This window comes from Burkholderia sp. Ac-20344 (assembly GCF_017104975.1).
Classification (GTDB): Bacteria; Pseudomonadota; Gammaproteobacteria; order Burkholderiales; family Burkholderiaceae; genus Burkholderia.
Genome location: NZ_JAAGPP010000012.1, coordinates 1 through 98,660 on the forward strand (window position 1 = coordinate 1; position 98,660 = coordinate 98,660).

Here is a 98,660-nt window from a genome sequence, read left to right on the forward strand (position 1 = left end):
TGACGGTTGCGATCGTCGACGACAACCCGCGCGCGGGCGGGCAGATCTGGCGTCAAGGCGCAGCGGCGACGCCGACGCCGGCCGCTGCCGAGCGGCTCGCCGTATTGCGGCAGCCGAACGTCACGCACCTCGCGGCGACGCGCATCGTCGCCGAAACGCAGCCGGGCACGCTGCTGCTCGAAGACGACGAACGCGGGCTGCTGCTCGAGTTCAGGACGCTGATTCTCTGCTGCGGTGCACGCGAGCTGCTGCTGCCGTTTCCGGGCTGGACGCTGCCGGGTGTCACCGGCGCGGGCGGCTTGCAGGCGCTGATCAAGTACGGCCTCGACGTGCGCGGGCAGCGCACGGTGATCGCGGGCAGCGGGCCGCTGCTGCTGGCGAGCGCCGCGACGGCCCGTCAGGCCGGCGCGCGCGTGTCGCACGTGCTCGAACAGGCCGCATGGGGCAGCGTGGCCGGTTTCGGGGCGGGGCTGTGGCGCTGGCCGTCGAAGCTCGCGCAGGCCGCGAAGCTCGTCACGGCCGCCTATCGGCCCGATGCGCATGTCGTGGAAGCGCTCGGTGACAAGCGGCTCGAACGCGTGCGGATCCGTCACGGCGATCGCGAGTTCGAGGTCGACTGCGACCGGCTCGCGTGCGGATTCGGCCTCGTGCCGAACACCGTGCTGACGAGCCATCTCGGCTGCCGGATCGACAACGGTGCGGTGGCGGTCGATGCGCACCAGCGTACGAGCCGCGACGGGGTTTTCGCGGCGGGCGAGTGCACGGGCGTCGGCGGCAGCGAGCTGGCGATGGTCGAAGGCGAGATCGCCGGTTTTGCGGCGACCGGGCAGACGGCGCAGTTGGCCGTACTCGTCGCGCAACGAGCGCACTGGCAGGCTTTTGCGGATGCCGTGCGCGAGCGTTTCGCCATCCGCGAGCCGATCCGCCGGCTCGCGCGGCCCGACACGCTGCTGTGTCGTTGCGAAGACGTGCGTTTCGATGCAGTCGCTCGGGAGCCGGGCTGGACGGCTGCAAAGCTGCAATCGCGTTGCGGGATGGGCGCGTGCCAGGGCCGCGTGTGCGGTGCGGCCGCGCAGGCGCTGTTCGGCTGGGCGCCGCCCGCACCGCGCACGCCGCTCGTGCCCGCGCGGGTCGGCACGCTGATGCTGGACGGTACGGCATCCTGCGACGGCGCGTGATGCTTCGCGTCGTCGCGGCAACCCGGCCCGGGTGACGCCGGGCCGCTTCACATTCAATCCGCCTTCACTTTCTCCCACCCGCCGACCTGCGGCGCCGCGCAGGCGCGCAGGCACTCGATCGTCGCGGCCACGGCCGCGCGATTCGCGCTGTCGGGGTGCCAGTACATCGACACCGTGCCCTGGCCTTCGAGCTGCATCGGCAGGATCCGGATCGCGTTCAATTGCGCGAAGCGCTGTGCAGCGCGATATGACGCGACACCGAGCAAGTCGGTGTTGTTCAGCAGCGTGAGGTTGAGGATCGACGAATTCGATTCGACGCAGTGCGGCGGGCGCACGCGGCCGGCGGCCGTCAGCGCGGTCTCCAGCGCGTTGTGCACGGGCGTGCCCGACGGCCACACGATCCACGAATAGGCGAGCACGTCGTCCCAGCCGACCGACGCCGTACCGGCGAGCGCATGGCCGGGCCGAGCGACGAACACGACCGGATCGACATACAGCGCCTCGGCATGCAGCAGCGGATCGACGGATGTCGACCCCGAGCGGCCCACGACGATATCCAGTTCGCTGCGTGCGAGCTGCGGCATCAGCTGGTTCATCGTGCCTTCGGTCATCCGCACCTGCGCGCGCGGCATCCGTTTCAGCAGTTGCGACACCGCAAGCGGCACCGTGTCGGCTGCCGCGACGCCCGACGTGCCGATCGTCACGAGGCCGCTGCCGCCTTCCCGCAGCGCGGCCATGTCGTCGCGAGCGACGTCGAGCTGCGCTTCGACGCGGCGCGCATGCTCGATCAGCGCTTCGCCGTAGGGTGTCGGCCGCAGGCCGCGCGCATGCCGTTCGAACAGCGGCAGCCCGACATCCTCTTCCAGTTCCTTCAGCCATTTCGACAGCGCGGGCTGCGTGGTCGCGAGCGCGATCGCCGACTGGCTCAGATTGCCGGTGCCGGCAAGGCTCAACAGTACCTGCAGATGCCGCAGTCGCAGCCGGTGGGTCCAGTCCATCGCATGCCTCGTCGCGAGAAGAAGGTATATCCAGAATGATATGAATTAGATGATTTGACCATTTTACCGGGTATGTCTGGGTCGAATATAAATCAGCTAACGGACTGCAGCACGGTCCCCGCCCCGACATAGCGCCGACGCCGATCGGCCGACACCAAGGAGACATCATGACGACCCACCCGGACGCGTCGCGCGCCGCCTACTACGCACGGATCGCCGAGCAGCGCCTGGCGCCGCTGTGGGAATCGCTGCACGACCTCGTGCCGACATCCCCGCAGCCGGCCGCGCAGGCCGCGATCTGGAAGTACGCGCAGGTGCGCGACCTCGTGATGCAGGCCGGCAGCGTGATCAGCGCGGAAGAAGCCGTGCGCCGCGTGCTGGTGCTGGAGAACCCGGGGCTGCCCGGCAAGTCGAGCATGACGCCGACCCTGTACGCAGGCCTGCAACTGATCCTGCCGGGCGAGATCGCGCCGAGCCATCGGCATACGCAGTCGGCGCTGCGCTTCATCGTCGAAGGGGGCGGCGCGTGGACGGCCGTGAACGGCGAGCGCACGACGATGCATCCGGGCGACTTCATCATCACGCCGTCGTGGGCGTGGCACGACCATGGCAACCCGTCGGAGGAACAGGGCGGCGAGCCGGTCGTATGGCTCGACGGGCTCGACATTCCGCTGCTCGCGAACCTCGACGCGGGCTTCGCGGAGAACTACCCGGAAGCCGTGCAACCCGTGAATCGCCCGGAAGGCGACAGCTTCGCGCGCTTCGGTCACAACATGGTGCCGGTGCGGCATCGCGCGAGCGATCCGACGTCGCCGGTGTTCAGCTATCCGTATGCACGCACCCGCGAGGCGCTCGACATGTTGTACCGGAACGGCGAGCTCGACGCGTGGGACGGCGTGAAGCTGCGCTACGTGAACCCCGCGACGGGCGGCTGGCCGATGCCGACGATCGCCACCTTCATGCAGTTCCTGCCCGCTGGCTTCGACGGCCGCACGTACCGCAGCACCGACGCGACGATCTACTGCGTCGTCGAGGGCAGCGGCACCGCGCACATCGGCGGCAGCGCATTCGAATTCGAGCCGCACGACATCTTCGTCACGCCGTCGTGGGTGCCCGTGCGGCTGTCGGCATCGTCCGACAGCGTGCTGTTCAGCTATTCCGACCGGCCCGTGCTGTCCGCGCTGAACCTGCTGCGCGAAGCGCGCGACTGACGCCGGCCGGTTTCAACGGTTCGTTTCCCCGCACGCCGCCGCCGCGGCGCGTACCCCTTCATTCGTATCGACGCTGGAGCCATTCATGACTTTCGTTTTCCCGCCCGAAGCGCCCGTGGCGCTCCCCGTCGCCGGTAGCGACGCGCAGTTCGCGGTACGCCGCGTGTATTGCGTCGGCCGCAACTACGCGGCCCATGCACGCGAAATGGGCTTCGATCCCGATCGCGAGCCGCCGTTCTTCTTCTGCAAGCCGGCCGATTCGATCGTGCCGGTCGCATACGGCGAAACGCTCGATCTCGCATATCCGGCGCAGACGCAGAACTATCACTACGAAGCCGAACTCGTCGCGGTGATCGGCAAGGGCGGTTCGGATATCCCGCTCGAGCACGCGCTCGAACACGTGTGGGGCTACGCGGTCGGCCTCGACATGACGCGCCGCGACCTGCAGATGAAGATGCGCGAGATGGGCCGGCCGTGGGAAATCGGCAAGGCGTTCGACCGCTCCGCGCCGATCGGGCCCGTGCACCGGACAAGCGACGTCGGTCATTTCGAGCAGGGCGGCCTGTGGCTGACCGTCAACGGTGCGACGAAGCAGAAGAGCGACGTATCCCACCTGATCTGGTCGGTTGCGGAAACGGTGGCCGACCTGTCGAAGTTCTTCCGCCTCGAACCGGGCGACGTGATCTTCACGGGCACGCCCGAAGGCGTCGGCGCGGTGGTCGCGGGCGACGTGATGAAGGTCGGCGTCGAACGGCTCGGCGAACTGACCGTGCGCGTGGTCTGACGCATCTTCCTCGAAAGGCGACATCGTGCAACTGCATAGCTTCTTCAACAGTTCGACGTCCTACCGGGTGCGCATCGCGCTCGCGCTGAAAGGGCTGCCGTACGACACGCTGCCGGTGAACATCCGCACCGGCGAGCATCGCGACGCCGCTTACGTCGCTCAGGTGAACCCGTCGGCAGCGGTGCCGGCGCTGGTCGATGGGGATTTCCGGCTCGGGCAGTCGCTCGCGATCCTCGATTACCTCGACCAGGTACATCCGGAACCCCGGCTGATTCCGCTCGAGCCGCAGCACCGTGCCCGCGTGCTGGAACTCGCGGCGCTGATCGCATGCGACATCCATCCGGTCAACAACCTGCGCGTGCTGCGCTATCTCGACAGCGAGCTGAAGGTCACGCCGCAGCAGAAGACCGCGTGGTACCGGCACTGGATCGCGGAAGGGATGGCCGGCGTCGAGCGGCTGCTCGCGCGCGTGGACGAGCGCCCGTGGTGCTTTGGCGACACGCCGACGCTCGCCGACGTATGCCTCGTGCCGCAGGTCGCGAACGCATTGCGGATGGATTGCGACCTGAGCGCGTATCCGCGCAGCCTCGCGGTTTTCGAGCATGCGCGGAGCGAGCCGGCATTCGAGGCCGCACAGCCGCAACGGCAACCGGATTACGTCGCGTAACACGAAGCAGGAGACAACCATGAGCGAGACAAAAGACAACGGCCGGCGCGTGCTGGTGATCGGCGGCGGCATCGGCGGGCTCGCGACGGCGCTCGCGCTCGCGCGCCAGGGCGTTCGCGTGAAGCTGCTCGAACAGGCGGAGCGGATCGGCGAGATCGGCGCGGGAATCCAGCTCGCGGCGAATGCGTTCAACGCGCTCGATGCGCTGGGTGTCGGCGAAGCCGCGCGCGGCCGGGCCGTGTTCACCGACTGGCTGCAACTGATGGATGCGGTCGATGCGCGCGAGGTTGCGCGCATCGAGACGGGCGCCGCGTACCGCGAGCGCTTCGGCAACCCGTATGCGGTGATTCATCGCGCGGACATTCACTTGTCGATCTACGAAGCGGTCAAGGATCATCCGCTGATCGAATTCCGGACGAGTACGCAGGTGTGCGGCTTCGAGCAGGACGGCAACGGCGTGACCGTGACCGACCAGCACGGCGAACGTTATCGCGCCGATGCCGTGATCGGCTGCGACGGCGTGAAATCCGCGATCCGTCAGGCGCTGATCGGCGATGTGCATCGCGTGACGGGCCACGTCGTGTATCGCGCGGTGGTCGGCGTCGACGACATGCCGCAGGATCTGCAGATCAATGCGCCGGTCGTGTGGGCCGGCCCGCATTGCCATCTCGTCCACTATCCGCTGCGCGGCGGGCGGCAGTACAACCTCGTCGTCACGTTCCACAGCCGCGAGCAGGAGACGTGGGGCGTGCGTGAGGGCAGCAAGGAAGAAGTGCTGTCGTACTTCGACGGCATCCATCCGCTGCCGAAGCAGATGCTCGACCGGCCGACGTCGTGGAAGCGCTGGGCGACCGCCGATCGCGATCCGGTCGAACGCTGGAGCGCGGGCCGCGCGACAGTGCTCGGCGACGCCGCGCATCCGATGACGCAATACATCGCGCAGGGCGCATGCCAGGCGCTCGAGGACGCAGTGACGCTCGGCGCGGCCGTGGCTCGGACCGACGGCGATTTCGAAGCCGCGTTCGCGCTGTACGAGCGCGTGCGGATTCCGCGCACCGCGCGTGTGCTGTATTCGGCGCGCGAGATGGGGCGGATCTATCACGCGAAGGGCGTCGAGCGGCAGGTGCGCAACGGGCTCTGGGTCGGCCGCACGCAGGCGCAGTTCTACGACGCGCTCGACTGGCTGCACGGCTGGCGTGCGGAGGATTGCCTGACGTCCGTCGCGTAGCGCGGCGCGGTCAGCCCGATTCCGGCGGCGCGCATTTCAACGACACGACGCGCGACTGCCTTCCTGGAGGAGACACCATCATGGCCGATACGCTGTCCATCGACGTCAGCGAATGGATCGACCGGCATCGCGTTGCGCCGTTTCAGGCCGCGATCGTCGTCCTGTGCTTTCTGATCGTCGCGATCGACGGTTTCGATACCGCATCGATCGGTTTCATCGCCCCCGTCATCCGCGCGGAATGGGGCCTGTCGCCCGCGCAGCTCGCGCCGGTGTTCGGCGCGGGGCTCGCGGGGCTGATGGCCGGCGCGCTCGTGTTCGGGCCATTCGGCGACCGGTTCGGCCGCAAGCGGCTGCTGCTCGCCTGCGTGGCGTGCTTCGGCATCGCGAGCGCCGCGTCGGCGAGCGCGGGCGGCCTGACCGGGCTGATCGCGTGGCGCTTCGTGACCGGGCTCGGGCTCGGCGGCGCGATGCCCAATGCGATCACGCTGACGTCCGAGTACTGTCCGGCGCGGCGCCGTTCGCTGCTGGTGACGACGATGTTCTGCGGCTTCACGATCGGCTCCGCGCTCGGCGGGCTCGTGGCCGCGTCGCTGATCGAGCATCACGGCTGGCGCGCGGTGCTCGTCGTCGGCGCCGCCGCGCCGCTGCTGCTCCTGCCGGTGCTCGCGTGGCGGCTGCCGGAATCGGTGCGCTATCTCGTCAATCAGGGCGCACCTTCCGCGCGGATCGCTGCGATGCTCGGCCGCATTGCACCGGATCCGCATCTTGGGAACGCGTCGTTCATCGCGCCTGCCGGCAAGCCGGCAGGGTCGCCGCTCGGCCGCCTGTTCGGCCCCGACCTGCTGCGCGGCACGCTGCTGCTGTGGCTCACGTTCTTCATGAGCCTGCTCGTGATCTACCTGCTGTCGAGCTGGCTGCCGACGCTGCTGCGCACGACCGGCGCGACGCTGCAGACGGCCGCGCGCGTGACCGCGATGTTCCAGGTCGGCGGCACGCTCGGCGCGATCGTCCTCGGCGGGCTGATGGACCGTTTCGATCCACATCGCGTACTGGCCTGCAGCTATGCGGCGGCCGGCGTATTCGTCGCGGCGATCGGCGTGTTTGCCGCGTCGCCGTGGGGCGCCGCGCTCGCCGTGTTCGCGGCCGGCTTCTGCGTGTCGGGCTCGCAGGTCGGCGCGAACGCGCTGTCGGCGGCGTTCTATCCCACCGAGTGCCGCACCGCCGGCGTGAGCTGGGCGAACGGGATCGGCCGTGGCGGCTCGGTCGTCGGGTCGATGGCGGGCGGCGCGATGCTGGCGATGGGCGGGCCGCTGTCGACCGCGTTTGCCGTCGTCGCGGCGCCGTGCGTGATCGCGGCTGTTGCGGTGCTGGCGCTCGGCGTGGTTCGTGCCGATGCGGCACGCATGCCTGCCGCGAAGGCGATTGCGGGCGAGCAGGCGTGAGCGAAGGAGGGCGCAAGGCCGCCTGTCGGCAAACAGCGAGGTGCGATATTATATGAATTAATATAATATTGATTCTTTAATTGTCTCCCTGCGCCGATGAACGACGAACTGTCCGCCGGGTTGCCGGAACCCGATCAGATGCGCACGGCCGCCGAGTCGGCCTGCGCGCTGCTCAAGGTGCTGTCGAATCCCGACCGGTTGCTGCTGCTCTGCGAACTGTCCCAGGGCGAGCGCTGCGTGAGCGATCTCGAGACAGCGCTGGATATCCGCCAGCCGACGCTGTCGCAGCAACTCGGCGTGTTGCGGGACAACGCGCTGGTTCGCACGCGCCGCGACGGCAAGAACATCCACTATTCGCTCGACAGCCCGGCCGCAGTCGCTGTGATGGGCGTGCTGGTCGAACAGTTCTGCGGCCCGGCCGCGAAGGGGCGTCGCGATGCAGCTTGATGCGCTTCATTTCACGCCGTGGCCGTCGCTGGCCGGCGGCGTACTGATCGGGCTCGCGGCCGCGTGGCTCGTTGCGTTCAACGGCCGGATCGCCGGCATCAGCGGCATCGTCGGCGGTCTGCTCACCGCACGTGCCGGCGAGCGCGACTGGCGCATCGCGTTCGTCGCCGGGCTGATCGCCGCACCACTGGTGATGCGCATCGCCGGGACCCGCCTGACACCGCAGGTCGATGCAGGCTGGTTCGAATTGGCGGCAGCAGGGTTGCTGGTCGGAGTCGGCACGCGATACGCGGGCGGCTGCACGAGCGGCCACGGCGTGTGCGGAATGTCGCGCGGTGCGCTGCGCTCGGTGGTCGCGACGGTGGTCTTCATGGTCGCGGGCTTCGTGACCGTATTCGTGCGACGGCACGTGCTGGGAGGCTGACATGCAGGCGGGATTCGCGTTTCTGGCGGGGCTGCTGTTCGGCGTCGGCCTCATCGTGTCGGGCATGGCCAATCCGCAGAAGGTGCTCGGCTTTCTCGACCTGGCGGGCCGCTGGGATCCGTCGCTCGCGTTCGTGATGGCCGGCGCGACGGGCGTGGCCGTGTTCGCATTTGCATGGGCGAAACGCCGGACGCGGTCGTGGCTCGGCTTGACGATGCAGTTGCCGGCCCTGCGGGCGATCACGGTGCGGCTGGTTGCCGGAAGCGCCGTGTTCGGCATCGGCTGGGGGATCGCCGGGTTCTGCCCGGGGCCCGCGATCGTGTCGATCGGCTTCGGATCGGCGAAGGGGATCGGGTTCGTCGTCGCGATGCTGGCCGGGATGGCGGCATTCGAGTGGATCGAGCGTCGCAGGAGCGTGCGGTGATGTCGTGATCGCCGCGTGCCAGGCAGGCGGCGGTTGAACCGGCCAAGGATCGGTTGATCCGCATGAGCACGGCCGAACCGGGGCGCGCGGGATCTCCGCCGGATGAGGCGGTGGCAGCCGGACGCTTCTCCGTGACGTGTCAAATCGCGATTTCAGGAATGCTCGCCCACACGATGGCCGCCGCGTATCCATCCGGACAGCCGGCGCAGGATCGTGCGCCACGCCACGAGTAAGCCTCTCCGGCTTACTGGTGCCACGACCGCAGTGCTGACCGCGCCAGCGCCGCCGGCTGACAGCGCCACGTGGCAGGCTGTCTCGAGCGTCAGGCATTCGCCTGCGTCGAGCAAGTGGCGAATGTACTGCGGCGCGTCGGGCAACCAGTCGAGCCCGCCGTGCCGCAGCGTGACCGCGAGCGCGCCGTCCAGCACGATCACCTGGCTGCCCTTGTCGAACCACGCAAAGTGGCTTTGCCCGGCGTCGAGCCGGATGTGATGCGTTTGCATGGCGATTCCCTTTCCCGGTTGCGCGGCCTCGCGATGGCGAGGCGACAGCGTGCAATCAGGTTAGGGAAACGGGCCCCGGCACGACAGATTCAGGGGGCGGGAATCTGTTGCGGTGCAGACGACGATTTTGCGCCGCTGTATCGGTGGGTTTCTCCGGAATCTGTATCTGGCGTGCCATCGGCCGCGCGGGCACGATCGCCTGCATGACATCTTTCACCGATTCATCCCGCCCGCCTTTGCCGATGGACGGCGAGCCGCTTTACGAACGGCTCGCCGAGCATTACCGCCGCATCATCGCGGCCGGCACGCTGTTGCCCGGCGACCGGATGCCGTCGGTGCGCGCATTCATGGCGCAGCACGGCGTGAGCCTGTCGACCGCGATCCAGGCGTTCCGGCGGCTCGAGGATACGGGCTGGTGCGCGGCGAAGCCGCGCTCCGGCTATTTCGTGAGGCGCCGCGCGGCGGTCGCGCTCGAAACGCTGCCGGAAAGCGACGGCCCGCCGCTGAGCGTCGAGCCGCCGTTCGCGGGCCTGCACGAACGCGTGTCGCGCGTGATCGATCGTGCAAACGCGGCGCCCGATGCGCTGAATCTCGGCGGTGCTTCCGCGCTGGCCACGCTGTATCCGGCCGAGCGGCTGCAGGCACTCGCGATCCGGCTGTTGCGGCGCAAGCCCACGTTGCTGACCGACGCGGGGCCCGTCGGCGGTTCGCCCGAGTTCCGGCAGACGATGGCCAAGCGCGCACTGTCGTACGGCGTGACGGTGACGCCGGACGACGTGATGTCGACGAGCGGCGGCGTCGACGCCGTGAATCTCGCGTTGCGCGCGGTGGCGCGCCCCGGCGACACGATCGCGATCGAATCGCCGGCGTTCTTCGGCTTGATCCAGTTGCTCGAAAGCCTCGGCCTGCGTGCGCTCGAAATCCCGGCCAGCCCGACGACAGGCCTGTCGATCGAGGCGCTCGAAGTGGCGCTGACCGCGTATCCGGACATTCGGGCCGTGGTGGTCGTGCCGAACCTGCAAAACCCGCTCGGCTGCGTGATGCCCGATGCGCGCAAGGCCGCGCTCGTCTCGCTGTGTTCGCGCCACGGCGTGGCCGTGATCGAGGACGAGCCATATCGCGAACTCGTTGAGGCGCCGCAGGCGGTCAAGCCGTTGAAGGCATGGGACCGCGACGGCACGGTGATCTACTGTCCGTCGTTCAACAAGGTGCTGGCCCCCGGGATGCGGATTGGCTGGATAAGCGCAGGGCGCTGGCATGCGCGCGTGAAGATGCTGAAGTTCGCGCACAGCCGGCACAACGCCGCGTTGCTGCAGGCCGTTGCGGCCGAATTCGTCGGTTCGGGCGCGTTTGACCGCCATCTGCACCGGTTCCGCGAACAGTTGCGCGTGCAGCGCGACGTGACGATCGACGCGATTGCGCGGCATTTCCCGGCCGGAACCCGGATGAACCAGCCGCCGGGCGGGATGCTGCTGTGGATCGCGCTGCCGGACGGCGTGCGGTCGGAGGCGCTGTTCGACGCCGGGCTGGCGCACGGCGTCAGGATCGCACCCGGTTCGATCTTCTCGAATTCCGACCGCTTCGACGGCTACATCCGGCTCGCTTGCACGCGCGTGTTCGATGCGGCGCACGAAGCGGCATTCGAAACGCTCGGCCGCCTCGTACGGGAAGCCACCGCGGCCACGTAAGCACGGTGGCGACCGGTCGGGCCTGCGGATACGCAAGCCCCGCGGCTTTCCGAACCATCGACGCGGCCAGCCGCCGCCATTTCATCGGCTGGCCGAGTGCGTGGCGAGGTGCTGGCGGATCAGCGACAGGTAACGATCGCCGACCGAGAAATCGCGCGCGGCGCGGGGGCGTTCGGCCTGGCGCAGCGTGGCCGGTGCGCTCATGCCCAGATACCGGCACACGGCGGACGGGAAGGGCTTGCGCGTATGCCCGAGCTGGCGAGCCGCGCGCTCGACGCGGGCATCGCCGACCTGGGCGCGAAGCCACGCCAGTACTTGGCGATCGGCGTCGTTGACGATACGGACCAGATGTTCCATCGCGCACCTCACTGTTCATAAATACAGTACTGTAAATATAACCAGTGTTTGCGGCGGCCGCAAGCGGGGGTGCGTGCGGCTGGCCGTTCGGCCAGGGTCAGCGAGCCGACGCGGCGGTTCGCGTGATCCGGGTAGCCGGGGCAGCAGGCGCTGCGGGGGCGGCAACCCCCGTATAGCGCGCATCGGTCAGCGTGCCGAGGAATGCGACGATGTCGTCGATTTCCGCGTCGGTCAGTGCGGGCGGCGTGCCGGGCCGGCGGTTCATCGGCGTCGAGTTGACGTTGATGTTGCCGCGGTAGGCGGCCGGCACGTCGTCGAACGTTCTGGCCCCGTGATACCAGAAGCCCGGGTCGGTCGAGCGCGTGTTGTAGAACGCGACCGCATCCCGCAGCGTCGTGAACACGCCGTTGTGCATGAAGGTTTGCTTGACCGCGACGTTGCGCAGCCCCGGCGTGCGCAGGTAGCCGCACCATTGCGTCGGTTCGGGCCAGCGCAGCCGCCGTGCGGTGTCGCACAGCCCGTTGTCGAAATGGCGCGGATCGCGGTTCGCCGGCAGCGCGCGGTTGCGCGGCACCGCGATCGCGTCGTAGCCGAAATCGGTGAAGAGCGAGCGCTCCGGGCGGCTCGACGTCTCCGACAGCGTGTGACAGCTCATGCAGTTGCCCTTGTCGGGATTCCGGAACAGCGCAAGGCCGCGCATCTCGGCCGGCGCGAGCGGCTTGCGCGTGCGCAGGAACGTGTCGAAACGCGATGTGAACGGCGCCATTTCGTCGCTCTGCAGGTAGGCCTCGACGGCCAGGCCCAGCGCGCGCACCAGTTGCTCGGGATCGCGCCGCACCGGCGCGCCGAAGCGCGCGGCGAGATCGGGCGCGAGTTCGGTCGCATCGACCTTGCGCAGCAGCGCGGCCGGCGACCGGTTGTTCATCTCGTTCGGATCGAACAGCGGCCCGCGGATCTGCTCGGCGAGCGTATCCGCGCGGCCGTCGCTGAACAGGCCGCCGAACGGCGATGGCGCGGGGGCGTCGTCGTCCTGGTAGAAGTGGCGGCGCGGCACGTAGCGCACATAGAGCAGCGACGGTGCGTTGCGCTGGCTGAAACGTCCGGGCCGGCTGCCTTCCGGCACGCCGGGCCCCGCGAGCGAGGCGGCCGACAGCGTCGGCGCGAACGCGCGGCCCGGGTCGTGACAGCCGGCGCACGACATGCCGCGCGGCTCGGACAGCCGCGGATCGAAGAAGATCCGGCGGCCGAGCGCGACGAGCGTCGGGTCGGGCGCGAAGCGCGCGGTCGCCGCATCGATCTTGCCCGTCACCTGCGGCGTGCCGTTGCCGATCGTGTCGACGACCCGTGATGGCGGCGCGCCGGGAAGCAGGACCGTTTCGACCGGTGCGGCGTGGGCCGCGAGCGCCAGGCCGGCGAGCACGGCCGCGGTCAGTGCGCGCAGCGTTTGCCGGCCGCGTGCATGGCGGCCGTCACATCGAACGCCTTCACTCACGGTGCAATGAACCCCGTCTTGTCGCAAGCGAGCGTCGTACCCGACTGGTTGCACGACGCGAGCAGCTTGCCGGCTGCCGAATACGCGCGGAACACCCAGCCGGTCGCCGGGGCGGCGTTGCGTTCCATGATCAGGAAGCCGAAGCTGTTGTTGTGCGACAGCCGCTCGATCACCGCGCCTGGCGCGGGCGTCAGGCCGGCCGGGAACGGGTCGGGCAGCGCGACGTCGAGGTTGTCGCCGCCGTTGCCGGACACGATCGTCGCCGGGTGCCCGGACGAGAAGTTGATCGCCTGGAAGTCGTGCACGTGGCCGTGCAGCGCGACGTGCACGCCGGGCGGGTAGTACGCTTGCGCGTTGAGGCTCGACATCACCGACTGCAGCGCGAGGTTGCCCGGCGCGGGCGTGCTGCCGGCGATCGGCGCGAACGCGAGGATCGGATGATGGTTCGTGAAGATCGTCGTCGTCATGCCGGCCTTCGACGCGAGCGCGGCGACCGTCTGGAACTGCTTCTGGTAGATGCCGAATTGCGCGTCGGTCGTCTTGAGCGGCGTGCGGCCGACCTTCGCGGTGTCGAACACGATCACTTGCGAGCCGCTGCCGAGCGACACCGCATAGGGTTCCGAATAGTTCGCGTCGTTGTCGTTGGCCGGATCGTTGCACGAGCGCGCGGCCGAGTACGGGCGCGGGTCGAGGAAGCGGAACCAGCCCTGGCCTGCGCGCGCACATTCCTCGTGGTTGCCGCGCACGACGACCCACGGCGCCTTCGCGAGCAGCGGCGCGGCCGGGCGGAACAGGTCGGCCTGCCACGTATCCCAGCCGTAGCCCCACGGGCTGTCCTTGCAGCCAGCGATGTCCGGCGGGCAGGCGTTCTCGCGATAGTGGTAGTCGCCGATATGCATCACCAGGTCGGGCGACAGCTTCGCGACGCTCGCCGCGATCGTGTCGAGCGGCCAGACCGTCGCGTCGTTGCACGCCTGCCACGCGTTGTCGGCCTTCTTCATGCGGCAGCCCGTGTCGGCGATGATCGCGATGCGTTGCGGCTGCGCCTTCGGCAGCGGCAGCGTGCGGCCCGCGACGCTCGCCGCCTGAGCGCCGGCCGGCAGCGTCATCTCGCAGACCGACACCGGGAAGCTCGACGGCTTCGAATCGGACGGGTCGCTGGCGGTCGGCCGCTGGGCGACGGTCGCGGCGCCCGCGCGCACGGACATGCGCGACAGCTTGCCGTCGACGCTCAGTTGCGGGCACAGCGGATCGCTGGCCGACGCGGGCGTGTAGTTCGTGATGACGCGCGCGATCGCCTGGTTCGCATCGCCGATCTCGACCCATGCGGCCTGGACGTTGGCCGACGCACTCGCCGGATCGGCCGGCGAATCGATGTGGTTCGAGCACGCGGACAGCGCGGCGAGGGCAACAAGGGGAGCGCAGCGCACGAGCAGCGCGCGCGTGAGGAGTCGTCGCATGGGAGGCACCGTAGGAAAGTCGTCAACGATACGCAGCGCGAATGTAAGAAATGTGAAAAACACGGGGTGCGGCGGGGGCTCGTACGCGGGCCGGGTGTCGACATCGCAGCGGCCGGTCGCGGCCGGGGGCCTTGACCTCAAGCCGGCTTGAAGCAGCAAAGTGCAATGCACGATCAATGAACCAGAAGGGGAATCGACGATGGAAACCAGCCGGCCCAATGACGAACAATCCGCGCTATGGAACGGCCCGTCGGGGCGCGCCTGGGTCGATACGCAGGCGCCGATCGACCGGATGTTCGAACCGCTGGAGCGGTTGCTTGCGGATGCGGCGGCCGTGTCGTCCGCGCGCAGCGTGCTCGACGTCGGCTGCGGCACGGGCGCGGTCACGCTCGCGATCGCGCGGCGGCTCGGCGCGGATGCGCCATGCACGGGCATCGATATCTCGGCCCGGATGATCGACGCCGCGCGGGCGCGCGCCGAACGCAGCGGCGTTCACGCCCGCTTCGTGTGCGCGGATGTGCAGACGCACGCGTTCGAGCCCGCGAGTGTCGACCTGATCGTGTCGCGCCTCGGCGTGATGTTCTTCGACGATCCGGTCCGGGCCTTCGCGAATCTGCGGCATGCGGCGCGGCCGAATGCGCAGATGCGGTTCGTCGCATGGCGCAGCGCGGCCGACAATCCGTTCATGACGATCGCCGAACGGGCCGCCGCGCCGTTGCTGCCGAACCTGCCCGCACGGCGGCCCGGCGCGCCGGGGCAGTTCGCGTTCGGCGACCGGCAGCGGATCGCGTCAGTGTTGACGGACAGCGGCTGGGCGGATATCGCGATCGAGCCGGTCGATCTGGCATGCGCGCTGCCCGAGCCTGCGCTGGACGACTACATCGCGCGGCTGGGCCCGGTCGGGCTTGCGTTGCTGGAGGTGGACGAGGCAACGCGGCGGCGCGTGGTCGACACGATGCGTGCCGCGTTCGAGCCTTACGTGGATGGTGCCGATGTGCGCTTCGACGCGGCATGCTGGCTCGTGACGGCGCGCGCACCGTCCGCGTAACGCGTTGCGGTAAAGAAGCGGATCAGGGAAGGCGGCCGGTTCGCCCTGCGCGTTACCGCTCGCGCGGGGCGAAGCCGGGCCGCGCGACGTACGCGCGTCAGCGTCGCCGCGCGCGCAGCATCAGCCACGCGCAACCGCCGGCGACCAGTGCGAGACCGAGCAGGACGGCCTCGACGCCGAGCGCAAACCCGGGCGGCATATCCCCGGTGTCCGGCATCGGCGACAGGTTGATGCCCATCGCGATGGCGCCGCCGGCGAGCAGCGCCGCGCAGCCGATCCAGTAGACCTTGCCGCGCGGCGCCGCGGCCCGGATCCGCCACAGCGCGATGCCGGCTCCACCGAGGTAGAGCACGGCGAGCGTGCCGAGCGCGATGACGTCGGACGCGCGGCTTTGCAGGAGCCCGGTCATCGTGCGGCTCCGTCGCGCGTGGCGGAGCGCCACGGCGCAGCAAAGGCGGTGGTATGCAGGTTCATTCGGCCTCCGTCGCATGCCCGGGCGCGCGGCTGAGCAGATGCGTGCGCTTGTCGGCCGCGAGCGACACGTAGCGCTCGTACTGGCGCAGCACGTCGGCAATCACTTCGTCGCCGCGCAGGTATTCGACGTCGTAGCCGAGCCGCCCGTCCTCGAAGAACGTGACGATCCCGTAAACGTGTGCCCGTGCCGCTTCCGGCCCGGCCGCCTCGCGCACGAGGAACGCGGCCGCGGATTTCGCCGTCACGCGCACACCGTACACGAAATCGCGGTGGTCGGCGGTCGGCACGGTGAGCCGCACGGCGTCGTCGCTGTCGTGCTGCACGTTTGCATCGACGCCGCTCGCGCGCAACTCGTCGGCGACTTTGCGCAGCGCGGGCTCGACCGTCTCGGCGACGAACTGACGCGCTTCGGCTTCGGTCGTCTGCCGCAGGATGTGCGTCAGGCGGTGGCGCCAGTGCTGGCCGGTCCAGAAGCTCGTCGCCGGTGCGACGTCCTGCGAATAGTGCACGCGGTCGGCCGCGAGCCCGCGCCACAGTCCGTAGCAGAGCGCGAGCATGATGATCGCGACCGGCAGCGCGGCGATCAGCGTCATCGCCTGCAAGGCGCCGAGCCCGCCTGCGACGAGCAGCACCGCGGCCGTCACGCCGAGCAGCGCGGCCCAGAACAGTCGTTGCCACACGGGCGAGTGCGCGTTGCCGCGTGTTGCGATCTGGTCGAGCACGAACGCGCCCGAATCGGCGGACGTGACGAAGAACACCGCGATCAGCACGATCGCGACGATCGACAGCAGTTGCGGCAGCGGCAGGAAATCGAAGAACCGGAACAGCAGCGCATCGACGTTGGTAGCCGTCTGCGCGAGTGCGCCGGCCGCGCCGTGTGTATCGAGCCAGATCGCGCTGTTGCCGAACACGGTCATCCACACGAGGTTGAACGCGGTCGGCACGAGCAGCACGCCGATCACGAACTGGCGGATCGTGCGGCCGCGCGAGATGCGGGCGATGAACATCCCGACGAACGGCGACCACGACACCCACCAAGCCCAGTAGAGGATCGTCCAGCCGCCGAACCAGCCTTCGTCGCGCGGCGGCGCATACGCATAGGTGCGGAACGACAGGTCGACGAGGTGCGACAGGTACTGGCCGAGGTTGTCGCCGAGCGCGCGGAACAGGAACAGCGTGGGGCCCGCGACGATCACGAATGCGAGCAGCAGGAACGCGAGGAGCAGGTTCAGCTCGGACAGCCGCCGCACGCCCTTGTCGAGGCCGGTCGCGGCCGACACGCCCGCAAGGATCACGACGAGCGCGACGAGCCCGATGCGGAACACGTTGCTACTCGTGTCCCAGCCGGCAACCGTATGCAGGCCCGCGCTTATCTGCATCACGCCGTAGCCGAGCGTCGTCGCGATGCCGGCGACCGTGCCGACCAGCGCGAACGCGTCGACCGTGTGGCCGATCCAGCCGTTGATGCGCTCGCGCAGCACCGGATACAGCCCCGAGCGCAGCGTCAGCGGCAGGTTGTAGCGAAACCCGAAATACGCGAGCACGAGCCCCATCAGCCCGTAGATCGCCCACGCATGGAAGCCCCAGTGGAAGAAGGTCATCAGCATCGCCTCGCGCGCGGCGGCGGGCGTGCCGGGGTCGACGGTCGGCGGTTTCAGGAAATGCTGCATCGGCTCGCCGACGCCGAAGTACATGAGGCCGATACCCATGCCGGCCGCGAACAGCATGGCGGTCCAGGACACGAAGCTGAATTCGGGTTCGGCGTCGTCGGGGCCGAGGCGGATGTTGCCGAAATCGCTCGCGGCGATCAGCACGAGAAACACGAGGAAGGTCGTGACGGCGAGGATGTAGAACCAGTCGAAGCGCGCGACGATCCATTGCTGGCCGGCGGAAAACAGCGCGCCGGCTTCGCGCGGGAGCAGCGCGCAGACGACGAGCAGCGCACCGATGACCGCGAGCGACGGCAGGACGACCTGCGGCTTGAATGTCGTGCGGGGCGAGGGGCGGGAATCTGGCATGGCTGGCATCCAGTTGTGGGCGCAACGAGGCGCGACGCCGCCCGGCGCGCGTGTCGCGCGTCGGACCCTGATACGGCGTGCGTCGAGTGTACCGCGGTGTCAGGACTGCAAGAAGGGGGCATGCAGAAGGGAGAAACCTGACGAATTGTAAGGTATTGGGGAGATCGAGAAAACCCGCGCAGCTCGTGCGGCGGGCGGACAGGGCGCTGAAAACGCCGCGGCGGGCGTGTCTCGGCGCCCGGACGGCACGCGCGAAATGCGCGTCGCCCGGGGCAGGGGCAGCGCGCCGAAGGCGCTGCCGCGAGGGTTCAGAACGTGACGGCGATCCCGGCCATGCCGACGAACTGGCCGTGCGTCGTCGATGGCGTGAGCTGCTGCGAATCGCCGACGATCGGTGCCGCGTCGATCACGTGGCCGGCGCCTTGCGCACCGAGCGTCTGCCCGCTCGAATGCGTGTACGCCTGCAGCGCATAGAGCGTCGTGCGCTTCGACAGGCTGTACGACTCCTTCAGCGAATACTGCTGGTAGCGGGCCGCACTGTTGATGCCGTTCGCCTTCGACGCGAGCGTGTATGCGAACGCGCCGGCTACCGAGAACGTCGGTGTAAAGCGGTACGCGGCGAGCGCGCCGTAGGTGTTGAACGCGGCTGCGTCGGTGAACGCGGAGCCGTTGCCGGGCAGGTACTTCACGTTCGAATAGTTGAGACCCATCGTCAGGTTGCCGAGCGTATAGTTGCCGGCCGCCGCGACCTGCTCGACGGCCTTCGCGGTCAGGTAGCCCTGGTTCAGCACGGACACCGCGAAGCTGCCCGACGCGGCGGTCGCCGGATTCAGGAAGCCGGCCGACGAGCCCGAGCTGTTGATGCGCAGGTAGCCGGCCGCGACGCCGATCGGCCCGTTCGCATAACGCAGCGCGGCGCTGAACGTGTTGCCCTTGCCGGTCGCGCCGGCAATGCCGCCGAATGCGTACATCGCGCTTGCGGTCAGCCCGGCGAAGGTCGGCGACGTATAGGTGACCGAGTTGTTCACGCGGATCGTCGTGTCGAGGCCGTCGATATCGCCCGGATTCGCGCCCGTCGCGCCGGTCAGCCAGCTGCTCGACGCGTACGGGCCGACGAACAGGAAGTAGGGCGTGTACTGGCGGCCGGCCGTCATCGTGCCGTAGCGATCGTTGCGCAGGCCGACGAACGCCTGGCGGTTGAAGATCGTGCCGGCAGCGGCCTGCGCGCCGGTGTTCAGGTTGAAGCCGGACTGCAGGTCGAAGATCGCATGCGTGCCGCCGCCGAGATCCTCGTCGCCGCGCAGCCCGAACTTCGACGCATACAGGTTGCCGTCGCGCATGTAGAGGTTCGAGTGCCCCTGCTGGTTGTTCACGTATGCGAGCGAATCGTCGACGACGCCGTACAGCGTCACGCTGCTCTGCGCGTGGGCGGCGGTCGTGCCGAGCGACGCGGCCGATAAAATCAGGATGACATAGCGGTTGACGGGTGCTTCCATTGTCGATCTCCAGATCTCTTCATCTTTTCAAGGTGGACGGGAGGCTCGGTCGCCTCCTCTGTGGCGGGCGGCGGGCCGCGCGAACGGCCTGCCTGGCGTGGCTTGCGCGGTTCAGCGATCGAATGCGATGCCGATGCGGCGCCATGCGCCGTCCGGCGCATCCTGCTCGACGCGCGCGCCGCGCACGGCGACCGGGCCTTGCAGCGACGCGGGCAGCAGGATCTCGACGCGATCGGCCGGGCGCGCCTGGCGGCCGTCCCAGCGCACCGATACACCGAGCGCGCCCGACGCCTCGCGGCCGGTTTCGACGCGCCACAGCCCGTATTCGCCGTCGCGCCATGCTTCCGTCTCGCCGTCGTCCTCGACGCATTCGCCGTACGCGACGCCGTCCTCGACGCGCGGCGCGACGAGGAAGCCGCGCGTGTCGGCACGCGCGCCGAAATGCTGTTCCGCGACGTTCAGCGGCAGCATGCGACCCTCGCGCAGCAGCATCACCGGCGTGTCGAACGGCGCGGGCAGCGTCACGTTCGCGCCGCCGTCGAACGACCGCGCGCTCGTGCAGCAGATCCAGCGTGCGCCCGACGGCAGGTAGACCGCGCGCTCCGTCAGGCCGGGATCGACGACCGGCGCGACGAGCAGCGCGTCGCCGAGCATCATGTCGTCACATTCGTCGTAGCAGCGCGCATCGCCAGGGAAATCGGCGAAGGTCGGCCGCAGCACGGGCTCGTAGCGCGTCGTCGACAGCCACAGCAGGTGATAGAGGTAGGGCAGCAGCCGGTAGCGCTGCTTGATCAGCGACGCGATCTGCGCAGTGATTTCCGGATACATCCACGGTTCGTTGACGGTGCCGTCGTCGTTCCACGAGTGGATGCTGAAGCGCGGCATGAAGATGCCGAACTGCACCCAGCGCAGCAGCAGTTCGGGCGACGGCGCGGGCCCGGAGAAGCCGCCGATGTCGTGACCGATGTTCGACACGCCCGACAGCGCGAGCCCGAGGCCCATCTTCAGGTTGTAGCGCAAGGTTTCCCACGACGTGTAGTTGTCGCCGGACCAGGTCTGCACATAGCGCTGCATGCCGGCGCCGCCGGAGCGCGACACGAGGAACGGCCGCTGCGCCGGCGCATGCGCGCGCTGCGCTTCGCGCGACGCGCGCATCATCAGCATCGTCTGCAGCACCTTCGCCTCGCGCGCGGGAAACGGCTGGCCGAAGCCGTGCGCGATCGCGTCGGGCGACCAGATCTCGTACTCGTTGTTGTCGTTCCAGGTCGACTCGATCCCGTATTCGAGCAGCGCCGACGTGACCTGCTCGCGCCACCAGCGGTACGCATCCGGCTGCGTGAAGTCGAGATACGCGCCGACCTCGTCCCAGAACTGCACCCATGCCGGCTCGCCGGACGCCGAGCGGATCAGCAGCCCGCGCCTTGCTGCGTCTTCGAATGCGGGATGGTCGCGCAGCAGGCACGGCTTGATGTTCGCGCACAGGCGGATGCCGTGGTCGCGGTAGTGCTTCACGAAGCCCTTCGCGTCGGGAAACTTGTCGCGGTTCCAGTTGAACACGTAGCGCTTCGCGCCGATCGACGTATAGCCCGACGACAGGTGGAACGAATCGCACAGGATGTCGTGCGTATCGCACTGCTCGACGAACTGGTTCATCTGCTGCTGCGCGTCCGGCGCATCGGTGTAGCTCATCGTCGAGCCCGAATAGCCGAGCCCCCATTTCGGTGTGCGTGCGGGGCGCCCCGTGAGCCACGTGAAGCGTCGCGCCGCCGCGAGCGGCGTGTCGGGCGATGCGATGAAGTAGTAGTCGAGATCGCCATGTTCGGCGACGAAATAGCGGTACGGGCCGTGATAGTTGTCGAGCTCTCGGCCCAGGTCGAACGAGCAGTCCGACAGCGTGTCGTAGAACAGCCCGAACCCCTGGCAGGCATCGGGCGACCACGTGATGGCGAACGGGATGTGCTTGTACAGCGGGTCGGTGTGCTTCGCGCTGTAGCCCATTGCATCGATGTTGCGCATCTCGAAGCGCGCGCCGGTGCGGTCGAGGTTGCCCGCGCGTTCGCCGAGGCCGAACACCTTGTCGCCGCGCTCGCGGGCGACGTAGTGATACGCACGATCGTCCCACCAGCCGAAGTTGTACGCCTGCGTCGCGCGGTCGGCGAGCGCGACGCGCCACGCGCCGTCCGCGCCGCGCATCGACCATGTGCACCGGCCGCCTTGCCGGCGCACCGCGAGCCGGATCTGCGCGGTTTCGATGCACACGCCGTCGTCGTCTTCGACGAGCGTATAGGCGGGCAGTGCGAAGCCGTCGAGGTCGAGGCGGTCGCGCCCGTCGAGCGGCACGTCGTCGAGGCCCGGCGCGATCGACCACGTGCGCGGGTTGCGCGGCGTTGCGTCGGGCAGCACGCGTACCCGCACGATGTCGTCCTCGAGCACGAAGATCTCGAGCGTCGCGCCGGTGTCGGACGCGAGCAGCACACGGTTCGCGTGCTGGCTTGCAACGTGGAACACGGGCGGATGAAGAAGCGAAGTCATGAATGCGATTCCTGGTAAGGGCGAGGATCAGGCGTGCCGTGCGAGCAGGCGTTCCTGCTTCGACTGCCCGCGGATCAGCACCGCGAGCAGCGTGACGCCGATGAGGTCGAACAGGCCGAGGCACGCGAACAGCGGCGCATAGCCGATCTTGTCGGCGAGCGCGCCGACGAGCAGCGAGAAACCGAGCCCGCCGATCCACGCGGCCATCCCGGCGAAGCCGCTCGCGGTGCCGACTTCTTCGGAATCGAACACGTCGGCCGACAGCGTGTTGACGAGCGCGGAGATCATCTGGTGCGCGAAGCCGCCGACGCAGAACAGCGCGATGGCCGTGTACGGCGACGACACCAGCCCGATCAGCGCGGGCCCGAGCATCAGCACCGCGCCGAGCGCGACGCCGGCGACGCGCGACCACACGAGCGGGAGCTTGAACCGCTTCGCGAGATACGGCGACAGGTAGCCGCCCGCGATGCCGCCAAGGTCGGCCGCGAGAAACGGCATCCACGCGAAGATCGCGATCTGCTTGAGTTCCATGTGGCGCTCGGTCGCGAGATACAGCGGGATCCAGAAGCTGAAGGTCTGCCACGCGGGTTCGGCGAAGAAGCGCGGCAGCGCGATCGCCCAGAAGCGCCGCGCGGTGACGACGTCGCGTATGCGGCGCTTCGACACGGGCGGCATCGTCGCCTGGCCGTCGCGGATCAGCGTGCGCTCCTGCGGCGTGATGCGCGGATGGTCGGCCGGCGACCGGTACTGCGTGTACCAGAGTGCGGCCCACACGAAGCCGAGCGCGCCGGTGGCCATGAATGCGGCCTGCCAGCCGAACCGCATCGACAGGAACACGACGAGCGGCGGCGCGATCGCGGCGCCGAGCGACGTGCCCGCGTTGAAGTAGCCGACCGCGACGGATTTCTCGCGATCGGGAAACCATTCGGCGACGGCCTTCATCCCCGACGGAATCGCGGCGGCCTCGAACAGGCCGAGCAAGCCGCGCAGGATGCCGAGCGACAGCCAGCCCGACGCGAAGCCATGCGCGACGCCGACCACCGACCACAGCACCGCGAACAGCGCGAACCCGAGCCGCAGCCCGATCAGGTCGACGACGAAGCCGCACACCGGCTGCATGATCGTGTAACCGATCTGGAACGCACCGACGATGTACGAATACTGCTGCGTCGAGATCGAAAAGACCTGCTTCAGCTCGGGGGCGAGCACCGCGAGGGAATTCCGTGCGAGGTAGTTGAGAATCGTGCCGAGACATACGAGCACGATGATCCACCAGCGCAACGCCTTGACTGTCTTCACTGCTGTCTCCTGTCGGGGAGGGCCGGCGCGTGGCGTCGGCCCGATCCAAGACGACCCTCCGTTCGGGATGGCCTGTTTTCGCTTTATTCGTACGATGTCAGATCTTGAGGGGCGCCAATTCTCCCGCTTTGACTCGGAATGATGGCGTTCAAGCGAAAATTTTTCCGTCGTTGAAGGTCAACGTCATCGGACGACTGATCATTTTCGAACATCCTATGTTCGAATTCGAATCCGGTCAACGTGAAATTGCATTCGAACGAACTTGCTCGGGGTTTTCCCGACGGGAGAGGGCAAGCCGACCCGTGGCGACGCTCGGCGATCACGTGCCACAGGCCCGTGCGGCGCGGCTGTGCGAGCGTCGGTCGATCGCAGGGGGCGGGATGGGGCGTGACAACCCCGATGAAAATTTATTTCTTTTCGGAATTTGAGTTGTGTAAATTCATTTTCATCATCCTTGCAACTACCCTTCGCATGACGCCTCTCGTTCCGCACGACGTCAGTCACGACGAACCCGCGATCGCCGCGCGGATCGCGTCGGCGATGCCGTTGCTGACGCCGATCCACCGGCGCATGGGCGAGTTCGTGCTCGCGAATCCGTTCCGCGCGGCGACGATGCGCATCGACGAACTCGCGCAGGCCGTGAACGCGTCGATCGCGACCGCGAACCGCTTCGCGAAGGCGCTCGGTTTCGACGGCTATCCGGCGATGCGCGCGGCGCTCGTGCGCGGCTTCGAGGCGACGCTCGGGCCGGTCGAGCGGCTGCGTTCCGCGCAGGAGCAGGAGCCCGGCGTACGCGGTGCTGCCTGGATCGACGCGGTGTTCGACCAGGCCGTCGCGAACATCGAGAACACGCGCGCGCAACTGGATGCGGCCGATGTCGAAGCCGCGGTCGAGGCGATCGTCGGCGCGCGGCGCGTGCTGATCCTCGGCGCGGGGTCGAGCGCGTTTCTCGCCGGGCTGATTGAGCACGGGCTGTCCGTCTGCCACGACAACGTGCAGTCGCTCGCGCTGCTCGGCGGCCCGTCGCATGCGGCGCGGCGCCTCTATACGGCCGACTCGCGCGATCTCGTGATCGCGCTTGCGTTTCCACGCTATGTGAAAGACACGATCGAACTCGCCCGCCGCGCGGCGGCGCGCGGTGCGCGCGTACTGGGTATCTCCGACGGCCCGCAATCGCCGCTTGCGCCGATCGCGTCGCTGAACCTGTACGTCAAGGCCGAGCGGCGTTTCGCGGCCACGTCGGAAGCGGCCGTGCTCGCGATGATCGAGGCGCTGATCGACGCGGTCGCGCTGCGCACGCACCGGTCCGCGAAATCCGCGGCCGAGATGACCGAATTCCTGCTGCCGTGGCTCGTGCAGCCGCAAGCGGCGCTGCCGGCCGCGAACCCTTCTTCTCACCGTCCGAAAAAAACATGACTTCACCCGCGATCGTTGCGATTCACGGCGGCGCAGGCACGATCCTGCGCGAGGCGATGGATTCCGACACCGAACGTCAGTACCGTGCCGAACTGACCGCGATCCTGACGGCCGCGCAGCAAGTGCTGGCCGATGGCGGCAGCGCGCTCGACGCCGTCACCGTCGCGGTGCGGATGCTCGAGGACTGTCCGCTGTTCAACGCCGGGCGCGGCGCCGTCTATACGGCCGAAGGCAAGCACGAGCTCGACGCGGCGGTCATGGACGGCGCGACGCTCGGCGCCGGCGCGATCTGCTGTGCGACGCGCGTGCGCAATCCGGTGCTTGCCGCGCGGCGCGTGATGGAAGCCAGCGAGCACGTGCTGTTCGCGGGTGAGGGCGCCGATGCGTTCGCGGCCGCGCAGGGGCTCGAACTCGCGGAACCGGGCTATTTCCGCACCGAGGCGCGTTACGCGCAGTGGGTCAAGGCGCGCGCAGCGGCCGGTGTGATGCTCGACCACGACGCGGCGTCGTTCGCATTCGGCGCTTCGCAATCGCAGCAGCAGCAACAGCAACCGGCCGAACCGCTCGATCCGGACCGCAAGCACGGCACGGTCGGCGCGGTCGCGTGCGACCGTTACGGCCACATCGCGGCGGCGACGTCGACGGGCGGCATCACGAACAAGCAGCCGGGGCGTGTCGGCGATTCGCCGATCATCGGCGCGGGCTGCTATGCGGACGACGCAACGTGTGCAGTGTCGTCGACGGGCACCGGCGAGATGTTCATCCGGCTCGCGACCGCGCATGACGTGGCCGCGCAGATCGCGTATCGCGGCGCGTCGCTCGCCGACGCCGCGCACGACGTCGTGATGAACAAGCTGCCGCGCCTGGCGGGCCGCGGCGGGATCATCGCGGTCGACGCGCACGGCAACGTCGCGATGCCGTTCAACACCGAAGGGATGTACCGCGGCTACGCGCGCGTCGGTGAAGCGCCGGTGGTCGGCATCTATCGCGACGACGACACGGCCTGACACCGGCCCGCACGAGGAGGAAACCCACGATGACTTCGAGCCGTAACCCGTCCGGCCTGGTGCTGCCCGAGCAGCGCGTGGTGGCCGTCGACGACCTGTCGGTCACGTTCCGCCGCGAAGGCGCGACGTTCGACGCGGTGCGCAACGTGTCGTTTCACGTCGATCGCGGCGAGACGCTCGCGATCGTCGGCGAATCGGGCTCGGGCAAGTCGGTCACGTCGCTCGCGCTGATGCGGCTCGTCGAGCACGGCGGCGGCGCGATCACGAGCGGCCGGATCGCGTTCCGCCGGCGTGGCGGCGCGCTCGTCGATCTTGCGCAGGCGAGCGGCGCGACGATGCGCGGCATTCGCGGCGCGGATATCGCGATGATCTTCCAGGAGCCGATGACGTCGCTGAACCCGGTGTTCACGGTCGGCGACCAGATCAGCGAGGCGATCGCGCTGCATCAGTCGAAAAGCGCGACGGAAGCGCGCGCGGAAACGCTGCGGCTGCTCGAGCTCGTGCGCATTCCGGAGGCACGCCGCGTGTTCGCGCGCTATCCGCACCAGTTGTCGGGCGGGATGCGGCAGCGCGTGATGATCGCGATGGCGCTGTCGTGCCGGCCCTCGCTGCTGATCGCCGACGAGCCGACGACCGCGCTCGACGTGACGATCCAGGCGCAGATTCTGCAACTCGTGCGCGGGCTGCAGGACGAAATGAACATGGGCGTGATCTTCATCACGCACGACATGGGCGTGGTGGCCGAAGTGGCCGACCGCGTGCTCGTGATGTATCGCGGCGAGAAGGTCGAGGAGGGCGAGTCGGACCGCATCTTCGCGGCACCGGAGCATCGCTACACGCGTGCGCTGCTCGCGGCCGTGCCGACGCTCGGTTCGATGCAGGGCACCGATGCGCCCGAGAAATTCCCGCTGCTGAAGGTGGACGGCGCCAACGCGGCAGCAACGGCGCCGTCGCCCGCCCCGGCGGCGAACGACGCTGCGCAGGCGCGCGTCGATCAGTCCGCGCCGCCGATCCTGCGCGTGCGCGATCTCGTGACGCGCTTTCCGGTGAAGAGCGGCGTGTTCGGCCGCGTGTCGCAGTACGTGCATGCGGTCGAGCGCGTGAGCTTCGAGCTGCGCGCGGGCGAGACGCTCGCGCTCGTCGGCGAATCGGGCTGCGGCAAGTCCACCACCGGCCGCTCGCTGTTGCGCCTCGTCGAATCGCAAAGCGGCTCGATCGAATTCGACGGCCGAGACATCAGCGCGCTGAAGGGTTCGGACCTGCAGGCGCTGCGGCGCAACATCCAGTTCATCTTCCAGGACCCGTTCGCGTCGCTGAACCCGCGCCTGACCGTCGGCTTCTCGATCATGGAGCCGCTGCTCGTGCACGGCGTCGCGAGCGGCAGCGAAGCGCAGGCGCGCGTCGACTGGCTGCTCGACAAGGTCGGCCTGCCGCCGGAAGCCGCGCGCCGCTATCCGCACGAATTCTCGGGCGGCCAGCGCCAGCGGATCGCGATCGCGCGTGCGCTCGCGCTGAACCCGAAGGTCGTGATCGCCGACGAGTCGGTGTCGGCGCTCGACGTGTCGGTGCAGGCGCAGATCGTCAACCTGATGCTCGACCTGCAGCGCGAGCTTGGCGTCGCGTACCTGTTCATCTCGCACGACATGGCGGTGGTCGAGCGCGTCAGCCATCGCGTCGCGGTGATGTATCTCGGCCAGATCGTCGAGATCGGCCCGCGCCGCGCGGTATTCGAGGCGCCGCAGCATCCGTACACGAAGAAGCTGATGAGCGCGGTGCCGGTGGCCGACCCCGCGCGCCGGCATGCGCCGCGCCAGCTTGCGGCGGACGAGATTCCGAGCCCGATCCGCGCGGTCGGCGACGAGCCGGTCGTCGCGCCGCTCGTCGCGGTCGGCCCCGATCATTACGTCGCGACGCATCGCGTCGGCGGCGCGTATTGAATGCGCGGGAGGTTGCATATGGACCGAAGCTGCGCACGAGCAAGGCAACGGCGTCTCTTTCCCGAAAGGGGGCAGTCACGCCGCGATTTCCACCACGCGTTACCGAATCATCCACAGGAGCCCAACAAGATGAACAAGCCGTATTCGTTCCCGATGTTCCGTCCGCGCGCGCTGTTCGCCGCGGGGGCCGGCGCGCTCGCGTTGTCGGTCGCGGTGCCCGCGTTCGCGCAGCAGAACGTCGTGGTCGCCGTGTACTCGACGTTTACGACGATGGACCCGTACGACGCGAACGATACGGTGTCGCAGGCTGTCGTCAAGTCGTTCTACGAAGGCCTGTTCGGTTTCGACCGGAACATGAAGCTCGTCAACGTGCTCGCGACCAGCTATGCGGCGTCGCCGGACGCGAAGGTCTACACGGTCAAACTGCGCCAGGGCGTGAAATTCCACGACGGCACCGACTTCAATGCCGCCGCGGTGAAGGCGAATTTCGACCGCGTGACCGATCCGGCGAACAAGCTGAAGCGGTACGGCCTGTTCCGGGTGATCGAGAAGACCGAGGTGGTCGATCCGGGCACCGTGCGGTTCACGTTGCGCGAGCCGTTCTCGGCGTTCATCAACACGCTCGCGCACCCGTCCGCGGTGATGATTTCGCCGGCCGCGCTGAAGAAGTGGGGGCGCGACGTGTCGCTGCATCCGGTCGGCACCGGGCCGTTCGAGTTCGTCGAATGGAAGCAGACCGACGACATGAAGGTGAAGAAATTCGCCGGTTACTGGAAGAAGGGGTATCCGAAGATCGACGCGATCGACTGGAAGCCGGTGGTCGACAACAACACGCGCGCCGCGCTGATCAAGACCGGCGAGGCCGATTTCGCGTTCACGATTCCGTTCGAGCAGGCGAGCGATCTGAAGAGCAATCCGAAGGTGGACCTGATCGAGGCGTCGTCGATCATCCAGCGCTACATTTCGCTGAACACGCGGCAAAAGCCGTTCGATAACCCGAAGGTGCGCGAAGCGCTGAATTACGCGGTCAACAAGGATGCGCTCGCGAAGGTCGTGTTCGCCGGTTACGCGACACCGCAGACGGGGGTGGCGCCGACGGGCGTCGAATACGCAACGAAACTCGGGCCCTGGCCGTATGACCCGGCGAAGGCACGTGCGCTGCTGAAGGAGGCCGGCTATCCGAACGGCTTCGAATCGACGCTCTGGTCCGCCTACAATCACACGACGGCGCAGAAGGTGATCCAGTTCGTCCAGCAGCAGCTCGCGCAGGTCGGCGTGAAGGTGCAGGTACAGGCGCTCGAGGCCGGCGAGCGGGTCGCTCGGGTGGAGAGCGCCCAGGATGCGGCGAAGGCGCCGGTGCGGATGTACTACAGCGGCTGGTCGGCGTCGACCGGCGAGGCGAACTGGGCCCTGTCGCCGCTGCTTGCTTCGGAGTCGGCGCCGCCGAAGCTGTACAACACGGCGTACTACAAGAACGGTCTGGTCGACGACGATCTCGCGCAGGCACTCGCCACGACCGATCGCACGAAGAAGGCCACCCTCTACGCCGATGCGCAGAAGCAGATCTGGGCCGACGCGCCGTGGATCTTCCTCGTGCAGGAGAAGATCGTCTACGCACGCAGCAAGCGCCTGCAGGGCATGTACGTGATGCCGGACGGTTCGTTCAACTTCGACGAAATCTCGCTGAAATGACGGCGGTTCGCCCGCCACGCGGCGCCGGCGGCGCAATCCGCCGGCGCGTTGACCCGATCGGTGCCCCATGCTGAATTTTCTCGTCAAACGCCTGTTCGGCCTGCTGCCCACGCTCGCGATCGTCGCGGTGCTGGTGTTCCTGTTCGTGCACCTGCTGCCCGGCGACCCGGCGCGGCTCGCGGCCGGCCCCGAAGCCGACGATACGACGGTCGCGCTCGTGCGTGCCGATCTCGGGCTCGACAAGCCGATGCCGACCCAGTTCGCGAACTTCTTCGTGAAGATCGCGCACGGCGATTTCGGCATCTCGACGCGCAGCAAGCGGCCGGTGTCGACCGAGATCGGCGAGCGTTTCATGCCGACGCTGCTGCTCACGCTCGTCAGCATGGTGTGGGCGACGGCGTTCGGGATGGCGATCGGGATCGCGTCGGCCGTGTGGCGCAATCGCTGGCCTGACCGACTCGGGATGACACTCGCGGTGTCGGGCATCTCGTTTCCGGCATTCGCGCTCGGCATGCTGCTGATGGAGATCTTCTCTGTGAAGCTCGGCTGGCTGCCGGTCGTGCCGGACGGCACGTGGAAGAGCTACGTGTTGCCGTCGCTGACGCTCGGCGCCGCGGTCGCGGCCGTGATGGCGCGCTTCACGCGCGCGTCGTTCGTCGAGGTGCTGAACGAGGACTTCGTGCGCACCGCGCGCGCGAAGGGCGTGCATGAGCCGATGGTCGTGCTCAAGCATTGCCTGCGCAACGCGATGATCCCGGTCGTCACGATGATGGGGCTGCAGTTCGGCTTCCTGCTCGGCGGCTCGATCGTCGTCGAGGCCGTGTTCAACTGGCCGGGGCTCGGGCGCCTGCTGGTCGATGCGGTGACGATGCGCGACTATCCCGTGATCCAGGCGATCGTCCTGCTGTTCTCGCTCGAATTCATCCTGATCAACCTGACCGTCGACGTGCTGTACGCGGTCATCAACCCGACCATCCGGTTCAAGTGAGGCCAGCATGAACGCGACTGTCCAGCCCGCGGCGCCGGCCGCATCGAACGCGATCCGCACGCCGTGGCGCGAATTCTGGCGCAAGTTCCGCAAGCAGACCGTCGCGCTCGTCGCGGGCGGCTTCGTGCTGGCGCTCGTCGTGCTCGCGTTCGTCGGCCCGCACATCGTGCCGTTCGATCCGGAGAACTATTTCGACTACGACGCGCTGAACGCGGGGCCGTCGGCCGTGCACTGGTTCGGCGTCGATTCGCTCGGCCGCGACATCTTCAGCCGGATCGTCACCGGCACGCGCATCTCGCTCGCGGCCGGCTTCTTCTCGGTCGCGCTCGGCGCCGTGATCGGCACGTTCTTCGGGCTGCTCGCCGGCTATTACGAAGGCTGGTGGGACCGCATCACGATGCGCGTGGCCGACGTGCTGTTCGCGTTCCCGGGCATCCTGCTCGCGATCGGCGTGGTCGCGATCCTCGGCAACGGGATGGTCAACGTGATCTGCGCGGTCGCGATCTTCAGCATCCCGGCGTTCGCGCGGCTCGGGCGCGGCAACACGCTGATGCTCAAGCACATGACCTACGTCGAGGCTGCACGCAGCATCGGTGCGTCCGACTGGACGATCATCGTGCGGCACATCCTGCCGGGTACCGTGTCGTCGGTCGTCGTCTACTTCACGATGCGGATCGGCACGTCGATCATCACCGCCGCGAGCCTGTCGTTCCTCGGGCTCGGCGCGCAGCCGCCGACGCCGGAGTGGGGCGCGATGCTCAACGAGGCGCGCGCGGACATGGTGACGGCGCCGCACATCGCGGTGTTCCCGAGCCTTGCGATCTTCCTGACCGTGCTCGCGTTCAACCTGCTCGGCGACGGGCTGCGCGACGCGCTCGATCCGAAGCTGGAGCGCCGCTGATGCGCATGGCACCGATGTGGACGGCGACGCTGCCGGCCGGGCCGCGCGGCACGATCGCCGACGTGCCGGGCGTGACGGTCGGCCATTGCACGCTCGATGCCGGCAACGTGCAGACGGGCGTGACGGTCGTGAAGCCGCATCCGGGCGACGTGTACCGCGGCAAGGTGCCGGCGGGGGCGGCCGTGATCAACGGGTTCGGCAAGAGCGTCGGGCTCGTGCAGATCGACGAGCTCGGCACGCTCGATACACCGATCGCGCTGACCAATACGTTCGGCGTCGGCGCGGTCGCGCAGGCGCAGATCCGCGCGGCGATCTCGGCGAATCCGCAGGTCGGCCGCGACTGGTCGACCGTCAACCCGCTCGTGTTCGAGTGCAACGACGGCTATCTGAACGATATCCAGGCGTTCGCGGTCACCGCCGCGCATTACGACGACGCGTGCCGCGCGGCGTCGCGCGACGTCTTACGCGGCGCGGTGGGGGCCGGGCGCGGGATGTCGTGCTTCGACCTGAAAGGCGGGATCGGTTCGGCATCGCGCGTCGCCGTCGCGGCCGGCCGGCCCTATACGGTCGGCGCGCTCGTGCTCGCGAACTTCGGCCGGTTGCCGATGCTGACGCTCGGCGGCGTGCCCGTCGGGCGCATCGTCGTGCAACGGCGTTGCGCGTTGCGCAACGCATGTGCGGGCGACGCCGCGCAGGCGGCGCCACCGGAGCAGGGCTCGATCATCCTGGTGCTGGCCACCGATGCGCCGCTCGACGCGCGGCAACTGTCGCGGCTCGCGCGACGCGCGGGCGCGGGGCTGGCCCGCACGGGCTCGGTCTACGGGCACGGCAGCGGCGACATCGCGCTCGCATTCTCCACCGCATACACGATCGCGCACGACGCCTCGACGATCGCGCTGCCGGCCCTCGTCGCCGATGCGGCGCTCGATCCGCTGTTCATGGCTGCGGCCGAAAGCGTCGAGCATGCAATCGCCGATGCGTTGCTGCAGGCCGTGACGGTGGCCGGGCGCGACGGCCACGTGCGGCAATCGCTGCGCGATACGGTGCCCGATCTCGATCGGTTATTCAACGAAGGCAACGAAGGACGTTCGACCCATTCATGAAGATTCTGATCTCGACCGACATCGAGGGTGTCGCCGGCGTGTTCGCCGTCGAGCAGACGCGTGCCGGCAATCCGGAATACGAACGCGCGCGCCGCTGGATGACCGCCGAGGCGAACGCGGCGATCGAAGGCGCGTTCATGGGCGGCGCGCAGGCCGTGTGGGTCAACGATTCGCATGGCGGTTTCCGCAACCTGCTGCCCGACGGGCTCGATGCGCGTGCGCGCGTCGTGCTCGGCAAGCCGCGCATGCTCGGGATGATGTCGGGCCTCGAACAGCGGCCCGACCTCGTGTTCATGATCGGCTATCACGCGAAATCGCAGACCCGCGGCGTGCTCGCGCACACGATCAACAGCTTCGCGTTCACGCAGGTGTGGCTGAACGGCGTCGAGCTCGGCGAAGCCGGGCTGTACGGCGCGCTGGCACGTGAATATGGCGCGCACGTCGCGCTGGCCACGGGCGACGACGTGTTCGCCGAGGAAACCCGGCCGCTGTTTCCGGATGCGCATTTCGAGACGGTCAAGACGGCCGGCGGCGCATCGAGCGGCGATACGCTCACGCCCGCCGCGTCGTGTGCGCGGATCGCAGCCGCTGCGCGCGAAACGGTTGCGCAGGCACTGTCGGCAGGCGTGCGTGCCGGCGCCCATCGGCCCGCGCCCGCCGCGTGCACGCTGCGCGTGCAGACGGTCGCGCTGGCCGACCTGTTCTGCGTGCTGCCGTCGCTGGAGCGCGTCGATGCGGTGACGCTGCGCTTCGACGGGCCTTCGGTCGAGCATGTGGTGCGCACGCTGAACAGTTTGTCGGCGATGTCGTTCATGCTGCGGTGATGCGCGTGACCGCCATGCCGCTTGCGCGCCGCGCGTCGTCAGTGGTTGCCGGCGAGGCCCGCCGTCGCGGCGAGCAGGAACGTTTCCATCGCCGCGACCAGCGCGAGCGGCGTCTCGTTCATCGGATAGTGGCCCGCATTGCGCAGCACGTCGACGGTGGCGAGCGGATAGCGCCGCAGATAGGTGCAGGACATCAGCGCCGCGTCGAACGCCGGATCGTGCTCGCCGATCAGCACTTTCACCGGATGGATGCCGGCGATCTCGTCGCTGAAATCCGTATCGGCCCACGCGCGGAAGTACGCGCCGAACGCAGACGGCGACGAACGGGCTGCCGAATACGCGGCTTTCCACTCGATCCAGGCGGCGGGCAGCCGGCCGCCGGTGCTGCGATCGATGATGGTCCGGCGATCGGCGACGTGGCCGGCGGCGCGTTCGAATAGCGCGCGTTTCTCGACGTCGAATGGCAGGCCGCCGCATGGCACGGGCGTGATCGGCACCAGCGCGCGCACGCGCTCAGGCGCCGTGACGGCGAGTTTCTCTGCCGCCATCGCGCCCATCGAGTGGCCGACGACGCTGAAGGTCGCGAAATCGAGCGCGTTGGCCAGCGCGAGGGCGTCGGCGGCGATCTCGTCGATCGTGTAGTCGCCCGCTGCGTCGCGCATGCGGCCGTAACCTCGATAGTCCATGAATACATAGCTGAAGTGTTCACGCGACAGCCATGCTTCGACCGGTTCGAACGCGTGGGCGTCGCCGAACCAGCCGGGCAGTACAAGAACAGGGTGGGGGCCGTCCCCCACGCGATGAAACGTATTCGGCATGTCCGCTCCGATGCAGTGGTAATCCGGCCGATCAGGCCGACGGGTCTTGCGGCCGCCAGGTCGCGCAAGGGTGGAGCGGATCGTAGATCGCGCGAAGGAGACCCGCCTTCGATATCGGGTCATTGATGATGGAATTCGGGCCGTGAGAAATACGCTGCTAGATCCCTACGAAAACATTCCCCGGAACGTCGTCGTGACCGCGAACGACTATGCGGCGGGCACGACGTTTCCGGAGCACGCGCACGGGCGCGGGCAATTCGCGTTCGCGTCGCGCGGCACGATCAGCGTATCGACGCCGCACGGGCGCTGGCTGGTGCCGCCGCAGCGCGCGTGCTGGGTGCCGGCCGGCGTGCGGCACGAAATGACGATGACCGGGCCGGTCACGATGCTCAACACGTTCGTGTCCGGCGACGCCGCGCTGGAGGCGGGCCTGCCCGAGCAGTGCGGTGTCTATGGCGTATCGGCGCTGCTGCGGCAACTGATCGACGATGCGGTTGACCTGCCGGCCCTGTACGACGTCGACGGGCGCGCGGGCAAGTTGATGGCGCTACTGGTCGCGGAAATCGCGACGATGCCGCGCCTGTCGCTGCATGCGCCGCTGCCGGCCGACGCACGGCTGGCGAAGGTGTGCCGGCACCTGCTCGCGTCGCCGTCGATCGCGGCCGATCTCGACCGGGTGGCCGCCGACGCAGGCGTGAGCCGCCGCACGTTCACGCGGCAGTTTCGTGCGCAGACGGGCGTGAGTTTCGCCGCATGGCGCCAGCAGGTGTGCATGCTGGCGGCGATCGCGCGCCTGAGCGACGGGCAGCCGGTGACGCGCGTCGCGCTCGATCTCGGGTATGCGAGTGCAAGTGCGTTCACGTCGGCGTTTCGCCGCATTCTGGGCGACACGCCGAGCCGCTATCTGGAGATTCGGCGCTAACCGGAAGGCATCGGTGCGCGCCACGTGCGGGTGCAGGGTGCCGCAAAAAAATACGCGTCTGCCAACTTCGGTCAGACGCGCTTAAAGGCACTCGGTCAGAAAAACTGCGCGCGCAGCCTGCAGGGCGGTGTCGCGCATTACATGCGTAATTGTTGCTTGTTGCGATTCAATCGCGTCGGCACGTTGCGGATAACGAAGAATACGCCGCATAACGCGCAAACGATATCCTGCCGGACCGACAAGTGATGTGCTGTCGCAGCAGGCGTTTCAATCGCGGGTTCGATTCAGGGGGCGCAAGCGTGTGACAGCGGGCATCGGCACTCGTGTCCCGGCGCGATGCGCCGCAGCATCGAATGCTGCGACAGCGCATGAAAAACGCCGCGTGGCGCGATGCCTGTTGGTATCGCGCCACGCGGCGCTGCAGTAGCGGGCGAAGCCGGCGTGCGCCCGCATGCGCGTCACACGTCGAAGAACACGGTTTCGTCCGGCCCCTGCATGCGGATGTCGAAGCGGTAGACGACCGGGCGGCCCGGCTGCGCGTCGCGTTTCGCGACGAGCGTCGCGCGGCGCTCGGCCGGCACCGCGTTCAGCACGGGGTCGGCTGCGTTCGCGGCGGCTTCGTCGTCGAAGTACACGCGCGTGAACGCATGGGTGAGGATCCCGCGCATCATCACGGTCACGTTGATGTGCGGCGCTTCGTCGGCGGCGATGCGGCCCGGCTTCACCGTCTCGACGACGAAACGCTGCTGCGCATCGGTGCCGGTGCCGACCCGCGCGAAACCCGTGAAGCCGGATTTCGCGATGTCGTCGCGCGACGCGGGGTAGCGGCCCGCGCCGTCCACCTGCGTGAATTCGAGCACCGCGTCGCCGACGACGTTGCCGTCGCCGTCGAACACCTGGCCGACCAGCAGCACGTGCTCGCCTTCGGCGTGTGCCGCGGCGATCGTCGGCGTGAACAGGCTCTTCAGGTCGTAATCGTATTGTTGCGGGCACAGGCCGTATGCGAAGTACGGGCCGACCGTCTGCGAAGGGGTTTGCTTCAGCGTCGTCATGGTTCAGCGCTCCATCGGGGTAGCGTCGCGGCCGCGCAGCACGATGTCGAATTCGTAGCCGAGCGCATAGCCTTCTTCGGTGATGTCCATCGAGAAGCGCGAGATCAGGCGATCGCGCGCGGCCTCGGGCGTGCCCTGGAAGATCGGGTCGTACGCGAGCAGCGGGTCGCCGGGGAAGTACATCTGCGTGACGAGACGCGAGCCGAAGTAATCGCCGAACAGCGAGAAATGGATGTGATTCGGGCGCCACGCGTTCGGATGGTTGCCCCACGGATACGCGCCGGGCTTGATCGTCAGGAAGCGGTAGCGGCCTTCGTCGTCGGTCAGGCAGCGGCCCGCGCCGAGGAAGTTCGGGTCGAGCGGCGCGTCGTGCTGGTCGACCTTGTGCACGTAGCGGCCGGCCGCGTTCGCCTGCCACACCTCGACGAGCGTGTTGCGCACGGGCTTGCCGCCTTCGTCGAGCACGCGGCCCGTGACGACCATGCGCTCGCCGAGCGGCTCGCCGTTCTTCACGGCGTTCTTCGTCAGGTCATGGTCGAGTGCGCCGAGATCTTCGGCGCCATAGACGGGGGCGTACTGGTCGCGCAGCTTCTCTTTCAGCGGGATCAGCGGGCGGGTCGGGCCGCGCTTCACCGACGAACGGTACTCGGGGTGGACATAGGCCGGATGCGACGGCCAGTCGCGCGGCGTGAGGATCGTGGGGGAATCCATCGGGCGTCTCCTGATAGGTATTTCGCGAAGTTGGATGGCACGACTTTAGCCAATCCGGAAAGTTATGCAAAATGACCTTTTTTCGCGAATCGCATAACCGTTCGTTATGTTCTGCGCGCCCATGAAAATTCCGCCGGACAGGATGCCTGTCCGGCGGAAAAAGCGATCGGGCTTCGCGTCGTCGGTGACGACCCCGTGCACGGCCCTCCAGCCAGCCCGTCGCTGCTTTTGTGTGTTTTCGTTCTTGTTGTTATCCGGTCTCCCTGAGCGCCTGTTATGACTGACGGCCGGGATCGAACACGATCCCGTCGAATTCGAGTGACAGCGTGCCGCTGCGCAGCAATGCGGCCGGCGTCGCGGCCCGGTCGGCGCCGATCACGTCGCTCACGTAGTCCGCGCAGAACCCGCGCCGCGTCCGCAGGTTGAAGCGGTTGCCGAGCAGCGCGTCGATCCGCCGTTCCGCGGTTGCATGCGCTTGGCGCTGCGCATCGGCGGTCGGTGCCGCGATGCGGCGTGCCAGTGCGATGCGTCCGCCGTCGGTACGGGCGACGAAGCGCGACAGCGGCGTGAGCTTCGTCCACGCAAACGCGGATTCGGCGATCACAGGCTCGTCGCCCGACGTATCGACGACGATGCCGAAGCGATTGGCCCACGCACCCGTCGTGCCTGCTGCGTCGCGCGGCGCGTGCGCCGGCACGCCGATGAACACGAGATCCCCGACGTGCGCGCTGGCGGCCAGCGTGCGGACCGTGGCGAGCGGCATCGTGCGATCCGTGTCGCGGGCATCGCGCGGGGCGGCGTGGTGCGATTCGTAGGCAGCGGTTTCGGTTCGGGTGGTCATTTCGGCTCCGTCGTTCGGTGACAGCACGGAGCGGATTATGCAGACAAGTATCCAAAAGTGTTCATATGCGTGCTCAGGTAGCCTAATATCTGACCTGGAGCATCATTTTTCGATACCAAAATGACCGAAACCGCCCAACTCATCGACATGCTGAAGCGCCAGTTGAAGGCGCAGGGCATGACCTACCGCGACGTCGCGCGTGCGCTCGACGTCTCCGAGACCAGCGTGAAGCGGCTGTTCGCCAGCGGCCGCTTTACGCTGGAGCGTGTCGTGGAGATCGCCCAGCTGCTCGGCTACACGCTGGCCGAGCTCGTGCAGGAGGCTTCCGCATCGGCGCCGAGGCTGCGCGTGTTGACCGAGCAGCAGGAGGCGCTGCTCGTGTCGGACGACAAACTGCTGCTCGTTGCGGTCTGCGCGATCAACTACTGGACCGTGCAGGACATCGTGTCGACCTATCAGGTGACGAAGGCCGAATGCGTGAAATCCCTGCTGATGCTCGACCGGATGAACGTCGTCGCGCTGTTGCCGGGCGACCGGATTCGCGTGCGCGTCGCGCGCGACTTCGACTGGCTGCCGGGCGGGCCGATCCGCCGTTATTTCCATGCGCACGCGCTCGGCGATTTCCTCGACAGCCGCTTCGACGGGGAAGGCGAGACGATGACGTTCTCGCAGGGGATGCTGACCGAGGCTGCCTCCGCGGAACTCGAGCTGGAGTTGCGCCGGCTGCGCAGCAAGGCGGCCGCGCTGCATGCGGAATCGTCGTCCGCACCGCTCGCGCAGAAGCGCGGGACCAGCTTGCTGATCGCGAAGCGGATGTGGGAGCCGGCCGGTTTCCAGGCACTGCGGCGTCACGCATGACGCATACGTCGAGTGCTTGGGGCTATCCGGAAAGTTATGCAAAATGGCATTTCATCATCAAACGCATAACCACCCGTTATGAATAACCGTATCGCCGACGGCCGTGTCAAGTTCCGGCACCTGCAGTGCTTTCTCGCGGTCGCGCAGCTGGGCGGCGTGCAGAAGGCGGCCGAAAGCCTGTCGATCACGCAGCCGGCCGTCTCGAAGACGATCGCCGAACTGGAGGCGATCCTCGGCGTGAAGCTGTTCGAGCGCGGCCGGCAGGGCGCGCAGCCGACCCGCGAGGCGCAGTTGTTCATGCCGCATGCGAACGCGTGCGTGCTGGCGCTGCGGCAGGGCGTCGGGCTGCTCGCGCGGGAGGGCGGGGCCGCCGCGGCGACGCTCGAAATCGGCATGCTGCCGACTGTCGCGGCATCGCTCGCGCCCGCGTTGATGAAGGCACTCGCCGCGCGCTGGCCGCGCGTCGTCGTGCGGATCGCGACGGCCGCGAACGCCGAGCTGCTCGAGCGCCTGAAGTCCGGCGCGATCGAATGCGCGATCGGGCGGCTGTCGGAGCCGGAGCGGATGATCGGGCTCGCGTTCGAGCAGTTGTACAACGAGCCGCTCGTCGCCGTCGTGCGCGCCGGGCATCCGCTACTGTCGAGCGCGGCGCCGGCGGCCGAGCTCGCGCGCTATCCGGTCGTGCTGCCGCCGTTCGGCACGCTGATCCGCCAGTCGGCCGAGCAACTGCTCGGCGCCTGCGGTGCGCCGCCGCTGGATTCGTTCATCGAGGTGCTGTCGGTATCGGTCGCGCGCGCGCTGGCGCTCGAGAACGATGCGGTCTGGTTCGTGCCGCTCTATGCGGCCGAATACGACCTGTCGGCCGGGGCGCTGGCGCGCCTGCCGCTGCCGTCGGCGGGCACCGACGAGCCGGTCGGGCTCGTGCTGCGCACCGATGCGCAGCCGTCGCCGGTCGCGCGGACGCTGATCGACGCGGTGCGCGACATCGCGCGGTCGCGGTTCGGCGAGACGCGCGCACGCGGAACGTCACGCGCGGCGCGCAAGCCGGCTCGTCGCGGCGATTGAACTATCGGGCCGCATCGCAAGCGCGGCCCGTTCCCGGCTGCCGGCTGCCGGATTGGCCATCCGGTCAGTAGCCGGCCTCGTGGTGCTTGGCATATCGTACCGATTTTGGTACGATTGGTGTCAAGACGATGACGAGAGAGCAGATCCAGGTCACGCTCGGCGTGCGATTCTTCCAGACGGCCCGTGGCAACGAGCCGGTGCGCGAATGGCTGAAGGCGCTTGGGCCAGCCGAGCGAAGGGTGATCGGCGAAGAGATCAAGACCGTTCAACTCGGCTGGCCGCTCGGCATGCCGCTGGTCCGGAAAATGGCGCAGGATCTGTGGGAGATCCGCGTGACGCTGCCAGGGCGGAGCGCTCGCGTGCTGTTTACGGTCGCCGGCGACGCGATGGTCCTGCTGCACGGCTTCTTCAAGCAGTCGCGGGCCACGCCGTCGGACGATCTCGATGTCACCGTCGCGCGCCTGAAAGCGCTGATGCGCGCCATCTGAATTTCCCGGTTGCACTGGAACGCACCGTCTTCGACGGTCGGGCAGCCGGCAACGCCATGCATTGGAGTACCCCATGACGACCACGAACAATCCGCATATCGGCAGCGATTTCGATACCTTCCTCGAGGAGGACGGCAATCTCGAAGCGGCCACCGCCACCGCGATCAAGCGCGTGATCGCCTGGCAGATCGGGCAGGAAATGAAGGCGCAGCACATCACGAAAACCGCGATGGCCGCACGGATGAAAACCAGCCGCGCCGCGCTCAACCGTCTGCTCGACGAAACCGACACGAGCCTCACGCTGGCGACGCTCGCGAGCGCGGCCGCCGCGCTCGGCAAACGGCTCAGCTTCGAGCTGGTGCCCGCCTGACGGGCGTGATGCATCGGCTTACGGTCGAGCCTGCGCCGCTGCGCGTGATGCGTGCGGCGGAATGGCCGGCAATCCGGCCGGCGGTTCGGCCATGATTGGCCGGCGCGTTGCCGCTGGCGGGCGAGTGTCGGCGCCGCGCGCACATGCCAGGTCACTGACGCGGCCTGGCCACCTGCAGATAGAGCAGCGCACCGCCCGCGAGCAGCAGCGGGCACAGGATGTACCAGCCTGTCGTCAGGAACAGCCCGGCGACCGCGACCAGCGAAATCCACGCACAACGGTGCGCGATGCCGCCACGCGGCAGCAGCTTCAGCGCGGCGGCCGCGCCGAGTCCATACACCATCACGAAGCATCCGGACGTGACGAGCACGAGCGGCTTCGGCCCGACGTCCGACAGCGTCGTCGCGGCCAGTGCGATGGCTGCGAGCATGGCAATCACGCCGAGGCTGCGGCGCGGGACGCCGCCGACCTGGCTGCCTTGCGCGAGCCACGCGGGCAGCGCGCCGTCGCGCCCGAGCGCCGCGCCGAGCTTGGCTGCGCCCGCGAAATACGCGTTCATCGTGCCGAGCGTGAGCAGCAGCGCGGCCGCGGCGGCGAGCACCTGCGCATGACCGCCGATGCCGCCCGCGATCAGTTCGGCGAGCGGCGCACCCGATGCGCCCGCGGACGGCCCGAGCACCGTCACGCTCGCGGCGGCGACCGACAGGTACAGGAACCCGACCACCACGACCGCGATCCCGGCCGAGCGCGGCATGTCGTGCGCGGGCCGGCGGAATTCAGCCGCGAGATGCGTAATCGCTTCCCAGCCGGCGAAGCTCCACACGAGCAGCGCGGCGGCCTGGCCAACCGCGAGCCAGCCGTGCGGCGCGAACGGATGCAGGTTCGCGGTGTGCGCATGCGGCGCGGAGGCGAGCACCGCGGCGAGCAGCAGCGTGACGAGCAGTGCCGACAATACGAGCTGCATGCGGCCCGATACGGTGACGCCGAATGCATTCGCGGCCGACACGGTCGCGATCAGTGCGGCGGCCGTGACGACGACGGTCGTGTGCCCGCCGCCCGTGACGGCCGCGACGTATGCGCCGCCGAACATCGCGGCAGCCGGCGCACCGGCCGGTACCGCGAAGTAGAAGCACCATCCGACGATCGCAGCGGCTTTCGGCCCGAATGCGCGCCGCGCGTAGGTGGAGACGCCGCCAGCATCGGGATAGCGCGCGCCGAGTGCGGCAAAGGTGGCCGCGAGCGGCCCGGACAGCACGACCAGCGCAGCCCATGCGAGCAGCGAGGCCGGCCCCGCGACTTCGGCAGCCAGTGCGGGCAACGCGATCACGCCGGTGCCGAGCACCGCGCCGATATAGAGCGCGGCGCCCTGGAAAATCGTCAGCGAGCCCGCGTGATGAGCGGTGGGCGAATCGGCATGCGAGGGCATGGACAGCAGTCTCCGGAAGTCTTGTTGTGTTCGAGCGCGCGAGTCCGCGCGGAAAATCGTTCGATGCTACCCGAACGATGGCGCGAGCGCGGCCCGGCGATCAGTAGTCCGTGCGGCGCCGCGCGTCAGCCGATGTCAGTAGTGGCGCGCGAGCCGCAGGCGGGCATCTTCGCGCGCGGCGGGCGACAGTTCGGGCGCGTAATGGAACGCTCCCGAAACCAGCGATGCGACGGGCACGCCGTCGCGGAACAGCACGCGATTGCCGGCCAGCGCCGGCACCTTGTCGCCGGGCAGCAGCGTGCCGGCCAGATTCAACGGATCGGCGCCCGTCACGCACACGTACTGCCCGTCGCCCGGTTGCCGCCGCAGTTCGCGCAGGACCGGGATCGCTTCGGGCAGCGCGAATTGTTCGCCCGCGAGCCCGGCGACGAAGCGTCCGCCGCGAATCTCGCCGCGCGCTTCGAGGCGCTGCAGCACGCGCACGAGCTCGCGCCAGCTCGGCAGCCAGTCGGCTTCGCGTTCGAGCAGCCGCCAGAACACGACGCCATAGCGGCGCAGCAGCGTCCACGCGACGTGTTCGAGCGCGTCGGGGTCGGTCGCGGCCTGGCCGCGTTTCGGCGCCGGTGCATCGTGCGGCGGCGCGTGGCGTTGCACGAGCGCCCAGCGGCCCGCGTCGTCCATCCCGCCGATCAGCGCGCCGCCGCGCCGCGTGCGCGGCGCATGGGTCGCGCTGCGCTTGACGGCCGGCTTCAGCAGCGCACGCAGGCCCGCGTAGCTGTCGGCATTCACGAGGCCGGCCGACACGAGTTCGCCGAGCGCCTGTTCGAGTTCGACGGGCAACATGCGCAGGTCGTCGAGCAGTGCGTCGAAGAACATCGCGCCGTGCGCGGCGAGGGCATCGCGCACCTGCGTGGCCCGCGCGGACAGCGCCGGTTGCGCATCGGGATCGCGCAGCGCCTGCCAGGCGGAGAGGTGGCGGCGCGGCAGCAGCACGATCGGCGTCGTCTTCACGGGCGTGCCGGCCGCGCGCGCCGGTGCGCCGATGCGCGTCCACACGAGTTTTCCCGAGCGGCACAGCTCGTCGAGCCCGCCCGCCATGTAGTCGGTGAGCCGAGCGGGCAGCAGCGCGTCTTCCCATGCGCTCGCCGCGGCCTCGTAGCCTTCGAGTTGTTCGACCACGGCCGCGAGTGCATCGCGCCCCGTGCCGCGCGTGTCGGGCGTCAGGTGCTGCCAGTGGAACAGGAAGCGCATGAAATCGGCGCGCTCCACCGGCTCGATCTCGCGGCGCAGCCGCTTCACCGTATAGCGATGAATGCGCGCAAGCAGATGGCGCTCGCACCATTCGTCTGCTGTCGCGCCCGGCGTGAACCGGCCGCGCATCACATAGCCTTCGCGTTCCAGCGCCGCGAGTGCCGTTGCGATCGGCGCAGGCGGCAGGCCGAGCGGTGTCGCGATTGAATCGAGTGCAAGCGGCCCGAAGCCGGTGAGCCGTGCGCGGATCACGTCGACGAGCGCGGCATCCGCTTCCCACGGCTGTGCGCAGGCTGCCGGCACCTTGAGCGCTGGCGCGATGCGCGCGTCCGGATGCAGCGCACGCACGCACACGAGCCGTTCGACCGGCACCCACAGCGCGGTGCCGCCGGGTGTAACGAGTTTCGTTGCGCGGCGGCGTTCGGCAAGTTCCGCGAGCCGGTCGGGCCAGCCTTCGTGTACGCGTGCTTCGTTGTCGGAGATGCACGCAAGCGTGAGCAGCGCGTCGTGCATTTCGTCGGCGTCGCGCACGAGCGGCCACGCTTCGTCGCGCACCGCATCGATCGCGTCGGCGTCGAGCGCGCCGAGGTCGTCGGCCGATTCGGGATCGCTCCAGCGGCGCGACTGCACGGCCTGCGTGCGGCGCTCCTCGAGCGGTGCATCGTCGAGGAATGCGTAGGGTTTCGCGTTCAGGATCTCGGCCGCGAGCGGCGACGGCGCGGGCAGGTCGCGCGCAACGAGCTCGATCGCGCCGCTTTCGATCCGGCGCAGCAGCGCAAGCCAGCCGTCGGTGTCCATCGCGTCGTGCAGGCAATCGTCGAGCGTCTGGTCGACGAGCGGGTGATGCGGGATCTCGCGCTCGCCGACGATGTTCTCGAGGCACGCGACCTGATCGGGGAACACGGTCGCGAGCAGATCCTCGCTCTTCATCCGCTGCAGTTGCGGTGCGGTGCGCTTGCCGCCCGTGAAGCGCGGCAGCGCGAGCGCGGTTGTCGCGTTCCAGCGCCAGCGCACGCCGAACATCGGCGCGTCGAGCAGGGCCTGGACCAGCACGTGCTCGGCGCTGGCCGAACGCAGGTAGCGCCACACTTCGTCGAGCGCGAAGCTGTGCGCGAGCGACAGCGACAGGATGAGCGCGTCGTCGGTCGCGGCCGCCTGCAGTTCGAAGTTGAAACCGCGGCAGAAGCGCTTGCGCAGCGCGAGCCCCCATGCGCGGTTGATGCGGCTGCCGAACGGCGAATGGATCACGAGCTGCGTGCCGCCCGATTCGTCGAAGAAGCGCTCCATCACGAGCGTGTCCTGCGTTGGCAGCGCGCCGAGCGCGGCGCGCGTGCGCGCGAGGTAGTCGGCGATCTGGTGCGCGGCGTCCGGCGACAGGTGCAGATCGTCGACGAGCCAGCGCAATGCCGGCACGAGGCGGCCGTTGGCCGGGCTGGCAGGGGCGACGTTGTTTTGCACACTGCTCACGGCTTCGGCTTCGGCTTCGGCTTCGGCTTCGGCTTCGGCTTCGGCTTCGGCTTCGGCTTCGGCTTCGGCTTCGGCTTCGGCGCGTGGCGTCGATTTTGCACCGACCTTTGCCTTGGCTTGGGTCGTAGCCTTGACTGCAGCCGCGGTCTTCCCGCCGGTATCGACGTCAGCGCGTTTACCGCCACCGGCATGCACCAGCCGGTCGCCATCGGCGAACAGCCCGTCGAGCCGCGCGCGCAGCCGGCCGACCGCCGCCGACAGTTCGTCGCTGCGCCCCGGTGCCTCGCCGAGCCAGAATGGAATGTTCGGCGACTGGCCCTGCGCGTCTTCCACACGCACGCGGCCCGTTTCCACGCGAATGATCCGGTACGACTGGTTGCCCAGCTGGAACACGTCGCCCGCGAGGCTCTCGATCGCGAAATCCTCGTTGACGGTGCCGACCTGGATGCCCTGCGGTTCGAGCAGCACCGCGTAGTCGGCCATGTCGGGGATCGTGCCGCCCGACGTGGTGGCGGTCATCATCGCGTTGCGGCGCCCGCGCACGGTGCCGCCGACCACGTCGCGATGCAGGTACGCGCCGCGCACGCCGCGCCGGCTCGTGAAGCCTTCGGCGAGCATCTTCATCACTTCGTCGAAGCGTTCGCGCGTGAGCCGCGCGTACGGCGCCGCCCGCGTGAAGCTCGCATACAGTGCGTCTTCCTGCCATTCCGTGCACGCCACTTCGGCGACGAGTTGCTGCGCGAGCACGTCGAGCGGCGCTTCGGGAATGCGCAGTGTGTCGAGTTCGCCGCGCTGCACGCAATCGAGCAGCGCCGCGCATTCGACGAGTTCGTCGCGCGATAGCGGAAACAGCCGGCCCTTCGGCACGCCGCCGACATGGTGCCCGGAGCGGCCGACGCGCTGCAGGAACGGCGCGATGCCGCGGGGCGAACCGACCTGGCAGACGAGATCGACGTCGCCGATATCGATGCCGAGTTCGAGCGATGCGGTGGCGACGAGCAGCTTCAGTTCGCCACGCTTCAGGCGCTGCTCGGCGTCGAAGCGGTGTTCTTTCGCGAGACTGCCGTGATGTGCGGCGATCGCTTCCTTGCCGAGCCGGTCGGCGAGATGGCGTGCCATGCGCTCGGCGGTGCGCCGCGTGTTGACGAACACGAGTGTCGTGCGATGCGCGGCCGCGAGCCCGGCGATGCGGTCGTACACCTGTTCCCACACGTCGGTTGCCATCACGGGTTCGAGCGGCACGTTCGGCAGTTCGAGCGCGAGGTCGCGCTCGCGCGTGTGGCCCGTGTCGACGACCGTGCAATCGCGCGGTGCGTCGGCCGGCCCGCCGACCAGGAAGCGTGCGACTGCGTCGATCGGCTTTTGCGTGGCCGACAGTCCGATACGCGGGAGCGCGCTGCCTGCCAGCGCATCGAGACGTTCGAGCGACAGCGCGAGGTGGCTGCCGCGCTTGGACGACGCGAGCGCATGGATTTCGTCGACGATGACCGAGCGCACGTTCGACAGCATCTGGCGCCCCGACGTGGACGACAGCAGCACGTACAGCGATTCGGGTGTCGTGACGAGGATGTGCGGCGCACGCTTGCGCAGCGCGGCGCGTTCGGCCTGCGTCGTGTCGCCGGTACGCACGGCGGTGCGGATTGCCGGTACCGGCAGGCCGAGTTGCGCGAGCGATTCGGCGATGCCGGCAAGCGGCGCATCGAGGTTCACGTGGATGTCGTTCGACAGCGCCTTCAGCGGCGACACGTACACGACGAGCGTCGCGTCGGGCAGCGTGCCGTCGTGCGCGAGCGCATCGCGCACCAGATCGTCGAGCGCGCACAGGAACGCGGTGAGCGTCTTGCCGGAGCCGGTGGGCGCGGCGACCAGCGTCGAGCGGCCGGCCTTGATGTGCGGCCACGCGAGTGCCTGCGCGCCGGTCGGCGCGGCGAACGTGCGCCGGAACCACGCGGCGACGGCCGGGTGGAACACGTCGAGCGCACTGGTGGCAGGGCGGGTAGCGGTGACGTCCATCGCAGCGTTGAAATGGGGGGCAAGCGCACGGCAGGCGTGCGCACGAATCGAATCGTCAGTGTGCCAGACGTCGCGCGTGCGTGCCGGGCGCGCGTGTCGACGATTCAGCTTCAGATGGGGGCCTGCACCGCACTTTCAACGGACGGAAAGTTGCATGCGCGTGGGCATGCCGATAGCGTGTCGAATTGCGTCGAATTGCAACTAAACGCGATGCAGCCAGCCGAGCCAGTGTTCGAGCAGCGGCGCACGCGACCACAGCGACTGCGCGAGCCACAGCGTGCCGCCCCATGCGGCGGCCACGATGATCAGATCGCAATGCCCGCTGTTCCACAGGTTCAGCGAATGACGCCGCCAGATCCACGGCACGCCGAGCGGGTTCGGCCAGTCGGCGAGCAGGTGCATCACGCCGCCGCATGCGAAGCCGAACAGCGGCGCGGCCCACAGCGGATGCGGATGATGGATGAGCCCGTGCCACCCGAGCGCAAGCAGGGCGATCCAGCCGATGCCCCAGTGCGTGACGGTGCGATGCGTGATCCACAGGCGGCGCTTGCGGCTCCACCATGCGACTTCGAGCCAGTCGGGCGCCGTGCCGCCCGCGACGCCCGCCGCGAACGCGGCGAGCATGCCGGTGTGCCACGGGCCCGTGGCGCCGGTTTGTGCGACGAGGACGGCGGCGGCGACGCCGGCTGCGAAGCCGGATGCGTGATGCGCATTGTGTGATGCCATAGGAAGCGAGACGAAGAAACGTGAAGCGGCGCGTGAACGAAAAAAATGATGCGGCGCGAAAGCGGGGCGCTATCTTCGCAGATCGGCCCGTGCAGCGGGAGGAACGGTTGCAGATTTTTTTGCGCGTGTCGTGCGGCCCGCCGCGCAGTTTGCAACTTTCGGTTTTGTGCGCTGCGTGATGACACGCACTGCCTGCAATTTCGACCGATCTGCATGCAGGTTCGGAAGCGGCAGCGTGACCGAGCGCACACGACGGATGCGCTTTCGCGACACGTCGCGTGTTCGACCCTTTTTGTCCCCCTATACTACGAAACCGGAGATGGCCATCGGCGTGCCGGCGGCCATGAGCGGAACAGGTGCTTTTCCTGCCTGAAGGAGATCCACATGGGGGACATGCAATGACTACGCTGAATCGCTTCAAATCATCCGCTGTCGTGCTCGCGACGGTGGCCGGCATCGGTTTCCTGCCGAACGCGCCCGTCTATGCGAAGGGGCCGCAGCCGGCCGTCCTGACGAGCTCGGCCGTTGCGGTGGCCGACAAGTACAGCGCGGATGCCGCGGAGCGGATCTTCAAGGAAGGCGGCAACGCGATCGACGCGGCCGTCGCGATCGCATTCACGCTCGCCGTCACGTATCCGGAAGCCGGCAACATCGGCGGTGGCGGCTTCATGACGATCTACCAGGACGGCAAGCCGTACTTCATCGACTATCGCGAGCGTGCGCCGCTCGCCGCGACGAAGGACATGTATCTCGACAAGGACGGCAACGTCGTCAAGGGCATGAGCCTGTACGGCCCGCGCGCGGTCGGCGTGCCGGGCACGGTCGCGGGCATGTGGGAGGCGCAGAAGCGCTTCGGCAAGCTGAAGTGGAAGCAGGTGCTCGCGCCGGCGATCCACTATGCGCGCGACGGCTTCGTCGTCGACGAACAGCTCGCGCAGCGCGGCGTCGACGCATCGAAGGAGTTCGGCGGCAAGACCAACTTCGACAAGTATTTCTCCGGGCTGAAGGCCGGCGTGAATTTCAAGCAGCCGGATCTCGCCGACGTGCTCACGCGCATCGCGAACGGCGGCGCGGAAGGTTTCTACAAGGGCAAGACGGCCGAGCTGATTGCCGCATCGATGAAGACCGGCGACGGCAACGGGCTGATCACCACGGAAGATCTCGCGCAGTACCGCGCGGTGTGGCGCCAGCCGGTGCAGGCGAAGTGGAACGGCTATGACGTGATCACCGCGCCGCCCCCGAGCTCGGGCGGCATCGGCCTCGTGCAGTTGCTGAAGATGAAGGCCGACCTCAAGCAGGACTTCGAGGGCGTGAAGCTCAACTCGCCGCAGTACATCCACCTCGTCGCGGAAATCGAGAAGCGCGTGTTCGCCGATCGTGCGCAGTATCTCGGCGATCCCGATTTCTACAAGGTGCCGATCGCCCAGCTGACCGACAACGCGTACATCGCGAAGCGGGCGGCCGAGGTCAACCCGAAGGAGCCGTCGGATACGAAGAGCGTGCAGCCGGGCCTCGGCACGACGATGCCGGAGAAGGCTGAAACGACGCACTTCTCGGTGGTCGACAAGTGGGGCAATGCGGTGTCGAACACGTACACGGTCAACGGCTATTTCGGCTCGGGTGTGATCGCCGACGGTACGGGCATCGTGCTGAACGACGAGATGGACGACTTCTCCGCGAAGCCGGGTGTCGCGAACATGTTCGGCGTGGTCGGCAGCGACGCGAACGCGATCGAACCGAAGAAGCGCCCGCTGTCGTCGATGTCGCCGACGATCATGACCAGGGACGGCAAGGTGTCGCTCGTGATCGGCACGCCGGGCGGCTCGCGGATCTTCACGTCGATCTTCCAGGTGATCAACAACATCTACGACTTCAAGATGCCGTTGAAGGAGGCCGTCGGCGCGATGCGTTTCCATCACCAGCTGCTGCCGCCGAACACGATCTTCTGGGAGCCGTACCACCCGATCGAAGGCGAACTCGCGAAGCAGATCGAGGCGCGCGGCTATACGCTGAAGGGGCAGGATTTCAGCGGCGACATCCAGGTGATCAAGATCGACGGCAAGACGCCGGAAGCGATGGCCGACCCGCGCGGTCGTGGCGTGACGCGGATCATCCACTGACGTGAAGTGATGCTGCGCGGTTGCGCAAGCGGCCGCGCGCGGTGTTCCGCAGCCGGGTGTCGGGCAGCCGGCTGCGGAGCACACTCAGCCGGTGGCCCGGATGAATCCGGCGATGCGCGCCGCGATGGTGTCGGGTGCATCCTCGAAGCAGTAGTGCCCGACGCCCGCCAGCCGCTCGACGGGTGCGGACGGAAACAGTGCCGTGAAGAGCGGCAGGCAGTGTTCGGCGCCGAGCGTTCGATCGGCGTTTCCCCAGATCGCGAGCGCGGGCTTTTCGCGTATCGCGCGCAATGCCGCCGCATCGGGCTCTTCGAACCGGTGCGCGCCGGCGGCAAACCCGCGGGCCCATCCGATCGCGCCGAGACAGTCGGCCGGTTGCGCGAACGGCGCACCGTATGCGGCGATCCAGGTGTCGTCGATGATCGCGTGATTTTCGAACCCGTTCAGCTTCAGCGTGCTCAGGATGTTGAAGCCGAGCTGACCGAGCACCGTCTCCAGCGTATCGTCCGCTGCCGCGCGCAGGATCCACCGGAACCACGGCGCATCGCGGCCGTTCGCGGTCAGGCGCTCGACAAGATCGGGCTGGCCGAACGGCGTCGGCCCGTTCGCGGACACGATGCGCCGGATGCGGTCCGGATGCCGCGCGGCCAGCCCCATGCCGACCGGGCCGCCGAAATCGTGCATCACGAGCGTGATGTGCTCTAGGCCGAGCGCGAGCACGAAACGCTCCAGGTTGTCGATATGGTCCTGCAGCCAGTAGCTGCGGTCCTGCGGTGTCGCGCTTTTGCCGAAGCCCATGTGATCGGGGGCGACGACACGGTGCGTCGGACTCAGCGCCGCAACCAGATGGCGAAACAGATAGCCCCACGTGGGTTCGCCATGCAGGCACAGGATGGTTTCGCCGTCGTGCGGGCCTTCGTCCGCGTAGTGCATCCGGAAGCCGGATGCGTCGTCGAAATGCGGGGCGAATGGAAAGGTGCCATCGAACGTGGCATCGGGCCGGATCATCGAACGCTCCTTCGGATAGTCGGATAGTCTGGTTTCAAGTTGAAACCGAATTGAAGCGTAGGATATTGGGTTGCAAGCTGCAACCGAAAAGATGGCCGGTGACGTGCCGGAAAGCGGCGTTGCGGGAATGAATTGGCTGGAAATAGGCGCTAACGTGCGAATCAGGCCCGAATCGGCCGTTCCATTCGTCGATCGTGAACAGTCAGGCCCCGTGCGATTGATTTTTTGTGTGACGAGTTTTATATTGCAACCATTCATTTCAACGGAAACGACCGCCGTTCCATCCGCATTCCGGGAACGGTGCCGACGCATGCATCGATGAACCGACGAACCACGCACGAGGATTCCCCCTGCGGCGTTGCCCGCCCGCTGGACGCGATCGGCGACTGGTGGTCGCTGCTGATCGTCCGCGACGCGTTCGACGGGCTGCGCCGCTTCGGCGAATTCCAGAAGAACCTCGGGCTGGCCAAGAACATCCTGGCCGCGCGCCTGCGCAACCTGGTCGCGCACGGGATCATGGACATCGTGCCGGCCGCAGACGGCGGCGCGCATCACGAATACGTGCTGACCGAGAAAGGGCGCGGCCTGTTTCCACTGCTCGTCGCGCTGCGGCAGTGGGGCGAGGATTTCTTCTTCGAACCGGACGAGGCGCATGTGCTGCTCGTCGACCGGAAGACCGGGTTGCCGGTCAGGAAACTGGAACTGCGGTCGCAGGACGGGCGCGTGCTCGGGCCGGAAGACACGGTCGTGTTGCCGCTGCCGGACTGACCAGCGTACCGGTTCAGCGGCGCATGCACCTGCACGATCAGCTCGGCAAGCGGGTTGATCGAGATGCGGCGCTCCATCGCCTGCGAGTGGATCTGCTGACAGGCCTCTTCCTCGCTGATCGCGTTGTGCTGTATCAGCAGCGTCGTCGCTTCCTGCAGCGTGCGCGCGGACATCACGCGCTGTTCGAGCTGCGCGATGCAGCGCCGGTATTCATCGTGCCGGTGCATCGGCACGACGAACAAGGTTGCGTGCACAACCTTTTATGGCATGCCGATGCGCGTCGAACCGCGCTCAACTGCGGTCGCTTGCCGCGTTGCTTTCGAGAAAGCTGTCCACCGCAACGAGAGACTGTTCGTCGAGCGTGCCCAGCACGCTCTTCAGCTTCAACTGCAGCTTCAGCGCATCGAGATAGCTGTCGAACAGCTTCTGCCGGATGCCCGAGATGTCGCGCCGCAGGTTCAGCGTTTCGTACGTCGTGCTGTAGCCGACCTGATGCGCCTTCATCGACGAATCGTACGCGAGCCGTGCGGCCTGCAGCGACTGCTGCAGCGCGCGGATGCGCTTGCCGACCGATTCGAGCGCGGACAGCGCCTCGCGATGATCGGTGCCCAGTTGCTCCTCGACCTCGCGCAGGCGGTTGCGGTACTGCTCGGTCACGTGTTCGGCCTCCACCTGCCGGTAGTACACGCTGCCGCCGGAGAAGATCGGGATCGTCACCTGCACGCCGACCGCGCTCTGATGGAAGTCGGAGCGATCGGTGAGCCCGCGCAGGTTCGGGTTGAGCCCGCGCGAATACGACGCGAACAGGTCGACGGTCGGCAAGTGCTCGGTGCTGACGCGCTTCGCAGCGAGCCGCGCGACCTGAACGTCGCGGTACGCCTGCCGGTACGCGGGGTTGTCCTGCGGCGCGTATTCGCCCGACGGAATGCGTGGCGACGACCCGCGCATCGCGAGCCGCGGCCAGCGCGAGAAATCGATCGTCGAGCCGAGCAGCGTCTCGTAGCGTGCGCGGCGCGCGTCGACGTCGGTTTGCGCGAGCGCTTCGTCGGATTGCGCGAGACTGCGGCGCGCCTCGATTTCGGCCGTATCGCCGATCGTCTTCATCCCGAGCTGCGCCATGCGTCGCGTATCGCTTTCGAGCCGGGTGAGCGCGTTTACTTCGTCGTCGGCCGACTGCAGTTTCTCGCGCGCGCTCAGCAGGTCGAAGCACGCGTTCGCGACGCGCAGGATCAGGTCCTGCTTCGCGACCTCAAGCTTCTGCTTTGCCGATTCCTCGTATTCGGTTGCGCGCCGCATGTCGTACAGGTAGGGCACGTTGAACAGCGCCTGCGTGACCTGCGCGGACCCGTATGCGGCATTGCTCGACCCGCTGACGTCGATGCCGAACAGGTTCGCGTGCGTGCCGTAGCGCCCCCATTCGAGTTGCGCGGCGGCCTGCGGCAACATCTGCGCGCGTGCCTCGGGGAATTTCTGGCGGGCCGCATCGTATTCGCTGCGCGCCTGCAGGTAGCGCGGATCGTGCACGGCGGCGTACTGGTAAGCCGTGTCGAGGCAGAACGCGTGCGCGTTCGCCGACATGCCGGCCATCGTTACAGCGAACAATGTCACGGTTGCAAGTCGGGAATTCCACCTAGTCGGAAAACTTGATAGGGAATTACCCGCATTCCGCGTTGCCGATCCGCGATTCGCGCGCCTCGTTTCAAACATGGCCGTCTCCGTCTCCTGCCCGTGCCGCAATGCATTGCGGCGGGATTTAAACGTTTTGAAATTGAAATTCAAACAGCATGAATGCCTGTCACCCGGGATGCATCGGAAACCACGCCTGTAAGAGTGTGTCCTCCATTGAATTCCGATGCGCTCGCATGATAGCCTGATTTCGGCTCGTAATCGCAGTGATTATTAGATTAACAAGTCGCTAGGGATTAAAAGCCGTTTGTCTTTCAATGAAGGTTCTTTGCATCATCTTTATTTTTTACGAGGAGAGAATGATGAAGGTCATGACGACGGAACAGGTCAGGAATGTGCATGGCGGCGGTGTGATCAGCTCGCTGGGTAGCCTCGCCGTTGACGCCGCGCCGGTGGTGACCGCGCTCGGCCAGTTCCTGCCGAGCCTCGGCAATTACCTGCAGAACCCGAAGACGTTCAATAACACCGGCAAGTAACCGCCGTGCGCGGGGAGGCGCCCCCCGCGCGAAATGCTGCGAAACAGAATGAAAAGAATCGATCGCCGCAGTGGAAATAAAGCGAATCCGAAATGCATTATTTTCGGTTCGGGCGATTATCAGGAGGCAGGAGTGCCGGATTATCCCCGTAATAAAGTGAGCGGCCGATAAGATTTCAATTGGCTGACGGTGACGGGCATTTCGACAATATAAAGGCCACAATAAATGCGAGACATCACGGAAGAACAGGCCCGCCAGATTCGCGGCGGCGCGTCGCTTTACTCCAATTCGGCCGCCTATACGGTCGATCTCGTCAACCAGTCGATCGGATCCACGCTCCAGGGCCTGATGACCCAGTACCAGACCCGCGCCGTCGAACAGTTCCGGATGTCGCTCGGCTCGTCGCGCTGAGCGGCTCGCCAAGCGGCCGGTAACACCGATCTTTCGTCGCAGCCGGCAGCGTGCCGGCTGCGCCCATGCGTATCGCGCACGACCCGCCACGGGCCCGCTACCGGCAGGCCCGGGCGGCGCGTCGTCGCGCCCCGGGTGCCCGACCATGCTCTTCAATACGCGTAAAGTCCGTCCGGTCCTGCAGGACGAGGTGACGGAGTGCGGCCTGGCCTGCCTCGCGATGATCGCGTCGTGGCACGGGCGCGAAACGACGTTGCGCACGCTGCGCAACCGCTATCCGGTCCGGATCGATTCCGGGCTGTCGTTCTTCGACCTGATGGAGATCTCGAACGATCTCGGCCTGCGCGCGCGCGGCCTGCAGTTCGATGCGGGCGAGCTCGACGCGCTCAAGACGCCGTGCATCCTGCACTGGGGGATGAACCACTATGTCGTGCTGACGAAGGTCGGCTACGGCAGCGTGCACATCGTCGATCCCGCGCTCGGCGAATCGAAGCTGCCGCTCGCGCAGGCACTCACGCACATCACCGGCTATGCGCTCGAACTGAATCCGGACATCGGCTTCACGCGGGCGGGGCAGGCCGACCGGATCCGGTTGCGCGACTACCTCGAAGGGCTGACCGGCATCCGCAAGAGCCTCGCGATCGGCATCGCGGGCGGCGTCGCCGCGCAGCTCCTGCTGCTGCTCGGCCCGTCGTACGTGCAGCTGACGATCGACGAGGCGCTGAAGAAGACCGACGTCGACATCCTGTACCTGCTGACGATCCTGTTCGCGATCGTGTTCCTGTTCGACACGCTCTACGCGAACCTCGTGGGCAACATCAAGAGCTACCTGCGCAACATCGTGTCGCAGCAGTTGTCGGCGAACATGGTCGGGCACCTCGCACGGCTGCCGATCGGCTATTTCCTGTTCCACAACACCGGCGATTCGATCTCGCGCGTGTCGTCGGTGTCGGAGGTCGGGCGCTTTCTCGTCGATGGGCTGGTAGGCGGCCTGCTGAATATCGTCACCTGCACGCTGACGCTCGTGCTGATGCTGTACTACAGCCCGGTGCTGGCCGGCATCAGCCTCGCCGGGATGCTGCTGTTCGCGCTGAGCCGGCTCGCGATCCAGCCGCAGTTGCAGGATTCGATGTCGCAGATCCTCACGCGCGGCGCCGAGGCCGACGCGCTGCTGATCGAGAACATCCGCTCCGCGCATTCGATCAAGCTGCTGTCGGCCGAGACCGCGCGCAGCAGCCTGTGGGTGAACGCGTTCACGCAGAAGCTGCAGGCGATGCGCCAGCAGGAGCGGCTGCAGTTGCTGTTCGACGCGGTATCGAAAGGGATCGTGCACGTCGAGCAGCTCGTGATCGTCACGTACGGCGCGTGGCTCGTGATGCACGGCCAGAGCACGATCGGCGTGATCTACGCGTTCATCCAGTACAAGAACCTGTTCGCCGACAAGTTCATCGATTCGATCCAGCTCTACGTGCGCCGCAAGGTGCTGCAGGTGCATATGGACCGCGTCGCGGACGTGCTGCAGACCGAGACCGAGGAGCCTGCGCCGGATGCCGTCATGCGGCCGGTCGACGGTTTCGACGGCGCGCTGTCGATTCGCGCGCTGTCGTACACGCCGAAGGGCGGCAACCGCCCGATCCTGCGCGACATCGCGCTCGACGTGCCGGCCGGCGGCAAGATCGCGATCGTCGGCCGCACCGGCAGCGGCAAGACGACGCTGCTGAACCTGATCTGCGGGCTCGTGCGGCCCGAGCCCGGTACGCTGTTCGTCGGCGGCGTCGATCTCGCGGAAGTGAACCTGCGGCAGTACCGCAAGCATCTCGCCGCCGTCACGCAGTCCGACCAGCTGTTTCGCGGGACGATCCGCGACAACATCACGAACTTCGCGCCCGCGCCGCGGATCGGCGCGATGTTCGACGCGGCGAAGCTCGCGTGCATCCACGACGAGATCGAGCGGCTCGACCACCGTTACGACACGCCGCTCGGCGATACGCAGAAATTCCTGTCGGCCGGGCAGATGCAGCGCCTCCTGATCGCGCGGGCGCTGTATTGCGAGCCGCGCCTGCTGATCCTCGATGAATTTTCGTCGAACCTCGACCAGGCGACGACGCACGAGATCTGCCGCAACGTGCTGACGCTGCCATGCACGATCGTGCTCGTCACGCACGACGCGTCGATCCTGTCGATGGTCGACCGGATCTACGAGATGCAGGACGGTGTACTGACCGATGCGACCGACGCGTGGCGTTCGGCCGAGGAGAACCGGTGATGCTCGGACGACTCTTTCTGCTCAATCCGTTCTCGTATGCGTTCCTGGTGCGGCGCGCGGTGCGCGCCGTCGCGCTGCGCACGTCGCCCGCGCGCGGGCTGCGGCTGATGCGCTGGTGCTCGGGCGCATGCCTGCGCTGCTTTCCGTGCATTCGCGAGTCGATCGAGCGCGCGGTCGCATACATGCTGAGCGCGCACCTGAACGACGATCCGCGACGCGTGCGGGAAGTGTCGGCGGCGATCGTGCGGGAGCTGTTCGAGGCCGAGTTCGCGGGGCTCAAGCTGCGCACGCACAGCCTCGAATCGATGAAGTCGATGATCGACGCAATGGCGTGCGAAGGCGATGAGCAGTTGCAGGCGGCGCTCGCGCGCGGCGGCCCGCTGATGCTCGCGGGGCTGCACTTCGGCAACCTGATGCTGTTCGTCACGAAGCTGCGCTTCATGATTCCGGACGACCGCAAGCTGATGGTGATCCTGCACCGGGATGCACCGGGAGCGTTCTTCGACGATGCGCTGCGGCTCGTCGCCGAATACGGCGCAGGCGTTGTCGAGTTCATCGACATCGAGGAGCGTGTACACCTGCGGCGGCTGATCACGAGCCTGCGGCGCGAGGCGCCCGTGTTCCTGCTGTTCTCCGACCTGCACGGCAAGTTCGGCAAGACCAACCGCTGCCGGCTCGGCGGCCGCTGGGTGCGGATGGCCGGTGGCGGCGTGAAGCTCGCGGTCGAGCAGGGCATTCCGCTGCTCGTCGCCTATGCGACGGGCGTGCCGTTCCGCGATCGCTGCGCGGTGCATTTCACCGAGCTCGCGGCCAGCCCGATCGCGCCGATGCTCGGCGCGGACGACGACGCGACGCCCGTGCGCGCGACGCACCAGCGCATCGTCGACCGGCTCGAGCAGGCGCTCGTGCGCCAGCCCGAGCAGTGGCATTTCTGGGAACACTTCACGCCTTACCTGATGCCGACGCCGCTGCTCGATGCGGCCGCGCGGCGTCGCTCCTGACGAGCCGTCGCCATGCCGACCTGGAACTCCGCCCTCCGAGAACAGAAGCCGTCGCGCAAGCTCGCGCGCGGCACGACCTTCGGCACCGTGATTCACGGTGTCGTCGACGTGCCGGTGTCGATGCGGTTCTTCTGCTACCTGTCGCTCGCGATGTTCGCGATGTTCGTGATTGCGCTCGTCGAACTGAGCTACGCGAACACCGAGAGCGTGTCGGGGATGCTGACGCCGCGCTCGGGGCTGATCGGCGTCGGCGCGCCGCCGGGCTGGGCCGTGCGCGACGTCTACGTCGGCAAGGACCAGCACGTGAAGGCCGGCCAGCGGCTGCTGGCGGTGACGCGCGACACGAGCTTCGTGAGCCAGGCGAACAACGTGCAGGGGATGCGCGCGGCGCTCGACCGGCAGCGTGTCGAGGTAACGCAGCAGATCGACGCGGCGCGGCTCGAATACAAGTCGTCGGTGCAGCAGATCAACCAGCAGATCGCCGCGCAGGGCGAGAGCCGCGGGCTGATCGACCGGCAGATCCAGGACCAGAAGCGCATCGTCGACGAGTACGGCGAACGGCGCGCGCGCGTGAAGCAGCTGCTCGACGAACAGGTCGTGACGCTCGAGCAGTACAACCAGGTCAACACGCAGTACCTGCAGGCCGGGCAGGCGTACCAGGACCTGCTGCTGCGCCGCGCCGAGCTCGCGAAGAATGCGATGAAGCTGCGCGGCGACCTCGACACGATGCAGAGCAAGTACGACGGCGCGAACGCGGAACTGAAGATCAAGCAGGAGGAGCTGAACGCGAAGGAATACAACATCGACGAGAACGTGAACCAGGTGCTGTACGCGCCGGCCGACGGGCAGATCGTGCGGCTCGACGTCGTGCAGGGCGGCGTGATCGACCCGCCGGGCACGCGCGTCGTCGAGATCCTGCCCGCGACGGCCGACGGGCTGATCGCCGAGGTCTACATTCCGTCGTCGAAGGCCGGCTTCGTGAAGAAGGGGCAGGAAGTGAAGGTGGCGTACGGAAGCTATCCGGTCGAGAAGTTCGGTACCTATCGCGGCAAGGTGCTGTCGATCTCGCCCGTCGCGTTTTCCGCGAAGGAGCTGAACCTGCCGGGCGATGCCGCCACGCCGCAGACCTACTTCAAGACCTGGGTCGAGCTGGCCGACCGCACGCCGGCATTCGAAGGGCGGCCGCTGTCGCTGCGGGCCGGGATGATGCTGAAGGCCGACATCGTGCTGGAACGGCGCAGCCTGCTCGAATGGCTGTTCGAGCCGCTGTACCGCATCCGTCAACGCCTGTTCGGCGTGCCGGCCTGAGCCGATGGCGAGCCGGGACAAGGACCGCCGCCGCGCGCGGCCGGGCGCCGTGCGTCCGCTGTCGCGCTGGCTCGGCGCGACGCTGTTCGCATGCGCGGCCGCTGCGCATGGCGCACCGCAGCCGGACGGCAACGCCGAGCCGCGCTGGCAGGCCGGCGCCGACGGGATCGGCTTCTGGCCGGGCGGCGATGCGGACGGGTTCGATGCGAGCGCGTGGGCGACCGATGCGGGGCCGGCTCGCCGCGGGCGCGACGATTCGGTCGATGGGCCGCAGCCTGACGCCGTGCCGTTGACGGCGCGCAAGATCACGCTTGGCCAGCGACACAGCAGCGCGGGGCGCGCGTGCGCGGCAGTGCGCGACGATGGTACGGACGGTATCGGCTTCGACGACAACGGCGCAGCCGGCGGCTGCGATCCGGCCGCGACACGCGATGCAACGGCGGATGACGTACCGGCCGGCGGCGTCGTCCACGCCGACCGGATGCCGTACGAACTGCATCCGGTCGACCCGTCGCGGCTGCCCGATCTGCCGGCCGCCCAGGCGCCGCCATTGCTGACGCAACTGATGGGCGACGACCGCAACATGGTCGGCCTCGGCTGGCACTTCGTCGGCACGACCGGCCGATCGACGCCCGTGACCACGCACACGGACGCACTGGGGCTGAACAGCTTCCAGAACCAGGGTTCGAGCCTGTCGCTCAGCAATACGAACACGCTGGCGTTCACGTTGACCCACTTTTTCTCGGAGAACTGGGCGGCCGAACTCGGCGGGGGCATTCCGCCGGTGCTGACGCTGCGCGGGCACGGCAGCATCGCGTTGCCGCTCGACCGGATTTTTTCCGGCGTCCACGGGCGCTTGCCGCTGATCGATCTCGCGAACACGCAAAGCAATCCGCTCGCGACCACGCGCGCGTGGCTCGGGTCCGTCGTGTTCAAGTATTACCTCGGCGAGCGCGACGATCGTTTCCGCCCGTTCGCGGGCATCGGCATCAGCTATACGCGCTTCACGAACACGAACCTGAATCCGGTGTTCCAGCGCAAGCTCGCGTCGCTTGGCGGGCTGCTCGCGGCGGGCGCGGACATCGGCAGCCTGCAGTCGCTGCTGCTCGACCCGGCGCTGTTCCAGCGCATCTGGGATGCGGGCGGCGACCTGCTGCTGTCGGGGAAGACCAACGTGTCGGCAAAAGTGAAGAGCGTGTGGGAGCCGGTGTTCACTGTCGGCGCAAGCTACCAGATCACGCGCCAGTTCTGGATCACCGGCATGGTGACCTATATCCCGTTACGGACGAAGATTACGCTGGACATCGACCAGCCGAACCGGCAGCTCGCGTCGAACACGTTCGATATTTCCGCGAACCCCGTGCTGGCCAGCGTGCTGCTCGCGTTCCGCTTCTGACCGGCGCGCCGGCCCCTTTTTCATGAAATTGACGCGCGACACTGGGATAATGTCGGAGTTTGGCCGCGTCAATGATGGAAGGAGGCCCCATGGGCGACAACGATACCCGTACCGAGACCGACAACCGCACCGATATGGAATCGATGGAGGCGCGCCAGCGCCGTTTCGAGGAAGATCTGGTCGACGCCTACGACGAAGAACTCGAGATGGAGCTCGACGATCGCCGCTTCGACAGCGACGAGGACCTGCTGTTTTCGCCGGAGCGCCGCGAGGCGCGCAAGGCGTATTTCCGCGAGCTGTTCCGGCTGCAGGGCGAGCTCGTGAAGCTGCAGGACTGGGTCGTGAGCACGGGGCACCGGCTCGTCGTCATTTTCGAGGGGCGCGACGCGGCCGGCAAGGGCGGGGCGATCAAGCGCATCACGCAGCGGCTGAACCCGCGCGTCTGCCGCGTGGCGGCGCTGCCGGCGCCGAACAACCGCGAACGCACGCAATGGTATTTCCAGCGCTATGTCGCCCATCTGCCGGCCGGTGGCGAGATCGTGCTGTTCGACCGCAGCTGGTACAACCGCGCGGGCGTCGAGCGCGTGATGAACTTCTGTACCGACGAGGAATACGAGGAGTTTTTCCGTTCGGTGCCCGAGTTCGAGAAGATGCTGGTGCGCAGCGGGATCCAGATCGTCAAGTACTGGTTCTCGATCACCGATCACGAGCAGGAAGTGCGATTCCAGAGCCGGATCGAGGATCCGCTCAAGCAGTGGAAGCTGAGCCCGATGGATCTCGAGAGCCGCCGCCGCTGGGAAGCCTACACGGCCGCAAAAGAAGAGATGCTGCAGCGCACGCACATTCCGGAAGCGCCGTGGTGGGTCGTGCAGGCCGTCGACAAGAAGCGCGCGCGGTTGAACTGCATTCACCACCTGCTGCAGCAGGTGCCGTATCACGAGGTGCCGCACGCACCGATCGACCTGCCGCCGCGCGAGCATCACGAGGATTACATCCGCCGGCCGACGCCGGACGACATGATCGTGCCGGATACTTACTGAGCGGCCAGGGCGGATTCGATCCGATGAAGGGGCGCGCCGTGCAACGCGGCGCGCGTTACTCCCGGATCAGGAACGCGGTGCGGTCGCGCCCGGTGATCCATGCGGGTGCGCGGCCGCGCCCGCTCCATGTCGCGCCGGTTGCCGGGTCGCGATACTTTACGCCGACGGTGAACAGCTTCGCGCGATCGCTGTAACCCTGCCCGAAGATTTCCCGCGCGGTCAGCGCGTAGCTCGTGACGATCTCGCGTACCTGCGCCAGCACCGCATTGCGTTCGCGGCTCCGTGCCGCCCTGATGCGCCGATCGAGTTCCGCAAGCTGGGCTTGCAGTGTCTGCACTTGATGCATGCGTCCGTTATCCCGTAGCTGAGTTTTGATTATTGGCGACGCGTGTCGAACCGCATGTCGGCACGCCTGGCCCTGGCGTGCCGCCTCGGCCGGTGGCGTGCGTGCTGCCTGGGCTGGCCGAGGGTAAAACGCATGCAGCGCGTGTCGCCGGGAACCCGGTGAGATTAAGTGGCGGCGCGCGATTTTTCTATCGGACTTATCTGATTTTTCGGCGGAATTTGCCGGCAGTCGGGATGACGGGGCGGGCGGATGCCGGTCGTCACAGATCGGGAAAGCCGGATCGCCCTTGCGTCAGGTCGAACAACTCGGTTCGCGCATTCGCGTCGGCGGTCTCGGGCAGCTTGATCACGAGCTTGACCGTCATCCCGTACGCGCTGTCCACCAGTTCATAACCCGCCTGTTCGATCCAGCGGCGCACGCGCGCTTCCTCGGGATAGCCGATTTCGATCGCGAGCCGTGTGTAGCGGATGCGTTCGATGCGCTCGGCATCGAGCAGCGCCGACGCGATGGCATCCGTGTATGCGCGCACCAGCCCGCCCGCGCCGAGCTTCACGCCACCGTAGTAACGCACGACCGCGCCGAGCACGCCGTCGAGATCGTGATGGCGCAGCACTTCGAGAATCGGGCGGCCCGCCGTGCCCGACGGCTCGCCGTCGTCCGACATGCCCGACTGGCCGCCCGCCAGCAGTGCCCAGCATACGTGGGTGGCAGCCGGATGCTCGTCGCGCAGGCGTTGCAGCGCCTGCATCGCGGCGTCGCGGTCGTCGACGGGAATCGCGTACGCGATGAAGCGGCTCTTGCGGATCTCGAGTTCCCGGATGTAGGTGGTGGCGAGCGAGTACATCATGCGTCGCGACGGGGAAAGTGTAAGGAAATCAAGATGATGGTGGCGTGTCGGTTCTGTTGATGCTCACCCGGGCAGGCGTTGGTCGGCTGCAAGGGCGGGATGAAGACCGAATTTTACCGTGGCGCGCATCGAAGCATTTCGATGCGATCAGAATCCGACCCGGGCGATGTGCCGGATACATCGAGACGAAACGCACCGATGTGAATGGTGCGATGGTGGCGAATATGCCGTCGCCCGTGATGGCGAACACGGGATGCCCGGCGATGTGCGGCGTTTGCCGGATGCGCCGCTCGGGAGCGGATGTTGAGCGCGAGAATCATCAACTGTTGATTGCAGGATGTAAAGCGAACTGCGGGTCACGTATTCGGATGTTCGAATAAAAAATACCCGTCTCGATCCGGTATTGCGCATCTCTCGATAACCGGGTCGTCCAAGGCTGCGTGCTAGTATCGCGCGATTCCTTCCGGAAACTGCGGCGAGTGATTGATCGTGAAAGCGAAGACGCGATTCAAGACGATATCCATATTGATGGCTCCTGTCGTTGTACTCGCCATCGCAGGCTATGCGTGGTTCAAGCGATCCAGTCAGGCTCCGATCACGTTCCCGAGTCCCCCCTCCCAAACTCAGGCAGAGGCGTTTGCACGTCAGGACGCATTGCGCTATACGACCGACGAAGTTTGCGACGATTATCGTAACTGGCCTGTCGTCTACGATTTCGACGCGCCTGTGTACACCGAGACCAAATATACGCTGGCGTTGATGGAGGCGTTGGCCGATGTTGGATTCGTCACCAGGACGGTTGTACAGAACAGGAATGCCGGGCCGGTTCAGTTCTATCCACACGAAAAGCGGATTTACGACATTGCTCCGCAAGCGAAGCCGTATGTGCGCGAACAGCGCAATCAAGCCGGTACATCCGGGGCCGCTGGGTCGTCGAAGGCCCTGTGCTTTGGCCGCTATGTGTACGATAGCTTCACGTCGCTCGAGGCGGATTTTTTTGTCGGCGATTCGTCGGACCGGTCGAGGATCAACGGCAGCGTTTACAAAGATCTTGAGGGTGCGTACAGGACGGATGTCAGGTATTCGATACGGGCTGCGCAGGGATTCGAGGATTGGGCAAATTCCATCGATATGCAGTTGCACGGACACAAGGTCCGTAACGAGGCCGAATCTTATCCGTTTCGCCAGCTCGGCGATATGATGATTTGGGGCACCGGGCTGGAAAAGTATGTATCGCTGCAATACAGCGAAGGCAAATGGAAATTTGCCCCGAAATCCTGATTGAGGTGGCAATGCGCGATACCCGGTGGCGGTTCGTCCCCCGTATTCAGACATGGATCGGCATGTTGTATTCGGCGTTGGTGTTGACGTGCCCGATCCATGCCAACGCATCCGTGGATCGATGTGGCTGGCTGGATCTGTCGAGGAATTCGTCGAAGAACAATGCAATCGAGTTTCACGACAGCGAGCGGATCTGGATGGTCGACAGGGAGGCCGGGCAATGGCCGGTCATTCGTCAGTCGGACATGTATCCGAATACGACGAAGTCGAGTACGTATTCGTCGGTTCACGAAGAGGACTATCTGACATGCGCGTGCATGGTATTCGCGTCCGTTGACGATGGCGACGTGACGAAAATGAGCCGGGCACGCCTCATTCCGATCGATCGCTGTCTGCGCGACAAGAATTTATGGCAGCCGCCGAATTAGCGGGTGGCGGCTATTCAGTGGTCGTGGCCCGATGACGGTTGCCGTGACGTGGCGGATCCGGGGCTGACATGAAGCGCGTACAGTTCGGAAATGCTGACCGCCTTGCGGCTGCCGTGTTCCGCCGAGCCTTCTGTCGTCCACAGGAACGGATAGAAGTGGAAGCATTGATCCGTCGTCAGATGCAGGACATCAGCTTGCCAGCCTGGCCAGCGCAAGCTTGCATAGAAGTCATGCAGCTTCTCGCTGAGCGACCACCGCACGAAGTCGCTATACCCGATCTCGAGGGGCTCCCATCTCAAGGTGTCGGGTGCAAAGTAATACACCGAACCCGTGTCTTCCCCGAGTGCGCCGCCGTTCAACGCGAAGAAGCCGCCGACGGCATCGTCAGCGATCAATAGAAAACCGGAGGATCGCCCGGTGTTCCAGCCGACGATGTCTCTGAGCAGCCTGGGATGGCCTGAGCCAAGCAGACGAAGGTAGCCGCCTGCCACCAGTATGCCGCCGGTCGAATAGGCGATTGCCCCCAGGGTCGATCGGGTGGATACCTGAAGTGCTGACAGAACTTCGCCACGCCGATCGGATGCGGGCAGTATTTCGCAAGGGTGACAGGCTGCTGCCGCCCACTCGATCAAAGTCGGGAGCGCGGACTCGCGTTCGTTTATCAGTTCGTCCAGCGGGCGCATGTTTTTCTCCGGGGCGTTCAAGCGCAACCTCACCGCACGCCGACCGACGACCGCAGCGCCGCGCCCAGCGTGCGCAGCGCCTGCCGGGCCCGCGCATCGGTCAGGTTCGAGTAGAGCACCACGTCGCGCGTCGGCAATGGCGGCAGCCCGAATCGCGTCCCCACGTCGACCGACCCGACGGGCGCCACGCGATGCCCGAGCGCGGCGACGGCCAGCCCCGCGGACACCGCCGCGCCGATCGTCGCCACGCCGCCGCCGACGAACACTTCCGTCCACGCGACACCGGCTTCGTCCAGCGCGCCGACCGCCATGCGGCGCACGCTGCACGGCTCGGCCTGCGTCGCGAGCCGCAGCGGTTGCGGCGGATGGTACTCGAAATCGGTCGCGGCCATCCAGCCGAACGACTCCGACAGCAGCGTTTCACCGTCGAGCCGCCGGCTGTCGTGCTGCAGCGCGACGGCGGCGTCGAGCTGGCCGCGGTCGAACGCATCGAGCACGTCGCGCGACGCGGCAACCCGGATCTCCAGCACGAGCCCCGGTTCCGCTTCGCTCATGCGTTGAAGCAGCATCGGCAGATCGGCGCCGACGACATGATGGCTCACGCCGATCACCAGCCGCCGCTGGCCGGCGCCGAACGCACCGACCGCACCCTGGTGAGCCGCCACGAGTTCGCGCGCGGGTTCCAGGAACGCGGTGCCGTCGGCCGACAGGCGAACCTGCCGCGGCGTGCGCTCCAGCAGGCGGCGGCCGAGGCCGTCTTCCAGCCGTTTGATCTTCAGGCTCACCGCGGACTGCGTGGTGTCCATCGCCTCGGCGGCCCGCGTGAAGCTCTTGAGGTCGGCGGTCAGCACGAATGCCTGCACGGCTTCGATGTCGAGCGTTTTCATCGTGCACTCATCCATTGTAAAAATGAATCATTGAAATATTCTGCCATCGTCTTTTCAAATGATTCAAGGTCTTCTACGCTGTTCTCGAGCCGTTCGGAATCTCCCCTTTCAATCCCAGGAGTCGATCATGCTGACCGCGTACTACGTGCACCGCCTGCCGGCGGACTACGACCTCGACATCATCCGCAATCGCGTGCGCGAGCGCGGCAGGCTCTGGGACGACACGCCGGACCTGGTATTCAAGGGGTTCCTGCTGCGCGAGGCGGGCCGCTATGGTGCGACGGAAAACGGCTATGCGTCGCTTTATCTGTGGCGCAATGAACGGGCGTTCGCGGGGTTCGTCACGGACGGCCGCTACCGGGTCGTGACGGACAGCTTCGGACGCGCACCGATCGACGTGCAGGTCGCGCTCGATGCGCGCAAGGGCCGTGCGTCGACGGGACGCTTCGTGCGGCTGGAAGCCATCGACCTGCCGGCGGATGCCGACCTCGACGCGACGCTGGCAAAGGAGATCGCGCGCAATCGCGAAGCGGCGGATCGGCAGGGTACGGTCGCGGCAGCGGTCAGCCTCGATCCGCTGCGCTGGCGGCTGACGCGTGTACTCGTATCGGAACACGAACCGGACGGCGGCGGCGCGGGCACGGTGTACCAGGTCCTGCATCTGGCCCGGCCGTTGCTCGATACGCTCGAAGGGAGCGGGGTGTGATGGCCGGCGTTGCGGCGCGATCGCGAGCCGGGCCGGCAGATGGAGCGAGCGGCGCGGCATCGACGCGATTGCCGGCCGGTCTGGTGATCGCCGCGCATCTGGCCGGAATGGCGGCGGGGATCGTCGCGATTGCCGCGCTCGCGACGTTGCTGGCGTTGCTGTTCCGGTAAGGTTTGCCAGTGCGGACGGGGGATTACGGAAGCGCCGCGCACGACGCACGCGGCGCTTCCGTTCTTCCACTACCGCTCAGTGCCCCTGCAACCGGATATCCCGCGACGACGCACCGACGTACACCGTCCCGCCCGGCACCACGCGCCAGCCGTTACGCGACGTATCCCACACGCTCTGCATCCGCGGCGACACGGTGACACGTACACGCCGCGCCTCGCCCGGATTCAGCCGGATCTTCTCCCAGCCGACCAGACGCTTCGGCGGTTCGTCCTTGTACGGTACGCCGAGATAGACCTGCGGCGTTTCCGCGCCGGCGACGCGCCCGTCGTTGCGCACCGTGAATGCGACGCTCAGCGACCCGTCCCATTGCTTCGACACCGACAGCCCCGAATACGCGAAGTGCGTGTACGACAGCCCGTAGCCGAACTCGAACATCGGCTTGATGTTGTGCGCGTCATACCAGCGATAGCCCATGTTCAGCTTTTCCGCATAGACGGGATCGTTGTCGAACGCACCGTTTTGCCCCCAGGCCGGCGAATCCTGATCGCGCGCGGGGAACGTGACGGGCAGCTTGCCGGACGGATTGACCGCGCCGAACAGCACGTTCGCGATCGCCTTGCCGCCGGCTTCGCCCGGATACCACGCCTCGACGATCGCGGATACCTGGTCCTTCCACGGCATCAGCACCGGGTTGCCGCTCTGGACGACGACGATCGTGTGCGGATTCGCGCGGGCGACGGCTTCGACGAGCGCATCCTGGTTCGACGGGTTCGCGAGGCTCAGGCTCTGCAGATCGCCGAAATCCTCGCCGGCCGGCTGCGCGACCACGACGATCGCGACGTCCGAACGGCCCGCGAGTGCCGCGGCCTGGTCGATCTCCTGCTGCGTGTAGGCGCGGAACGGCAACTGCTGGTCGCTGTTGCCCGCATACGTGACCTGCGCGGCCGGCGCGAGCGCGCGGATCGCCGCGACGATGGGCACGTCGACCTTCAGCCACGGATTGCGCCACCAGCTGCATCCGGTCGATGACCCGAAGGTGAGGCCGCCGCAGCCCGCGAACGATCCCGATACGGGGTCGCGCGTGTTGCCCGAGCCGCCGCCCGACAACACGGCCGCATCGGCATGGCCGCCGATCACGGCGATATGCGACAGCGCCGACGCGGCAAGCGGCAACTGGTTGCCGTCGTTCTTCAGCAGCACGATCGACTGCTCGGAAGCGGCCTGCGCGAACCGGTTCGCAGCCGCGAAATCGATCGTGCCGCCACCCTTGGCCGGATCGTCCATCACGCCCACGCGGATCATCACCGCGAGCTTGCGCCGCACCATGTCGTCGAGTCGTGCAGTCGACACCGAGCCGTTCGCGATGGCCTGCTTGACGGCCGCCGGCGTCAGGTACACGGATGGCCCGACGTCTTCTTCCTCGTCGAGCCCCGCGTTGATCGCGGCGGCGGTGCTGTGCGTGGCGCCCCAGTCGGATTGCACCTGGCCCTGGAAGCCCCATTCGTTCTTCAGCACGTCGTTCAGCAGGTGAGGGTTCTCACAGGCATACGCGCCGTTCAGGCGGTTGTAGCTGCACATCACGCTGCCGGGCCGCCCGCGCTTCGCGGCGATCTCGAACGGCAGCAGGTAGAGCTCGCGCAGCGTGCGCTCGTCGATCTGCGTGTTGCCGCCCATCCGGCCGTGCTCCTGTTCGTTGCCGGCATAGTGCTTGATGGTCGCGATGACTTTCTGCCGCTGCGTGGCGAGCGTGCGTTCGGCGAGCAGGTCGCCGGCGAGCAGCGGATCCTCGCCGAGATACTCGAACAGGCGGCCGCCACGCGGCTCGCGCGCGAGATTGGTGCCGCCGGCGAGACCCATGCCGAATCCTTGCGCGCGCAACTGGATCGCAACCTGCTTGCCGTAGTCGTACGACAGGCGGCGATCCCAGCTCGCGGCGACGGCGATCGTCGCGGGGAACGTCGTGCTGGCCTGCGACGTGCTGCCGGACCCCGTCGCGGAATCGACCATGTTCAGGTCGGGAATGCCGAGCCGCGGCACGCCCTGGATGTAGCCGGCGCCGCCGCCAGGCACCTTCGACATTTCGTATTGCGAATGAATGAACTGAAGTTTTTCGTCGAGCGTCATCTTGCGCACGAGCAGGTCCGCGCGCCGAACCGATGCGGCCGACGCGAACGCATCGGTGGCGTCGCCCTGCGCGTTGAAATCGGCGTCGCCCGCGTAGGCGGTGGTGCAGAGGGTTGCTGCCAGCACGACGGCCGGCCAGAGGGTGTCTCGCATGTTGTTCTCCATGATCGTATTGCCGGTTGTGCGGATGATGTCTGGAGCTGCGCACGTCCGGTGGATTCGCACTGGACGTATTCGGCTGGCACTGCAGGGTGGGGGCGCGTCGGCATGCCAGGCCAGGCGGGGAATCGTTACGGCCGGTTGGGCCCGATCGGTGCACGCGGACGGCGACGCACGGGCCGCCCGACGCTGCCGAATCGGATGTAGCGATTCTCTGCAGCGGCTAATAGTATGGATGTAGTTTGACTACAGCATCGGTGTTTATACCGATATGTCGGATCTTTCTTCGGCACGGTCGCGCGATGCGACGGAAAGGCGGTCATCGTTCCCGATTGAGGGCGTGTGTCGGGGTAAGAAGTACCTGGGAGCAGCGTTTTTGCGGGGAAACAGGGCGACGCGTGTTCCGGTTCGTTGCGTGCGCATCGAACCGGGCTTCGGTCATTTCGCGCACTGTTTGTCGGGAGTGCCGCTTCTATTCTGCAACGGGCGCGTACGAACAATCGTGCTCGCTCATTCCCATCAGATTTCCCCATTTTTTGACTTCTTTGCATCGCGATTGAATTGCGACGATACGGAGCGCCTGAATGACAGCAGAATTTCCGGCCACATATGTTGTGGGCACCGCTACGGGCCTGACGGCACGCCCGCTTCTGCAGGAACGGGTCGATCTCCCGATGAGCGTGAGGCGGTTCTGGCCAATGGCTTCGTCGGCACGAGTTCGACGCCGAGTGTGACCGGTGTCAGCAAACTGACGGCGAACTATGCGTTGCCGACGACGCTGACGAACCTGATGGGGGGCATAGACGGTCAGTCGGTCAAGATCGTCGCGACCAACGGGAACTGCACGGTTGCGGACAACGCGAACCTTCAGACGACGACGGGGGCCAATGTCGTCATGGCAACCGGCCAGGTTCTGACCTTCACGTTCGACGCTGAATAAATGGTGTGGCGGTTGACGGGGTTGCCACAGCGACGTTGTGACACGGCTCTCCACGGCACGGCGCACAGATCGGTGCGCATTTTTTGCAACGACGGATCCGGCGAACACGCTCGCGGGTGCCTGGCGCCGGTTTCGGGCGGTGTGGTCAGCGGGGTGGCGGTGTGATCCACGGCGCTCGGTCGGATGTTTGTATGAAGATAGGTTTTCGGTGGGGTTGCTCACATACACACGGCGCCAGACGGTGTCCAATCAAGCATCAGTGCGTGAACAACCCGGCCGGAGCACGACCGGCAGGGTTGCGTCGGCCGACAGGATGTCAACGACTACACAAACAGGGATGACCGAGGCGGAGGCGCACACGGCGCCGACCAGGCGACTCGGCGAATACGTGCGCAAGCGCAGATTGCGCTGCACATCCAGGCGTATCGCAGCAAGCGTGTCTATCTCGACGGTGAAGTGCGCTCGCCCGGGTCGCAGATCGTCGACGACATGCCGATGACGCTGCCCGAAGCGATCGATCGCGCACGCGGCTTCACGACCGCGGCCGATCGATCGCAAGTCATGGTGACGCGCGGCGGCAAGACGGTGAACGTGAGCTTGCCGGCGATGATTGCGGCAGGCGTGTATCCGTCCAACATCCTGCTGTGCGACGGCGATCGATCTGGTGCGTGTGCGTGCGACGAGCGATGCGAAGGTGTTCGTGCCGGGCGAAGTGCCCCGTTCGGCGACACTTACCTTGACCGACGGACGATGAATCCCGGTGAATCGCTTGGCCACATGGGCGGCGTTGGATACACGGCGGATCAGTGCGGGGCGCGCGGGTCCGGCAGCCGAGCGGAAGTCTGCACATCGACCGGCGAGCGTCAGCATCGTTCGCCCGTGCCGAGCGGTCGGTTGGGGCAACCGTGCACGATCGGCGGCAAACCTTGCGTGGCAGTGGCGCCGCAAGTCCGGGAAGGCGCGTTGTGCAAATGTAATGTGGCGTACGAAATATGTCGGGATTGAGTGGCCTAATCGTCGATATTCGAGCAGGCCGCCGTGTCTGGCCTGCCAAGCTGATTCGGGGGTAAGGAGCGGAAATGTAACGTCATCCGACCAAAAAAATTACCAAGACCAATCTCAACCCAGAGGCGCTTGCCGGTCCGGCGATCCTCGACAGGCACTCGCCGGACCCGGTCGGGCATGCGGGTGTTTTCACATACAGGTTTTTTCGTGGGAACCCAAATCGATACGCAAGGACGGAGCCGGTTACGGGGAGTCGGCTCGCATCGTCGCAACGTCAGTCGTTCCCGATTTGCTTTATGCGGCCGAGCGTACATGCAGCCTCGTTTCGGCTGCGAGATGAAATTCACCCGGACGCACGTGCAGTCGTTTCCGGTACCAGGATGCGTGCTTCGCGGCATGCGACAGGCATCCAGCAACGCATCGGGCCATCAGGTGTACAGCGCAAGGACCGGATCATGACACCCATTCAGTTCAACGGATGTGTCGGCTGGTTTCACGCAGGCAATCGCCCGCATGGCATCGTGATTTGCGAGCCGCTCGGTCACGAGGCGCTCTGGCTTCACAAACTCGTTCGCTCGCTCGCCGAGCATCTCGCCGATCGCGGCTTTCCGGTGCTGCGATTCCACTATCCGGCGAGCGGCGACTCGCTGGGCGACGAACACGACGCTGGCCGCTTCGAGCAGATGCTCGCAAGCGTTCGGCATGCCGTTGATGCGTTGCACGAGCGTGTCGCGTCGGACACGCTGACACTCGTCGGTGTGCGCGCCGGTGCAGCATTGGGGCTCCTCGCCGCGGAAGGCATCCCCGGAATCACGCGCTTCGTCGCGCTGGCGCCAGTGGTGCGCGGCCGCGGCTACCTGCGCGAGCTTTCTCTCGTCGCTCAACGCTGGCTCGATAACGTGCCGCCGGCCGTGCGGGATGCGGTTCGAGAGGAACGGCCTCTCCAGGTGCTCGGGCACGCGTATCCCGATGATCTCGTCGCGGCACTCCGAGGCATCAACCTGTGCGAGTCTGCGGGACGATTTCACGCATTGCCGGCGCGCGCGTTGCTCGTCGATGCGCCGTACGGCGACGGTCCTGCGCTGTCGGACGCGCTACAGGCACGTGGTGTTTCGGTAGATGTGCGGACCTGCCCCGACTGGGGCGGCATCATGAGGGAGCCGGTCTGGTCGCGGCTACCCGACGGATTGCTCGATACGATCGCGGACTGGATCGACGACGGTTCCGAGGCGGCCGTTCGCGTTTCCGTGAGGGATTCCGAGTCAGCCGTGACGCTGGCCGGGGAGGGCAGTATCGAACGGTTGATCTCCGTGGGGCCGGGGCGATTGGTCGGTGTGCTGTGCGAACCGGCCGGCAGCACCAGACGCGCTGCCGCGCCGACCCTGTTGATTACCAATACGGCGGCCAATCCGCATGTCGCCGACGGTCGGTTTGCGGTTCGACTGGCGCGGTCGCTCGCGGCATCGGGTATCAGCAGCCTGCGCATCGATTCGAGTGGCATTGGCGACAGCGGCCTGCGTGCGAGAGACGATCAGTCGGACATTCCGTATTCGGATCAGGTGATCGTCGATATCGCGTCCGCAGCCGACTGGCTGAAGGCGCACGGGCATCGCGAGATCGTTGCATTCGGTATTTGCTCTGGAGCGTACGCGTCGCTTCATGCGGCCGCGCGCGAGCATTTCGCCGGCGTGATTGCGGTCAATCTTCCGGTTTTCATATGGCCGCGCGGACAAACGCTCGCGAATGCCGTAAATAACCAGACAAATTCGATGCGCGGCTATTGGGCGTCGCTGCGCAGCCGCCACAAGCTGCGTCGGCTGATACTCGAAGGGCGTGATCTGCGACCGGTCCTGCGTGCCCTGTTCCGTTTGGTCGCGGGCGTCATGACCGTGCCCGTCAATCGTGTCGGCGAGCATCTCGGCCGGCGGCCGGGTAACGAGACGCCTCGGGGATTGCTGCGTGACATGTCGGCTCGCGGCGTCCGTACCCATCTCGTCTACGGCACATTTGATTCGGGCGTCGACGAGCTCGTCCGGAATTTCGGCCCCGCATCCCGTGCGTTCTCGCATTGGCCGAATGTATCCGTCGACATGCAGGACGCGCTCGACCATTCGTTGCACGGCAACGCCGCTGCGCAGTACGTCGTCACCCGTTGCGCTGCGCTGCTTGCCTGCTGGTACGCGCCGGCCGAATTCGCGGTACCCGCGCAACCGGAGCACGCGCCTTCATAACGTTCGAGCAGACGTCGCACGCAGGCCTGACCGGGTGGCGTCGCGGCGTCTCCCCCGTGCGAGTGTCTCGGGAGCGCGGCACCGGGAGTCGGTCGGTGGCGGTTTTGCCAAAGTCTCCCGCTAACGTAACCGGACGAACAGATCCGCCGCTTCGGTCACCGTATCCTGACAGTGTCGAATTTTCATGGGGTTGCCTGTTCGCAAGCGCCATGGCGACTCCGTCGAGGAATGACAATGAAGCAAGCGTGCCGGGAACATCGAAAGTGGAATAGGCGTTACCGCCAGCGGGAAACGGACTATCTTGCGCATGCGGCACGGGATGACGCCGGTGCGCGAAACGAGCGCGCGAAAATCGGGCCCGGTCATGCCGGCGATGACGTGGCATCGCACTCGCGACATTGCATCCACCGAGGTCGATCGTGATGCGTGTGCTGGTGATCAACGACTTCGTTCGCAAGGGGGGGGCCGAGGAAGTGTACCGGGTGTCCGTCGACGTGCTTCGTGCCAGCAACGGCGTTGTGGTCGAAACTTTCGACGAGCATGCATTGCGGGATGTCGAAAGCGGCGGACGCGCACGTGCGTGGTCGCCTGCCGCTGCGCGTGCGCTCGTCACGCTGCTCGATCGGTTTCGCCCGCAACGAATCCTTGTGCACAATTACCACAACCTGCTGTCGAGCGCGATTCTGCCCGTGCTCGCTCGCTACAAGCGGCAATCGGCATGTGGTCTGTTCATGACCGCGCACGATTACCATCTGTTGTTCTACAACCCGAGCCTGCTTGTCTATTCCCGCGGCCACGCGCAACCGTTGTCGATTGACCAACTGCATCGCGCCCGGCGCATTGCTCTTACGGCGAGCCCGCGCGGCTTTCTTCACGACGTCGCGAAGAAGGTGCATTGGCATGCGGTCAATGCGCTTTTCGATCCGCTTGGCCTGTTTGACGAGATCCTTTGTCCGAGTCCGTTCATGCGCGACCTCATTGCGCAGTGTGGGCGAACACGCGCCACACTGGTACCGAATCCGATCGACTCGACGCTGGTTCCCCGTCCGCCCAAACCCGTCCGGGGCGATCGCCTCGATCTGGCGTTCGTTGGTCGCGTGGACGCGGACAAGGGCCTTGGTCAGTTTCTCGCGCTCATGAGCGAATCGGCCGGCGACGCGATTGCGTCGCTGACTGTCTACGGCGACGGATCGGAGCGGACCGGCCTGGAGAAACAACACGCGACACTCGTCGAGTCGGGGAGGCTGCGTTTCGCCGGGCGCCTCGATCATGCAACGTTGTTCGCCGCGCTACCCACGCATGATGCCCTCGTGTTGCCCTCGATCTGGGTGGAAAATGCGCCCCTCGTGATCGTCGAGGCGGCGATGCTCGGGCTGCCGGCGCTCGTGCACGACATCGGAAGCCTATCGACCTTTGGTGACGAGATCGGCAACAAGATTCTCTACCGGAACACGTCCGAAGGCTTCGCGCGCGCGCTCGCCGAACTGCGCGCGCATCTCGATAGCGAAAATCGTCACTACGACTGGTCGCGTTATTCGGTCGAATGCTACGCGTCGTCGCTGTGTGCCGTACTCGGCATCGGTACGGATGTACCGCGAACGTGGGCACATTGACAGTCGGCATACTGTTTCCTCTCAGCCCAGAACGCACGATGACCGCTGTCCGAAAAAATTTTGCCTTGTTGTTCGCATTGCAAATCTCGACGTACGTCGTGCCGCTCGTCACGTTGCCCCTGCTGACGCGCGTGCTCGGCCCCCAGCAATACGGACGGTTGTCGTTCGTGCTGGCGGTTACGACGTATTTCATCAATCTTGCCAATTACAGCTTCGACCTGACAGCGACGCCGCGTGTCGCGCTGGCGGACGGCAGGGTGGAGCGATCCCGAATTTTCTGGGCAACGGTTTGCGCCCAATGGGCGATCACGGTCGCCGGCTTTGCCGTCCTCTTCATTCTGACTCTGCTCATCCCGCATTTCGCGGCAGAACGCACGGCCCTGCTGACCGGGTTCGGGATGGCGGTCGGTGCCGCGCTTACGCCGGGCTGGTACTTTCAGGGAATCCAGAAGTTGAGCGTCTACAGTGCCACGGTGGTCGTGTACCGTGCATGCAGTGTCGTTGCCTTCTTCATGTGGGTGCGCACGCCGGACGATCTCCTGCATGCGGTTGCCATCAACGCTGCGGTGCCGTTGCTTTGCGGGGTGACGTTGCTTGCCTACCTGTTCTTCCGTCGCGAGATCGAACGTGTCGGCGTGAGGTTCGCGGACATCGCAGCCGCCCTGAAAGGCGGTTCGCAGGTATTTCTGGCGTCGACGTCGATCTCGTTCTACGCATCGACCAATACCGTTCTGCTGAGTATCGTCTCGGGTAGTGTCGCCGCCGGCTATTTTTCCGCTGGTGACAAGCTGATCCGGGCCGCAGTCGGTCTGCTGCAACCGCTGAGAGCCGCGACCTATCCGCACGTTACGTACCTGATGCATCACGCACGTGACGATGCGTTTGCATTCTTGCGAAAGCTGATCGTTCTGCAGGGCGCGGGGGTGCTGGCAATGTCGGCAACGATCTACGCCTGCGCGCCGTTCATCGTTCGTATCCTGTACGGCAGCTCGTTTGCGCCGACGGTCGGCGTGCTGCGTTGGCTGGCGCTGGTGCCGTTCATGGCATGTATGACTGATTTGTTCGGCGTTCAAACGATGTTGCCGATGGGCATGAAGCGCGCCTTCAGCGTCATCCTGATCTCGTCCGGCGTGTTGAACGTGACACTGCTGCCGCCGCTTGCCATGCTGTTCGCGGAGCGCGGGGCGGCTATCGCGGTGTTGATCGCCGAAACGGCCGTCGCCATCGCGCTCGCGTATGTACTCTGTCGCGACCGGGTCGGTCTGATCAATCTGTCGGCGCGTTCGGGCTGATGCGATTCACGCGCCGTCCGCTCGGCGGCGGTGGCAGCGGCAGCGTGATGCGTCGGACTCGCCATCCTTCCACGCTGCTGCCGTGGTGCGATGCGAGTCGACGAGCGCCGCCGTTTGCGTCCTTCCGATATGCCGATTACTTGGTGACAAGCGCCCCGGTCAACCCCGCGCTGATCGCCGGCAGCAACAGGTTCAGCACGCGGCTCGCGCGGACCAGTCCTGTGTTGTCGACATACACGATATCCTTCGATGCGAGTGGAAACTGATTTGCGAGCAGCATCGAGACGGGCGACTTCATGTCGAGGTGAAAGATGACCGGCTCGCTGTCGGCGGCCTTGCGCAGCACGAAAACCTGTTTGGCGTTCGACGTCTGCTGGTTGAGCTGGCCGGCCTCCGAAAGAGCCGCACTCAATGTGAGCGAGCCGTCGCGTTGGGGCGGCACGGCCTGTGGCTTGTTCACTTCACCCATGACATAGACGGGATTGTCGTCGCGAGCACCCACATGCAACAGGTCGCCTGGCTGCAGCATGATCGTGGCGGGACTCTTGCCAGTCTTCGTCATCTGCGCGACATTCACCGGATAGATCTCGCCGTTGCGCGTGACCGTCACGCGACTCTGATCCGCGGTCGGCGCAAAGCCGCCCGCACGATTGACCGCTTCGGCCAGTGTCATCGGAATGTCGTTGATCGTCTGCGAACCGGGGGCGCGTACTTCGCCGTCTACATACACTTGTTCGGCACGGAACGATGCCACGCGAACGGTCACTTGCGGTTTGACAAACACCTTCCTGAGTTCGGCATCGAGTTCCCGCTGGACCTGTGCCGCGGTCTTTCCGGCCGCGCGGATCGGTCGCGTCACGTAGGGAAACTGCACGTTGCCGTCGCTATCGACAACGAAACCGGGTGCTGCGTCAGAGGGCTTCGTGTTCTGCGTTGGCTGGCCGACAGCGGCAGCGAATTCGGGGTGATCCCAAACCGTGATTTGCAACACGTCACCCGGGCCAAGCTTGTAGGCACTCGGCTTGCCGAGCAAATTGCTCGGAATCGACCACGCGGTACGGTGCTTCTGCTCCGTGTGAATCTGGTTGATCAGCGTCAGATCGATCTGCTTGACCGCGACCTTCATGTCGCTGGTCACGTCGCCATTGTCGGCGGTCGTGACCGGCAAGGCAGCCGGCTCTGCCATGTGCTGGCCGGGCGCGAACGCACACGCGGAAAGCAGGGTGGACATCGCCAGGGAGAGCGCGGCGCGCATTCGACGCGCTGCGGGGGCGTTCTTTTTCAGCGCGAGCGCATCGAATAGCTGGGAGTTGTTCATATCGTCATTCAGCATGGTAAGCCGGCCGATCTGCCGGCCGGATAGGCCTGTATTCAGAAACAATTTAAATAAATTTAATACTCGCCGTGCCTTCTGGGTTGGAAGATTTTTCACCTCGACACCCCGATGTCAATGGTTCTGTGTCGCCTCGTTTGATAACGATCGTCAAAACGAGGTGGCGCGATGAATGATATGAAAGGACATGTTCACGTCTTATGTCTGATTGCGCCATCGAGCCACAGTATTGTCATGGGTCGCCGGAAGCGGAAACAATGCGCACTTAACATAGCACGAGACAGGGTGGCAACCCAGTGATTCGCACCACCAGTGCTTATTAATGTAAGCCATCGCACTTAGCGTACCGGGCATTTATCGCATAGTGGCCGGGACAAACAGAATCATTGACGCTCCTGGCGCAACGGTTCAGTGACGTACTTTTTGCCGACCTGCGGTCGGATACAGGGCAGGCGCTCGGGATGGCGCGACCTGGTACGCGTCGCGCGGCACGCATGACCAAGAGTACGCGCCGCAACGTGAAGCCTGGCAAGGCGGCATTTTGGGAGTTTATGCATGGCACTGGATCGAACCTCGCCTAATGGGTACCGGGACGGAACGGGAAATATTTCTCGCGACGCGTTCCGTTTTACACTGGCCGAATTACTAGAGAATGTATTTCATTATCGGGGCGCGTTTATTTCGGTTTTTCTGGCGTGTCTGCTGTTGGCATTCATGTATGCTATTTCGGCGACGCCGATTTACTCGGTTGATACGCTGATACAGGTCCAGGAAAACAAGCATAGCGCGCTGGGTTCGCTCTCCGAGATTTCGAATGCGCTGGATATTCAGAATTCTGCCGTAGTCGGCGAAATCGATATCGCTCGCTCGCGCACGGTCGTCACGCAGGCGATCGAGGCAACCGCCGCGCAGGCGGAAGTTTCAGTCAGTAACCGGATTCCGCTCGTGGCGGGTTTTCTGGGTTCGGTCTTGTCGAAAGACGCGAATGGTCTCGTCATCCCGCTGTTCAATACCCCGTTCTGGGCGTGGGGCGGCGAACGAATCGAATTCAACAAATTCGACGTCCCGGATGCGCAGCTTGGCAAGAAGCTGGAGTTCGATTATCTCGAAGGCGACCGATTCCTGTTGAAGGACAGCGATGGTCAGGAGGTGTTGAAGGGGGTAATCGGCACGCCGAGCGAAGGTAACGGTTATCGCGTGGATGTGTCGCGGATCGTGGCGCGCGCCGGTACGGAGTTCCGTGTACGGCGGGTTGCCACGCCCGTGCGACTCGACGCCATCCTGACCAAGTTGAGCGGGGCGGAAACGAAACGCCAGTCGGGCATCATGCAGCTCAATCTCGAGGATCCCGATCCGGTGTTTGCTGCGCGACTACTCAACGCCATTGCAGCGGCTTATCTGGATGTCAACGCGAAACGGCGTTCAGAGGATGCCGAGCGCAGCCAGGCATTCCTCGATGCGCAACTGCCGGCCGTGAAGGTGCGGCTGGAGCAGGCGGAGCAGGCGCTGAACACGTTCCGCAACGCGCAAGGGTCGATCGATTCGCAAGGCGATGTCAGGCTGCTCATTGACCAATTGGCGCTTGTCGACAAGGCGCGGCTCGAAGCCAAGCTCGAGTATCAGGACCTGTCATCCAAGTATGTTGCCGGACAGCCCCAGCTCGCGGCCGTCGTCAACAAGCTGAAGACGCTCGATCAACAATCGACCGAATTGAAAAGCAAAGTGGCGCACTTGCCGTCGCAGCAGCAGACCTATTTGCGGTTGGCGAGAGACGTCGAAGTCAATAACCAGCTGTATGTCGGCTTGCTGAACAACACGCAGCAGTTGCAGATTGCGAAAGCAGGCACGGTCGGCAATGCGTCGATCATCGACAAGGCCGACGTGAGCGACAAGCCGATTCGACCGAAGCGAATGCTCGTGATCGTGTTGGGCGCGGTGGTCGGGCTGATACTGGGCATTGCCGTGGCACAAGGCTTGGCGTTGTTTTTCAGGCGTGTTCGTGATCCGAAACATCTGGAATCGATGGTCGGCGTCCCGCTGCTGGGCGTACTCCCGTCATCGCCGCAACAGATCGAGGCCGACTTGAACGACAGGTCGGCTTTCATGGCCGTGAGGGAGCACCCTGATACGCCGCTCGCCGAAGCGATCGCAGATCTGGCCATGTTGCTGCATTGCAAGATGTCCACCGATCGAGGCAGCGGGAAGACCGTTCTGATTACGTCTCCCGAGCCGGGGCAGGGCAAGTCTATGATCTCCGCCAATCTTGCCTGTGTGTTGGCGGACAGCGGTTTCAAGACCTTGCTCGTGCGTGCCAATGCGGGCCAGGCGAGCATTGAGCGATGCTTGCCGGTGCAATACGAGCAGTCTTTGTCGGAAGTGCTGCACGGATCGCTCGATCTCGAGAAGGCGATCTCGCGCGTTCATGACAATCTGGACGTGCTGCCCGCCGGAAAAGGGGGCAAGCCTTCGCGGAACCTGTACGGCACCGAGAAGCTGGAGGTGCTGTTCGCTTCACTGCGAGGTGCATACGACGTGATCATCATGGATGCGCCATTGGCCCATCCGGCCGCAAACGTCGCCATGTTGTCGAGGTTCGCCGACATCACGTTGATGGTGGTGCGGCAAGGTTCGGTCAGCTACGCCGGCGTGGCGGAAGCGATCGAGAACCTGAAGAAGTTCGGAGCCGATGTGGATGGCCTGGTGTTCAATGGCTTCGAGCCGTCACCGTTTCACTACGGCTATTCCGCGAACGCTCGTCGACATGCGAAGGAAACCCGGACGCAGGCCAATCCTCGCCATGTCCCGTCCGATGCATTTTTGTTCAGGGCATGGGCGCGAGTAAGAAAGGAGTTGTTCAGAAGCGTTGCGTGATATCGATTGGCGCGGAGCGTGGCAAATGAATAGTCGGGCTGGAGTGGGAAGAAAACGTCAGGTCGATACGGATACGGCGCGAGTCATGTCGTTCGTCGCACCCAGGTCGATCATGCGTTCCCGGATGCAGTTCGCCATGTCCCTGATCTCCTGCGATCGGCGCGCAGCTGCATGGTGCAGGTGCGTGACGGAAGGAACGAATTTCGGGTTGCGGCACGATGGATAGGACGACGGGAACACTGGGCGGCAACGGCGGCTTCGTATCCGCAACCGGCGTGATCGTATTGACGCTATTCACGCTTGCATTGCTGTTCAACGCGGTGATGCCGGCGCTCGGCATGGCGAAATCGAGCGCCGTGTGCACGTTGCTGCTGGCAACACTGGGGCTCGTCGGCCTGGTCAGATCACGTCCGGTGTTTGCCGTGTCGATGCTTTACGTGCTGGCGATCGGAATGACCGCATTCCTGGCGGGCGTGGGACTGGAGGACGGCGGCTACCTGACGGAAACCGATGTCGTCGGCGATGCGACCGGGGCGTTCAGCCGGCTCCTGACGTTCTACGTGATTTTTTTGGTCTGTGCACTCGTTGCGTTCGGTCGATTTCTGGACGAACGCCCGGTGCGTGAGCCGATCAGGGCGCGGATAACGTTGCAACCGATCAGCATCGCGATGGGGTTCGGGCTCGCGGCCACGATTATCGCGATCGGTGTGATTGCCGGCCTGACGTCGGGGTTCTCGTTGTTTTCCGGCATCAATCGATATGCGCTGCGAAATGATTCATCGAACGGGATGATGTTCAACCTGTTCCTGAACAATCAGTCCTTCATGGGTTTCCTGATGGGCACCATCGCCACCAGCTCCGACAAGCGCATCCGGGTGGCGGCGATCCTGACGATGGCTGTCGACCTGGCGCTCAATGTGATGCATGGCGAGCAATTCATGGCCGTGCTGCACATCGGGCTGTGCTCGCTTGCCCCGTTCATTTCGATTCATGCGATGAACGGCAAGCCGGTGGTTCGTTATCTGGGTATCGGTGCGGGATTGGCGCTGTTGCTCGGCGCCGCATCCATTTTCTACTCCTACAGGGGGCAGGGGCTCGAAGTAGCCGACATGCTCTCTTCGCGCTTCCTGCTGCAGGGTCAACCCTGGTACGTGGTCGACAACGATGCGCATATGTTCACGGCACCGAGGTTTGGCGGCACGGATGCGTTCTGGCGGTTCGTGCACTCTCTCGGTTCCTGGACAATGCCCACCTTTTTCGACGGTTCCGAACCGAGCGGCCTGCGTGACCTGATGAAGTCGTACACCGAGCCGAGCGTGCTCAGGGCCTATATGTTCGACGACGTGACCTTCACGATGGGGAACATGGCCGTGCCCGTGTATTGGTTCGGCTATGGCGGGGGCGCGCTCTTTGTCGCGATGACCGGCCTCGTGTACGGCGTGCTCGGTGCGCTGCAGATTCTGGTCGCGATGCGCGGCGGGGTCGTGATGCTATGGCTGATGGCGAAGGTCTTTTCATATGCGACCTTCGCCGTTCAGCAAGGTGAATACTGGATGATGTTCGGCTCGCGTACGGTGTTTTATGCGGTTCTCGCACTTGCTTGGTGGTATTGGGTCGATGCGAAGTATTCAGATCTCAAATGAACCACGCGAGGCAATCCTGAATGCTGTGGTCAAGCTGGCGTTTTCGTCATCCAGCAGTGTGCTCCGCCACCCAGTTGTCGAAGCATGCTCGGTCACCGCGGGCAATCGCTCGTTTGGGAACATATGCGGGGCGTCTCCGTCTGTTTCGTCATTCCGGAAACGGATTTTCCGATGTTGTATACGAGTTGCCTTGTGCCTTGAGTCTCCACCATTCCTGCCATGTCAAAAGCGATGAGTTCGGAGCGGTTTCACCATATCGACGCCATGCGTGCCGTTGCGGTGATACTCGTCATATGGACACACTATGCCGAACGGTTCGTCCCTCTTGCCGGTTCACAGCATGTGCTTGATACCCTGCAACGCTCCGTGAATTTCGGAAGAATCGGTGTGGTCATGTTCTTCGCGATCAGCGGTATGCTGATTCCAACCAGCCTGCATGGCGAGATCGGCGTGGGCACGAAGCGGTTCCTCGTCCGACGATTCCTTCGGCTGTATCCTGCCTATTGGCTGGCGCTTCCTGCCGGGTATTTCGTTCATTGGTATTTGTTCGACAAGAGAATGGACGTTCACGGCATTCTGGCAAATGTGACCATGATTCCGGTTGCGTTCGGGGAAAGTCTGATCCTGCCACACGGCTGGACGCTGGAAACGGAGTTGTATTTTTACGGGGTGTGTCTGATTTTGTTCTGGTGCGGGGCGCTTCACCGGATGCTCCATCTGTGTCTTGTCACGGTCGGGTTATGCGGCCTATTCGTGTTGACGCTCGAATTGCGGCTCTTCCCGGCCGATCTTCTCAGTCAGTACAAAACCATGCCGTATCATCTTGGCATCATGTTCTGGGGCGCCTGCTTTCGCCAGGCGTATGACAACCCTTCGCAACGGCTGCATGTCAGACTGGCCAGAAGCGGCGCGCTGTCCCGACTATCCGTGACTTACCGATCGGCGGTCGCCTATGCGACGATACCGGTCGTCGGCATTGCGCTTGTGGGGGCCATCGATGATTGGCGACATCACAACATGTTTCACCTTCCGATTTCGCTCGCTTACATGATCGGCATCGCGACATTCGCGCTACTGGCAACCTTGCTGAAGCTTCGTATCCGTCTGCTTTCATGGATCGGCAAGATCAGTTACTCGATCTACCTGTTGCACAGTCTTCCGCTTTTCGCGGCTTTCTGGCTGTGTCAGCGTTTCCACATTGTCGGATGGCCGCTCGGTCTTTACATGGTCGTACCGGTCGTGCCTTTGATTCCATTGTCGTGGGCCGGCTACCGACTGTGTGAAGCCCCGTTCGTGAAGCTTGCGCGTACGCTCACGTCGCGTCGGGGAAGTCGTGTGTTCGCATCGGGTGATGCGACCGGCTGATTCGTTCGCCGGGTGGATTCTCGGGCGTGTCGTGGGTCAGCGGCCAACTGCCGGCGGAAAGGCAATGCACCACCGAGGCGAGGACAGCCGACGTCCGGGCATCTGGCGTAGCCCTGCCGTGTGAACCAGCTTGTTCAATGGAAACGATTCGATATGCGCAGATCGCAATGCCTGTCTCGCGTATGCACCGGCATAGCCGGCATGATGATGGCTGGCGGACTATCGTGGCCGGGGTTCGCCGAGGCTGCATCCGGAGCATCCGCACCGGGTGCGATTCACGCGGACAGACCGGATGCGTACATTCATCCCGCCCCGGATGCCGCCGATCAGGCTGATGAACTGCAACGCGCGCTGGACGTGCTGCAGCCCGGCCAGCGATTGGTGTTCATGCCCGGACGGTATGTTGTCGGCCGTTCGCTGGTCGTGCGGCAGCGGCATGTCGTGCTGTCGGGTTTCGGCGCGACGCTGATTGCGACCGCTCCCGGCAATCAGACGATCGAGATGCGGGGCGACGGTACGACGCTCGTCGGGTTTCATATCACGGGAACCGGCGCGACGCGTCTCGACACGCCGGAGTCGACCAAGGTCGAGGTGACGGGGCACGACGTGCAAGTGCTCGACAACGTCATCGACGGCGGCGCCAGCGCGGGCATATTCGTGTTTGGCGGATCGGACGTCGCGATCGTCGGCAATCGGGTGCTGTCGACACTCGCCGACGGCATTCACATGACGCACGGCGCGCGCAATGTGCTGGTTCAGGGCAATGTCGTGCGCGGCACCGGCGACGACATGATTGCCGTGGTGAGCTACCAGGGCGACAACGTGCTTTGTCGCAACGTGCTGATCACCGGCAATTCGCTCGAGGGCAATGCGTGGGGGCGCGGAATCACGGTGGTCGGTGGCGCGGACGTGACGATCGCGAACAACGTCGTGCGCAATGTGCAGGTGAGCGCGGGCATTCTCGTCGCGCAGGAGGACAGTTACAAGACTTACGGCGCGACGGGCGTGCTGGTCGAAAACAACGAGATTTCGGATATCCAGACGGCCGTGGGGCGCACCGATCCGCGTCCGCTCACGCAGCAGGCGGCGATCGACATCAGTACATGGTCGGGCTCGGTGACGCGCGTGGTCGTGGTGGGCAACCACGTGTCACGCGCACGATTCGCCGGCATTCGCGTATGGGGAAACGTGTCGCAATACCGGATCGCGGACAACCGGTTGTCCGCGATCGGCGGCATGCCGGTGCAGGTGGGCGGTGCCGGCGGCTGTACCGCGGGCGACAAGCGGGGCGGACAGTGCGAGCCCCCGGTCGCGCAGCCGCGCTCGATCGACGTGGTGGGCGCCGACACGTCGCAATTGCCGGGCGTGCGCGAGTCGCTCAGGCAGCCGCGCCGGTCGCAGCGCGGCATCGATTGACGGCGCGCTGCCCGTGATTACCGTACGACGTCGCCCTCGACGATTTTCGCATGCGGCTCCCGTGAATCGAGCGGCGCCACATGCGTGGCCGGCAGCGTGCCGACGACGGCGCGTCCGTACTGATCGTCGAAGCGCACGATATCGTCTTCGCCGAGATAGTTGCCCGATTGCACCTCGATGATCTCGAGCGGGATCCGGCCGGGATTCTCGAGACGATGCACCTCGCCGACCGCGATATACGTCGACTCGTTCTCGCTGAGCAGGAAGGTCTCGTTGCCGCGCGTCACCTTCGCGGTGCCGCGCACGACGATCCAGTGTTCGGCGCGGTGATAGTGCATTTGAAGCGACAGCCGCTTGCCCGGCTCGACGACGATCCGCTTCACCTGGAACCGTTCGCCGAGATCGATCGAATCGTAATGCCCCCACGGGCGCTGCACTTTGCGGTGCTCGCTCGCTTGCGGACGCCGGTCGCTCTTCAGGCGCGCGACGAGGTTCTTCACGCGCTGTACGTCGTGCTTGTTCGCAACCAGCACCGCGTCGGGCGTTTCGATCACGACGACATCCTTCATGCCGACGCACGCGACGAGGCGCCCCTCCGAACGCACGAAGCTGTCCTGCGTGTCCTCGAACACGATCGGGCCGCGTGCGACATTGCCTTGATCGTCCTTCGGCATGATTTCCCAGATCGCATCCCACGTGCCGACGTCCGACCAGCCGGCCGCGAGCGGCAACACGATCCCCTCGATGCCGAGCTCGCTGTTTTCGGCGAGGCGCTCCATGACCGCGTAGTCGATCGAGTCGGGCGGGCACGCGTCGAAGGCCGCCGCGTCGATCCGGAAGAACGGATCCTCGGCGACGCCCGCGCGCCACGCCGCGTCGCAGGCCGCATGGATTTCTGGCGCAAGCGCGCGAATGGCCTTCAGCCAGACCGACGCGCGGGTGACGAAAATCCCGCTGTTCCACCAGTAGTCGCCCGATTGCAGGTAGCGTTCGGCGAGCACAGCATCGGGTTTCTCGACGAAACGCCCGATCGAATAGCCGCCTTGTCCACCGTGACGGCTCGTCCGCGCCGCGCCTACCTGGATATAGCCGTAACCCGTTTCAGCGCGGCGCGGCAGCACGCCGAGCGTGACGATCGCGCCTTCCTGCGCGTAACGAGCCGCGCGCGCGATGGCGTCCTGGAACGCGCCGACATCGGCGATCACGTGATCAGCCGGCATGACCGCGAGCACGGGATCGTCCTCGAGCGCGCTGGCATCGAGTGCTGCGAGCGTGAGCGCCGGCGCCGTGTTGCGCGCAGCCGGCTCGATCAGGATGCGGGCCGGCGCCGCACGGTCGACCACTTGCGCGGCGCTCATGATGCGATGCTGTTCGCCGCATACCAGCAGCAGCGTGTCGCCGAGCGCCGCGTTCGCGATGCCGTTCAGGCGACGCGCCGTCGCCGACAGCGGCGATTCGTTCGAGGTCAGCTCGATCAGCTGTTTCGGGTACTGCTCGCGCGACAGCGGCCAGAGGCGGGTGCCCGAACCGCCGGCGAGGATCACCGGCAGGATGCGCGGAAGGTCGGGTTCCGGAACGGGGCGAAGGGTACGGGTCATCGATTGGCTCCGGTATCGGCGGGTAGCCGGTTGTGCTCGCGTCCGTCGGCGTGCGCGTCGTCGTGTCGGGGCAGGCGCGTCGAAACGGCTCGGGACAGCAGTTGGCGCAGGGCCCCGGCGGCGCGGTCGGCGGGCCGGATCAGACCGACGAACGGCGCACCCTGTTCGAGGTACGGTCCGTATGCCTTGCGGAATCCGAAGCGTTTGTAGAACGCCTGGCGCGGTGCCGGAACATGCATGCGCAGCGCGGCATCCGGCCATGCGGCCAACGCGGTGGTCAGTGCACGTTCGATCAGGCGTTCGAGCGTATCGCCGTCGCGGCATGCCTCGCTTGTCAGTACCTTGTCGATCACGACATCCGGATCGATGTCGTCGCCGGGCAGGATGCGCGCGTAAGCCGCGACTTCCGCCGTGTCGCCGTTGTGCACGCGTGCGTATACATGCAATGCGCCCGCGTCCTTGCCGTCGATGTCGAGATGGGTGTGCGCATCCTCGACGACCAGTACGGCGTTGCGCGCGCGCAGAATTGCATAGAGATCGACGGCGCTCAGGTGTTCGAATTCACAACAATGCCATTCCATGATGCAGTCCTCGCGTGAAGCCTTCCGCATGCTGTACCGCATGGATGCGTTCCGAGCGGTGCGGCAATGGTCATGATCGCGGATGCCGCATGCGCCAGTCTGTTCGAAAGCATACTCACGCTCCGGATTCACGCGGCTGGCGTGCGCGATGGCGGTACCGGTGCGCTAGAACGGGGCAATGTGCGGTAGCACACATCGGTCGTGACGGGGCTTTCTGATAATTGGCCAATCACGGTGGCGCGCGGCGATGCGCGGTCCGCCAACATCGAATGTCAATGAAGAACCAGGGGCAGGACTTGAAGATTGCGATCGTTCACGACTGGCTGGTTGTGCCGGGCGGCGCCGAACGGGTGCTGGCGCACATGATCGACTGTTTTCCGCAGGCCGATATCTACAGCCTCGTCGATTTTCTCGAGGACCGGTCGTGCCTGCGCGGCCGCGCGGTACGCACGTCCTTCATCCAGCGGCTGCCGTTCGCGCGGAAACGCTACCGCAGCTATCTGCCGTTGTTTCCGCTTGCCATCGAACAGTTCGATCTGTCGGAATACGACATCGTGCTGTCGAGCTCGTATGCGGTCGCGAAGGGCGTGCTGAGCGGTCCGGACCAGTTCCACGCAAGCTACGTGCATTCGCCGATGCGCTATGCGTGGGATCTTCAGCATCAATACCTGAACGAGGCAGGGCTTGCGCGCGGGCCGAAATCGGTGATCGCGCGGGCGCTGCTGCATTACATCCGCAACTGGGATGCCCGTTCGGCGAACGGCGTCGACCGCGTCGCAGCGAATTCGCATTTCATCGCACGCCGCATCCGCAAGACCTACCGGCGTGACGCGACGGTGATCTATCCGCCGGTCGACGTTGACCATCTGTCGCTGCGCACAGACAAGGACGCGTTTTACCTGACCGCATCGCGACTCGTGCCGTACAAGCGGATCGACCTGATCGTCGAGGCATTTTCGCGCATGCCGGAGCGCCGGCTCGTCGTGATCGGCGACGGGCCCGACATGGAAAAGATCCGCGCGCTGGCCGGGTCGAACGTCACGCTGCTTGGCTACCAGCCATTCGATGTCCTGCACGACCACCTGCAGCGCGCGCGCGCGTTCGTGTTCGCGGCGGAGGAGGATTTCGGCATTTCTCCGGTTGAGGCGCAGGCTTGCGGCACGCCCGTGATCGCGTACGGGAAGGGCGGCGTGCGCGAGTCGGTGCGCGGATGGCCGTGCGCCGGTGCAACGGGCCTGTTCTACCGCGCGCAGACCGTCGACGCGCTGATCGACGCACTCGCCCGTTTCGAAGCGCTGCCGCACGGCGCGCTCGATCCGCACGCGTGCCGGGCGAACGCCGAATTCTTCGGTTCGATGCGTTTCCGCGAAGCGTTCTCGCGCTTCGTGATGAAAGGCTATGTTGCATTGCAGGAAGAGATGACCGCTCCAGCCGGTAGCAGGGCGGACGGCGGCGGCGTGCGCGATTGGCAGGCGCAACATGGCGAATCCGTGCTTGTGAACCTGACCGTCGACACGCGCGGTTGATTACGACGTGTAACGGCGGCACGGGCCGTGCGCCGTCGCGATACGGCACAGCCGTCCGGCGGCGTGCGCGATTATGCGGCGAGTGGAATACGGTACCGGTCTTTCCCGGGGATTTCGATGAAAATCGCAGGCAATCGACCGCCTTCGTCTTGCGGAAAAGTAATATTTGGCACTGATTGACTGCAATGCTCATAGATAATCAAATCTAAGTGGTCAAAGGTTTATGGCGCGGGGCGGGCGGGCGCGTAACCGCCTGATTCAGGTTTATCTTTTGGTAACAAGACCATTTCGAAACGGGGTGTAAATTCAGGAGCGGATGAAATGCGGCGGTCATTCCGGGAGCGGGTTGGCAGCCATCCGGTTCAGCATCGGGCGCAACGGTCGTATACGACGTGACGCACATGCCGACGGCATTCCCGTCTGCCGACGCGCGCTGCCTGGATGGCGGGGCGTATCAAAGCGGGAACGTCGTGGCTCCCGCAGCCGCGCGTTCCCTTCGAGTTCGATGACAACGAGGCCGGATGACATCCGGCTCAACCTCCGGGGGCTCTCGCCGTGTGCAGTTTCGATCTTCGCCAAAGCTGCGGAAACGCAGCGCGGAAAGGCGGCCATGCGCCGCCGGCCGCAGCGCACGCGAACGGTTCGCGGAGTGGAGAAAGTGATGGTTCGTTATGAATATGCCAATAACGCGCGATAAGAGCGCCGGCGCGGGGAGTGGTAACGGGCAGCGTCCGCTGATTTACTGGACGCAGTCGCCGTCCGTCATGTTGCGAAAGGAGCTGGCGCGACGCGATTGGAAAGTGTCGATCGTCGCGCAGGCGAGCGAGCTGCGCGACACGTCCGGCGAAATCACCTGCGGCATTCTCGACCTGAGCGGCGGCCATGCCGACGCGATCGGCAGCATCGCGTCGACCTGCGCGTCGATGCGCGACGTCGTCTGGGTTGCGCTCGTCGACGTCGGCCAGACCGCTTCGCCGAACGTGCGTGCGCTGTTGCGCGACTATTGCTTCGACTACGTCACGCTGCCCGCGTCGCACCAGCGGATCGCCGATACGGTCGGCCATGCGTACGGCATGGAATGCCTGTTCGCGCGCGACCGCGAACGGCTCGAATCGGAAGAGAAAGGCATCGTCGGCACCTGCAGCGCGATGCTGCGGCTGTTCGATACGGTGCGGCGCTTCGCGCGCACGGACGCGCCGGTGTTCGTGTTCGGCGAAACGGGAACCGGCAAGGAGTTGACGGCGGTCGCGATCCATCGCCATTCGGAGCGCCGCAACGGCCCGTTCGTCGCGGTCAACTGCGGCGCCATTCCGCCTCATCTGCTGCAATCCGAACTGTTCGGCTACGAACGCGGCGCGTTTACCGGCGCGAACGCGCGCAAGATCGGCTATGTCGAAGCGGCGAATGGCGGCACGCTGCTGCTCGACGAGATCGGCGATCTGCCGCACGAGAGCCAGGCGAGCCTGCTGCGTTTTCTGCAGGAACGCTCGATCCATCGCCTCGGCGGCAGCGATCCGGTGCCGGTCGATGTCCGGATCGTGTCCGCGACGCACGTCGACCTGCGGGGCGCGATGGAGGAAGGGCGCTTTCGGCCGGACCTGTTTCACCGACTGTGCGTGATGCGCATCGACCAGCCGCCGCTGCGCGCGCGCGGCAAGGACATCGAACTGCTCGCGCATCACATGCTGGAACGCTTCCGCGGCGACGCACGCCATCGCGTGCGCGGCTTCTCGACGGATGCGATCACGGCGCTCTACAAGCACGACTGGCCCGGCAATGTCCGCGAACTGATCAACCGCGTGCGCCGCGCGGTCGTGATGACGGAAGGGCGCCTGATTACCGCACAGGATCTCGAACTCGAATACTGTCTCGATGCGGCGTCACCGTCGGTGGCCGACATTCGCAAGTCGATCGAGCGAGAGGCAATCGAAACCGCACTGCTGCGCACGCGCGGGCGCGTCGCGGCGTCGGCGCGCGAGCTCGGCGTATCGCGCGCGACGCTGTATCGCTGGATGGAGGCATACGGGATCGAGCGGCCGCGCGGCACAGGCTCGTCCGACTGAGATTCGACAGAGGCGCTCGCGGCTTTCGGCAGCCGCCGCGAGCGTCGCGTCAACCGGCCTGCGTGGCGCGCACCGTGCGCGCGGCGTTCACTGCCCGGATTTCCACGGCTGGCGGCCCATCGGCCGCTGCCCCATTCTTCCCGGCCGTTTCGAGTGAGACGAGCGCGACGCGCGCCGGCGTGCCGGGCGCGAGATGGAACCAGTCGTCGCGCGGCACGTAGCCCGGCGCATCGATCTGCACGTGGCGCGCGACGTGCCGTGTGTCGATGTCGACGTGCCACGTGTCGCCGGTGCGCGACACGCATGCCTCCAACCCGAGTTCGCGTCGTGCCAGCACGGCCGGATGCGTGCGGGACGGGAAATGGAACGCCTGCGACAGCAGCGTGCCGTCGTCGGCGCGCAGCGTCGCGACGACGGTGTCGTGCTCGCAGGGCCCGAAACGGTACGCGTAGGTCCAGTCGAAGAAGCGGCCGAGCAGCTCGGCCGATCCGAGCCGCACCGTGTCGTGCGCCGCGATCCGCACCGGGCAGCCGGCCCGCGCGACCGGCGTGCGGCCGTCGCGCAGTGCGACCAGCTCGAGCGCCGCCGACAGTGGCGCAGGGCGCTCGTTGACGACATGCACGTCGAGCCCGTTCAAGCCTTCGTCGACCAGCAGCACCTGCACCGGCTGCAGGACCTGGCGCAGCGCATGCCACGCCGATTTCGGCCGGTGCAGCGCGTCGATCATCCCCCAGCCGGCGCCCGGCATCACGTCCTGGAACTGCCAGACGAGCGCGCCGGCGCAGCGGGAGCCGGTGCGCCGCCATTCGGAAAACGTTTCGCGCATCAGGTCCGCGACCACCGCGCGCGACAGCTCGAAGTAGCGCGCGGGATCCTCGCGCCGCAGCCGGTCGGGCGCGACGTCGTACAGCGTGTGCAGATAGTGGTCGCGAATGTCCTCGAAATCCCACGACGTGCCGGGGTCGCGCGGCACCGCGGCCTTCCAGCGCGGCTCGTGCACGCCGGGCCAGCCGAGCTCGGCGAGCGTCGCGTCGCACGGCACGTTCGAGAATGCGAGGCATTCGCTCGCGAAGCGCACGTCCGCGCGGCGCGCATCGTCGAGCGGGCGCAGGTACGCACCGACGCCGTAGTAGTGCGACACGCGTTCGCGCGGCGCGAACGGCAGCACGCCGCCGTCGGGCGAATCGGGCACGTACGGGACGTCGGGCCGGCATGCAGCCGCATGGCTGGCCAGCCGGTCGGCGGTCAGCTCGAGGAAGCGCTGCTTCGGCCCGAGCCCGGACATCGCGGCCTGTTGCGCGATCTCGCTGCCGCCGCACAGGACGGCAAGCGACGGCGACGCGCTGTGACGCGAGAGGAACTGCCGGGCTTCGCGATCGATGTTGTCCGCGAACGCGGGATCGTCGAGCGCATAGTCGAAGTTCGCGAACATGAAATCCTGCCAGACCAGCAGCCCGAGCCGGTCGCACCAGGCGTGAAAGGCATCGGCCTCGTAGGTCATCGTGCCGCCGACGCGGATCATGTTGAAGCCGGCGTCGCGCGCGAGCCCGAGCAGGCGGGCGTAGGTGGCATCCTCCGCGTGCAGTGCGAGCGGCGCGGCACTGCTCCAGCACGCGCCGCGCGCGAACACGGGCACGCCGTTGATGCGTAGCCCGAAGCCCTTGCCGTCCGCACCGGCATCGACTTCGATCGTGCGGAAACCCGTCGCACCGAGCGGTCGCTGCTCGTCGCCGATATGCAGCGCAATGTCGTACAGCACCGGCTCGCCGTGCGTATGCGGCCACCAGCGGCATACGTTGGGCACCGCGACGCTTGCGCGCAGGCGGTCGGCGCCGGCACGTTCGAGTGTGGCGTGGTGCTGGCCGCACGACAGCCGTGCCGCGAGCGCGTCGGGCAGCGGTGCGGCGAACGTCAGCTCCGCGTCGAGCCAGCCCGTGTCGCCTTCGATGCGCGCCCGCAGGTCGCAATCGACGAGAACGGGCCCGTCAGCCGGATCGAGCACGTCCACGGGCCGCCACGGGCCGGTCGGCACATGCGGCGGAAACCAGCCCGGCATGTGCCCGAACAGCGACGTGCGGATCGTGCGCAGCGCCGCCGGCTCCGCGAGCCGCGTGCGCCAGCGCACCCGGCGCGGCGCGCGCGTGTCGCGCAGGTGCGGGGCGAGCGCGCGGAAACAGAGGGTCAGCCGGTGCGTACCGTCGAGCGACACGGGCACGTCGTGCGTGACGAACATGCTGTCGGAGCGAAGGATCGGCGTGTCGTCGAGCCATGCTTGCGCGAGCGTCGCGAGGCCGTGAAAGCGCAGCACGCGCGGCCCGTGTCCACGCAGTTCGATCCGGTACCAGTGGTCGCGCTCGTCGAGCGATTCGGCTTCGCCAAGCCGGCCGGCGAGCGCGAGCGACTGCGCGACGGTACCGGGCACGGTTGCCGGAATCCAGCCGTCGCCGGCGGCCGGGAGGTCGCGCGGTTCCCGTGCAGCACCCGCGGCCGTCGCCAGCATCGACCACGCGGGCAGGGCACGCGTGCGGGTCACCGCATGGCCGGCACAGGTGCCGCGGTGTCGCTGCGCGCGGGCGTCATGTGTCGTGGCGGCAAGGCGATCTGCCGCGCGCAGGCGACCACATCCGCGTAGGCGGCTTCGATCGCTTCGAGCGTCGAGTCGCCACGCTCCTCCTTGCCGCGCGCGCAGGCGCGCGCGAGCCGGAATTCCAGCACCATCGCTTCGGACGCGATGCGATCGCACGCGGCGCGGATCTCGGCGAACGGCCCGACGCAGCCGCTGGCCTGCAGCCAGCGCGCGTAATGGCCGAACAGTTCGAAATTCGCGCCGAGCTGCCGCACCGAGTTGAACGAGTACGCATGGAAGTGCTCGAGTGGCGAATCGGCAAGCGTCCGTGCGTCGGTCTGCAACTGCCGACGGAATGCCGCGATCGGATCGACGACCGGCAGGCGCCGCAGGTGGCGCTGCAGGGCGGCGAGCGACGTTTCGCACAGCACGCGCTCGTCGAGCGGTGCAAACCGCCGCTTCGCGCATTCGACGTACGGCGGCAGCGTCATCGGCGAGTTGCCGCCGACGAGCCCGTTGTAGTCGAAATCCTCGGCCACGTAATAGCCACTGTTGTGGAAGTAGCCGATCTGCTGTTTCGCGCGGTCGATCGCATCGATGCCGATCGTCGTCTTCGTGTGCTGCGTGCGGTAGCTGCTGCCGCGCGTATCGGGCAGGAACCACGCATCGACCTCGACGATCATCAAGTGGCCGCGCGCGACCTGCGTCTCGATGTGCCGGTCGAGCGGTTCGTAGATCGAGTGTTCCTGCACGACGATGCCGTACAGCCGCTCCAGTTCGTCGTGCGGAAACTTGAAGAACGTGAACTGGTCACCCTCGAAATCCAGCGCGATCGTAAACGGCAGCGCCGCATACGGATTGAAGCCCCACCACCGGAGCACCTCGAGCCACATGTCGACGTAGCAGTTGGTCTGCTTCCAGACCATCTCCTGGCTGTGCAGCGGGTGCGGCCGGTAGTGGCGCGCGCGGTGGCGCACATCCTCGAACGACGCGTCTTCGCCGTCGCGGGACACGAATCTCATGGCGCGCCCCACAGCACGTCGCGGACTTCGCGCGGCCATGCATCGATGTCGAAGCCGTGGTGGCGGAACAGCGCGAGCGTGAGCCGTTCGAGGCCGAAGCCGACGCAGCCCGTGTGCGCGACGTCGCCCGTCGCGGTGCGGATGTCCCACAGCAGCCCGAAATGGTCCATGTGGTAGTTGAAGCTCAGGCAGGCGGTCTGGCGATCGTCGTGCTCGATCGGGATCAGCAGCTCGAATTTCAGGTTCTGCTCGCGCTGGCTGTTCGCGACGATCTTGCCGCCGCGCCCGAAGAACGGATCGTTCGCGAGGTCGATCGCATTGGGCAGGCGCAGTGCCTCGATCATTCGCGTGCCGCGTTCGATCCAGGTCTCGCGGAACGACACGATCTGCTCGGGCGTGCCGATCCGAACGTACTCGCGCATCCGGAACAGCTGCATGCGGGTCGGATCGAGCGACGGCTCGTGGCGGAAGCAGTACGAGAAGACGTCGACGATCCGGCCGTCGGCCGGCAGCGCGCCCGCGCGTGCGACGACCGGGTAGACGGGGTAGCACGCGGCGGGCGTCATCACGACGTAGGTCGGCTTCTGGCTTTCCGTCCAGTCGTCGCCGCGATCGAGGCACTGCAGTACGCGCTGGTGCTGGCGCTCGTCGCCGCAGAACGCATGCACGCTGCCCGCGAGCTGCGGGAAGCTTTTCATGTATTCGCTGCGCTCGAACTCGGTGCGGCTCATCGCCGGCGGGAAGCGCAGCACTTCGGCCTGCTGGTCGGCGCCGATGCGCGTGACGAACGCGTCGAGCGCTTCCACGACGCGCTCGAACCGTTCGCTGCGGCCGAACAGGCCCTGGATGCCGGTCGAGACCAGCAGGCCCGCGTCGATCAGTTCGTCGCGCAGCGGGTTGACGCCCGCGCGGTCGAGCGGTGCGTCGGCGGGAGCGGAGGCGGCGGAGGGCACGGCAAGGCGATCGTTCACGTATGTTTCTCCAGCGTCGCAGGACGCAGCGCGAGCAGCAGGTTCGAGGTGTTGGCGGCAATGCGGTCGTTGCTGATCATCAGCGGTGCCGCATGCAGGTCGCGAATGTGGCGGCCGATGCTGAACGGGGTGCCTTGCTTGTAGCCGGCCATCCCGCAGATCATCATGGCCTGGTGTGCGACTTCCAGCGCGGTCGTCGACACGTAGGTCTTCAGCGTGTTGATCTCGGCGGCCCAGGCCATGCCGGCCGACCACGAGCGCGCCGTCGCATGCGCATGGAGGCGTAGCACGTTGTCGACGCGAGCCTGCATCGCCTGCATCAGCGCGAGCGATTCGGCGATGCGACGCGACGCGGGCGACGGTGCGCCGTCGGTCTGGCGTGCCTGTGCGCGGAAGAACTGGTGCGCGCGATGGAACGCGTCGCCGGCCACGCCGATCCATACCGCGGCCCACAGGATGTGCGACACCGGCACCATCGTGTCCTCGGCGATCTTCGCGAACGGCACCGGCAGGCACTGGACGGCGGCGCCGCGAGCGTCGAGCTCGAAGCCGTTGCTGCAGGTGCCGCGCATCCCGAGCGTGTCCCATTCGCCGCGGCGCGTGAGCGTGTAGCCGTCGCGCAGCAGCGTGACGAGCACCTGCTCGGAAGCCGGCGCGTCCGCATCGCGTCGCGCGGTCGCGAGGATGCCGTCCGCATAGTCGCCGTACGAGATCGTCGGCGCGGATTTGCGCAGCCGGAACTCGTCGCCGTCGATTTCGAGCGCGCACTGGCTCGCGCGCAGGTTGCCGCCGACGCCGTTTTCCGACGTGGCCGATGCGAGCAGCCACTGGTGGCGCACGAGCTGCTGCAGGAACAGCTTGTGCCAGCCCTGGTCGAGCGCGTGGTCGACGATGCAGGCGACCTGGATCTGGTGCATCGCGAACACCATCGCCGACGACGCACAAGCCTGGCCGAGAATCGAGCAGGCCGACGCGATGTCCTCCAGCGACGCGCCAGCGCCGCCGAGAGGGGTCGGCACCATCGCGCCGAGCAGGCGGCGCGCGCGCATCGCCTCGATCGCCTCGACGGGGCAGCGCGCGTCGCGGTCGACCGCGTCCGCGTGCTGCGCGGCGATCTGTGCGACGGCATGCGCGGCCTCGTCGAGCCGACGCGAATCGCTGTCGGCCGCGAGTTCGGGAAGCAGCGCGCTCATGCGGAATGCTCGGTGCGTTGCAGTGTGGCGATCGTGTCCGCGAGCGCATCGATGCTGCGGAACAGGTTGCGGTTCAGCATCTCGTCGGGAATCTCGATGTTGAATTGCTTCTCGATCGCGAGCATCAGCTGGATCGTGTCGAGCGAGGAGAGGCCCGCTTCGTAGAGGTCGTCCCCGTCGCCGATCGAATCGATCGTGGCTTCGAGATGGGCGACGTGCTTCAGGATGGTTCTGATTTCGTTTTTCACGTGCTGCTCCGGCGTGCGTGGTGTCGTCCGCTCGGGCAGACGCGCGATACGCGCTGACGTCCCCCCGGCAGTCCGGCATCAGTAGACCATTGGCAGGCACGGCGTTCTGTTCGCCACCCTACAAACGGCTGACCCTGTGCGCCGACGCGCAGCGTCAAACGGGCCGGCCGGTCAGGCGCGCGACGCGGCCGGCACGCCCGAGTCGGCCGACAGGATGCGCTTCATCTCGTCGCGCACGATCGCGCGGCAGCCGCACGACATTTTTTCGAGGCCGTCGAGGTCGGCGAGCTCGATCGAGCTCCGGTATTGCCGGATCAGGCCCAGCTTCTGGATGTCGCCGGCGGCATCGGTGACCGTTTCGCGCCGTACGCCGAGCATCTGCGCCAGCATGCTGTGCGTCACCTGGATCTCGATGCTGCGGGTCCGGTCGTATGCGAGCAGGAACCATCTGCATAACTGATGTTTGAGCACGTGGTGACGGCTGCAGAACGTGATCTGCGAGACCTGCGCCATCAGCAGCCGCACGCAGACGAACACGAGATGGCGGATCACCGGCGACGTGTCGAACGCGGCGGCGAATACGCGCCGGTCGAGCCGGTAGACGAAACCGTCGCGGCAGGCGACGGCCCGGCACGGCATCCGGCCGCTGCCACCGATCACGTCGTCGCACACCACGCTCTCGCTGCCGATCTCCGCGACTTCCAGCGTCATGCCGCCGGACGACACGTACTGCAGCGAAATCGCGGTCGTGACGGGCAGGTAGACCGCGGCGAGCATTTCGCCGGGTTCGCAGAGCACTTGCCCCGATTTCAGGTGGACGAGTTGAAGGTGGGGAACCAGCGTCGCGAGCTCGTCGCGGTCGATGGCCGCGAGAAACCGGTTCGCATCGAAGCTGTGGGAAAGCTCGATCATGCCGTTCGCATACGCAACGGCGTCAGGGGCCTGGTGAGTCACGGCGCATCCTCGTAGGGTGGCGGTCGCGCGTCGTCTCGGCGATACCCCGAAAATGGGGAATTCGCACGATCGTGCGGACTTGTGTTCGTCAAAAATGGAGTGACGATACCGGCAAAAAGGCTAGCACGCCATTGAATTCATTCAATTGCATATTGCGTCATTTCACAAAGTTTGACGTTTTTTGTTCAATGCAAACGTTATCCGGATTTAATGATTCATTTCCGCGGAATTAATCATCCTGAAATGGAATGAGATGCCGGGCATTCATTCGGTGTCGGCCGGGAATCAATCCCGCGCCACCGCGCATCGTCTGGAGAAAGTGCCTGGCAGGCATTGAACATTATTTGACAAATGAATGACGTTCGCGGAAATACATAATCAAATCAATGGCTTGCTTTCGAAATGCGCGCCAGGCAACAGAGCTGAAAATCTGCGTGTCGATGCAAATTTGAGACAGTTTCAAACGGCCGTGTGACGCGTGGCGCAGCAGCGGCGTGCTATCTGGAACATCATGGAAACAATTGAAAATCAGCTGTAAGTATATGAACGGCAAGCCTCGCGGCACCGGCGCGGCTGCCTCGGTCCGATACCGGGGAAATGATCAGTCAAATCGCATGCAGTGTCCATCGCCGGGAAGAGTGTCCGGAAATGAGACGCTTTTTTTGTTTTTGATCGGGTAATTCGAGTGATCTAAATCCGGCGTGATTCATATATTAAGGATGGGCATGTATTGGCACGTAAATCGCTTATTAGGGCTGGCGTGTCGAAACGGGACGGTCGGCTCAATCCGGCGGCGACAAGCCGAGGGTCAGTCGGAATCAGGGTTGTGGCCGCAACCCCTGTCAACGTCCGGGCGCGCATCGCGATAACGGGTTCCGTGCACGTGGCTGCAGGCGGCACGGACGATAAAAGGGATACAGACATGCTTCATCTTCACTCGAGCTATTCGGCGAATGCCATCCTCGATGCCCTCCCCGAGGACAGCATCCGCACCATCGCACCGCATCTCGAACTGGTCAGGATCAAGGCCGGGATGCTCGACCGGGTCGGCGAACCGATGCGCCACGTGCATTTCCCGACGACGTCGATGATGTCGGTGCAGCACCTGATGGAAGACGGTGCGATGGTCGAGGTGGCGCAGGTCGGCCGCGAGGGCGTGGTCGGGCTGGCGACGCTGGTCGGTGGCGCTGCTGCGTCGAACCGGGTCGAGGTCCGCATCGGCGGGATGGCCTATCGTGTGCCGAGCTGCGTGATGCGCGCCGAATTCGAGCGATCGCCGGCCACCTACCGGCTGCTGCTCAACTACTGCCAGGCGGCGATGGCGCAGATCTCGCGCAGCGCGCTGTGCAACCGCCATCACTCGGTCAGCGAGCAGCTCAGCCGCTGGCTGCTGCTCGCGCACGATCGCATCGACGGCGACGAACTGGCCGTCACGCAGCAGACGATCGCAAACATGCTCGGCGTGCGGCGCGAAGGCGTGACGGAAGCGGCGGGCAATCTGCAGGAAGCCGGGCTGATCCGGCAGCGCCGCGGCCGCATCACCGTGCTAGACCGCGATGGCCTCGAACATCACGCGTGTGAATGCTACGACCTGATTCGCGCCGACTATCGCAGGTTGCTCGGCGCGCGCGGGACGGCGAGGCCGGCACCGGTTCGGCCCCGCATGCCGGAGGGGCGTTGCGGGTTCCCGGCACATGGTGCGTGACGATGCAGTCGAGGTCCGGTGGAACGAATGCGATGCGGCGTGCTGCGATCGCAGCGACCGACGTCGTGCTCGTGCTGGCAGGCGCGCTCGCGGCGCAGGTGGCGTCGGGCCTCGCGTGGCGCGAGCTGTCCGACGCGCAGCGCGGCGCGATCGCGCTGCTGGGCGTGCTGACCGTGGCATTGCTGCCGCGCTACCTGCGCACCGTGCGCGGTGGCGTGGCGCCGCAAGGCGGCACGCATGCGCTGACGCAGACGATGGTGGCGCTCGTCTGCGCAAGCGTGCTGACGGTGGCCGCCGCGATGTGGATCATGAACCGCGGCGGCACGATCACGCCACGCTGGATCGTGCGCACGGTGCTGGCCGGCG

General features: G+C 66.3%; 82 protein-coding genes and 3 pseudogenes. 51 read left to right on the plus strand and 34 right to left on the minus strand.

The features are described from left to right. On the plus strand, window positions 1-1,178 hold a 1,178-nt coding region (locus G3N64_RS06125; RefSeq protein ID WP_205782829.1), incomplete at its 5' end, for an FAD/NAD(P)-binding oxidoreductase. 53 nt (window positions 1,179-1,231) lie between these two features. Here G3N64_RS06125 and G3N64_RS06130 read toward each other — a convergent pair. Next, window positions 1,232-2,176 carry a LysR substrate-binding domain-containing protein gene (locus G3N64_RS06130; RefSeq protein ID WP_205782830.1) on the minus strand — a complete coding sequence of 315 codons (945 nt, stop codon included), beginning with the start codon at window positions 2,174-2,176 and terminating at the stop codon, window positions 1,232-1,234. Window positions 2,177-2,343: 167 nt separating this feature from the next. Between G3N64_RS06130 and gtdA the strand changes: the two genes are divergently transcribed. The 8 genes from gtdA (at window position 2,344) to G3N64_RS06170 (ending at window position 8,803) form a co-directional block, all read left to right on the plus strand. Continuing rightward, window positions 2,344-3,387: a gentisate 1,2-dioxygenase gene (gtdA, locus tag G3N64_RS06135; protein WP_205782831.1), complete on the plus strand. Its 1,044-nt coding sequence runs from the start codon at window positions 2,344-2,346 to the stop codon at window positions 3,385-3,387. An 85-nt stretch (window positions 3,388-3,472) separates the two neighbouring features. After that, window positions 3,473-4,171 carry a fumarylacetoacetate hydrolase family protein gene (locus tag G3N64_RS06140; RefSeq protein WP_205782832.1) on the plus strand — a complete coding sequence of 233 codons (699 nt, stop codon included), beginning with the start codon at window positions 3,473-3,475 and terminating at the stop codon, window positions 4,169-4,171. 25 nt (window positions 4,172-4,196) lie between these two features. Then, on the plus strand, window positions 4,197-4,838 hold the full coding sequence (gene maiA, locus G3N64_RS06145; RefSeq protein WP_205782833.1) for a maleylacetoacetate isomerase: 642 nt from the start codon (window positions 4,197-4,199) through the stop codon (window positions 4,836-4,838). A 19-nt stretch (window positions 4,839-4,857) separates the two neighbouring features. Further along, the gene (locus G3N64_RS06150; protein WP_205782834.1) at window positions 4,858-6,066 is read left to right on the plus strand and encodes a 3-hydroxybenzoate 6-monooxygenase; all 1,209 of its coding nucleotides are present in this window, start codon (window positions 4,858-4,860) and stop codon (window positions 6,064-6,066) included. Window positions 6,067-6,146: 80 nt separating this feature from the next. Further along, window positions 6,147-7,508 (plus strand): aromatic acid/H+ symport family MFS transporter, encoded by a 1,362-nt coding sequence (locus G3N64_RS06155; protein ID WP_205782835.1) that lies wholly within the window; start codon window positions 6,147-6,149, stop codon window positions 7,506-7,508. Window positions 7,509-7,604: 96 nt separating this feature from the next. Next, a complete protein-coding gene (locus G3N64_RS06160) occupies window positions 7,605-7,955 on the plus strand; it encodes a metalloregulator ArsR/SmtB family transcription factor (protein ID WP_205782836.1) in 351 nt (116 codons plus the stop codon). Further along, window positions 7,945-8,379: a YeeE/YedE family protein gene (locus tag G3N64_RS06165; protein ID WP_205782837.1), complete on the plus strand. Its 435-nt coding sequence runs from the start codon at window positions 7,945-7,947 to the stop codon at window positions 8,377-8,379. Before G3N64_RS06160 ends, G3N64_RS06165 begins: the two co-directional genes overlap by 11 nt. Window position 8,380: 1 nt before the next feature. Then, the gene (locus G3N64_RS06170) at window positions 8,381-8,803 is read left to right on the plus strand and encodes a DUF6691 family protein (protein WP_205782838.1); all 423 of its coding nucleotides are present in this window, start codon (window positions 8,381-8,383) and stop codon (window positions 8,801-8,803) included. 152 nt (window positions 8,804-8,955) lie between these two features. Here the strand turns inward: G3N64_RS06170 and G3N64_RS06175 are convergent, their stop codons facing one another. Continuing rightward, a complete protein-coding gene (locus tag G3N64_RS06175) occupies window positions 8,956-9,306 on the minus strand; it encodes a hypothetical protein (RefSeq protein ID WP_205782839.1) in 351 nt (116 codons plus the stop codon). A 203-nt stretch (window positions 9,307-9,509) separates the two neighbouring features. Between G3N64_RS06175 and G3N64_RS06180 the strand changes: the two genes are divergently transcribed. Then, window positions 9,510-10,994, plus strand: coding sequence for a PLP-dependent aminotransferase family protein (locus G3N64_RS06180; protein WP_205782840.1), 1,485 nt, complete (start codon window positions 9,510-9,512; stop codon window positions 10,992-10,994). Between the two features lie 81 nt (window positions 10,995-11,075). On the opposite strand, the gene G3N64_RS06185 is transcribed toward G3N64_RS06180, so the two are convergent. The 3 genes from G3N64_RS06185 to G3N64_RS06195 form a co-directional block, all read right to left on the minus strand. After that, window positions 11,076-11,351, minus strand: a complete 276-nt coding sequence (locus G3N64_RS06185) for a hypothetical protein (protein WP_059492370.1) — start codon at window positions 11,349-11,351, stop codon at window positions 11,076-11,078. Window positions 11,352-11,448: 97 nt separating this feature from the next. Further along, the gene (locus G3N64_RS06190) at window positions 11,449-12,783 is read right to left on the minus strand and encodes a cytochrome c peroxidase (RefSeq protein ID WP_241020807.1); all 1,335 of its coding nucleotides are present in this window, start codon (window positions 12,781-12,783) and stop codon (window positions 11,449-11,451) included. 56 nt (window positions 12,784-12,839) lie between these two features. Continuing rightward, the gene (locus tag G3N64_RS06195) at window positions 12,840-14,303 is read right to left on the minus strand and encodes a metallophosphoesterase (protein WP_205782842.1); all 1,464 of its coding nucleotides are present in this window, start codon (window positions 14,301-14,303) and stop codon (window positions 12,840-12,842) included. Between the two features lie 199 nt (window positions 14,304-14,502). Here G3N64_RS06195 and G3N64_RS06200 point away from each other — a divergent pair, with 199 nt between their 5' ends. After that, window positions 14,503-15,351: a class I SAM-dependent methyltransferase gene (locus tag G3N64_RS06200; RefSeq protein ID WP_205782843.1), complete on the plus strand. Its 849-nt coding sequence runs from the start codon at window positions 14,503-14,505 to the stop codon at window positions 15,349-15,351. 97 nt (window positions 15,352-15,448) lie between these two features. On the opposite strand, the gene G3N64_RS06205 is transcribed toward G3N64_RS06200, so the two are convergent. The 5 genes from G3N64_RS06205 to G3N64_RS06225 form a co-directional block, all read right to left on the minus strand. Continuing rightward, a complete protein-coding gene (locus G3N64_RS06205; RefSeq protein WP_205782844.1) occupies window positions 15,449-15,760 on the minus strand; it encodes a hypothetical protein in 312 nt (103 codons plus the stop codon). Between the two features lie 61 nt (window positions 15,761-15,821). Then, window positions 15,822-17,843 carry a BCCT family transporter gene (locus G3N64_RS06210; RefSeq protein WP_205782845.1) on the minus strand — a complete coding sequence of 674 codons (2,022 nt, stop codon included), beginning with the start codon at window positions 17,841-17,843 and terminating at the stop codon, window positions 15,822-15,824. Between the two features lie 308 nt (window positions 17,844-18,151). Then, window positions 18,152-19,339: a porin gene (locus G3N64_RS06215; RefSeq protein WP_205782846.1), complete on the minus strand. Its 1,188-nt coding sequence runs from the start codon at window positions 19,337-19,339 to the stop codon at window positions 18,152-18,154. A 111-nt stretch (window positions 19,340-19,450) separates the two neighbouring features. Beyond that, on the minus strand, window positions 19,451-21,871 hold the full coding sequence (locus G3N64_RS06220; protein ID WP_205782847.1) for a glycoside hydrolase family 31 protein: 2,421 nt from the start codon (window positions 21,869-21,871) through the stop codon (window positions 19,451-19,453). 27 nt (window positions 21,872-21,898) lie between these two features. Beyond that, window positions 21,899-23,170, minus strand: a complete 1,272-nt coding sequence (locus G3N64_RS06225) for an MFS transporter (protein ID WP_205782848.1) — start codon at window positions 23,168-23,170, stop codon at window positions 21,899-21,901. A gap of 471 nt (window positions 23,171-23,641) precedes the next feature. On the opposite strand from G3N64_RS06225, the gene G3N64_RS06230 reads away from it, so the two are divergent. The 8 genes from G3N64_RS06230 to G3N64_RS06265 all read left to right on the plus strand — a co-directional run bounded on the left by G3N64_RS06230 (window position 23,642) and on the right by G3N64_RS06265 (window position 33,038). Next, window positions 23,642-24,586, plus strand: coding sequence for a MurR/RpiR family transcriptional regulator (locus G3N64_RS06230; protein ID WP_205782849.1), 945 nt, complete (start codon window positions 23,642-23,644; stop codon window positions 24,584-24,586). Next, a complete protein-coding gene (locus G3N64_RS06235; RefSeq protein WP_205782850.1) occupies window positions 24,583-25,593 on the plus strand; it encodes an isoaspartyl peptidase/L-asparaginase in 1,011 nt (336 codons plus the stop codon). Before G3N64_RS06230 ends, G3N64_RS06235 begins: the two co-directional genes overlap by 4 nt. Window positions 25,594-25,622: 29 nt before the next feature. Continuing rightward, window positions 25,623-27,530 carry a dipeptide ABC transporter ATP-binding protein gene (locus G3N64_RS06240; RefSeq protein ID WP_205782851.1) on the plus strand — a complete coding sequence of 636 codons (1,908 nt, stop codon included), beginning with the start codon at window positions 25,623-25,625 and terminating at the stop codon, window positions 27,528-27,530. A 129-nt stretch (window positions 27,531-27,659) separates the two neighbouring features. Continuing rightward, window positions 27,660-29,222 carry a glutathione ABC transporter substrate-binding protein GsiB gene (gsiB, locus tag G3N64_RS06245; RefSeq protein ID WP_205782852.1) on the plus strand — a complete coding sequence of 521 codons (1,563 nt, stop codon included), beginning with the start codon at window positions 27,660-27,662 and terminating at the stop codon, window positions 29,220-29,222. Between the two features lie 67 nt (window positions 29,223-29,289). Beyond that, window positions 29,290-30,210, plus strand: coding sequence for a glutathione ABC transporter permease GsiC (gene gsiC, locus G3N64_RS06250; RefSeq protein WP_205782853.1), 921 nt, complete (start codon window positions 29,290-29,292; stop codon window positions 30,208-30,210). 7 nt (window positions 30,211-30,217) lie between these two features. Further along, a complete protein-coding gene (gene gsiD / locus G3N64_RS06255; RefSeq protein WP_205782854.1) occupies window positions 30,218-31,111 on the plus strand; it encodes a glutathione ABC transporter permease GsiD in 894 nt (297 codons plus the stop codon). Continuing rightward, on the plus strand, window positions 31,111-32,214 hold the full coding sequence (locus G3N64_RS06260; protein ID WP_205782855.1) for a P1 family peptidase: 1,104 nt from the start codon (window positions 31,111-31,113) through the stop codon (window positions 32,212-32,214). Before gsiD ends, G3N64_RS06260 begins: the two co-directional genes overlap by 1 nt. Beyond that, on the plus strand, window positions 32,211-33,038 hold the full coding sequence (locus tag G3N64_RS06265; protein WP_205782856.1) for a M55 family metallopeptidase: 828 nt from the start codon (window positions 32,211-32,213) through the stop codon (window positions 33,036-33,038). Before G3N64_RS06260 ends, G3N64_RS06265 begins: the two co-directional genes overlap by 4 nt. Before the next feature lie 38 nt (window positions 33,039-33,076). Here the strand turns inward: G3N64_RS06265 and G3N64_RS06270 are convergent, their stop codons facing one another. After that, window positions 33,077-33,856, minus strand: a complete 780-nt coding sequence (locus G3N64_RS06270) for an alpha/beta hydrolase (RefSeq protein ID WP_205782857.1) — start codon at window positions 33,854-33,856, stop codon at window positions 33,077-33,079. 142 nt (window positions 33,857-33,998) lie between these two features. Here G3N64_RS06270 and G3N64_RS06275 point away from each other — a divergent pair, with 142 nt between their 5' ends. Continuing rightward, complete coding sequence (locus G3N64_RS06275; RefSeq protein WP_205782858.1) at window positions 33,999-34,778, plus strand: helix-turn-helix transcriptional regulator; 780 nt, start codon at window positions 33,999-34,001, stop codon at window positions 34,776-34,778. Between the two features lie 458 nt (window positions 34,779-35,236). Here G3N64_RS06275 and pcaG read toward each other — a convergent pair whose 3' ends face one another. The 3 genes from pcaG to G3N64_RS06290 form a co-directional block, all read right to left on the minus strand. Then, window positions 35,237-35,830 (minus strand): protocatechuate 3,4-dioxygenase subunit alpha, encoded by a 594-nt coding sequence (gene pcaG / locus G3N64_RS06280; RefSeq protein WP_085037803.1) that lies wholly within the window; start codon window positions 35,828-35,830, stop codon window positions 35,237-35,239. Window positions 35,831-35,833: 3 nt separating this feature from the next. Continuing rightward, window positions 35,834-36,541: a protocatechuate 3,4-dioxygenase subunit beta gene (gene pcaH, locus G3N64_RS06285; RefSeq protein WP_006489685.1), complete on the minus strand. Its 708-nt coding sequence runs from the start codon at window positions 36,539-36,541 to the stop codon at window positions 35,834-35,836. Window positions 36,542-36,815: 274 nt separating this feature from the next. Next, window positions 36,816-37,382, minus strand: coding sequence for a YiiX/YebB-like N1pC/P60 family cysteine hydrolase (locus tag G3N64_RS06290; RefSeq protein WP_205782859.1), 567 nt, complete (start codon window positions 37,380-37,382; stop codon window positions 36,816-36,818). A gap of 120 nt (window positions 37,383-37,502) precedes the next feature. On the opposite strand from G3N64_RS06290, the gene G3N64_RS06295 reads away from it, so the two are divergent. The 4 genes from G3N64_RS06295 (at window position 37,503) to G3N64_RS06310 (ending at window position 40,163) form a co-directional block, all read left to right on the plus strand. Next, a complete protein-coding gene (locus G3N64_RS06295; RefSeq protein ID WP_205782860.1) occupies window positions 37,503-38,240 on the plus strand; it encodes a helix-turn-helix transcriptional regulator in 738 nt (245 codons plus the stop codon). Between the two features lie 78 nt (window positions 38,241-38,318). Next, a complete protein-coding gene (gene pcaQ, locus G3N64_RS06300; RefSeq protein ID WP_205782861.1) occupies window positions 38,319-39,305 on the plus strand; it encodes a pca operon transcription factor PcaQ in 987 nt (328 codons plus the stop codon). Between the two features lie 128 nt (window positions 39,306-39,433). Continuing rightward, a complete protein-coding gene (locus G3N64_RS06305; RefSeq protein ID WP_205782862.1) occupies window positions 39,434-39,793 on the plus strand; it encodes a type II toxin-antitoxin system RelE/ParE family toxin in 360 nt (119 codons plus the stop codon). Window positions 39,794-39,866: 73 nt separating this feature from the next. Next, window positions 39,867-40,163, plus strand: coding sequence for an XRE family transcriptional regulator (locus G3N64_RS06310; protein WP_011355454.1), 297 nt, complete (start codon window positions 39,867-39,869; stop codon window positions 40,161-40,163). Window positions 40,164-40,314: 151 nt separating this feature from the next. Here G3N64_RS06310 and G3N64_RS06315 read toward each other — a convergent pair whose 3' ends face one another. The 3 genes from G3N64_RS06315 to G3N64_RS06325 all read right to left on the minus strand — a co-directional run bounded on the left by G3N64_RS06315 (window position 40,315) and on the right by G3N64_RS06325 (window position 47,046). Further along, window positions 40,315-41,589: an amino acid permease gene (locus G3N64_RS06315; RefSeq protein ID WP_205782863.1), complete on the minus strand. Its 1,275-nt coding sequence runs from the start codon at window positions 41,587-41,589 to the stop codon at window positions 40,315-40,317. Window positions 41,590-41,724: 135 nt separating this feature from the next. Beyond that, window positions 41,725-46,320: a DEAD/DEAH box helicase gene (locus tag G3N64_RS06320; protein WP_205782864.1), complete on the minus strand. Its 4,596-nt coding sequence runs from the start codon at window positions 46,318-46,320 to the stop codon at window positions 41,725-41,727. Between the two features lie 201 nt (window positions 46,321-46,521). Then, a complete protein-coding gene (locus G3N64_RS06325) occupies window positions 46,522-47,046 on the minus strand; it encodes a metal-dependent hydrolase (RefSeq protein WP_205782865.1) in 525 nt (174 codons plus the stop codon). Window positions 47,047-47,444: 398 nt separating this feature from the next. On the opposite strand from G3N64_RS06325, the gene ggt reads away from it, so the two are divergent. Next, window positions 47,445-49,166: a gamma-glutamyltransferase gene (gene ggt / locus G3N64_RS06330; protein WP_205782866.1), complete on the plus strand. Its 1,722-nt coding sequence runs from the start codon at window positions 47,445-47,447 to the stop codon at window positions 49,164-49,166. A gap of 84 nt (window positions 49,167-49,250) precedes the next feature. On the opposite strand, the gene G3N64_RS06335 is transcribed toward ggt, so the two are convergent. Next, window positions 49,251-50,174, minus strand: coding sequence for an alpha/beta fold hydrolase (locus G3N64_RS06335; RefSeq protein ID WP_205782901.1), 924 nt, complete (start codon window positions 50,172-50,174; stop codon window positions 49,251-49,253). A gap of 318 nt (window positions 50,175-50,492) precedes the next feature. On the opposite strand from G3N64_RS06335, the gene G3N64_RS06340 reads away from it, so the two are divergent. Beyond that, window positions 50,493-50,942 (plus strand): helix-turn-helix domain-containing protein, encoded by a 450-nt coding sequence (locus tag G3N64_RS06340; RefSeq protein ID WP_205782867.1) that lies wholly within the window; start codon window positions 50,493-50,495, stop codon window positions 50,940-50,942. A 44-nt stretch (window positions 50,943-50,986) separates the two neighbouring features. On the opposite strand, the pseudogene G3N64_RS40160 reads toward G3N64_RS06340, so the two are convergent. Continuing rightward, window positions 50,987-51,169 (minus strand): annotated as a pseudogene (locus G3N64_RS40160) (ANTAR domain-containing protein); the annotation flags it as partial. 64 nt (window positions 51,170-51,233) lie between these two features. Next, window positions 51,234-52,649, minus strand: a complete 1,416-nt coding sequence (locus G3N64_RS06350; protein ID WP_205782868.1) for a TolC family protein — start codon at window positions 52,647-52,649, stop codon at window positions 51,234-51,236. 281 nt (window positions 52,650-52,930) lie between these two features. Here G3N64_RS06350 and G3N64_RS06355 point away from each other — a divergent pair, with 281 nt between their 5' ends. The 7 genes from G3N64_RS06355 (at window position 52,931) to ppk2 (ending at window position 60,526) form a co-directional block, all read left to right on the plus strand. Continuing rightward, window positions 52,931-53,104, plus strand: a complete 174-nt coding sequence (locus G3N64_RS06355; protein ID WP_205782869.1) for a hypothetical protein — start codon at window positions 52,931-52,933, stop codon at window positions 53,102-53,104. Between the two features lie 225 nt (window positions 53,105-53,329). Next, a complete protein-coding gene (locus G3N64_RS06360) occupies window positions 53,330-53,515 on the plus strand; it encodes a hypothetical protein (RefSeq protein WP_031396799.1) in 186 nt (61 codons plus the stop codon). A 145-nt stretch (window positions 53,516-53,660) separates the two neighbouring features. Beyond that, the gene (locus G3N64_RS06365; protein ID WP_205782870.1) at window positions 53,661-55,781 is read left to right on the plus strand and encodes a peptidase domain-containing ABC transporter; all 2,121 of its coding nucleotides are present in this window, start codon (window positions 53,661-53,663) and stop codon (window positions 55,779-55,781) included. Next, window positions 55,778-56,782 (plus strand): hypothetical protein, encoded by a 1,005-nt coding sequence (locus G3N64_RS06370; RefSeq protein ID WP_205782871.1) that lies wholly within the window; start codon window positions 55,778-55,780, stop codon window positions 56,780-56,782. Before G3N64_RS06365 ends, G3N64_RS06370 begins: the two co-directional genes overlap by 4 nt. Window positions 56,783-56,794: 12 nt before the next feature. Beyond that, window positions 56,795-58,090, plus strand: coding sequence for an HlyD family efflux transporter periplasmic adaptor subunit (locus G3N64_RS06375; protein ID WP_205782872.1), 1,296 nt, complete (start codon window positions 56,795-56,797; stop codon window positions 58,088-58,090). A gap of 4 nt (window positions 58,091-58,094) precedes the next feature. Beyond that, the gene (locus G3N64_RS06380) at window positions 58,095-59,486 is read left to right on the plus strand and encodes an OmpW family protein (protein WP_205782873.1); all 1,392 of its coding nucleotides are present in this window, start codon (window positions 58,095-58,097) and stop codon (window positions 59,484-59,486) included. An 89-nt stretch (window positions 59,487-59,575) separates the two neighbouring features. Continuing rightward, a complete protein-coding gene (gene ppk2, locus G3N64_RS06385) occupies window positions 59,576-60,526 on the plus strand; it encodes a polyphosphate kinase 2 (protein WP_205782874.1) in 951 nt (316 codons plus the stop codon). A gap of 55 nt (window positions 60,527-60,581) precedes the next feature. Here ppk2 and G3N64_RS06390 read toward each other — a convergent pair whose 3' ends face one another. Further along, window positions 60,582-60,872, minus strand: coding sequence for an H-NS histone family protein (locus G3N64_RS06390; protein ID WP_205782875.1), 291 nt, complete (start codon window positions 60,870-60,872; stop codon window positions 60,582-60,584). A 259-nt stretch (window positions 60,873-61,131) separates the two neighbouring features. Beyond that, window positions 61,132-61,719, minus strand: coding sequence for a YigZ family protein (locus G3N64_RS06395; protein ID WP_205782876.1), 588 nt, complete (start codon window positions 61,717-61,719; stop codon window positions 61,132-61,134). 44 nt (window positions 61,720-61,763) lie between these two features. Here G3N64_RS06395 and G3N64_RS06400 point away from each other — a divergent pair, with 44 nt between their 5' ends. The 3 genes from G3N64_RS06400 to G3N64_RS06410 all read left to right on the plus strand — a co-directional run bounded on the left by G3N64_RS06400 (window position 61,764) and on the right by G3N64_RS06410 (window position 63,428). After that, window positions 61,764-62,099: a hypothetical protein gene (locus tag G3N64_RS06400; protein ID WP_205782877.1), complete on the plus strand. Its 336-nt coding sequence runs from the start codon at window positions 61,764-61,766 to the stop codon at window positions 62,097-62,099. A 109-nt stretch (window positions 62,100-62,208) separates the two neighbouring features. Continuing rightward, window positions 62,209-63,000, plus strand: a complete 792-nt coding sequence (locus G3N64_RS06405) for a hypothetical protein (RefSeq protein WP_205782878.1) — start codon at window positions 62,209-62,211, stop codon at window positions 62,998-63,000. A gap of 11 nt (window positions 63,001-63,011) precedes the next feature. Next, window positions 63,012-63,428 carry a DUF4087 domain-containing protein gene (locus G3N64_RS06410; RefSeq protein WP_205782879.1) on the plus strand — a complete coding sequence of 139 codons (417 nt, stop codon included), beginning with the start codon at window positions 63,012-63,014 and terminating at the stop codon, window positions 63,426-63,428. 14 nt (window positions 63,429-63,442) lie between these two features. On the opposite strand, the gene G3N64_RS06415 is transcribed toward G3N64_RS06410, so the two are convergent. Next, window positions 63,443-64,111 (minus strand): DUF2625 domain-containing protein, encoded by a 669-nt coding sequence (locus G3N64_RS06415; protein ID WP_205782880.1) that lies wholly within the window; start codon window positions 64,109-64,111, stop codon window positions 63,443-63,445. Window positions 64,112-64,140: 29 nt separating this feature from the next. Continuing rightward, window positions 64,141-64,998 (minus strand): LysR family transcriptional regulator, encoded by an 858-nt coding sequence (locus tag G3N64_RS06420; protein ID WP_205782881.1) that lies wholly within the window; start codon window positions 64,996-64,998, stop codon window positions 64,141-64,143. Between the two features lie 127 nt (window positions 64,999-65,125). Here G3N64_RS06420 and G3N64_RS06425 point away from each other — a divergent pair, with 127 nt between their 5' ends. Together G3N64_RS06425 and G3N64_RS06430 are read left to right on the plus strand one after the other, a co-directional pair. Next, a complete protein-coding gene (locus tag G3N64_RS06425; protein WP_205782882.1) occupies window positions 65,126-65,704 on the plus strand; it encodes a DUF4865 family protein in 579 nt (192 codons plus the stop codon). Continuing rightward, window positions 65,704-65,874 (plus strand): hypothetical protein, encoded by a 171-nt coding sequence (locus tag G3N64_RS06430; RefSeq protein WP_205782883.1) that lies wholly within the window; start codon window positions 65,704-65,706, stop codon window positions 65,872-65,874. Before G3N64_RS06425 ends, G3N64_RS06430 begins: the two co-directional genes overlap by 1 nt. A gap of 76 nt (window positions 65,875-65,950) precedes the next feature. On the opposite strand, the gene G3N64_RS06435 is transcribed toward G3N64_RS06430, so the two are convergent. Further along, on the minus strand, window positions 65,951-68,152 hold the full coding sequence (locus tag G3N64_RS06435) for a glycoside hydrolase family 3 C-terminal domain-containing protein (RefSeq protein ID WP_205782884.1): 2,202 nt from the start codon (window positions 68,150-68,152) through the stop codon (window positions 65,951-65,953). Window positions 68,153-68,660: 508 nt separating this feature from the next. On the opposite strand from G3N64_RS06435, the gene G3N64_RS39645 reads away from it, so the two are divergent. From G3N64_RS39645 to G3N64_RS06460, 5 genes and pseudogenes are all read left to right on the plus strand, one after another. After that, complete coding sequence (locus G3N64_RS39645) at window positions 68,661-69,098, plus strand: hypothetical protein (RefSeq protein WP_241020805.1); 438 nt, start codon at window positions 68,661-68,663, stop codon at window positions 69,096-69,098. A gap of 334 nt (window positions 69,099-69,432) precedes the next feature. Next, a pseudogene (locus G3N64_RS06445) lies at window positions 69,433-69,988 on the plus strand (SLBB domain-containing protein); the annotation flags it as partial. 570 nt (window positions 69,989-70,558) lie between these two features. Next, window positions 70,559-72,334 carry an alpha/beta hydrolase gene (locus G3N64_RS06450; protein WP_205782885.1) on the plus strand — a complete coding sequence of 592 codons (1,776 nt, stop codon included), beginning with the start codon at window positions 70,559-70,561 and terminating at the stop codon, window positions 72,332-72,334. Window positions 72,335-72,756: 422 nt separating this feature from the next. Continuing rightward, window positions 72,757-73,947, plus strand: coding sequence for a glycosyltransferase (locus G3N64_RS06455; protein WP_205782902.1), 1,191 nt, complete (start codon window positions 72,757-72,759; stop codon window positions 73,945-73,947). A 38-nt stretch (window positions 73,948-73,985) separates the two neighbouring features. After that, window positions 73,986-75,239, plus strand: a complete 1,254-nt coding sequence (locus G3N64_RS06460; RefSeq protein WP_205782886.1) for a flippase — start codon at window positions 73,986-73,988, stop codon at window positions 75,237-75,239. Between the two features lie 136 nt (window positions 75,240-75,375). On the opposite strand, the gene G3N64_RS06465 is transcribed toward G3N64_RS06460, so the two are convergent. Next, entirely contained in the window at window positions 75,376-76,557 is a 1,182-nt protein-coding gene (locus G3N64_RS06465; protein WP_205782887.1) for a polysaccharide biosynthesis/export family protein, read from the minus strand. Between the two features lie 570 nt (window positions 76,558-77,127). Here G3N64_RS06465 and G3N64_RS06470 point away from each other — a divergent pair. The 4 genes from G3N64_RS06470 to G3N64_RS06485 all read left to right on the plus strand — a co-directional run bounded on the left by G3N64_RS06470 (window position 77,128) and on the right by G3N64_RS06485 (window position 83,867). Further along, window positions 77,128-79,443 carry a GNVR domain-containing protein gene (locus tag G3N64_RS06470; protein WP_205782888.1) on the plus strand — a complete coding sequence of 772 codons (2,316 nt, stop codon included), beginning with the start codon at window positions 77,128-77,130 and terminating at the stop codon, window positions 79,441-79,443. Window positions 79,444-79,661: 218 nt separating this feature from the next. Beyond that, entirely contained in the window at window positions 79,662-81,086 is a 1,425-nt protein-coding gene (locus tag G3N64_RS06475) for a DUF6418 domain-containing protein (RefSeq protein ID WP_205782889.1), read from the plus strand. A gap of 219 nt (window positions 81,087-81,305) precedes the next feature. Then, entirely contained in the window at window positions 81,306-82,451 is a 1,146-nt protein-coding gene (locus tag G3N64_RS06480) for an acyltransferase (RefSeq protein WP_205782890.1), read from the plus strand. A 153-nt stretch (window positions 82,452-82,604) separates the two neighbouring features. After that, window positions 82,605-83,867, plus strand: coding sequence for a right-handed parallel beta-helix repeat-containing protein (locus G3N64_RS06485; RefSeq protein WP_205782891.1), 1,263 nt, complete (start codon window positions 82,605-82,607; stop codon window positions 83,865-83,867). 17 nt (window positions 83,868-83,884) lie between these two features. Here the strand turns inward: G3N64_RS06485 and G3N64_RS06490 are convergent, their stop codons facing one another. Next, a complete protein-coding gene (locus G3N64_RS06490; protein WP_205782892.1) occupies window positions 83,885-85,465 on the minus strand; it encodes a mannose-1-phosphate guanylyltransferase/mannose-6-phosphate isomerase in 1,581 nt (526 codons plus the stop codon). Continuing rightward, window positions 85,462-86,046 carry a drug:proton antiporter gene (locus tag G3N64_RS06495; protein ID WP_241020810.1) on the minus strand — a complete coding sequence of 195 codons (585 nt, stop codon included), beginning with the start codon at window positions 86,044-86,046 and terminating at the stop codon, window positions 85,462-85,464. Before G3N64_RS06495 ends, G3N64_RS06490 begins: the two co-directional genes overlap by 4 nt. A 296-nt stretch (window positions 86,047-86,342) precedes the next feature. Here G3N64_RS06495 and G3N64_RS06500 point away from each other — a divergent pair, with 296 nt between their 5' ends. After that, window positions 86,343-87,572 carry a glycosyltransferase family 4 protein gene (locus G3N64_RS06500; RefSeq protein ID WP_205782903.1) on the plus strand — a complete coding sequence of 410 codons (1,230 nt, stop codon included), beginning with the start codon at window positions 86,343-86,345 and terminating at the stop codon, window positions 87,570-87,572. Between the two features lie 671 nt (window positions 87,573-88,243). Then, the gene (locus G3N64_RS06505; RefSeq protein WP_205782893.1) at window positions 88,244-89,635 is read left to right on the plus strand and encodes a sigma-54 dependent transcriptional regulator; all 1,392 of its coding nucleotides are present in this window, start codon (window positions 88,244-88,246) and stop codon (window positions 89,633-89,635) included. A 49-nt stretch (window positions 89,636-89,684) separates the two neighbouring features. On the opposite strand, the gene G3N64_RS06510 is transcribed toward G3N64_RS06505, so the two are convergent. From G3N64_RS06510 to G3N64_RS06535, 6 genes are all read right to left on the minus strand, one after another. Then, window positions 89,685-92,168, minus strand: coding sequence for a glycoside hydrolase family 2 protein (locus G3N64_RS06510; protein WP_205782894.1), 2,484 nt, complete (start codon window positions 92,166-92,168; stop codon window positions 89,685-89,687). Next, window positions 92,165-93,223 carry a DUF1839 family protein gene (locus G3N64_RS06515; RefSeq protein WP_205782895.1) on the minus strand — a complete coding sequence of 353 codons (1,059 nt, stop codon included), beginning with the start codon at window positions 93,221-93,223 and terminating at the stop codon, window positions 92,165-92,167. Before G3N64_RS06515 ends, G3N64_RS06510 begins: the two co-directional genes overlap by 4 nt. Then, a complete protein-coding gene (locus G3N64_RS06520) occupies window positions 93,220-94,194 on the minus strand; it encodes an amino acid--[acyl-carrier-protein] ligase (RefSeq protein WP_205782896.1) in 975 nt (324 codons plus the stop codon). The genes G3N64_RS06515 and G3N64_RS06520 overlap by 4 nt, the downstream gene beginning before the upstream one ends. Beyond that, window positions 94,191-95,387 carry an acyl-CoA dehydrogenase family protein gene (locus tag G3N64_RS06525; protein ID WP_205782897.1) on the minus strand — a complete coding sequence of 399 codons (1,197 nt, stop codon included), beginning with the start codon at window positions 95,385-95,387 and terminating at the stop codon, window positions 94,191-94,193. Before G3N64_RS06525 ends, G3N64_RS06520 begins: the two co-directional genes overlap by 4 nt. Next, window positions 95,384-95,635, minus strand: a complete 252-nt coding sequence (locus tag G3N64_RS06530) for an acyl carrier protein (protein ID WP_205782898.1) — start codon at window positions 95,633-95,635, stop codon at window positions 95,384-95,386. Before G3N64_RS06530 ends, G3N64_RS06525 begins: the two co-directional genes overlap by 4 nt. A 171-nt stretch (window positions 95,636-95,806) precedes the next feature. Continuing rightward, complete coding sequence (locus tag G3N64_RS06535) at window positions 95,807-96,589, minus strand: Crp/Fnr family transcriptional regulator (protein ID WP_205782899.1); 783 nt, start codon at window positions 96,587-96,589, stop codon at window positions 95,807-95,809. A gap of 922 nt (window positions 96,590-97,511) precedes the next feature. Between G3N64_RS06535 and G3N64_RS06540 the strand changes: the two genes are divergently transcribed. Next, window positions 97,512-98,294, plus strand: coding sequence for a Crp/Fnr family transcriptional regulator (locus tag G3N64_RS06540; RefSeq protein ID WP_205782900.1), 783 nt, complete (start codon window positions 97,512-97,514; stop codon window positions 98,292-98,294). A 32-nt stretch (window positions 98,295-98,326) separates the two neighbouring features. Then, a pseudogene (locus G3N64_RS06545) lies at window positions 98,327-98,660 on the plus strand (undecaprenyl-phosphate glucose phosphotransferase); the annotation flags it as partial.

What these genes read in the sequence shown, in the direction of transcription:
- G3N64_RS06410 (WP_205782879.1), top strand. Translation starts at nt 63,012, where the DNA reads ATGCGCGATACCCGGTGGCGGTTCGTCCCCCGTATTCAGACATGGATC.
- G3N64_RS06335 (WP_205782901.1), bottom strand. Translation starts at nt 50,174, where the DNA reads ATGATCCGGCCCGATGCCACGTTCGATGGCACCTTTCCATTCGCCCCG.
- G3N64_RS06350 (WP_205782868.1), bottom strand. Translation starts at nt 52,649, where the DNA reads ATGTTTGAAACGAGGCGCGCGAATCGCGGATCGGCAACGCGGAATGCG.
- G3N64_RS06150 (WP_205782834.1), top strand. Translation starts at nt 4,858, where the DNA reads ATGAGCGAGACAAAAGACAACGGCCGGCGCGTGCTGGTGATCGGCGGC.
- G3N64_RS06170 (WP_205782838.1), top strand. Translation starts at nt 8,381, where the DNA reads ATGCAGGCGGGATTCGCGTTTCTGGCGGGGCTGCTGTTCGGCGTCGGC.
- G3N64_RS06340 (WP_205782867.1), top strand. Translation starts at nt 50,493, where the DNA reads ATGAACCGACGAACCACGCACGAGGATTCCCCCTGCGGCGTTGCCCGC.
- gsiC (WP_205782853.1), top strand. Translation starts at nt 29,290, where the DNA reads ATGCTGAATTTTCTCGTCAAACGCCTGTTCGGCCTGCTGCCCACGCTC.
- G3N64_RS06380 (WP_205782873.1), top strand. Translation starts at nt 58,095, where the DNA reads ATGGCGAGCCGGGACAAGGACCGCCGCCGCGCGCGGCCGGGCGCCGTG.
- G3N64_RS06460 (WP_205782886.1), top strand. Translation starts at nt 73,986, where the DNA reads ATGACCGCTGTCCGAAAAAATTTTGCCTTGTTGTTCGCATTGCAAATC.
- G3N64_RS06325 (WP_205782865.1), bottom strand. Translation starts at nt 47,046, where the DNA reads ATGGCATCACACAATGCGCATCACGCATCCGGCTTCGCAGCCGGCGTC.
- gtdA (WP_205782831.1), top strand. Translation starts at nt 2,344, where the DNA reads ATGACGACCCACCCGGACGCGTCGCGCGCCGCCTACTACGCACGGATC.
- G3N64_RS06425 (WP_205782882.1), top strand. Translation starts at nt 65,126, where the DNA reads ATGCTGACCGCGTACTACGTGCACCGCCTGCCGGCGGACTACGACCTC.
- G3N64_RS06395 (WP_205782876.1), bottom strand. Translation starts at nt 61,719, where the DNA reads ATGATGTACTCGCTCGCCACCACCTACATCCGGGAACTCGAGATCCGC.
- G3N64_RS06195 (WP_205782842.1), bottom strand. Translation starts at nt 14,303, where the DNA reads ATGCGACGACTCCTCACGCGCGCGCTGCTCGTGCGCTGCGCTCCCCTT.
- ggt (WP_205782866.1), top strand. Translation starts at nt 47,445, where the DNA reads ATGACTACGCTGAATCGCTTCAAATCATCCGCTGTCGTGCTCGCGACG.
- G3N64_RS06235 (WP_205782850.1), top strand. Translation starts at nt 24,583, where the DNA reads ATGACTTCACCCGCGATCGTTGCGATTCACGGCGGCGCAGGCACGATC.
- G3N64_RS06315 (WP_205782863.1), bottom strand. Translation starts at nt 41,589, where the DNA reads ATGCCCTCGCATGCCGATTCGCCCACCGCTCATCACGCGGGCTCGCTG.
- G3N64_RS06480 (WP_205782890.1), top strand. Translation starts at nt 81,306, where the DNA reads ATGTCAAAAGCGATGAGTTCGGAGCGGTTTCACCATATCGACGCCATG.
- G3N64_RS06205 (WP_205782844.1), bottom strand. Translation starts at nt 15,760, where the DNA reads ATGACCGGGCTCCTGCAAAGCCGCGCGTCCGACGTCATCGCGCTCGGC.
- G3N64_RS06305 (WP_205782862.1), top strand. Translation starts at nt 39,434, where the DNA reads ATGACGAGAGAGCAGATCCAGGTCACGCTCGGCGTGCGATTCTTCCAG.
- G3N64_RS06295 (WP_205782860.1), top strand. Translation starts at nt 37,503, where the DNA reads ATGACCGAAACCGCCCAACTCATCGACATGCTGAAGCGCCAGTTGAAG.
- G3N64_RS06515 (WP_205782895.1), bottom strand. Translation starts at nt 93,223, where the DNA reads ATGAGATTCGTGTCCCGCGACGGCGAAGACGCGTCGTTCGAGGATGTG.
- G3N64_RS06165 (WP_205782837.1), top strand. Translation starts at nt 7,945, where the DNA reads ATGCAGCTTGATGCGCTTCATTTCACGCCGTGGCCGTCGCTGGCCGGC.
- G3N64_RS06140 (WP_205782832.1), top strand. Translation starts at nt 3,473, where the DNA reads ATGACTTTCGTTTTCCCGCCCGAAGCGCCCGTGGCGCTCCCCGTCGCC.
- G3N64_RS06270 (WP_205782857.1), bottom strand. Translation starts at nt 33,856, where the DNA reads ATGCCGAATACGTTTCATCGCGTGGGGGACGGCCCCCACCCTGTTCTT.
- G3N64_RS06210 (WP_205782845.1), bottom strand. Translation starts at nt 17,843, where the DNA reads ATGCCAGATTCCCGCCCCTCGCCCCGCACGACATTCAAGCCGCAGGTC.
- G3N64_RS06220 (WP_205782847.1), bottom strand. Translation starts at nt 21,871, where the DNA reads ATGACTTCGCTTCTTCATCCGCCCGTGTTCCACGTTGCAAGCCAGCAC.
- G3N64_RS06360 (WP_031396799.1), top strand. Translation starts at nt 53,330, where the DNA reads ATGCGAGACATCACGGAAGAACAGGCCCGCCAGATTCGCGGCGGCGCG.
- G3N64_RS06200 (WP_205782843.1), top strand. Translation starts at nt 14,503, where the DNA reads ATGGAAACCAGCCGGCCCAATGACGAACAATCCGCGCTATGGAACGGC.
- G3N64_RS06240 (WP_205782851.1), top strand. Translation starts at nt 25,623, where the DNA reads ATGACTTCGAGCCGTAACCCGTCCGGCCTGGTGCTGCCCGAGCAGCGC.
- G3N64_RS06465 (WP_205782887.1), bottom strand. Translation starts at nt 76,557, where the DNA reads ATGAACAACTCCCAGCTATTCGATGCGCTCGCGCTGAAAAAGAACGCC.
- G3N64_RS06160 (WP_205782836.1), top strand. Translation starts at nt 7,605, where the DNA reads ATGAACGACGAACTGTCCGCCGGGTTGCCGGAACCCGATCAGATGCGC.
- G3N64_RS06470 (WP_205782888.1), top strand. Translation starts at nt 77,128, where the DNA reads ATGGCACTGGATCGAACCTCGCCTAATGGGTACCGGGACGGAACGGGA.
- G3N64_RS06310 (WP_011355454.1), top strand. Translation starts at nt 39,867, where the DNA reads ATGACGACCACGAACAATCCGCATATCGGCAGCGATTTCGATACCTTC.
- pcaH (WP_006489685.1), bottom strand. Translation starts at nt 36,541, where the DNA reads ATGGATTCCCCCACGATCCTCACGCCGCGCGACTGGCCGTCGCATCCG.
- G3N64_RS06320 (WP_205782864.1), bottom strand. Translation starts at nt 46,320, where the DNA reads ATGGACGTCACCGCTACCCGCCCTGCCACCAGTGCGCTCGACGTGTTC.
- G3N64_RS06290 (WP_205782859.1), bottom strand. Translation starts at nt 37,382, where the DNA reads ATGACCACCCGAACCGAAACCGCTGCCTACGAATCGCACCACGCCGCC.
- G3N64_RS06355 (WP_205782869.1), top strand. Translation starts at nt 52,931, where the DNA reads ATGAAGGTCATGACGACGGAACAGGTCAGGAATGTGCATGGCGGCGGT.
- G3N64_RS06485 (WP_205782891.1), top strand. Translation starts at nt 82,605, where the DNA reads ATGCGCAGATCGCAATGCCTGTCTCGCGTATGCACCGGCATAGCCGGC.
- G3N64_RS06375 (WP_205782872.1), top strand. Translation starts at nt 56,795, where the DNA reads ATGCCGACCTGGAACTCCGCCCTCCGAGAACAGAAGCCGTCGCGCAAG.
- G3N64_RS06455 (WP_205782902.1), top strand. Translation starts at nt 72,757, where the DNA reads ATGCGTGTGCTGGTGATCAACGACTTCGTTCGCAAGGGGGGGGCCGAG.
- G3N64_RS06420 (WP_205782881.1), bottom strand. Translation starts at nt 64,998, where the DNA reads ATGAAAACGCTCGACATCGAAGCCGTGCAGGCATTCGTGCTGACCGCC.
- G3N64_RS06415 (WP_205782880.1), bottom strand. Translation starts at nt 64,111, where the DNA reads ATGCGCCCGCTGGACGAACTGATAAACGAACGCGAGTCCGCGCTCCCG.
- G3N64_RS06540 (WP_205782900.1), top strand. Translation starts at nt 97,512, where the DNA reads ATGCTTCATCTTCACTCGAGCTATTCGGCGAATGCCATCCTCGATGCC.
- G3N64_RS06175 (WP_205782839.1), bottom strand. Translation starts at nt 9,306, where the DNA reads ATGCAAACGCATCACATCCGGCTCGACGCCGGGCAAAGCCACTTTGCG.
- G3N64_RS06495 (WP_241020810.1), bottom strand. Translation starts at nt 86,046, where the DNA reads ATGGAATGGCATTGTTGTGAATTCGAACACCTGAGCGCCGTCGATCTC.
- G3N64_RS06475 (WP_205782889.1), top strand. Translation starts at nt 79,662, where the DNA reads ATGGATAGGACGACGGGAACACTGGGCGGCAACGGCGGCTTCGTATCC.
- gsiD (WP_205782854.1), top strand. Translation starts at nt 30,218, where the DNA reads ATGAACGCGACTGTCCAGCCCGCGGCGCCGGCCGCATCGAACGCGATC.
- G3N64_RS06390 (WP_205782875.1), bottom strand. Translation starts at nt 60,872, where the DNA reads ATGCATCAAGTGCAGACACTGCAAGCCCAGCTTGCGGAACTCGATCGG.
- G3N64_RS06260 (WP_205782855.1), top strand. Translation starts at nt 31,111, where the DNA reads ATGCGCATGGCACCGATGTGGACGGCGACGCTGCCGGCCGGGCCGCGC.
- G3N64_RS06435 (WP_205782884.1), bottom strand. Translation starts at nt 68,152, where the DNA reads ATGCGAGACACCCTCTGGCCGGCCGTCGTGCTGGCAGCAACCCTCTGC.
- G3N64_RS06215 (WP_205782846.1), bottom strand. Translation starts at nt 19,339, where the DNA reads ATGGAAGCACCCGTCAACCGCTATGTCATCCTGATTTTATCGGCCGCG.
- G3N64_RS06185 (WP_059492370.1), bottom strand. Translation starts at nt 11,351, where the DNA reads ATGGAACATCTGGTCCGTATCGTCAACGACGCCGATCGCCAAGTACTG.
- G3N64_RS06155 (WP_205782835.1), top strand. Translation starts at nt 6,147, where the DNA reads ATGGCCGATACGCTGTCCATCGACGTCAGCGAATGGATCGACCGGCAT.
- ppk2 (WP_205782874.1), top strand. Translation starts at nt 59,576, where the DNA reads ATGGGCGACAACGATACCCGTACCGAGACCGACAACCGCACCGATATG.
- G3N64_RS06430 (WP_205782883.1), top strand. Translation starts at nt 65,704, where the DNA reads ATGGCCGGCGTTGCGGCGCGATCGCGAGCCGGGCCGGCAGATGGAGCG.
- G3N64_RS06365 (WP_205782870.1), top strand. Translation starts at nt 53,661, where the DNA reads ATGCTCTTCAATACGCGTAAAGTCCGTCCGGTCCTGCAGGACGAGGTG.
- G3N64_RS06230 (WP_205782849.1), top strand. Translation starts at nt 23,642, where the DNA reads ATGACGCCTCTCGTTCCGCACGACGTCAGTCACGACGAACCCGCGATC.
- pcaQ (WP_205782861.1), top strand. Translation starts at nt 38,319, where the DNA reads ATGAATAACCGTATCGCCGACGGCCGTGTCAAGTTCCGGCACCTGCAG.
- G3N64_RS06130 (WP_205782830.1), bottom strand. Translation starts at nt 2,176, where the DNA reads ATGGACTGGACCCACCGGCTGCGACTGCGGCATCTGCAGGTACTGTTG.
- G3N64_RS06180 (WP_205782840.1), top strand. Translation starts at nt 9,510, where the DNA reads ATGACATCTTTCACCGATTCATCCCGCCCGCCTTTGCCGATGGACGGC.
- pcaG (WP_085037803.1), bottom strand. Translation starts at nt 35,830, where the DNA reads ATGACGACGCTGAAGCAAACCCCTTCGCAGACGGTCGGCCCGTACTTC.
- G3N64_RS06505 (WP_205782893.1), top strand. Translation starts at nt 88,244, where the DNA reads ATGAATATGCCAATAACGCGCGATAAGAGCGCCGGCGCGGGGAGTGGT.
- G3N64_RS06450 (WP_205782885.1), top strand. Translation starts at nt 70,559, where the DNA reads ATGACACCCATTCAGTTCAACGGATGTGTCGGCTGGTTTCACGCAGGC.
- G3N64_RS06265 (WP_205782856.1), top strand. Translation starts at nt 32,211, where the DNA reads ATGAAGATTCTGATCTCGACCGACATCGAGGGTGTCGCCGGCGTGTTC.
- G3N64_RS06490 (WP_205782892.1), bottom strand. Translation starts at nt 85,465, where the DNA reads ATGACCCGTACCCTTCGCCCCGTTCCGGAACCCGACCTTCCGCGCATC.
- G3N64_RS06525 (WP_205782897.1), bottom strand. Translation starts at nt 95,387, where the DNA reads ATGAGCGCGCTGCTTCCCGAACTCGCGGCCGACAGCGATTCGCGTCGG.
- gsiB (WP_205782852.1), top strand. Translation starts at nt 27,660, where the DNA reads ATGAACAAGCCGTATTCGTTCCCGATGTTCCGTCCGCGCGCGCTGTTC.